Raw genomic sequence first — 111,049 nt, 5'->3', positions numbered from 1 at the left:
ATCTCACTGACATTGAGGCCGCTGCGGCCGAGGCGTCGAAACTCCATGGGCACGACTGTACCTCAGGCCGTTAGCCACGCTAACGACCTGGGTTTCGCCTGGTGAGGGCTCAGACCTTGTCGCCGGGGCTGACCCGCGGCTTCGGGACGCGCAGCTTGCGGATCTGGCTCGCGCGGATGAAGGAGTACCAGCCGACGGAGGTGCCCTTGACCGCCTCGTCCGGGAACTTCAGCCGGACCATCTTCGCGATCCGGCGTCCGCTGAGCACGCCTTCGACGATCATGCCGAGCAGCATCACGGTGCACAGCAGCGTCGCGTACCGCTGGACCTCCGGGTACGGGAGGATCAGCGCGACGAACACCAGGATCGCGAGTGGCATGAAGAGACCGAGCAGGTTGCGCCGCGAGTCGACCAGGTCGCGGATGTACGCCTTGACCGGGCCGCGGTCACGGGGGAGCAGGTACTTGTCCTCGCCCGCCATCATCCGCTCGCGGCGTTCCTTGGCGGCGTTGCGCTGCTTCGCCTTGTACTCCGGGTCGGACTTCGCGGACTTGCGGAGTTCCTTGTTGCGCTTCATCGCCTCGCGCATGGTGGTCGGCGGCGGCGCCACCGGGCCGCGGCGCTTGGCCTCGGCCTCACGCCGCTTGGGCGTGGCCTTGCCCTTTCCGGGCGTATACGCCTTGGCCTGGACCTCGATGCCCTCGTTGTCGGGCGTCTCGGTGTCCGTCGTGGCGGAGTCTGTGGTGCTACGGCGCAGGAACCTCACCTCACCAGGGTAGTTGCAGCCGTCACGGTGCCACGCACCAGGCCGAGCGATATGTCACCATGGAGGGGAACAGATCGGGACTCCGACGTGTTGGACCATGTGCAAGACGAGTACCCGCAGCGAGTTCGACCAGAGGGAGAACCATGACGACCGCTGAGCAGGCAGCCGCAGCTCAGGCCGAAACCGCCGAGGAGACGCACGGCGTCACCTTGACCGACGCCGCCGCCGTCAAGGCGAAGGCCCTGCTCGAGCAGGAGGGCCGTGACGACATGCACCTGCGCATCGCCGTCCAGCCCGGTGGGTGCGCGGGCCTGCGCTACCAGCTGTTCTTCGACGAGCGCACGCTCGACGGTGACCTGTTCCGTGACTTCGACGGGCTTCGCGTGGCCGTCGACCGGATGAGCGCGCCGTACGTGTCGAGCGCCGTGATCGACTTCGTCGACTCGATCGAGAAGCAGGGCTTCACGATCGACAACCCCAACGCGACCGGCAGCTGCGCCTGCGGCGACAGCTTCCACTGACGCCCGTCGAGCATGAAGAAGGGCCGCGAACCTCACCCAGGTCGCGGCCCTTCTTCATGCCCGCAGCTCTTGAATACCCTCAGCGGGATCAGACGTAGGCGTCCAGATCGGCGACCTGGGCGAGGCAGCGCTCGTCCACGGTCCAGGGCGGGGCGATCTGCCGGGGCAGGGGCAGGTTCTCGGCCTGGAGGGACGACGGGATCCCGGCACAGTCGGCGATGAGTTCGCCGATCGATTCCGGTTCGAGGTGATACGCAGGAGTGGTCACGAACGACAAAGTTAATGACTCGTGTTCGAGTAGGACACCACTACCAACCGGTAGTGTTGATGGCCGTGCCTGAAGCAACCCGTATGGGGCATGACCTGCGGGTAACTTAGCCGTCCTCGCTTCCGCGGGGCCGACCGATCAAGGAGAACCGGTGGCAGACAGCGCCAGGATCGCAGTATCCGGCAGTATCGCAACCGATCACCTCATGCACTTTCCGGGCAGGTTCGCCGAGCAGCTCATCGCCGAGCAGCTGCACCGCGTGTCCCTGAGCTTCCTGGCCGACGACCTGGTGGTCCGGCGGGGCGGGATCGGCGCGAACATCGCGTTCGGCCTCGGCGTACTCGGCAAAAGCCCGATCCTCGTCGGCGCGGTGGGCGCCGACTTCGCCGACTACCGCTCGTGGCTCGAGCGGCACGGCGTCGACACCGCCGGTGTACTGGTCTCCGAGGTCGCGCACACCGCCCGCTTCGTCTGCACCACCGATGAAGACCTCTGCCAGATCGCGACCTTCTACGCCGGGGCGATGGCCGAATCCCGCAACATCGAGCTGGAACCGGTCGCCGCGCACGCCGGCGAACTGTCGCTCGTGCTGATCAGCCCGGACGACCCCGAAGGCATGGTCCGGCACGCGGAGGAGTGCCGTCAGCGCGGTTACACCTTCGCCGTCGACCCCTCGCAGCAGCTGGCCCGGATGGACGGTGAGCAGGTGCGCGCCTTCGTCGAGGGCGCGAAGTACCTGTTCAGCAACGACTACGAATGGGAACTGCTGCTCCAGAAGACCGGCTGGACCGAGGCCGACGTCCTCGACCGCGTCGGCATGCGGATCACCACGCTCGGGGAGAAGGGCGTCGAGATCATCGGCAAGGACGGCCTCGCGCTGCAGATCGGCGCCGTCCCGGAGCGCGGCAAGGTCGACCCGACCGGTGTCGGGGACGGTTTCCGCGCCGGGTTCATCGCCGGGATCGACGGCGGGCTCAGCCTGGAGCGTTCGGCGCAGCTGGGGTCGCTCATCGCCGTGCTGGTGCTGGAGACCGTGGGCACGCAGGAGTGGGCCTTCGACCGCGCGGACGTCCTGGGGCGTCTGAAGGAGGCCTTCGGACCGGAGTCCGCCGAGGAGATCGCGGCGATCCTGCCCGCTTGAGCTTGAAGTCCGTGAAGGCCTCCTTCCCTACCTTGAGAGTAGGGAAGGAGGCCTTCACGGACTTGGGCAGCAAGGGGGCTTTACGCGCGGCGGGTCAGGATGGCGGCGACCTCGGCGGGGCGTGACATGTGGGGGCAGTGCCCGGCGTCGATCTCGATCGCGCCGACGCCGAGCCGGTCCCTGGCCGCCTGGCGCATCCACCCCGGCTTCAGCGTGCGATCACGCGTGGGGACGATCACCGTCGACGGGATTTCCGGCGCGGGTCCGGCGCGGTGTGCCGCGAGGACCGCGGGATTGAACAACCGCAAGCTGTCCAGTGCCAGGTGTTCGGTCTCGGGATCGCAGTCGTGGAACAGGAATTCCGACGCCTTCGCGGGATCCGAGGTCGGGTCCACGCCGATCCACTCGGGAGCGAACAAGGTCAGGACCTCGTCGCGCAGGCTCCGGCCCCCGGCGAAGTCGGGGATGTAGGCGGCGACCCACACCATCGCCCGCGCGTCGAGCGCCTCGGCGATCGAGGGGAGCAGGACCCCGGCCCCGGAATGGGCCACCACGACCGGCCGCTCGCCGTCGTACTGGTCCCGCGCGTGCTGCGCGTAACCCTCGACCTGCAGTTCGGCCGGGGTCAGCAGGTCCACCGCGATCGCGCGGTGCCCGGCGGCCCTGAGCAACTTGGCCATGCGGTCCCAGCCCGCCGGGCTCTGCGTCGTGCCGTGCACGAGGACGAAGTCCATCGCTCCATGCTGGCCTCCACCGGGTGAACGGTGAAGGCCGGCGTGTCGAGTCGTGACTAGAGTTTCACCGGGTAGACGGGTTCCGGGATCTCGGGCTTGATGCGGTTCTCGACGAAGATCCCGTGCCACAGCATGAACACCAGCAGCGCCCACAGCTGGCGGCTGCGGTCGAGCTGCCCGGCCTTGTGCTCTTCGAGCAGCGCCAGGACGGCCTTCTTGTCGAGCAGCGCGTCGGTCTGCGAGTCCGAGATGATGCCCTTGGCCCAGTCGTACATCTCGTTGCGCAGCCAGAGCCGGATCGGCACCGGGAAGCCGAGCTTGCGCCGGTTCAGCACGTGTCCGGGGATGATCTTCGCCAGCGCCTGGCGCAGCGCGTACTTCGTGGTGCCGTGCGCGAGCTTCTGGTCCAGCGGGATGGTCGAGGCGACCTTGAACACCTCGGCGTCGAGGAACGGCACGCGCAGTTCCAGCGAGTTCGCCATGGTCACCTTGTCGGCCTTGACCAGGATGTCGCCGCGCAGCCAGGTGTAGAGGTCGACGTGCTGCATCCGCGCGACCGGGTCCCAGTCACGGGAGATCTCGTACCAAGGAGCGGTGACGTCCTTGAAGCCGATGCCTTCCTCGTACGTGCGCAGCACCTTGCGGAGCTGGTCGTCGCGGAAGTTGCGGGCGTTGCCGTAGTAGCGGTCCTCCAGCGGCAGGGCGCCGCGACGCAGCAGGTCCTTGCCGCGGGTGCCTTCCGGGATCTTCGTGGAGACCTTGCCGATGATCTTCCGCATCCCGCCGGGGATCTTCTCGAACGGCGCCAGCGAGATCGGCTCGTTGTAGATCGTGTACCCGCAGAAGAGCTCGTCGGCGCCTTCGCCGGACAGCACCGCCTTGACGTGCTTACGTGCTTCGCGGGCGATGAACCACAGCGGCACGAGCGCCGGGTCGGCCACCGGGTCGTCGAGGTACCAGACGATGAGCGGCAGCGCTTCCATCATCTCGTCCGCGGAAACCGTGCGGACCACGTGCTTCACACCGATCGCGGCGGCCGATTCGGCGGCGACGTCGACCTCGGAGTAGCCCTCGCGCTCGAACCCGGTGGTGAACGCGATCAGGTTCGGGTTGTGCTCCTTGGCCAGCGTCGCGGTCGCGGTCGAGTCGATGCCGCCGGAGAGGAACGCGCCGACCGTGACGTCCGGGTCGGAGATCATGTGCTTGCCGACCGAGTCGCGCATCACATCGGCGATCCGCTCGTACAGCTCGTCGGCCTCGGCCTGGTTGTTGACCGGCTTCGCGTTGAACTGCGGGTGGAAGTAGCGGGTGAACTCGACGTCACCGCCGGGGACCACCCGGAACGACGTGCCGGACTCGACGCGGCGGACCCCGGTGTGCATCGACTCGGGCTCCGGCACGTACTGCAGCACCAGGTAGTGCTGCAGGGCGGTCTTGTCCAGCTTGTCCTCGACGCCGAGCACGCTCGAAAGCTCCAGCAGGCTCTTCTTCTCGCTGGAGAAGGCGATCTTGCCGGGGCCCGCCGAGTAGAACAGCGGCTTGATGCCGAACGGGTCGCGCGCGCCGAAGACGACCTTCTCCTGGGAGTCCCAGATCATGAAGGCGAACATGCCGCGCAGCTTCTTCACCGCGTCGTCGCCGAGGTAGTGGTACGCCGCGACGATCGCCTCGCCGTCACCCTCCGTGGCGAATTTCGCGCCGTGCTCGGCGGCCAGCTCGTCACGCAGCTCTTTGTAGTTGTAGATCTCGCCGTTGAAGTTCAGCGTGTAACGCTCGGGAGCCTCCGGCGGGCCCCAGATCAGCGGCTGATGGGCGTGGTCGACGTCGATGAAGGCGAGCCGGTTGAAGCCGTAGACGACCTCGGCGTCGGCCCAGGTGTCGTGCTCGTCGGGGCCGCGGTGGCGCTGGCAGCGCATGGCCGCGTCGACGGCGTCACGGGCGCTCGCAGCGTCGGCTTCGGTCGAACAGATCAGTCCAAGCAGGCCGCACACGTCTAGTTCACACACCTCTTGTTGGCCGAGCGGGGGAGAAGGGCCCAGTATGCCGGTGGGCCGGTACACCCGGATGTGGTGGGGGATACGCGTGTTGTGGTCACCCCTTAGTCAGCGCGGTGCCGTAACTCGGCTAGGCTCCGCCCTGTCACAAAGATCGGTCGAGGAGGCTCTGGGTGAAAGGGCAAGGCGCAGTGGGAAATCCAGAGCGCACCCCGGTTAAGCGGGCTGGTCGTATCGCAGCGCTCGCCGCGCTGGTGATGCTGACCGCGACGGGCTGTTCCGGGGACGAGATCCTCCGCTTCGGCTGGCCGGTCGGGGTGACCCCGCAGGCGCACGACATGCGCACCCTGTGGACGTGGACCGTCGTGGCCGCGCTGACCGTCGGTGTCATCGTCTGGGCGCTGATCTTCTGGACCGCGATCTTCCACCGCAAGAAGAAGACCGCCGACGGCGCGGAAGAGGAACTGCCCCGTCAGTTCCAGTACAACATCCCGCTGGAGCTCTTCACGGTCGTCGTCCCGACGATCATGGTCTGCGTGCTGTTCTTCTTCACCGCGACCACCGAGAACCGCGTGCTCGCCGAGACGGAGAACCCGGACGTCACGGTCGACATCGTCGCGTTCCAGTGGAACTGGGAGTTCAAGTACAAGAGCGACTCCAAGAACCACGAAGACCCCGAGATCACCACGGTCGGCAGCTCGACCGAGATCCCGCTGCTCGTCCTGCCGACGAACAAGACGATCCAGTACAACCTGCGGTCGGCCGACGTCATCCACTCGTTCTGGGTGCCGGAGTTCCACTTCAAGCGGGACGTCATGCCGGACCCGGAGAAGAACAACCAGGACTTCACCTTCCAGAACTCGATCGACAAGGAAGGTTCGTTCGTCGGCCGCTGCGCCGAACTGTGCGGCACCTACCACTCGGGGATGAACTTCGAGGTCAGGGCCCTGTCGCCGGACAAGTACGCGCAGTACATCCAGCTCCGCGGCACGGTGAACCCGAAGAGCGGCAAGCCCAACACGGCTTCCGAGGCGCTGACGGCGATGAACTGTGGCGACCTGTGCGCGCCCTACGCCGTCACCACCACCCCGTTCAACACCGACCGCACCGCGCGGGTCGCGTCCAACTGACCCGGCTGTTCGAGCCCGAAACAGGAGTGAGGCAACGTCCATGAAGGTCGAAGGACGGATTTTCTTCCTCGTCGCGGTCTTCTCCGTCATCGTGGCGGGTATCTACGCGTACATGACCGGAACGATGACCCGCGACGGCGTCGAGCCGGTCGGTGTGGTGGCCCTGATCCTCACCGGTGGCCTGGCCTTCCTGGCCGGGAGCTACCTGCAGTTCGTGGCGCGGCGCATCGAGCCGCGGCCGGAGGACCGGGAAGACGCCGAGATCAGTGACGGTGCCGGTGAGCTGGGCTTCTTCAGCCCCGGCAGCTACTGGCCGATCGCTCTCGCGGCGGCCGCCGCGCTGACCGGTGTCGCGCTCGCGTTCTTCCACGTCTGGCTGCTGATCATCGCGCTGGGCCTGGTGATCGTCGCCATCGGCGGGCTGGTGTTCGAGTACCACACCGGCCCCAACCACGACTGACGTTCCGACGTCGAAAGCGGCGCCTTGGTCTTCGGACCGGGGCGCCGCTTTTCGCGTTCGAGCGAGCTGGGCGACTGCCACCTTCCTCACTTCGGGCTTGGCCACGCGCGGTCGGTGTGGCTGGTGGTGTGTCCGGGGCGAACGCACGGACCGGACTCACGACCACCTCGGCCGAGTGGGTGCTTTGCGTGACTGGGTGGACGACACGTGTGTTCAGGTGGACGACACGCGTGATTGGACGGAGCGACCGGCCGCCGCCGGCTTGGCCGTGCGTTTCGGGGCGAGGGCGGCCGCCAGGACGGCCAGCATCCCCAAGCCTTCCGGCCAGGTCGGCCGGTGCCCGTAGGCGAGGACGTCCACCACCACCGCGACCACGGGATAGACGTAGGACAGCAGCGCCACCGTCGTGGTCGGCAGCTTCCCGATGCTCGCGTACATCAGGACGTACATCAGCGCGGTGTGCACCGTTCCCAGCAGGACCAGCCACAGCAGCCCCGAAGTGTCCGTGGGCAGCGGTGTGACCAGCAGCGCGGGTGCGAGCACGATCGTGCCGGTCACGAGCTGGACGGCCGCCAGGACGTGCGGGCGCAGGTGTTTGAGCTGCTTCGCGACGAACGAAGCACCGGCGTAGAGCGCGGCCGCGCCCAGGGCGAGCGCGATGCCTTCGAGCCGCACGGGTTTGCCGTCGGCACCGTGCGCGGACAGCGAGATGAGCGTCACCCCGCCGAACGCGATCAGCGCCCGGATCAGCTGGCTCTTCGCCATTTTCTCGCCGAGGAACGCCGCCGCGAGACCGACCAGCATCAGCGGCTGCGTGTGGTACACGACCGTGCTGACCGAGATCGACGACAGCGCGTACGAAGCGAACAGCAGTACCCAGTTCCCGACCAGGAACAGCCCGCCGAGGATGGCGAGCAGCAGGTCGCGGCGGGTGAGTGTCCAGGGGCGGAGCCACCCGCGAGCGGCGCTCCACACCACGAGCAGCAGACCGCCGACGAGACTCCTCGCGAACGCCACGGCGGGCGCGTCGGCGCCGCTTTCCAGGACGACGGCGCCGATCGTGCCGGACAGCGCCATCGCGGCCGTCCACTGGAGCAGGGGGTTGTTCTTGTTCATGGGCACCACTTTCGCCTTCGCGCCCACACTCGACCAGTGTCAGAGATGACATCGACCGCAAAACTTGTGACACACTGCCGGAATGGATGTGAAGAAGGTCGCGGTGGTGCTCGCCGATCACGTCTCGCCGTTCGAACTCGGCGTCGCGTGTGAGGTCTTCGGCACCGATCGCAGTGCCGACGGCATCGAGGGCTGGGACTTCGCGGTCTGTTCGCCCGGCGGCGAGAACGTCCTGAGCTGGTCCGGTTTCGGGCTCGACGGGCTGGAGAGCCTGGACTTCGCGGCGTCCGCGGACCTGCTGATCGTCCCGACCTGCGCGCCGCGCAGCGCGAGCCCGCCGGAACCGGTCATCGAGGTCCTGCGCGACGCGGCGGGCCGGGGTGCCTGGGTCGCGGGCTTCTGCGCGGGTGTCTTCTCGCTCGGCTACGCGGGACTTCTCGACGGGCGCAACTGCACCGTGCACTGGGTCTACGAACAGGAGTTCCGATCGCGTTTCCCGACGGCGAAGGTCGACCCGAAGGCGTTGTACGTCGACGACGGGGGCGTCCTCACCAGCGCGGGGACCGTCGCCGCCGTCGACTTGTGCCTGCATCTGGTGCGCGAACTCCGCGGTGTCGCCGCGGCCACCGCGCTGGCGAGGCGGATGGTCGCGGCGCCGCACCGGGTCGGCGGGCAGGCGCAGTTCGTGCAGGCGCCTGTTCCGGAGACCGCCGCGCCGGACGACACCGTGCTCGCCGAAGCGCTCGAATGGATCGAGCGTCGGCTCGATCAGCCGTTCACCGTCGCGGAACTGGCTCGCCGCAGCGGACTGGGGGAGCGCACGTTCCTGCGCCGGTTCTCGGCGGCCACCGGGACGACCCCGCACCGATGGCTCACCGAACGCCGTCTCGATCGCGCGCAGTCGCTGCTCGAAGAAGGCCGGATGTCCATTGAGGACATCGCGGTCGCGTGCGGATACGCCTCCGCCGCGGCGCTGCGGCATCAGTTCGGCAAACTCCGCGGGACCAGTCCGAGCGCCTACCGTCGGACGTTTTCCGTTGGCTAGAAGGACATCTCCTGTCCGACGGTGACCTGGACATGGTCCGGGACCTCGTCGTGCTCGTCGCCGACGGAGAGCGTCCCGGTCGGCTCGAACAGCAGCAATGACGCACCGTCCACCGAGGACGGTTTGTGGAAGGTCCCGCGCGGCACGACGAACACCGAGCTCCGTGGCAGCGTGACGACCCGTTCGCCCACCTCTTCGCGCAACGCGATGTCCAAGGTGCCGTCGAGGACGAGGAAGAACTCGTCGGTGTTCTCGTGGACGTGCCAGACGTGCTCGCCGGCGACCTTGGCGAGGCGGACGTCGTAGTCGTTGACATGGGCGACGATCCGCGGGCTCCAGATCTCGTCGAACCCGGCCAGCGCGGTCTCCAGATCGATCGGTTTCTTGCTCATGCCCCGATCCTGGCCACTGGACCGCCCGAGCGGTGAGTGCTAGGAATCGCATATGCCGCATGATTCCTCGCATGAGGTCGCCGTCCTGGTCGACGAGGGGTCCAATCCCTTCGAAATGGGTGTCGCGGCCGAGCTTTTCGGCCTGCGACGGCCGGAACTGGACCGGCCTTGGTACGGCTTCACGCTGTGCGCCGCCGAACCGTCCGTGCGCATGCACCTGGGGATGTTCACCGTCACCGGAATCGCCGGGCTCGAAGCCGTGGAGGCCGCCGACACGGTGATCGTGCCCAACCGGCCCGATCCGGAGACCCCGGTCAGGGAATCGGTGCTGGCGGCCATCCGCGCCGCGGCCGCGCGGGGTGCCCGGCTGGTCAGCTTCTGCACCGGCGCCTTCACCCTCGCGCAGGCGGGCGTCCTGGACGGGCGGCGCGCGACCACCCATTGGAAATGGGCCGGGCAGTTCCGGACGCTGTTCCCCGAGGTGGTGCTGGAACCCGACGTGCTGTTCGTCGACGACGGCGACGTCCTGACCGCGGCGGGCAGCGCGGCCGCGCTCGATCTGGGGCTGCACCTGATCAGCCGTGATCACGGCGCCGAGATCGCCAACGCGGTGAGCAGGAGGCTGGTGTTCGCCGGCCATCGCGACGGTGGCCAGCGGCAGTTCGTCGAACGCCCGCTGCCGCCGTCGCCGGACACCTCGCTGGCGCCGGTGCTCGAATGGGCCCGCGAGCGGCTGGACCGGCCGCTCACCGTCGCCGGCCTCGCCGCCAGGGCGGCGGCCAGCCAGGCGACGCTGCACCGGCGGTTCCGCGCCGAACTGGGGACGACACCGCTGGCGTGGCTCACCACGGAACGGATCGCGCTGGCGTGCCGGCTGATCGAGCGCGGGGAGCCGCTGGACCGGGTGGCGCGGGCATCGGGTTTCGGTACCGCGGCGAACCTGCGGACCCAGCTCCGGCGGGCCACGGGACTGACGCCCACGGCTTACCGGGCGCGGTTCAGCACCGCTTCGTGACCGGTCGGGTGGTCGTGCCTGGCCGCCCTGTCCCGGCGATCATGTCGCGAAAGCCACTTTCGGGACATCAGACGTCGCGAAAGTGGCTTTCGCGACGCCTGCTTTGCCCAGGAGCCGCGGCGCCCTCGACCCAGGGCGGTCTGGTGGGAAACCGTGTTGTGAAAGCCACTTTCGCAACGCTGAAGGTTGTGAAAGCCACTTTCGCAACGCTGAAGGTTGTGAAAGTGGCTTTCGCAACCCCGAAGCCAGCGCGCCGCCGTCGGTAGGACGAAACGCGCGCCCGCGGGTCAGGCGAAGGCGATCCACCGGTTCAGCAGATCGGCCGCCGCACCCGAATCGATGGCCGAGGCCGCCCGCGCGAGCCCGGCCGCCAGATCGTCTTCCAACGATCCCGAGAACCCGGCGAAAGCCGCGAGCGCGGCCGCCGAGTTGAGCAGTACCGCGTCCCGCACCGGCCCGGCCTTCCCGGCCATCACCTGGCGGAACACCTCGGCGTTGTGCGCCGCGTCGCCGCCGCGCAGGTCTTCCGCGGTCGCTCGCGCGATGCCCAGCGACGAAGGGTCGAAGCTGCGCTCGGTGATCTCGCCGCCGGAGACCACCCACACCGAACTGGTGGTCGTGGTGGTGATCTCGTCGAGCCCGTCGTCGCCGCGGACGAGCAGCACGGTCATCCCGCGCCGCGCGAACACTTCGGCCAGCACACGCGTCTTGTCCGGGTACGCGCAGCCGATCAGCGAACTGCGCGGTTGCGCGGGGTTGGTCAGCGGGCCCAGCAGGTTGAACGTCGTCGGCACGCCGAGTTCGCCGCGCGTCGGGCCGGCGTGGCGCAGGGCGGGGTGGAACTTCGGCGCGAAGCAGAAGCCGATGCCCAGTTCGTTCACGCTGCGCTGGACCGTCTCGGGCGGCAGGTCGATGATGACGCCCAGCTCCTCCAGCACGTCGGCCGCGCCGGATTTCGACGACGCGCTCCGGTTGCCGTGCTTGGCCACCGGGGCACCGGCCGCGGCCGTCACCACCGTGGCCATGGTGGAGATGTTGACCGAATTGGACCGGTCGCCGCCGGTGCCGACGATGTCCACCGACGGTCTGTCGATCGTCACCCGTTTGGCGTGCGCCAGCATGGCGTCGGCCATCCCGGAGATCTCCGCCGGTGTCTCACCCTTCGCACGCAGCGCGACGGCGAATCCGGCGATCTGGGAGGGCGTCGCCGCCCCGCTCATGATCTGGTCCATCGCCCACGCGGTGTCCTCTTCGGACAGGTCCGCGCGCGCGATGAGCTGATTGAGCAGGGACGGCCAGGTCTTGTTGACGGCCGCGCTCATCGGCTCAGCCGTGCACGACCGGCACCCGGCGGGCGCGCAGCACGTCGGCGACCGTCTCGGCGGCGGTCAGCGGGTCGAGCGGGTGGACCAGCACCGCGTCGGCCTGCGACCAGGTCGCCAGCCAGCGGTCGTCCTTGCGCCGCACCGAGACCACGATCGGGGGACAATCCTCGATCTCGTTCTTCAGCTGACGGGTCAGCCCGATGCCGCCGGTCGGCTGCGCCTCGCCGTCGAGGATGGCCAGGTCCACGTTGCCCGCGTCCATCTCGACGAGTACCTCGGAGATGCCGGACGCCTCGGTGTAGTCCACCCGGCCGAGGTCGGCGGCGGGCCTGCGGCCGATGGCGTTGATGATCGCCTCGCGCACCTCCGCCTTGTGGCTGAACACCAGGATCCGCATCGCCTGCTCGCCCATGAGCGCGCCTCCGCCTCGTCTAGTCATGTCGACCCCGCGATGTTATCCGCCATGACCGACGTCACGTGGACGCACCCGACGGCTGGAGCGCGTCCCAGCCCGCCGAATCCCCGCCGAGCCGCTGCGCGAGCCCCGCCATCCGCGACCGTTCCTGCGCGCAGTGCAGCGCGTCGAGGGTCTGGACGCGCAGGGCGTGCGCCAGCGTCAGGTCGCCGTCCGGTCCCTGTTCTCGCAGCTCCCAGCCGTCCTGGGCGAGGATCGAGGCCGCCTCCGCCACCTTTTCGGGCGGAAGTTTCAAGTGATGGCGCAGGATCGCCGGTGCTTCGGCGACCCAAGCGGGTGATCTCGCGAGCACCGAAGAATCCGCCTCGGCCGGATCGAAAGCCTCCGCGACGATCTCCACGCCGGGCGTGTCGATCGTCAGACCAGGGATCTTCGGCTTCTTGACCAGGTCACGAAGCCGATCTAGTAAACCCATGAGTAGCCCGGTTCCCACTTTCGTTCAGATGTGACCCGACACGCACGCGACTTGCCGTGGACCCACCCGGCGGGCCCCATGCGTGAGAGGACATAATGCGACGCGTGACAACGGCAGCTCCCACCATCAGCCAGCGGGTCCACTCGCTGAACCGGCCGAACATGGTCAGTGTCGGCACCATCGTGTGGCTGTCCAGCGAACTGATGTTCTTCGCCGGACTGTTCGCCATGTTCTTCACCGTGAAGGCGCAGAACGCGACCGGCCAGTGGCCGCCGCCGCTGCACGGTGAGCCCTTCGAGTTGAACGTCGGCCTCGCGATCCCGTTCACGGTGATCCTCGTGGCGTCCTCGTTCACTTGCCAGTTCGGCGTGTTCGCCGCCGAAAAGGGTGACGTCTTCGGCTTGCGCCGCTGGTACATCATCACGTTGATCATGGGCGCGATCTTCGTCGGCGGCCAGGGTTACGAGTACCTCCACCTGATCGACGAGGGGATGACGATCCCGTCCGGCCCGTTCGGCACGGTCTTCTTCCTCGCGACCGGGTTCCACGGCCTGCACGTCATCGGCGGGCTCATCGCGTTCGTGTACCTGCTCATCCGCACCAAGCTGAGCAAGTTCACCCCGGCCCAGGCCACCTCGGCGATCGTCGTGTCGTACTACTGGCACTTCGTCGACATCGTGTGGGTGGGTCTGTTCGCGGTGATCTACATCCTTCCGTGAACGAAGCCGCCACCACGACCTATCGGCCTGAACTGACAGCAAGGGTTGCCGCAAGATGACCTCCAGCAAGAACGACACGGAGCGCCGCTTCCGCAAGCGGTCGAAGGCACGCAGGCGGTTCGCCGGCGCGCTGGCGCTCGGGATCGCGCTCCTGAGCGTGGGCGGGCTGTACGCCGTTTTCGCGCCGGAGCCGCAGACCGCGCAGGCGCAGGGCGAGTCCGCCCTCCTGCGTGAGGGCGAGAAGCTCTACAACAACACGTGTATCGAATGTCACGGGCCGAAGCTCGAAGGTGTCACCGACCGTGGCCCGAGCCTCATCGGCATCGGCGACGCGGCCGTGTACTTCCAGACCTCGACCGGCCGCATGCCCGCGGTGCGCCAGGAAGCCCAGGCGCAGCGGAAGCCGCCGAAGCTGTCCGAGGCTGAGATCAACGCCCTGGGCGCCTACATCCAGGCCAACGGTGGCGGCGCGCAGCGTCCCACCGAGAAGGGCGACGCGCTGCGCGGCGACGACGTCGCGCGCGGCAGCGAGCTCTTCCGCCTCAACTGCGCCTCCTGCCACGGCTTCACCGGCCGCGGCGGCGCGCTCTCGTCGGGCAAGTTCGCCCCGAACCTGGACCCGGCCACGGAAGAGCAGATCTACACCGCGATGCTCACCGGGCCGCAGAACATGCCCAAGTTCTCCGACCGGCAGCTGTCGCCGGAGGAGAAGAAGGACATCATCGCGTTCGTGAAGTCCGTGAGTCACGGGAACAACTCACCCGGCGGTAGCTCGCTCGGCGGTATTGGCCCGGCCTCGGAGGGCGCGATCGCGTGGATCGTCGGGATCGCCGCGCTGATCGGCGTGACGTTGTGGATTGGATCGAAGGCATGAGCGCCGAAGGGCCGAAGCCGCCGACAGAGGCGGAGTTGGCGGACATGGATCGCGACCAGCTGGTGAAGCTGGGTACCGCGCTCGACGGTGTCGAGATCGTGGAGTACCCGACGCCGTGGCCGGTCGAGGGGACGAAGGCGGAGAAGCGCGCTGAGCGCTCCGTCGCACTCTGGTTCGTGCTGGCCGCGCTGTCCGGCCTCGCGTTCGTCGTGATCGTCGCCTGGCCGAAGTGGTTCGAGTACACGGAGCCGGGTACGCACGGTTACACGCTGTACACGCTCTACACGCCGCTGCTCGGGATCACGCTCGGGCTCGCCGTGCTCAGTCTCGGCATCGGAGCGGTCCTCTACACCAAGAAGTTCATCCCGGCCGAGGTCGCGGTGCAGGAGCGCGGGGACGGCGGGTCGAAAGAGGTCGACAAGGCCACCATCCTCGCCCAGCTGGCCCACTCGGGCAGCCACAGCACCATCGCGCGCCGGTCGCTGATCAAGCGGTCCGCGGGCGCCGGTGCCGGTGTGCTCGGTCTCGCCGTGGCCGCCCTGCCGGTGGCGTCCTTCATCAAGGACCCCTGGAAGGACACCGAAGGCCGCGACTCGCTGTGGCACTCGGGCTGGAAGAAGAACTTCCCGGAGGAAGAGGTCTTCCTGCGGCGCAACACCGGCCGTCCGAAAGAGATCTCCCTGGTCAGGGTCGAGGATCTCGACGCGGGCGCGATGGAGACGGTGTTCCCGTTCCGCGAGTCGGAGCGGGAGGACGAGCACGCGCTGTCCGCCGCCTTCAAACGGGTCGACAACCCCGTCATGCTGATCCGCCTCCGCCCGACCGACGCCGCCAAGGTCGTCAAGCGGGCGAACCAGGAGGATTACAACTTCGGCGACTACTACGCGTACACGAAGATCTGCAGCCACGTCGGCTGCCCGACCTCCCTGTACGAGCAGCGGACCAACCGCATCCTCTGCCCCTGCCACCAGTCGCAGTTCGACGCGCTCCACTACGCCAAGCCGATTTTCGGACCGGCCACGCGGCCGTTGGCCCAGCTTCCGATTACAGTGAACAAGGATGGCTTCCTGGTCGCGCGCGGAGACTTCAACGAGGCTGTCGGACCGGCCTTTTGGGAGCGTAAGTCATGAGTTCACTCACCACCCCGACGAAGGGGACGAACCCGGTCGAGAAGGCCGCGGGTGCGGGTGCCAAGTGGGCCGACGACCGGTATCACCTGGCCAAGGGCATGCGGCACCAGATCAACAAGGTGTTCCCGACCCACTGGTCCTTCCTCCTCGGCGAGATCGCGCTCTACAGCTTCATCATCCTGTTGCTGTCGGGTGTGTACCTCACGCTGTTCTTCGACCCCTCCATGGAGGAGGTCGTCTACAACGGCAGCTTCACCGGTCTGCAGGGCGTCGAGATGTCGCGGGCCTTCGCGACCACGCTCGACATCTCGTTCGACGTCCGCGGCGGTCTGTTCGTCCGCCAGCTGCACCACTGGGCCGCGCTGATCTTCGTCGCCTCGATGATGGTCCACATGTTCCGGATCTTCTTCACCGGCGCGTTCCGGCGCCCGCGTGAGGCGAACTGGGTCATCGGCGCGCTGCTCCTGGTCCTGGGCATGTTCGAAGGCTTCTTCGGCTACTCGCTCCCGGACGACCTGCTCTCCGGTACCGGTATCCGCGCGACCCTGTCGGGCATCGTGCTCTCGGTGCCGGTCATGGGCACCTGGATCCACTGGGCGCTGTTCGGCGGGGAGTTCCCCGGCAACGAGATCATCCCGCGCCTGTACACGATCCACATCCTGCTGCTGCCGGGCATCATGCTCGCCCTCGTGGGCGCGCACCTCGCGCTGGTCTGGTACCAGAAGCACACACAGTTCCCCGGCGTGCGCCGCAAGGAGACCAACGTCGTCGGCGTCCGGATCATGCCGGTCTTCGCGCTCAAGGGCGGTGCGTTCTTCGCGCTGGTCACCGGCGTCATCGCGCTGATGTCGGGGCTCTTCCAGATCAACCCGATCTGGAACATCGGCCCGTACAACGCGGCGCAGGTCTCGGCGGGTTCGCAGCCTGACTGGTACATGGCCTGGGCCGACGGCATGCTGCGGATCTGGCCCGCGTGGGAGCTCTACCTCGGGAACTACACGGTCCCGGCGGTGTTCTTCCCCGGCGCGGTCGGGATGCCGCTGCTGATCGGCTTGCTGGTGATGTATCCCTGGATCGAGCGAAAGCTGTCCAAGGACACCGCGCACCACAACCTGCTGCAGCGTCCGCGCGACGTCCCGGTCCGGACCTCGCTCGGCATCATGGCCCTGACGTTCTTCGCGGTCATCATGCTGTCGGGCTTCAACGACATCATCGCGTTCGCCTTCGACATCTCGCTGAACGCGACGACGTGGGCGGGCCGGATCGGTGTGCTGCTGCTGCCGCCGATCGCTTACTACATCACCTACCGGATCTGCCTCGGCCTCCAGCGGGCCGACCGCGAGGTGCTGGAGCACGGTGTCGAGACCGGCATCATCAAGCGCCTGCCGCACGGTGAGTTCATCGAGATCCACCAGCCGCTCGGCCCGGTGGACGACCACGGTCACCCGCTGCCGCTCGAGTACCAGGGCGCGTCGGTGCCGAAGAAGATGAACAAGCTCGGTTCGGCCGGTCACGCCGTCGCGGGTTCGACCTGGACGCCGGACCCGGTCGAGGAGACGATCGCGCTGGAGCGCGCCCGGTCCAACGGGCACGGCTCGAACGGCAACGGCAAGGTCGACGACATCGGCGGTGAGCCTTCGCAGGAGCGCAAGGAGATCACCTCCGGGCACTAAGCTCGACAGAAGTACATGAAGGCCCCCTTCCCGCGGGAAGGGGGCCTTCATGCGATCAGAGGGGAAGCTCAGGCGCCTTCGACGCCGATGTCGAACGCGGACTCGCTGTCGGCCTTCGAGTACGAGCGGAACGCGATGTGCGTGACCGTGCTCAGCACGCCGGGGACCTTGCCGATCTTCGCCGGGATCAGATCCGCGAGGTCTTCGTGGGCCTCGACGCGGACCGAAGCGATCAAGTCGACGTCACCCGCGCAGGAGTAGACCTCACGGACTCCCTCGATGTCCGCGATCGACTGCGCCGCCTCGGGAATGGCATCGGCTTCGACCTGGATCAGCACGATCGCGGTGATCACTACAGCGCCTCCTACTTAAGGGAATCCGGTGCCGCGATCCTAGCCCGCCACCTGCTCCAACGCCGTCGCGCTCGCCGCCAGGTCGAGCCACTCCTGCCAGCCACCGGCGGCGGCCGGTTCCGCCCAGGGGTGCGTGGTGCGCACCAGCCGGACGCCGGGACGGGTCAGCCAGCGCAACAGGATGCGGACCTCCTCGGAGATCGCGCCGAAGAGCGGGCCGGGGCCGGGGAGCACCGTCTCCGCCGAGGCCACCAACAGCTCGACCACCGGCATCGGTGGCACCCCGCGCCGCGCGACGCCTGCCGACGCGAGCCTGCCGTGCCGGATCACCGCCAGTTCCCAGCCGCCCTTCCCGTCCGGTCCGGCGGCGATCAGCTCCGGGATGCCCGCCAGCGCCGACAGCCGGTGCGCCCGGCCGACCGCGCGGATCAACCCGGCCAGCTGATCGCGGTGCTGGGCGGCCTGTTCGAAATGTTCCGCCGAGGAAAGCCGGGCCAGCTGATCGGCGGCGGCCCGCAGTGGCCGCCCGTCCGTCCCGGCGATGAGACCGGACACCGCCAGCACGCCGGGCCGGTACTCCTCCACCGTCTGCTGCCCGGCGCACGGCGCTCCGCAGCGGCCGAGTTCGGCGAGGACGCAGGGCTTGCCGCTCGGCGCGGTGGCCGAGATGCGCTGGGTGCACGTCCGCAGTCCCGAGGCGCCGGCGAGGGTGTCCGCGGCCGACCGGGCGTCGGTCTGGCTGCGAAAGGGCCCCAGCATCCCGTCTCGCGGCATGCGGACCACCGACAGGCGCGGGAAGGCCTCCTCGGTCAGCGCGACCCACCAGGCGTGCCGTGGGTTCTTGGAACGGCGGTTGTACATCGGACGGTGGGCGGCGATCAGCCGTAGCTCCCGGACCGCGGCCTCCAGCGCGTGCGCGCATTCGACCGCGTCGACCCGTTCGGCCAGCGCGACCATCTCCCGGATCCGCCCGCGGCTCTCCGATCCGGTGAAGTACTGCCGGACCCGGCGGCGCAGGTCGCCCGACGTCCCGACGTACAGGACCTCGTCGCTCGGGCCGCGGAACAGGTAGACGCCGGGCCGCGACGGCAGGTGTTCGGCCAGCGACCGTTTGCGGCGCTGGGCCGGGGTCACCTCGGGCAGGTAGTCCAGCAATTCTTCCAGGGTGTGGACACCGAGGTTGCCCACGCGTTCGAGCAGTGCGTGCAGCACGTCGACGGTGGCACGCGCGTCCGCGAGCGCGCGGTGGTTGGGCGTCGTGCGCGCCCCGAACAACGCGGCCAGCGCGGACAGGCGGTAGCTGGGTGTCTCGTCGCGGGAGATGACCCGGCGGGCGAGGCGGACCGTGCAGACCACGGCCGCCTTGGGCCAGTGGTAGCCGTGGCCCTCGCAGGCCGCGCGCATGAAGCCGGTGTCGAAGGGGGCGTTGTGCGCCACGAGCACGGCGCCGGAGATGAATTCGAGGAACGACGGCAGCACGCGTTCGATCCGGGGAGCGTCGTAGACCATCGCGCCGGTGATACCGGTGAGCTCGACGATCTGCGGTGGGATCGGCATCCCCGGATTGACGAAGGTGGCGAACTCGCCGACGATCTCGCCGGCGCGGATCTTGACCGCGCCGATCTCGGTGATCCCGTCCGGACCGGGTTTCGTGCCGGTGGTCTCCAGGTCGAACACGACGAAAGTGATGTCCCGCAAAGGGGTTCCCAGCTCGTCGAAGGCGAGTTGCGCCGCGCCGGGCCGCCGTCCGGTGTCCATGATCGGGCACAGTAGGGGTGGGCACCGACAATCCCGTGATCCGCGCACGCCGTCCCATCGAGCGCGCTCTGAGGGCATGGGGCCTACGCTGGTGCGATGCAACCGCAGCCCGCAGTGCCCGAATTGCCCGAGGACGCCACCGGCGGCCCCTCGGGTGTCGTGGCGTCGGCAGGTGCGGACGAGCCGTCCGAGGAGGTACCGGCCGAGGGCTGGACGTCCCTGCCGGAGACCGTGCGGGAGCGGATCGCCGAGCTCGCGGCCGCCGCCGTCGGCAAGCTGCCGGTCGCCGACGTGCCGAGGCAGCTGCGCCCCGTCGCGAAGTTCGCCCCGGCGAAACGCGCGAAACTCGGCGGGACCGCGCTGCTCGCCGCGTTGGGGGAGTCTTCGCAGTTCCGGGTCGCGGTCACCGAATGGCTGCGTGACCATCGCAAGGACGCCCTCGACCCGAACGCCCCCGATTCCGTCGCCGCCGCGGCCGCCGCCGTGCTGCTCGGCGAGGCGGGCGCGGCCGGACGGGTCCGGCTGGTGGCGAAGAACGCCGAGGAGACGGCGTTACGCGCCGAACGCGATGCCGCGCTGGCCCGCAACCAACGGCTCGAGACCGAACTGGCCCAGCTGCGCGAAGAGCTGCACCAGGCCAAGGAGCTCGCCGGTGGCGCGCGAGGCGAACGCGACGCCGAAGTCGACAAGTTGCTGAAGCGCCTGCGGGAGCAGGGTGTGCAGCTGCGCCAGGCCAAGGACGCCGTCGTCGAGGCGCACGCCCGGCTGGAAAGCGGAGGCGCCGAGAGTGCCGAGGAGATCAAGGCGCTGAAGGCCCAGCTGGACCGCGAGCGGCAGCGTGTCGCGACTGAGCGGGCGCGGGCTGAGAAGGCCGTCACGGACGCCGAGATCGCCCGTCAGTCCGCCCGCGAAGCGCGTCAAGCCGACGAGGTCAGGCTCGGCTTGCTGCTGGACACGATCGAAGGCGCCGTCGGCGGGCTGCGCCGCGAGCTTTCGGTGAGCGCGCGAGGCCAGCGCCCAGCGGACATGGTCCGCGGCGCGACGTCGGGCCTGGGCGCGGGCGGCAAGATCCAGGACGTCACGGCGCTCGACAGGCACCTCGCGCTGCCCAATGTGCACCTGATCGTCGACGGCTACAACGTCACCAAGACCGGGTACCCGGAGATGGCGCTGTCCGACCAGCGAGACCGGCTGATCCACCAGCTTTCCGCGCTCGCCGCGCGGACCTCGGCCGAGGTGACCGTGGTGTTCGACGGCGCCGGTGTGCTCTCCGTGCCCGCGGCGGTGCCGCGCGGGGTGCGGGTGCTGTTCTCCGAACGCGGCGTGCTCGCGGACGACGTCATCCGGTCCCTGGTCGCGGCCGAGCCGCCGGGGCGGCCGATGGTGGTCGCGAGCACGGACCGGGCGGTGGCGGATTCGGTACGGCGGAAAGGCGCGCACCCGGTGCCTTCGGCGGTGCTGGTGTCGCGGCTCAGCCGGGTGTGATTGGTGCTGGGCGCTTTACTGCGAACCTTGTTTCTGCGAACCCCACCGGAATGCGTTGCGAAAGCCACTTTCGCAACTTTCAACGTTGCGAAAGTGGCTTTCGCAACACCACCGTTCCGTCGGGCACTCACCTGGCCGCGGGGTCGTGAGTGGCGATTCGGGTTAGGGCCAAGCGTGTCGGGCGTTTCGCGTGACCGGTGGGACGACACACGTGATCAGATGGACGACACGGGTGACTGGACGGACGACACGCGGTGGGAGTGGGCGGTCCCGGCGCACTCGCTCACCCGAAACTGTCGGTGGTCGCTCTTAATGTGCTCCTCACCACTGAAAGTGAGGAGCCCGAGATGCACGACAAGGCCATCGCCGATATAGCGGATATCGAGACGCTCGTCATCGATTGCGACCGGTGCGCGGTCCGCGGTGACGCATGTCATGACTGTGTCGTCAGCGTCCTCCTCGGCGCGCCACCCGCGCTCGAATGGGACGCCGACGAGCGGAGAGCCGTCGACGCGCTCGCCGAAGCCGGGCTGATCCCGCGCCTCCGGATGGTCGAGATCGTCGGTCAGGAGCGCCGGAAGACGGCTTGAGACACGCCGCGACCGGGACATTCGACGAGTGGTCGATCCGATCGGGTGAACGGTAGGTAGTCGCGATCAGCCCCAGGATGTAACGCCCGTCACAACTTTCCGCTCATGCTGGTCCGAAGGTGTTTCGGCGCATCACGGAGAGTTTTTGCGCCTGCCATGGTGGACGCGGTGCCCGTGGTTTCGTAACCTGTCCGAGATCTCGTGGCCGGAAGTCGTCGCCAGACGGCGACACGGGATCGCCACCGAAGCAGCTTTGTCGGGGAGTTGCACCGGAATCAGCCATGCGCCAAACCTGTTGTGATAGCACTCGGCCAGGCGCAAGGCGGGAACGCGGGGAACCGCGCGGGCCTCACGGTCGGCGACGCGGCTCCGCGTGAAGAGGGCCCCCGACCTCTTCATCCCTGGTTTCGAGTCGGTGGCCGACAGCAAAGGAGACACGCGCGACCGTGCAGTCGCATCCAGTCAAGCGCGTGGTGTCAGGAGCTTTGGCCGCGGCCGCGGTGATCACCGCAGTAACGGTCGCCCAGCCTGCTGCCACTGCAGCCCCAGCCCCCGCCCCTCAGCAGCCCCCCTCCGGCTCGGACGCCCTCGCCAAGTACCGCGACCTCGCGGCACAGGCCGAGAAGGCGAACGAAGACCTCCTCAAGGCGAAGGACGACCTCGCCGCGAAGCAGGGTGAGCTCGACAAGGCCACCGCCGACGCCGCCTCCGCCAAGGACCTCGGTGTCAAGGCGGCCGGTGACGAAAAGACGTTCCAGGCCGAGGTGAACAAGTTCGCCGGTGCGTCGTTCACCAGCGGTGTGCAGCTGAACAAGCTGTCGTCGCTGCTGTCCGGCGCGTCGACCCAGGACTTCCTGGAGCGCTCCTCGGCGCTCGAGGTCCTCGCCGCGAACAAGAACACCGCCCTGAACAACCTGAGCGGCGCTGTCGCCCAGTCCGCGGCCGCCGCCAAGCAGGCAGCGGACGCGCAGGGCACGGCCACCGCCGCCCGTGACACCGCCGCCAAGCTGACGACGGACATCGAGGCCCGCAAGAAGACGCTGGACGACCAGCTCAAGGAGATCCAGCGGGCCAGCGGCAACCTGAGCGCCGCGGACAAGAACGCGCAGAAGGACAAGGGCGGGGCGTTCCCCAACCTGCCCGCTCCGGGTCCCGAGGCCGCGGCGGCTCTCTCGGCCGCGAAGAGCAAGCTCGGCAGCCCCTACGGCTGGGGCGACGTCGGCCCCTCGTCGTTCGACTGCTCGGGTCTGATGCTGTGGGCGTACAAGCAGGCGGGGCTCACCCTGCCGCGGTCCAGCCGTCAGCAGTCGACCTTCGGCGCCCCGGTGCAGCGGTCGCAGCTCCAGCCCGGCGACCTGGTGTTCTACAACTCACCGGTTTCGCACGTCGGCATGTACGTCGGCAACGGCATGATGGTGCACGCGCCGACCACCGGTGACGTCGTCAAGGTGTCGCCGCTGCAGAACAACTACGTCGGAGCCCGTCGCCCGACGGCCTGACGAAAAGACGAAACGGGGCGGTACCGCGCAGGCGGTGCCGCCCCTTTCGCGTGTCCGGGGCCAAGTAGCCTGCAGGGGTGCTGAGGACGCTGCTGGTGACCAACGACTTCCCGCCCCGGCCGGGCGGCATCCAGAACTACCTGAACTCGCTGGCCACCCGCCTGCCCGCGGACGACCTCGTCGTCTACGCCCCGTCCTGGGAATCGAGCACCGGCTCGCACGGCGAGTTCGACGCCGCCGCCCCGTTCGAGGTCGTGCGCCATCCGACGTCCCTGATGCTGCCGACACCGGACGTGCTCAAGCGGGCGAAGGAGATCATGCGCGCCCGCGAGTGCGAGGCCGTCTGGTTCGGCGCAGCCGCGCCGCTCGCGTTGCTGGGGCATCCGCTGCGCTCGGCGGGTGCCCACCGGGTGCTGGCGTCGACGCACGGCCACGAAGTCGGCTGGTCGATGCTCCCCGGCTCACGGCAGGCGCTGCGGCGGATCGGCGACACCGTCGATGTGATCACGTACGTCAGCAAGTACACGCGCTCCCGGTTCTCGGCCGCTTTCGGCCCGATGGCGGGTTTGGAGATGCTCCCGTGCGGTGTGGACACCGCCCTCTACCGCCCGGATGCCGCCGCGGGCAAGGAGATCCGCGAGCGGCACGGGCTCGGCGACCGTCCGACGATCGTCTGCGTTTCGCGACTGGTGCCGCGCAAGGGCCAGGACATGCTCATCAAGATCATGCCCGGACTCCGCAAACGGATCCCGGACGTGGCGCTGCTGATCGTCGGCGGCGGCCCGTACCGCAAGACGCTCACCGGGCTCGCCGGGGCGCTGGGGGTCGAAGACAGCGTCGTCATCACCGGATCGGTGCCGTGGAAGGAGTTGCCCGCGCACTACAACGCGGGTGACGTCTTCGCGATGCCCGCGCGGACACGCGGGAAGGGACTCGACGTCGAGGGCCTGGGCATCGTGTACCTGGAGGCCTCGGCGACCGGGCTGCCGGTGGTCGCGGGCAATTCCGGCGGTGCGCCGGAAACGGTGCTGGACGAGGTCACCGGGCACGTCGTCGACGGCCGCGACGAACAGCAGCTGAGGGACACCCTGGCCGCGTTGCTCGCCGATCCGGTGCGGGCGCGGCGCATGGGGGCGGCCGGTCGCGAATGGGTCGCCGAGAACTGGCGGTGGGACACCCTGGCGAGCAGGCTTTCCGGCCTGCTCGACGGCGATCCCGTCGCGGCCGTGCGGTGACGGCTCAGGGTTCGTAACGCGCCGGGTGCTTCGGGTCGTCGACGCGGATCACCACATCGGACAGTGCCGTCGGGTCGACTTCCTGTTCGTAGCGCTCGTAGGCGGGGAGCGCCCATCCGTCCGGAACCCGCCGTTCGAGCGCGGCGGGCGAGAGCCACAGGTGCACGCTCAGATCGAAAGCGAGCCCCGCGCCGAACAGGAATTCGCCGTCCAGCAGGACGACGCCGCCTTCGGGCACTTCGACGCGTTCGGCACGGGTGGCGCGATCGCGCACCGGGTCCCACAGCGAAGGAAGGACCCGGCCACTGCCGTCTTCGGCGAGCGGGTCGAGCACTTCGCGGCGCAGGGCGCCGAGATCGAGCCAGTCGCTGTAGCGCGAGTCCGGATCCTCCTTGCCGCGTTCGAAGCGCAGCGAGGCGGGGCGGAGGAAGTCGTTCGCCGAGATCCGCAGCGCCGCGTGACCGGCGACCCGCAGGGGATCGACCAGGGCGTCGGCGAGCTCTGTGGTTTCGGTCGCACCGGCCGCGCCGTCGACCGCGACCGCGATCCGGCGGCGGCCCGTGATCGCCGTGATGCGTTCGGTCAGTTCGGAGACCAGCAGAGCGGGAGAAATCGGACGGTAGCGCACAGAAAGAGATCCTCCACCCGGACCGGTGACTGTCGCACGGTACACCCGATGGGATGATGGCCTGCGTGACGAAAGCAACGACCAAAACCGCCGGAAGTGGTTGGCAGGTAGGCGTTTCCCAGACGGTGCCGTACAGCAGCACCCAGGTGTGGGACTTCCTGGTCGGTCGCGAGGGTGTGGGGATCTGGCTCGGCCCCGGCGCCGAACTCGGCGGTGAGCCGGGCGCGGGGTACGAGACGGCGAACGGGACCACCGGCGAGATCCGCGGCCGTTCCGAGGGCGAAAAGCTCCGGCTGACCTGGCGGCCGAAGGACTGGGATCACGACTCGACCCTGCAGATCACGGTGAGCGGCACCGAGCAGAAGACCACGCTCCGGTTCCATCAAGAATGGCTTGCGGGCGCCGACGAACGCGAAGAACAGCAGGCATACTGGGCTGAAGTGACCGAGCGGGTGGTGGCCGCGCTGGCCGAACGCTGACCGGCGCGCTGGGGAGGCGTACCGATGGTGGCAGACCTCAAGACCCTGGACTGGGATTTCGTCCAGGAACCGCACCGGGTCTCCGCGCTGCTGCGGGAAGACGGCCGGGTCCGGAAGGTGCGCCTGCCGCGCGGCCTGGACGTCTGGGTCGTCACCGGCTACGCCGAAGCCCGCGCCGTGCTCTCCGACCCCCGCGTCGGCAAGGACACGGCGGAGGTCAGGCGCCTCTTCGAACGCGACGGCTTCGAATCCGCGGGCGACAGCGCCGTGCGTGCGCTCAACGGGCACATGCTCAATTCGGATCCGCCGGACCACACGCGGCTGCGGAAACTGGTCAATCAGGCCTTCACCTCGCGCACGGTCTCCCGGCTGCGGCCGAGGATCGAGCAGATCACCGCGGAGCTGCTGGACGAAATCGGTGACGCCGAACGCGTCGATCTGCTGCCCGCGTTCGCCGTCCCGTTGCCGATCCGGGTGATCTGCGAACTGCTCGGCGTGCACGCGGGTGATCAGCCGGAGTTCGCGCGGTGGTCGAACACGATGCTCGCCTGGTCGACGCCGGAAGAACTCCAGGCGGCGGCGGCGAAGATGCACGGGTACCTCGTCGGCCTCGTCGAGGAAAAGCGCGCCGAACCAGCCGATGACCTGCTTTCCGGCCTGATCCAAGCCAGCGACGAGGGCGATTCGCTCTCCGGGGAAGAACTGCTGTCGATGGCGTTCCTCCTGCTGGTGGCGGGGTTCGAGACGACGGTCAACCTGATCGCGAACAGCGTGTTCGCGCTGATGCGGGAGCCGGCACAACTGGCCGCGCTCCGCGCCGATCCCGCCCTGCTGCCCGGAGCGGTCGAGGAGTTCCTGCGCTACGACGGCGCGATCCACCTGGCGACCATCCGGTTCACCAGGGAACCCGTCCAGGTCGGCGACGTCGAGATCCCGGCGGACGAGTTCGTGCTCGTCTCCCTGATCGGCGCGAACCGGGACGCCGACCGGTTCGAAGACCCGCAGCGGCTGGACGTCACACGGCAGGCGACCGGGCATCTCGCGTTCGGGCACGGGATCCACCACTGCGTCGGCGCCCCGCTGGCCCGGCTGGAGGCCGAGGTCGCGCTGCGCGGCCTCCTGGAGCGGTTCCCCGTCCTCGACCTGGACGCCGACCCGGAATCCTTGCGGTGGCGGGAAAGCACCCTCGTCCACGGTCTCGAAACCCTCCCTGTGCGCCTGCGCTGAGAAGGGCGTCGTAGGGTCGCGGGATGGACTCGGCCGAACTCCTCGCCCTCGACGCGGAACACGTCTGGCATCCGTATGGGCCGATGCCAAGCCCGGTCGACTCCCTGCTGGTCCGCGAGGCGAGCGGGGTCCGGCTCACCCTCGACGACGGCCGCGAGCTGGTCGACGGCATGTCGTCCTGGTGGGCGGCGATCCACGGCTACCGGAACCCGGTGCTGGACGCGGCGCTGGCCGAGCAGGCGGGCCGGATGAGTCACGTGATGTTCGGCGGGCTCACTCACGAACCCGCGATCAGGCTGGCGAAGACGCTGGTCGACCTCGCCCCGGACGGCCTGCGGCACGTCTTCCTGTGCGACTCCGGATCGGTGTCGGTCGAGGTCGCCGTCAAGATGTGCCTGCAGTACTGGCAGTCGGTGGGGCGCAAGGAAAAGCGGCGCCTGATGACCTGGCGCGGCGGCTACCACGGCGACACGTTCACGCCGATGAGCGTCTGCGATCCCGAGGGCGGGATGCATGCGCTGTGGCGCGGGATCCTGCCGGATCAGCTGTTCCTGCCCAAGCCACCCGGCGGCTTCGGCGACGAGCCGGACCAGGCCTACCTCGACCTGCTGGCGACCGAGATCGAACGGCACGCGGGCGAACTGGCCGCGATCATCGTCGAGCCGGTCGTGCAGGGCGCCGGCGGCATGCGGTTCCATCCGCCCGCGTACCTTCGCGCGCTGCGCGAGATCACCGAGGCCAACGACGTCCTGCTCATCTTCGACGAGATCGCCACCGGTTTCGGCCGCACCGGCAAGATGTTCGCGGCCGAGCACGCCGGGGTCACCCCGGACGTCCTGTGCCTCGGCAAGGCGCTGACCGGCGGTTATCTGACGATGGCGGCGGCACTGTGCACGCCGGAGATCGCCGACGGGATCTCGCGCGGTGAACTGCCGGTGCTGGCACACGGCCCGACCTTCATGGCGAACCCGCTGTCCTCGGCCGTCGCCAACGCCTCGCTGGGGATTCTGGCGGAAGGCGGCTGGAAGTCCGACGTCCCGCGGATCGAAGCCGTGTTGAAAGCCGGCCTCGAACCGGCCCGCGAGCTGTCTTCGGTCGCCGACGTGCGGGTGCTCGGTGCCATCGGCGTGGTGGAACTGGACCATCCGGTGGACATGGCGGCCGCGACCGAGGTGCTCACCTCGAACGGGGTCTGGTTGCGCCCGTTCCGGAACCTGATCTACACGATGCCGCCCTACGTCTCCGACGCGGAAGACCTCGCGACGATCACCTCGGCCATGGTCGCGGCAGCGCGAAAAGCCTGAAACAGGCCGAATTCAACCGAAAGAGTGTGACGGCGGCCACAGCAATCCGCAAAGGGCACGCTGGGTACAGAGCGTGGTCGCGGGGTGATCTCGTCAAGCGAACGGGCGAGTCCGATCGGGCTCCTTCTTGGGTGCTTTGTCGTGAAAAGGCGTTACGTCCTAGTTCTTCAGTGCACAAGCAAACCTGAAAAACCTTTGCGTAGCGGACTTTTCCGCTCCGATCAGGTTTCCTGCCCCCATGATCGACATCGTTGGTGACGAGCACGACACCGGGCCCCCCGGCCGCCGCAACCCCGCCTCGACCCTCCTGAAGAACCTTCGCCACGACCTCCCGGCTTCGGTCGTCGTCTTCCTCGTGGCCGTCCCGCTCTCGCTCGGCGTCGCACACGCCGCCGGAGCCCCCTTGCTCGCCGGACTCATCTCCGCCGTCGTCGGCGGACTCGTCGCGAGCCTCTTCGGCGCTTCCGCCCTCCAGGTCAGCGGCCCGTCCGCCGCGCTGACCGTCGTCCTCGCGGACACCATCGCCACCTTCGGCTGGGCCGCCACCTGCGCGATCACCGCCGCGGCCGGCGTGGTCCAGATCCTCTTCGGCGTCAGCCGCGTCGCACGGGCCACCCTGGCGATCTCGCCTGCCATCGTGCACGGCCTGCTCGCCGGGATCGGCCTGATCATCGTCCTCGGCCAGCTGCACGTCGTACTCGGCGGCGCGGCGCAGGGCTCCACGATCGCGAACATCCTCGCGCTGCCGGGCCGGATCGTCGGCCACCACAACCAGGCCGCCGTGGTCGGCGTGGTCACCGTCGGTGTCCTGCTGATGTGGACCCGGATGCCGCGTTCGGTGCGCCGCGTCCCCGGTCCGCTCGCCGCCGTCGCGCTGGCGACCGGCCTTTCCGTCGTGGCGGGGATGGACCTGCCGCGCGTCGACCTCCCGAACGGCTTGCCAGGGCTGGGTTTCGTCCCCGTGGCGCCGTCCGGGTCCTGGGCGGCGATCACCGCCGCCGTGCTCACCATCGCGCTCATCGCCAGCCTGGAGAGCCTGCTTTCCGCCGTCGCCATCGACAAACTGCGCGACGGGCCGCGTACCGACCTCAACCGCGAACTGATCGGCCAGGGCCTGGCGAACGTCGCCGCCGGGTCGCTCGGCGGGTTCCCGGTCACCGGCGTCGTCGTGCGCACCATGACCAATTTCGAGGCGGGCGCCAAGACCAGGGCGTCGGCGATCCTGCACAGCGTCTGGATCCTCGGCTGCTGTGTGTTCCTGGCGGGCGCGCTGCGGCTGATCCCGCTCGCCGCGCTCGCCGGTCTCCTCGTCTACGTCGGCGCCAAACTGGTCAACGTCACCAATCTGCGTGAGGTCCGCCGCCACGGCGACCTGCCGGTCTACCTCGCGACCCTGCTCGGCGCGGTCGCCGTCAACCTGCTCACCGGGGTCGCCGCGGGGATCGCGGTGGCGCTCGCGCTGATGCTGCGCCGGATGCTGTTTTCCGGCATCCACGTCGAACAGGACGGCTCGCGGACCCGTGTCGTCATCGAAGGTGCGCTCACTTTCCTTTCCGTACCCAGGCTGACGACGATCCTCGCCGAAGTCCCCGCGCGTTCCGAAGTGACACTGGAACTCTTCGTCGACTACCTCGACCACGCCGCTTTCGACTGCCTGCGCGGCTGGCAGCGCGCGTACGAACGCGCCGGGGGAGTCGTGATCGTCGACGAGGTCGGGCATCCGTGGTTCGAACGGGGGAAGGCCGGTGTGCCGACCGTGCGCCGCGGCGTCGCGTTGCGCGTGGTGCCGCGCTGGCTCGCACCGTGGTCGGAATGGCAGGCCGAACACGTCGAGCTGCCGAGCCAGCGCGGCGGCAGTGTCCCGTTGTGCCGTGGCGCCTCGGAATTCCAGCGCCGGACGGCACCGCTGCTGCGGAGCACCTGGGACGGGCTCGCGAACGGTCAGCAGCCGCATACGCTGTTCGTCACCTGTGGCGACGCGCGGATCGTGCCGAACCTGATCACCACCAGCGGACCGGGTGACCTGTTCACCGTGCGGAACATCGGAAACCTCGTCCCGCACGCCGGCGCCGAAGCGGATTTCTCGGTGGGGGCGGCGATCGAGTACGCCGTCGGGCTGCTGCGGGTGCGGGAAGTGGTGGTGTGCGGGCATTCCGGCTGCGGGGCGATGAAGGCGTTGCTCGGCGACGCGCCCACCGGGCTCGTGCACCTCGGCGGCTGGCTGCGTCACGGCGAAGCGACGATGCGGCGCCAGGCCGTCGAAGGGCCGGTGCTGCTCGACGGCGCTCGTCCCGGCCACGACGCCGACCGGCTCGCCCTGCACAACGTGGTGCAGCAACTGGAAAACCTGCGTTCGTACCCGGTGGTCGAGGCCGCGCTGGCCCGTGGCGAACTCCGGCTCACGGGGATGTACTTCGATGTCGGGAAGGCGAACGTGTACCTGCTCGACGCGGCGCATCGGTCGTTCACTTCGGCCGCTTCACCGGTGAAGTCCTGAGCTGTGAGTGGCGATTCGGGTTAGGGCCAAGGGTGTGTTAGGTGCCTACTGGTTCGTGGCCGCGGTTGATCACCGGGGTTCGCCGCGTGGCGTCCATCTGGACACGTGTGTCGTCCCTTCCGTCATGCGAGTTCGCGGCCGCGGGTGTCGTGAAAGCCACTTTCGCGACGCCTGATGTCCCGAGAGTGGCTTTCGCGGCGCTGCCCGGCCTCACTGGACGCGGGGTCGGCCGGGCGGGGCCGTGAACGAGCCAGAGGTGCACGGGTGTCCTGAAGGCCTCCTTTGAGACGTTCAACGTCTCAAAGGGGGCCTTCAGGACACCGCGACAACCGCCCTCGCGACGGTCGTGAGCGGTAAGGACCGCCAGGGCCGGAATCGCCACTCACGACCAGCCCAGCCTGGTCGCCGGTTGGCTCTGACGGACCCGTGTTTTCCTGCCCGCTGGTGCGAGTGTGGAGGTTTTGGGACGTTCAACGTCCTGAATCCTCCACACTCGGGGACCTGCTTCGTCTCGGTGCGGGGTGAAGCTTGTGCTGGGTGGCGGTGCGGTCGAGCGGGGAAGATTCCGGCCGTTGAACGTCCGGAAACTTCCCCGTCGAGCCGGCAGCCGTGAAACCGCCACCTTCGCGCAGGTCAGGCGCGGGTAGACAAACGCGGGTCCGCGTTCACCCGAATCGCCACTCACGACCGGCTGGAGTTGGCCGGGCGGCCGACCGATACTTCCCAGGGTTCGGGAGCCCGCAAGGCCTTTCGCAACACCGGAGACATCTCCAGGCAACAAAACGGCCCAGAAGTGGGCTACGCCACCCGCCCAGGGGGCGATGTTCACTCGATCAGGTGGTGCATAGCGGACAAATCACCAGTTTCCTGGTGATCATGTTGGTGTCCACGAAGAAGCCTCTCGCCGTGCTCCGTCACGACCTGCCCGCCTCGCTGGTGGTGTTCCTCGTCGCCGTCCCGCTGTCACTCGGGATCGCTCTCGCGTCAGGGGCGCCGATCGTCGCGGGGCTGATCGCGGCCGTGATCGGCGGTGTGGTCGCCGGGGCCCTCGGCGGCTCCCCGCTTCAGGTGAGTGGCCCGGCCGCCGGTCTGACGGTGATCATGGCCGAGACGATCGCGACCTTCGGCTGGGCGACCACCTGCGCCATCACCGTCGCCGCGGGCGCGCTCCAGATCCTGCTCGGGCTGAGCCGCATCGCCCGCGCGGCACTCGCGATCTCGCCCGCCATCGTGCACGGCATGCTCGCCGGTATCGGCGTCACGATCGTCCTCGGCCAGCTCCACGTCGTACTGGGCGGAACGGCGCAGAGCTCGGCGCTCAAGAACATCGCCGAACTGCCCGCGCAGATCGTCGGCCACCACGACACCGCCGCACTGATCGGCGTGCTCACCATCGGTGTCCTGCTGCTGTGGCCGCGGCTGCCCAAGTCCGTCCGCAAGGTGCCCGGCCCGCTGGCCGCGATCGCGCTGGTGACCGTGCTGTCCGTCGTCGCCGGGATGACCCTGCCCCGCGTCAACCTGCCCGGTGACCTGCTCAACATCCGCTTCGCCCCCGAGTTCCCCGACACCGGCTGGGGCGCGTTCGCCCTCGCGGTCATCACCATCGCCCTGATCGCCAGCGTGGAAAGCCTGCTGTCGGCCGTCGCGGTCGACAAGATGCACACCGGGCCGCGGTCGAACCTCGACCGCGAACTGATCGGCCAGGGTGCCGCGAACATGGCTTCCGGCTCGCTCGGCGGCCTTCCGGTCACCGGCGTGATCGTCCGCAGCTCGACCAACGTCGCCGCCGGCGCCCGCACCCGCGCTTCGGCGATCCTGCACGGGGTCTGGATCCTGGTCTTCGTCGCCGCGTTCGCCGGGCTGATCCAGAACATCCCGCTCGCCGCGCTGGCCGGTCTGCTCGTGCACGTCGGCGCGAAGCTGGTGAACCCCGGCCACATCAAGCAGGTCCTCAAACACGGCGACCTGGGGCTGTACCTGGTGACGCTCGCCGGTGTCGTCGTCTTCGACCTGCTCACCGGCGTCCTGCTCGGCATCGGGCTTTCGGTACTGCTGATGCTGCGGCGCACCGTGTGGTCCGGGATCCACGCCGAACGCGACGGTGACGAATGGCGCGTCGTCGTCGAAGGGGTCCTGACGTTCCTTTCGGTGCCGAGGCTCAGCCGGGTGCTCGCGACCGTGCCCGATGGCGCGAAGGTGACTCTGGAGCTCGTCGTCGACTACCTCGACCATGCCGCCTTCGAGAGTCTTTCGAACTGGCAGCAGGGGCACGAACGCGCCGGCGGCGAGGTGACCGTCGACGAGGTCGGGCATCCGTGGTTCGCCAACGGCAAATCCGGCGACCCCACCCTGTCCAGGACGGCCGCGGTGCGTTCGGTGCCGAGGTTCCTCGCGCCGTGGTCCGACTGGCAGGCCAAGGACGTCGAGGTGCCCGGCCAGCGCGGCGGGCCGACGCTGCGCGGGGCGACCGAGTTCCAGCGGCGCACGGCCGCGCTCATGCAGCCCGCGCTCAGCAAGCTGGCGGGCGGGCAGTCACCGCACACTCTGTTCATCACCTGCGGTGACGCGCGGATCGTGCCGAACATGATCACCACCAGCGGTCCCGGCGACCTGTTCACCGTCCGCAACATCGGGAACCTGGTGCCCGCCCGCCGGGCCGACCCGTCGATGGGCGCCACCGTCGAGTTCGCCGTCGGCGTGCTGAAGGTGCGCGAGATCGTGGTCTGCGGGCACTCCGGCTGCGGCGCGATGCAGGCGCTGGCCACCGGCGCCCCCGACGGCACACCGATGCTGGCTTCCTGGCTGGAACACGCCGAGCCGAGCGCCAAGCGCACGGTGTCGGTGACCCTCGACGGCGAGCGCCCGGACGCCGAGGTCAACCGGCTGGCGCTGCACAACGTGCTGCAGCAGCTGGAGCACCTGCGCCACTATCCGCTGATCGCCGAGGCGGAGGCACGCGGCGAGCTGCACTTGACCGGGATGTACTTCGACGTCGGGGCGGCCCAGGTGTACCTGTCGGACGACGGGAGCCCGTCGTTCACGCCGGTCGGCGCCGTCACCACTTCCGGGAGCTAAGGGACGCCGTTCAGCACGGTTCGATTCCGACCCACTAGCCCGGACCCCGCCCCGCCACCACCCTCAACGGAGGGGCTGCGCCCCGCAGACTAGATTCAACGCACGTGAGCATGCTGGTCATAACCGGCACCGGGACAGGTGTCGGCAAGACGATCACGACCGCCGCCATCGCCGCGCTGGCCGCCGGGCAGGGCCAACGCGTCGCCGTGCTGAAACCGGCGCAGACCGGGGTCGGCCCGGACGAGCCGGGTGATCTCGCCGACGTCCTGCGCCTCGCCGGTCCGGTCACCACTCGTGAGCTGCGGCGGTACCCGGATCCGCTGTCACCGGAGGCGGCGGCCAGGCTTTCGGGCCTGCCGACGCTGCCGCCGAGCGAGATCGCCGCGGCCGCGAGCGACCTCGACGGCGAGCACGACCTCACGCTCATCGAGGGCGCGGGCGGCCTGCTGGTCCGGTTCGACGCCGACGGCGCCTCGCTCGCCGACGTCGCCTGGTCGCTCGGCGCCCTGGTGATCATCGTGGCCGAGGCCGGGCTGGGCACGCTCAACGCGACCGCCCTGACCGCCGAGGTCGCGACCAAACGCGGGCTCACCGTGGCCGGGGTGATCATCGGCTCGTGGCCGGAGGACCCGGACCTGGCCTCGGTGTCGAACCTGCAGGATCTGCCGGTCGCCGCCGGTGCCCCGCTGCTGGGCGTGCTGCCCGCCGGTCTCGGGGACGCCGAACCCGAGGAGTTCGCCGCGCGGGCCAGGGCGGGTCTCTCACCGTGGTTCGGCGGCGAGTTCGACCCGGAATGCTTCGTCGGCAGGGCCTCGGCGCAGAAGTGATGTGCGTCGCTGTGTGCGAGGCGCCCGGTCATGCACGATGATGTGCCTTCGCTTTGATGCCCCACCCCGAACAGGAGCCGCCTCGTGACCACAGCCCCGGAGACCGTCGACATCCTCGCCGTGGCGCGTGACCAGGTCCTCGAGCGTGGTGTCGGGCTCACCGAAGAGCAGCTCGTCGAGGTCCTGCGGCTCGACGACGAACACCTGACCGACCTGCTGGCGCTGGCTCACGAGGTCCGGATGCGCTGGTGCGGCCCCGAGGTCGAGGTCGAGGGCATCATCAGCCTCAAGACCGGCGGCTGCCCCGAGGACTGCCACTTCTGCTCGCAGTCCGGCCGGTTCCCGACGCCGGTGCGGTCGGCGTGGCTGGACATCCCCGGCCTGGTCAAGGCCGCCCGTCAGACCGCCGAGACCGGCGCGACCGAGTTCTGCATCGTCGCCGCCGTCCGCGGCCCCGACAAACGGCTGCTCTCACAGGTCCGCGAGGGGATCAAGGCCATCCGCGAGGACGGCAACGACATCCAGATCGCCTGCTCGCTCGGCATGCTCACCCAGGAACAGGTCGACGAGCTCGTCGAGATGGGCGTGCACCGCTACAACCACAACCTGGAGACCGCGCGCTCGCATTTCGCGAACGTCGTCACCACGCACACGTGGGAAGAGCGCTGGGAGACGCTGCGCATGATCCGCGAGGCGGGCATGGAGGTCTGCTGCGGCGGCATCATCGGCATGGGGGAGAGCGTCGAACAGCGCGCCGAGTTCGCCGCGCAGCTGGCCGAGCTGAACCCGGACGAGTGCACGATGAACTTCCTCATCCCGCAGCCGGGGACGCCGTACGAGGGCTACGAGATCGTCGAGGGCAAGGACGCGCTGCGCACCGTGGCCGCGTTCCGGCTGGCGATGCCCCGCCCGCTGCTCCGGTTCTCCGGCGGCCGTGAGCTGACCTTCGGCGACCTGGGCACCAAGCAGGGCATGCTCGGCGGTATCAACGCGATCATCGTCGGCAACTACCTGACCAACCTCGGCCGCCCGGCCACCGCGGACCTGGAGATGCTCGACGAGCTGAAGATGCCGGTGAAGGCGATCAGTGACGTCCTCTGACCGACCGTCGTTCTGCGTCCACTGTGGACAGACATCCGACGGTGGCGCGGAACATCCCGCCTGTCACAACCCGAGAACGGCACTCGAACCGCCGCGCTACTGCACGTTCTGCGCGCGGCGGATGGTCGTCCAGATCACCCCGGCCGGCTGGACGGCCCGGTGCAGCCGTCACGGTGAACTCGCCGGCTGACTCCCGCGATTCGGTGCCGGGTTGCGTGCGCTGGGAGCGTCATTGGTTACGCTCTGCACAAGCAGCGTGAGGGAGGAGTCCGGCTTGGGCGAGACGACGGGCAAACCGGCACACCTGTCTTCCAGCGTGCCCGACCCCTGGTCGGTGCCCGTGCTGCCGAGGCCGCGCCGCCCGCACCCGAAGGTCGTCGTCAAGGCCGATCTGCTGCCGGCGGTCAGCGTGCTGTCCACGGCGGGGCTGCTCGGCTTCCCGCTGGCCTGGCTGTGGTCACGGCTCGCGCCGCCGCAGCGGATGCGGGTCATCAACGACCGCGGCGGCCTCGCGCCGCTGGAACTCGAGAGCTGGCACCGCTTCGACGACCTCGCCATCTACGGCTTCCTCGCGCTCGGCGCCGGGCTGCTGATCGGCATCGTGACCTGGCTGCTGCGGGAGCGCCGCGGCCCGGTCGTGCTGATCGCCGCGACCGGCGGCGCGGCCCTCGCGGGCTGGCTGGGCACGACGATGGGCGTCTCGTTCGCCAACGGCCGCTACGAGATCGCCTCCGCGCCGGCCGTCGGCGACGTCATCGCGAAGGCCCCGCAGATCGAATCGCCGTGGATCATGCTCGCCGCGCCGTTGATGACCGCGCTGGCGTACACGCTGCTGACCGCGTGGAACGGGCGAGAAGACCTGGGCCGCCGCCTCGGCTGACGAATTTCCTCTAGGGTGGGCGGCAACTTCTCTAGGGGGCTTTCTCTTGACTGACGACATCGAGGTTTCCCGGCACAACGCCGTCCGCTTCCCAGGCATCAGCCCGCGCGCCTACGAACACCCCGTGGACCGCGGCGCACTGGCCACCCTGCGCGCGGTCCCCGGATTCGCACAGGTCGTGAAGGCGGTTTCGGGCTTCTACGCCGAACGCGGTGAGCGGCTCATGGCGCTCGCTTCCGGGATCCGGGTGGGCCCGAAGCAGTACCCGGAACTGGACAAGCTGCGCAACGAATGCGCCGAGGCCCTCGACCTCGAGCGGGTGCCGAACCTGTTCGTCGCCCGCAGCCCCGAGGTCAACGCGCAGACGATCGGGATGGACGAGCCGTTCATCGTGCTCAACACCGCGGCCGTCGAGGCGATGGACCTCGCGTCGCTGCGGTTCGTGATCGGGCACGAGATGGGGCACGTGCTGTCCGGGCACGCGGTGTACCGCACGATCATGATCCGGCTGATCGGCCTGCAGATGTCGATGTCGTGGACGCCGGTGAGCGCCATCGGCATCCGCGTCGTCATCGCCGCGCTGCGCGAGTGGTACCGCAAGGCCGAACTGTCCTGCGACCGCGCCGGGCTGCTGTGCTCGCAGGACCCGACCGCGGCGCTGCGGTCGCAGATCCTGGTCGCGGGCGGCATCGACCCGTCGAAGATCGACATCCCCGCCTTCCTGCAGCAGGCGGCGGAGTACGAATCGGTCGACGACATCCGCGACAGCTACCTGAAGCTCCGCTACGTCGAGACGATGTCGCATCCGCTGGCCGTCGTGCGCGCCGCGCAGCTGCAGAAGTGGGCGGCTTCGGAGGAGTACCGGGGCATCCTGGCGGGCGAGTACCCGCGCCGCGACGCGGACGCGCCGTCCTCCACCTGGACCGACGACCTGAAGTCGGCCGCGAAGTCGTACAAGGACTCCTGGAACAGCTCCGCGGACCCGCTGACGAAGGTGTTCAGCGACGTCGGCGAGGCGGTGTCCGGGGCGGCGGGCAAGGTGTGGAGCAAGTTCGGCAACGGTTCCGGCGAAGGTGCTTCGGAGTCCGGCAAATAGGGCTCAGTTCAGGTTCGAGGGGCGCGTGAACTCGCCGAGTTCCTCCAGCGGCATCGGTACCGCGCCGAGGGTGCTGAGGAACCCGGCCTCCCGCGTCAGCAGACGGCACGCGATCCGCAGCCGTCGCAGCGGGTTGGTCTCCTCCAGCAGGCGCTGCCGGTCTTCCAGCGGGAGCAGGCAGTCCGCGGTGAGCCGGTACGCGAGCGCCGCGATGTCACCGTCGTCGGGCGGGGTGGTCCAGTCGTCGGCGTTCCAGGCGGACTCGCAGTAGCGCCGGTGCGCGGCCTTGGCGACGTCGGCGAGCCTGGCCACGGTGTCTCCGTGCACCGAGGCGACCCTGTCGTCGGGCACCCACTCGACCGAGCCGATCAGGTACGGCGCGGAAACGCGGTCGATCTCCAGCAGCCGGAACCGGCGCCGCGCGGTGGTGACGACGTCGAATCTGCCGTCCGGCAGCCGTTTCGCCTCGCGCAGCACCGTGCTGCAGCCGACCTCGTGGACGTGCTCGGGCCCGCTCACCTCCCTGATCATCGCCGAACGCAGCGCGACGACGCCGAACTCGCGGTCCGGGACGACGTCGCCGACGAGGTCGGCCATCAGCTGCCGGTACCGCGGCTCGAAGATGTGCAACGGGAGATGCGTTCCGGGCAGAAGCACGGTCTGTAGCGGGAACAGCGGCAAGATCGCCTTCCCGGTGGACTCATCGCTCGGCTCGGTCACCCGTTCAAGGTACGGGGACCGCGAGGACTTCGCAGGACGGTCACTTTCCGGCGGGCGGCCGGAACACGGCGAACGGGTCGGTGATCTGCATCCCCTTGCCCGCGAAGGAGAAGAGTGCCGCCGGACGGCCGCCGCTGCGCCCTGGCGGAGCGGTGTGCCCGGTGGGGAGGAGCAGTCCGCGCCGGGACAGCACACGCTGCAGGTTCGTCGCGGACACCCGGTAACCCAGCGCAGCCGAATACAGTCCCCGCAACGCCGAAACGGTGAACTCTTCCGGGGCGAGCGCGAACCCGAGATTCGTGTAGCAGAGCTTCGAGCGGAGCCGGTCCCGCGCGCGCAGCACGATGGACTCGTGGTCGAACGCCGTCCGCGGCAGTTCGGAAACGTCGTGCCACTCGGTGTCTTCGGGAATCTCGGGGTCCACATCGGACGGTACGAGGCCGAGGAACGCCGTCGCGACGACACGCGGGCCCGGTACCCGGTCCGGTGCGCTGAACACGGCCAGCTGCTCCACATGCTTCAACTGGCGTACGTCGACCTTCTCCGCGAGCTGCCGCCGAATGGACGCCTCGACGTCTTCATCCGGGCGAAGCCTGCCGCCGGGAAGGGACCAGCGGCCCAGATGCGGATCGAGCGCGCGGCGCCACAGCAGGACCCGGAGTGTGTCCGAGCGCACTTGCAGTACCGCTCCCAAAACCTCGTGGGCCAGGGGGGTCTGGGTGTTAAGATGACTTCGCACGGTTTTCGATTGTAAGGCGAAAACCGACAGTGGACAAATCGGTCCGGAGGGCCAGAACGATGACGATCACGTTTGAGAACGACCTGACTCCCTACGGTGGCGTCGTCGCCGACGCGGCTTGGGCCGAGGAGGTGCGGAGCCTCGCTCGCAAGCGTGACGCCGTCCTGCTCGCGCACAACTACCAGGTTCCCGAGATCCAGGACATCGCCGACTTCACCGGCGATTCCCTCGCGCTCAGCCGGATCGCGGCGAGCAGCGACGCGTCCACCATCGTCTTCTGCGGCGTGCACTTCATGGCCGAGACGGCGAAGATTCTCGCGCCCGAGAAGACGGTCCTGATCCCGGACGCGCGGGCAGGCTGTTCGCTCGCGGACTCGATCACCGGCGCCCAGCTGCGCGCCTGGAAGGCCGAGCACCCCGGCGCGGTCGTCGTGTCGTACGTGAACACCACGGCCGAGGTCAAAGCGGAGACCGACATCTGCTGCACCTCGTCGAACGCCGTCGACGTCGTCGCCTCCATCCCCGCTGACCAGGAGGTTCTGTTCCTGCCGGACCAGTTCCTCGGCGCGCACGTCAAACGCGTGACCGGCCGGGAGAACATGCACATCTGGGCTGGGGAATGCCACGTGCACGCCGGGATCAACGGTGCCGAACTGGCCGAGCGCGCCTCGGAGAACCCGGACGCGGACCTGTTCATCCACCCGGAATGCGGCTGCGCGACTTCGGCGCTGTACCTCGCCGGAGAGGGTGCCGTGGCCCCCGAGCGGGTCAAGATCCTCTCGACCGGCGACATGGTCCACGCCGCCCGCGACACCAAGGCGAAGTCGGTCCTCGTGGCCACCGAGATCGGGATGATCCACCAGTTGCGCAAGGCCGCGCCGGAGATCGACTTCCGCGCGGTGAACGATCGGGCGTCCTGCCGGTACATGAAGATGATCACCCCCGCCGCCCTGCTGCGGTCGCTGCGCGAGGGCGCCGACGAGGTCCACGTCGACATCGAGACCGCCGCCCGAGCCCGCGCTTCCGTGCAGCGCATGATCGAGATCGGGCAGCCTGGCGGCGGAGAATGACCGGCCCGGTTAGCGCCCTTCAGGCGAAAACCCATCCCGTTTGGGAGGCCGCCGCCGATCTCGTGGTGATCGGCAGTGGAGTGGCCGGGCTCACCGCCGCACTGCGCGCCCAGGAACTCGGACTGCACGTCCTGGTGGTCACCAAGGCGACGGTCTCCGACGGGAACACCCGCTGGGCCCAAGGCGGCATCGCGGTCGTGCTGGAAGGTGAGCACGAGGAGGGCGACTCGGTCGGCAAGCACGCCGAGGACACGCTCACCGCCGGTGCCGGGCTCTGCGAAGAGGGCGCCGTCCGCTCGATCATCGTGGGCGGCCCGGCCGCGGTGGCCAGGCTGCGCGCCGCGGGCGCCCGTTTCGACCCGGCGGCCGAAGGGCGGACAGAGCTCGCCCGCACGCGGGAAGGCGGGCACAGCGCGTTCCGCGTCATTCACGCCGGTGGCGACGCGACCGGCGCGGAGGTCGAGCGGACGCTGGTCGCGGAGACCGGTGGCCGCCGGATCCCGGTGCTGGAGCACCACATCGCCGTCGACGCGATCCGCACGCCCTCGGGCGAGGTCGTCGGCGTGACCGTCCTGGACCATGACGGTGTGCCAGGGGTCGTCAGGGCGGCGGCGGTGCTGCTGGCCAGCGGCGGACTGGGGCAGCTCTACCAGGCGACGTCGAATCCGGCGCTCGCCACAGGGGACGGGCTGGCGCTCGCGTTGCGGGCGGGAGCGCAGGTCGCGGACATCGAATTCGTCCAGTTCCACCCGACCGTCCTGTTCACCCCCGGCGCGCGCGGCCGCCTCCCGCTGGTCACCGAGGCAGTGCGCGGCGAGGGCGCGACCCTGCACGACGCGACGGGCGCTTCGGTGATGCGCGGGGTGCACCCGCTCGGTGATCTCGCGCCCCGTGACGTCGTTTCGGCGGCGATCACCCGCCGGATGGCACAGGCGCCCGGCGGGGTCGACGATCACGTCTTCCTCGACGCCACAGGGATATCCGGGTTCGCGAAGCGGTTCCCGACCGTGCACGCGGCGTGCGCGGTGCTCGGGCTCGACCCGGCGAAGGAACCGATCCCGGTCACGCCCGCTGCGCATTTCGCCTGTGGCGGCGTGGTGACCACTGTGGACGGACGGTCCGCTGTCCGTGGGCTCTACGCGGCGGGAGAGGTCGCGAGGACCGGCCTGCACGGCGCGAATCGCCTGGCCTCCAACAGTTTGCTCGAAGGTCTGGTCGTCGGGCGGCGGGTGGCCGAGGCGGTCGCCGCGGACCTCGCCACCGGACAGCTCGGCGACCCCAGGCGTGGCGTGCTCGCGTCGAGGGCGACCGTCCCGGTGGCCGACCGCGACTCGATGCAGCGGGCGATGAGCCGTTACGCCGCGATCGGCCGGGACGCGGAAGGCCTTTCGGTGGTCGGCTCGGTGCTGGATCTCTCGATGACCGAGAGTCCTTTGTGGACTCCTCGGACCGTCGAGGACGCGGCGCTCACGCTGGTCGCGGAGGCCCTGGTCGCGGCGGCCGCGCGCCGGACGGAATCCCGTGGCTGTCACGTGCGGACCGACTTCCCCGAACGTGACGACAATGCCTGGCAACGCGGTCAGCTCATCCGGCTCAGCCCGTCGGGGCAGCCGGTGCTGGCCGATCCGATCGCTTTGGAGGGTGTGGCATGACCGAATTCTCCCCGTGGGTCACCAAGGCGCTGGCCGAGCACGGTCTCGACGTCGACGATGTGCGGCGCGTCGTCACCACGGCGCTGGCCGAAGACCTGCGCTACGGGCCCGACGCGACGACGAACGCCACCGTGCCCGAGTCCGCGAACGCGCTCGCCGAACTCACACCGAGGACGGCCGGTGTGGTCGCCGGGATCCCGGTGGCGCTGGCGGTGTTCGACGTCGTGCTCGGTTCGGGCCTGGAGATCCTGGCCGCCCGTGACGACGGTGACCGGCTGACCGCCGGCGAGCCCGCGCTGGTCGTCCGCGGTCCGGTGCGTGGCCTGCTCACCGCCGAACGCACCGCGCTGAACCTGCTGTGTCACCTGTCCGGTATCGCCACCGCGACCGCCGCCTGGGTGGCCGCGATGGAGGGAACCGGTTGCCGGGTCAGGGATTCCCGCAAGACCCTGCCCGGACTGCGGTTGCTGGAGAAGTACGCCGTCCGCGCGGGCGGCGGGGTGAACCACCGGCTCGGGCTCGGCGACGCGGTGCTGATCAAGGACAACCACGTGGTCGCCGCGGGTTCGGTGACCGCCGCGCTCGCCGCCGCTCGCGAACACGCGCCCGAACTGCACTGCGAGGTCGAGGTCGACGACCTGGATCAACTGGAAGAGGCGCTCGCCGCGGGAGCCGACGAGGTACTGCTGGACAACTTCACGCCGGACGAGTGCGCGAAAGCCGTCGACAGGCGCGACGAGGTTTCGCCGAAGACCCGGCTGGAATCCTCCGGTGGGTTACGGCTGGACGCGGCGCGGGCGTACGCGGCGTCCGGTGTGGACTTCCTCGCCGTCGGGGCGCTCACCCATTCCTCACCCGCGCTCGACCTCGGGATGGACCTGCGCTGACCTTCGGCACTAGAATTTCCTTGTGTGACAAGGGAATTCTGGAGGAATGGTGGGCTTTGCCGGTAAAAGTGCCGTTGTGGGGAGTGCGGCGGTCGTGGCTCTGCTCGGCGCTCCCGTCCCGTCGGCGGCGGTCGCCGAGCAGTGCGCGAACCCGACCGGCACCTACACCGCGGCCGTCCCGTGGGGACAGCGGCTGATCGATCCCGCCCGGATCTGGCCGCTGTCGCGCGGCACCGGCCAGCTGATCGCGGTGATCGGCACCGGAGTCGACGGGAGCAACGGCCAGTTCGCGTCCGGTCAGCTCGTCGGTGGCCAGGGCACGCAGTCCGACGACTGCGACGGCCGGGGCACGATCGCCGCCGGGATCGTCGGCGCGCAGCCGGATCCGTCCACGACATTCGTCGGGATCGCGCCCGGCGCCAAGATCCTGCCGATCCGCTACACCCAGGTGAACGGCGGAGGCGATCCCGCGCAGCTCGCGGGCGCCATCGAAACCGCGCTGAACCGCGGCGCCGGGATCATCCTGATCGCCGTCCCGGCCGCTTCCGACAGCCCCGCGCTCGGCGGCGCCGTTTCGCGCGCCAAGGAGAAAGGCGCGCTGATCGTCTCTCCCGCCGCGGGGACGCAGCAGGGGCAGACGTCCTACCCGACCGCGACACCCGGCGTGCTCGCCGTGGGTTCGACCAATCAGGCGGGCGAAGCGGTACAGACGGAATCCGGTTCCTACGTGGGGATTTCCGCGCCCGGAGCCGAACTGGTCAGCACGTCCGCGGGCGCGGGCGGCACCGTGGCGCACCGGTGGCCGGTGAGCGATCCCAGCCTGGCCGCCGCGCATGTGGCGGGCGTCGCGGCGCTCGTGCGCGCGTATCACCCCGAGTTGTCGCCCGAGCAGATCGTCGCCCGGCTGACGCTGACCGCGCGGCGCGGCCCGAGCGGCGGGCACGATCCCCGGCGGGGCTGGGGCGCGATCGACGCCTACGCCGCCGTTTCCGCCGCGATCCCGGCCGGGACGCCCGGTCCGGGAGGACCGCCGAGCGTCGGCCCGGACACCTTCGTCGTCCCCGCGGCGGCACCCGCCCGCGCGGGATCCGACAAGGTTTCCGGCGTGCTCGCCATCGTCGGGGTGGCCGTCGCCATCGCGGCGGGAGTGGTGGTGGCCACGGTCCGGCGCGGCAAGCGCCGAGGCTGGCGGCCTTCGCGATTTCGCGCCTCGTGAGCGGCAGCGGTGTACTGGGGGACACCACTGCCACTCACGAGGTCTTTTGCGACCCCCGGAGTTCTAGGGGACGGATACGCAGGCCGTCGAGCCCACGATGGCCACGCCGTCGCCGGCGCGGGAGACATGCACGTTGAAGTCGGCGCCGTCACGGCTGAACTGCGCGATCAGCTCGCGCGGGTTGCTGCGGTCGCGTGCCCGCCAGCCCTGGCTTTCCAGCAGTGGCAGCACGACGTCGACGAGTTTGCGGACCGCGTCGGACGCGTCGTCCACCCGGAGGCCGTACTGCCAGCAGAGCAATCGGCCCGGCTGGGTCGGGTCGCAGTCCAGTTCGCCTTCGACGGTGCGCTCCGCGGTGCTGCCGAAGGTGCCCGCGACGCCGTCGATGACCGCTGTCAGATCCTCGGCCCGCGAGTCGAGCTCGGTGTTCCTGGTGATCATCTGGTGCTCCTCACAAACCCCGGCCGACGCCCTCGACGACCATCTCGCCCAGCGAGCCGCTCGTGAAGCCTTCGTGCGTGAGCGGTCCGCCCGTGATCACACCGTAGATGTTGTTCCACGAATCCGAACCCGGCTTGAGCACGCCGCTGTGGGAATCGAAGCCCCACTGCAGATCGCCGTTCGCGTCGCGACCGGTTTCCAGTTCGACGACGCCGGGGAAGCGGTCGGGGTCCGCTCCGTGCCCGGCGCCGAGCCATTCGAAGAGGCCCGCGTTGCCCTGCGCGACCACGATCGGGTCGAAGGGGGCCGTCATGGAGTAGCGCTGCACACCGGCCTGGCTGGCAGGCAGATCGCTCGGGCTCCAGATCCCGTGCCCCATGCCCGCGGACTCGACGTGCAGCACCTGGTCGGCCTTGAGCCCGAGCTGCTCCGCGAGTCCCACGGTCGCGCCGCCGTAGCTGTGCCCGACGGCGGTGACCACGACGCCCGGACCGGCGTGGCTGTCGATCTGGCCGCGCAGCTCGTCGCCGAACGCCTTGAGATCGGGCGCCATCGTCTGCGCGTAGTGCGCGGCCGGTCCTTCGATGACGACGTTCTGGGGGAAGACCCCGTCGGCCCAGACGACCATCGCGGTCCGCCCGGTGGCGTCCGCGGCGACCAGGCTCTTGCCGAGGTCGGCGTAGCTCTGGAAATTCTGGAACGAGGTGTTGACGCCGGGGACGAAAAGGCCGACGTTGCGGGTGCCCGGCTCGATCCGGCCGACGAGTTCGGCGATGCGCCCGTTGCCGGACGGATCGAACCGCAGGATCTGCCGGTCGTTGGCGAGGATGTCCTCGTACAGCGCGATCCTGGTGCGCGCGTTCGCGATGTCGTCGGCTTTGCCGCCGTTCGCCAGGAGGTTCGCGAGCCGCTCGCGTTCCGACGTCAGCGCGTCGGAGACCTTCGTGCGGTTCTCCGCGATCGCGGTCGCCCACTGCCCGGTGTCGGCCGCGCCGCCGACGCCCGCCGGGTTCCCGGCCTTGGGCAACGGGTTCTCCGGCATCAGCGCCCGGTATGACGCGGCGACCTGGACGTCGGCGCGCCGGTAGCCGCCGCCCGCCGCCGTCAGGCCCTGGTGGATCACGGTCGCTTTGGTGATCTGGCCGTCGAGTTTGCCCGCGACGTCCTTGATCGTCTTCGTGTACGTCGCCGAAGCCGCGCTGGACGCGGAAACCTGGCCGAACGCGGTGGCGGGGACGTTCTCACCCGCCAGCGCGGTCTGCGCGATTTTGAGTACGCCGGCCCGCTGTTCGAGTTCCGCCGCCGCCGCTTCGAGCCTGGCGGGGGCGACTCGGTAACCGCCCGCACTGGATGCCATCACCGAGCCGCCTCTCCGATTTCAGGGGGAATCAGTACTGTTCGGGTTCTTCGCCGAGCACGGCCGGAGCGACCGGGGACGACTGACCCCAGACGTTCTCGGTCTCCACGAGCCACGGCGGGATCCGTCGTCCGGAGCCCATGTCGCCGCCCGCGCCCATGCCCATCGGCATCATGGGCATCATCGGCATCGCGCCCTTGGCCGCCGCCGCGCCCGCGGCACCGGCCGCGCCGCCCGCCAGCCCGCTCATCGCGCTGCCCGAGCCGCCGTCGCCTGCCAGACCGGAGAACGCGGCGGGCACTTCGCCGGGCCCGGAGACCCCGCCGCCGCCGATCGCGCCGCCGTCCAGCGACGGAGCCCCGCCACCGCCGATCGGGATGCCGCCGCCCGCGCCACCCGCGGTCGCGCCTGCCGCACCGGCACCGCCGCCGACGGGCTCGCCGTTCTTGTCCTTGCCTTCGTTCGGGTTCTTGCCGTTGGCCCACCCCGGAACGCGCGGCATGATCGAGCCGAACCGGCCGAACGCGGCGGCCGAAGCCGCCGCGAGACCGGCGGTGAACATGTCGCCGAACAACGGGTTCGACTTCGGAGGCTGGCCGGGCTGCCCGGTGGTGGGCGGGGTGGAGCCGTCAGACGGCAACGGGTGCGTGTTGTCGCCCGGCAGCACGCCGACACCCGGCGTTCCGCCGATGTTGTTGCCGACGGAGCCGCCACCCGGAGCCGAGCCGCCGCCGGTGACCGGCGGCGGGGTGACGGCGTTCGGCGATGCCGGAATGGACTCCTCCGCCGTCGAGTACTCGCCCGCGAGCTGGGTCATCACCACGATCGCCTTGCTGTGCGCCGCGCTGGCCGCACCCGCGGCCTGCTGCTGCGCTTCGACGTTCGCGATGGCCTGCTGCCGCTGCTGGGCGGCGTTGATGATCGTCGCAGGCGACGAGTCCGGGGGCAGCAGAGGCGGGTTGACCGCCAGGGCGACGTCGGCGGGAGAACAGTCCGGCACCGCGACCGGCGGCGGCATCTCCTTCTTGGCTTTCACCAGCGCGTCCGCCGCGTCCTCGAGGAGGTGGTTCATCGCGTTCGCGGTCTGGGCGACCTTGCGGATTCCGCCGACCAGGTCGGTGATCATCGTGTGGTACTTGTCGGCGGCGCCACCGGTCCAGCTGCCGGAGAAGTCCTTCAGCTCGCCGGTCAGGTTCTCGGCCTGTTCGAACAGGCCGGAGCCGGTGGACTGCCACTTGTGGGCCGCGTGGCGTGCCGTGTTGGGGTCGCCCGCCTGCAGCATCGCGTAGAGCTGCTGGTGGGAGTACGCGGCGAAGTTCGTGTGCGCGGTGTCGGTCATCCCTTGTTCCCCCCGCCGTTCGAGCCGCTGTTGCCACCCAGCACGCCGCCGAGGACGTTGAGCAGCGGATCGAGCAGCCCGGTCTGCTGGCTGGAGTGGTTCATGTCGCCCGCGACCGAGTCATCGGCCGCGGCATAGCCGTCCGCGACGGTCGTGGTGACGTCCTGCGCGAAGGTGATCGCGCCCTTGACCTGGTCCAGCAGCCCCTGCATCTCGGCGACGGCCGCCTGGTGCGCCTTGTTCAAGGAACCCGCCTCCCCGAACTCGCCGAACAACAGCGGGTGCTCGCTCAGGGTCAGCAGGAAGTCGTTCGGCTTGGACATCGCATGGATCTGGGTCTCCAGTTCCCGCACGAAGTCCTTCAGTGATTCCAGATGGACGTAGTACGACTGGTCTTGCATTGATCCCGGCTCTCTCGTGATCGGCCATGCCAACAAAGGACGACTACGCGCAAAGCCGGCCGGCCGGTGCCGAGGGGGGTGAAAGCACCGGCCGGCCGACGGATGGGGATCAGCCGGCGAACAGGCCCTGGTTGCGGTTCTCCAGGCTGTGCTGGAGATCGTGGGCGTCGCCGACCTTGCCACCGAACTGCGCGACGATCGCCACGATGTCCGCGGTGGCCTGGCGCAGGCGGGTTTCAGACGCACGAGCGGCCTCACCGGCGGAGCTGCCGGAGGCGTACCAGGTCTGGGTGATCGGCTGCAGGTTGGTGTGCAGCTGTTCGAGCTGAGAAGTGAGCGCCTTGGCCTTGGCGGCCAGCGAGGCCGAGCTGTGCTGCAGCGCGGCGAAGTTGATTTCGACGACGTCAGCCATGATTGGTGGTCCTCTCGCGGATCAGGGGTTCAGCCGGTGGATCACGGTCTGGTCGACGGTTCCGGCTACCCCGGTCAGGCTTTCCCGGACCTGCTCGTCACCGGAGTTGTAGTTCCGGTTGCTCTCGTGAACGAGGCGGGACATCGTGTTGAGCTCGTTCACGGCGACGGTCATCTTCTCCTGCAGACGGCGCTGCAGGTCCCAGAACGCGACCGCCTGGTCACCCTTGTAGTTGTGCAGGGTCTGGGTCAGCTCGCTCTCCAAGCTGGCCATCGTGGTCTTGGCGTTCGACGCGGTTTCCTCGAACCCCTGGACGGCGCGCGCCATCGCAGCTGCGTCTGCCTGATATCCCGTACCGGTCATTGATGGGCCACCTCCTCTCATCTCGCTGGAAATCCCGGTGAGCACCAGGGGACGCCCTGTCTGCTCTTGTGAAGGACACGCTAGAAAAGACAGGAGTGCGGTCAAACGGCACAACTGCCGGTCACGGTGACGGCACTATTACCCACAGGTCGGAGGTAGGGCCTTCCCTACCGTCGATCCGGGGGAGTACGCCAGTGTCCGATGAGGAGCTCACCGGCACCCTCAAATCCATGGTGGACAAGGGATCCAGGACAGTACTGCATCGCCCGCTGATGATCTTGGCGGCGGCGATGGCGGCTCTCGGGGTGATCGCGCTCGGCGGCCTCGTTTTCGACGATCGCAGCCTTGTGAACGCGCCCATTTGGCTCAAGCCCCTCAAGTTCACGATTTCCGTGGGGCTCTACGCGGTGACACTGGCCTGGCTGATCGGACAGCTGACCAGGGGCAAGCGGCTCGGCTGGTGGCTCGGGACGGTGTTCGCGGTCGGCCTGGGCATGGACATGGCGCTGCTGTTCTGGCAGATCGCCGTCCGCGGCCGGACCCTCCACTTCAACCAGGAGACCCCGGCCGACCAGTGGATCAACAACATGGTCGCGAACGGCGCCTTCACCGGCTGGGCCGCGACCGCTGCGATCGCCGTTCTCCTGCTGTTCCAGCGTCTTCCTGACCGGGCGATGAACTCTGCGTTACGAGCGGGCGCCGCGCTGTCGGTCGCGGGCATCGGGATCGCGCTGATGATGTTCGGGCCGAACGAACAGCAGAGCGCCCAGTTCCGCTCCGGCGAACGGCCGTCGATCGTCGGAGCCCACGCCGTAGGGGTGCCCGACGGTGGCCCTGGGCTGCCGGTGGTGGGCTGGAGCACGGTGGGCGGGGACATGCGGATCCCGCATTTCTTCGGGATCCACGCGATCCAGGTGCTGCCCCTGGTCGCTTTCGGTCTGCTCAAGCTCGCCCGGCGATATCCCGTGCTCGAATCGGAATTAGTGCGGCGGAATCTGGTGAGGACCGCTTCGGCAGGCTTCGCGGGGTTGCTGGCGCTGCTCACCTGGCAGGCACAGCGGGGGCAGTCCATCGTGCACCCCGACTTCTGGACGCTGGTCGCGGGCGCCGGGATCCTCGCCGTCGTGGCCGCCGGTTCGGCGCTTTCGCTCAGGGTGCCGCGGCCGATGCATCAGCTGACGTGATCTTCACCGTATCCCCGCGAAATCCACTCGGGACCCCCTCGGGAATCGGATAGCTTTCGGTTCGATGAAGGGGGTAAGCGTGAATGAAACGCGGACTTATCGGCGGTTTTCGGGCAGACACACGGGAGTGGTGCTTACCGCCGCGGTGGTGCTGATCGGCGGGGTGGCGTGTTCGTCATCTGGGTCGCAGGGGTCGTCGGGGCCATCGGGGGCGTCCGAAGCGGACAAGCCGGCGGCACCGGAGACGTTCGGCCCGGCGGGATATCGCGGGCTGACCCTGGGGATGGCCAAGGACGCGGCGCTGGCGGGCGGCAAGCTCGCTTCGGCGCCGACGTCCAATTTGGATGGTTGTACTGACTTCTCCTACACCGGGGGCCCTGCACCCGACCCGGCGAGGATGAAGGCGGAGGCCGACATCGAGGCCAAGGCCAAGGACCTGAACAAGAAGGCCGACGAGCTCCAGGCGGATCCGGAGCCGAAACCGGGCGCGTCCGCGGAGGAAAGCGCCAAATCGGCGGAGAAGTCCGCCAAGGACGCGCAACTGCTCGCTGACGCCGCTCTCGCGTCCGCCGACCTGGCGGGTAAGCGGGAGGAACGCGACAAGGCCTTCGTGGCCGCGGGTGGTGCCTCGTTCGGCAAGGACGGGCTGCGTGAACTCGCCGCTCCTTCGGACGCGAAGACGGTCGAGGGGATCGGAGCAGGCTCGCCGCTTGCAGACCTCAAGACGGCCTACGACGCCAAGGGGATGAAGGTCGGCGGCAACGGCCGGTTCCAGGTGCCTGTCGACGGGAAACCGGACTGGGTCTACGAGTTCACCGTGAACGGAGACAAGGTCGGCTCGGTGTCGATGGTCAACCCGAAGTCGAAGTGCTCTTGAGGTTCTTGAGCGATGGCTGACGAGGGGTACGAGTACTGCAAGATCTTCTTCCGAGCGGGAACCCGCGCGGTCGTCGATCTCTTGACCGCGCCGCTGGGGGTTCACGCTGATCGCGGGCTCTTTGCCTTGTCCGATATGGACGTAGAAGTCCTGCAGAACCCCGACAGGGGGTTGGCGGAGGGCTTCATCGGCTGGCCTGTCTTCGTTGAGGTCGTGCCAGGGAAGGACACCGAAAACGCCTCGGTCGTCGGGATCGTCTCCCGAATCTTGACCGCGGCGCAAAGTTCCGGGATCCCGGCGGTGGCGGCGTGCGACTACGAAGATGAATTGCCTTGGCTGGGCAAGGTAGGCCTCGCGTAGGTTTCGAGCGGGAATGGGGCTGTTTGGTGTTCGAACAGCCCCATTCCCTTTCGCGGACGGACTCCGCGGTCAGACTCCTGCGGTGGTGCGGATCCAGCTGCGGCTCGCCGCGACGCTGGCGTAGTTCTGGGTGCCCTGCGGGTTCGTGCCGGAGTTGCTGCCGGTCGAGCAGACGCCGACCTGGACGCCGCCCGAGAGCTGCGGGCCGCCAGAGTCGCCGTGCCACGCCGAACCGTTGACGCCGACACTGGCGATGGCCTGGCCGCCGTAAGCGTCGCTGCTGGTCCCGGTGATCCGGACGTTGGCCGTCTTCAGGACGCTCGACGGCGGGTTGTTGCCCTGCGTGCGGCCCCAGCCGTAGATCTGGTTGGTGGTACCGCTGGTCGGGTTCGCGGTGCCGAGCTTCATGTAGGTCGTGCTGACCGAGGTCTTGAGGTGCAGCAGCGCGATGTCCCCACTGGGGGCCGCCTTCTGCTGGTCCACCTCGGCATTCGTGCCCTGGTTGAGGTTGACGTTCCCTACCTTCACGTGCATGCCGGGGGCGTTGAGGCAGTGCTTCGCGGTGAGGACCCACTGCGGGGCGATGATCGTGCCGGAGCAGTTGAAGCCGCCGAACGCGGTGGCGTCGTTCCAGTAGATCTGGGCGCCCCATGGAGCGGAACTCACGGTGCCGCCGCCGATGATGTCCTGGCCCGCGTTCGCTGCGGGGGTTGCGGCAAGGGTCAGCGCCGCGGCGGCGCCGGCCACCGTTGCGACGATCTTGGACATACGCATGAATACGCCCTTCGGCCTGCGTCGGGGAGATCGTTTCGACTTGAAACGGTTTCACCAAGTTATGCGGCGGTAAGGGCTTTTGTAACCTACCGAAGTCGGTAAGCGATGCGAGGAAAGTATTGGGCCGTCCGGGTGGGATAGTCGGGCGTGGACATCGATGACCGCCTGGCCGACGTCAGGTTCCGGCCTTCCGCGTATGGGATCGCGACGCTTCGCGAAGCATGTGTGTTCTTGTGCGGGTTCGACGTTGCTTCGGAAAACCGTGTTCTGCGAGGATTTCAGGAATGGGTGGATCCGGGGCCTTTGGTATGGACGTCCGTTGTATCCGGTTTGCTGGAAAAGCGTGACCCATCGTTCCCTGACCTCGGTGACGGGGAGCAGGTGGCCGCGCTGTTCGATCTGGTCGCGGAGTTCCGCATGGAGCGAGGCGACCCACTGCCCGGACCGCCCGAACCCCGGCGTGTTCGCCGGTAGTCCAGGTGATCGTCCTCAGCGGTGGCTCCTGTTCTGGTAAGTCAGGGATCACCCGGTGTCCGCAACCGTGTTACCGGACCCTTGGCTCACCTTCGGCGTCGACACCTTGATCGACGCCATGCCTGCCGCGGTGGACGAAGGAATCGACTTCAGGGTGGATACGGGAGCGAACGATGCCTTGCCCTGCGCCGGGGATCGAGTGAAGTTCTTTGGGACGCAGGAGAGCGTGCTTCTGTGGCAGAGGATCACCGCGGGTCGCGGGTTGGTGGACAGGTGCAGGTGTTCGTCCTGCTCACGCCGCTCGCTCGTCCTCGTCCTTGCGCGGTTCAGTGCGGGGTCCGTGGAGCGGTTCGGGCGCCGTGCTGTAGGTGTGCCCGCTGGGGGTGGTGATGATCATGCCGCCGTTGCCGGTCGGCTCGGCCGACCATCCCGGTTCTTCTTTGAGCAGGTTGTGGAGCTTGCAGTACCCGTGGCCGTTGTGGTGATCGGTTCGGCCGTCGCGGGTCCAGGCGGTGATGTGGTCGATCTCGGAGAACTCGGCGGGGCGGTGGCAGCCGGGATGGGTGCATTCCCGGTCCCGTGCCTTGATCAGCCGGGCGAGTGAGGCCGGGAACCGGTAGGTCTCCGGGCTCGCTTCCAGCAACTGCCCGGTGGCGGGATCGGTGATCAAACGCGACCACGTCGAGTCGGGGCTGGAGGCGATCTCGCGGACGAGCCAGTCCGGAATGGGGCCGTATCCGGCGAGGAACGCGGGGTCGTCGCGGGCGCCGGTCAAGGTCAGCAGATCCACGTACACATGGATGTGCGGGCGGGGTTCGCCGTGGCCGTCCTCGGCAAGCAGGCGTTCGGCGAACAGGTCGGCGCGGTGCTGTTCGAGCGTGCGGGACTTGTCCGTCTTCCGGCGTGTCTGAGCCGCACGGCTCATCGAGGCGTAGATCGAGCCGGCGACCTCGGCGGGAAGATGGCCCGAGAGGGTGGACATGGTCTCGTCCTCGTGTTTCAGCGACACGCGTCGAAGGGCGCGTTTCTTCGCCGCTCGCTCCCGGTACCCATCGGGATCGAACTTCTGCACCGCGTAGTTCACCGACCCGCGGATCGCCGCGGGATCGCGCCCGGCCAGGCGTTCGGTCATGAACGCGTCCACCTGCGTCGCGACCTCGTCCGACACATCACGGGTCAACTGGGTGACCTTCGACGCTTTGAACAAGTCGATGTCGCCTTTGTCCAGCGCCGCCAACGTGTTCGGCAGCCGGGACACCAAAGCGCAGGAGATCTCCAGCAACAGGGACGCGCGATTACGGGAGACCGAGAAGCGCAAAGCGACTTCCTCGGTCATCGATCTTCGCGAGCCACCTATCGCGGCGAATTCGGCCAACGCGCGCACCTGGCGACCCTGCGTACCGCGAAGTGAAACTTCTTCGGCGAACGCAGCGTCCAGAAAACGAGCGGCTTTCAGGTTTGGAGCGAGAGTTTGGGGCATGGCCGCAACTGTACTCAAACGCAAGTTCGATCGCCACCGAATGCGCGATCGGATTTAGGTGGAGCGTGAAAGGGAATCTGTGAGCAGTATGCGCGGCAATCCTGACAGAAGCATTGGGATCGGGTTCGGTGTGGCGTGATCCATGGAAACCCAAGCGCACCAAGTGTTTTCGTCACAGTGAGATCCGATCTCCTTGTGGTGAGAGGAATCGCTTTTCTGGTTCGGGAGAATTCCGCGCCACTTTCAGTAAAGTGGGACGGAGAAGTGGAAATCCGTGCCCCATGGGGTCCATTGCCCAATGTGAAGCCGCGGCGAAGACAAGGGTCGTCACCGGTCCGGTGACGTCGAAAGACGACGGTGGAGCCCCATCGCGACGTCGAGTCAGGCTATCCTGACCGAGAATCTCGGGGCTCGGCGGTGAAATCGGTTACCTGAACGGAGCCGAATTCACCGCCGAGCCCGCAGTGAACAACCTGACTCCCTGTCGCTGACCAGGCCCCCGCATCGACATCGTCGCCGACCCGCTCGCCGTAGACCTGTATGGCCCTTATACGAACGCGGGAACCCGGTGTAGCGTCGTCACGGCACCGTGAGGTTTCGTTGCGACCTGGACCCAGTCGGCGCGAGACCTCGGACGGGTCAAGCGGATTCGAGGCGAGCGCCCCTGTCAGCGGGCACGAAATGACTTCCCTTGAGGTCACCCGGTCCCCGCGTTCGACGCGAGCCGACGACTCGACCTTGAGCCGGGCGTGGGCCTTCCCAGATTGGCTACTTCCCTTGCCGGCCACTGAACGAGAAGCGTGCATCGCCGAGGCCACCGCCGACTTGTCGAACCGTACCGCGGATTTCGATGCCCTGGATCTGCTTCACGATCTGACTCGGCACGCGAATGTCCTTTTGCGAGTACAAGGCGCCGGTACCACCGTGATCGACGACCAGGGTGTGGTGCGCTACGCCACCGCGTCCGACAAGCGATGCCAGGAACTGGAGGAAGTCCAGGTCGACATCGGTGAAGGCCCGTCCCTGGAGATCGCCCGTAACAACGCCGTCCTTCCCCCGATCGGGTTCTGGGACGGCAGTCCTGGCGCGGCACGCTGGCCCCGCTTCGCCCCCTACGCCCGCGAGGCCGGCGCCGTCGCCATCGCGGCGGTGCCGCTGCGCACCCATGAGACCACGGTCGGCGCGCTCAACCTGTTGAACACCAAGCAACCGGTGATCCCCGTGACGGACCTGCGCATCGCCCAGGCCTTCACGGACGCGGCCATGGGATGTTTCGCCCACCACGACCGCGTGAACAGCCTCGAGCAGGTCGTCGACCAGCTCGAGGGAGCACTGCACAGCCGGGTCGCGATCGAACAGGCCAAGGGAGTGCTGTCCGAACGTTTCCACATCCCGCTGGACGAAGCGTTCGCACGCCTGCGCGGGTACGCCCGCAGCCGGAGCATGAAACTCAAGGCCCTGGCGACCGACGTCGCCCACGGACACGGCCCCGCCGAGCTGAACCTCCAGCGCTGACGGCCCTCAGTCCTCCACGGGTTTCGTCCAAGCCACCTGAACCAGTCCCGTCCCGTGCCGCCGTGAGACCAGCACGCCCCGACCCGCGGGCTGAGGCCCCGGCTTGACCTCGCCGAGCAGCGCGCCCTCGTCCCGCGATCCGGACATCACGAGACCGGGGGAACCCAGCTCGCGGATCCGTTGCAGCACGGGCTCGAACAGCGAACGCCCGGCGCCGCCGCTCCCGCGCGCGACAACGAGGTGAAGCCCGATGTCCCTCGCCTGCGGCAGGAATTCCAGCAGCGGCTGCAAGGGGTTCCGGCCGACGGTCGCGACCATTTCGTAGTCGTCGACGAGCACGAACAGATCCGGGCCCCGCCACCACGACCGGTTCCGCAGCTGCTCGGGAGTGACATCCGAGCCGGGAAGCCGGTTCCGCATGGCCTGCTGGCACTGTTCGATCAGCCCGGTCAGCGCGGTCTCGGACCCGGCGTAGCCGAGCAGATGCGACTCCGGCACCGCGCCCAGCATCCCGCGCCGGTAGTCGGCGACCACGATCGCCGCCTCCTCCGGCGAGTACTTGGCGGTGATGCCCTGCGCGATCGCGCGCAGGAGCGAACTCTTGCCGGACTCGACGTCGCCGAAGGCCACGAAATGCGGCTCGGTGGCGAAATCGAGGTACACCGGCTGCAGGTTCGACTCCGCGATGCCGAGGGTGACCTGCTTGCGCGGGCCGGCCTCCAGCGAGTCCAGCGGCACCTCGGCGGGGAGCAGGCGCACGGCGGGCGCGGGGCTTCCCTTCCACGCCGCGGAAATCCGCCGGTTCAGATCGAGGCCGCCGGCACCGACCGTGTCCGGCCGCTGGTCCGAATCGATGCGGGGGAGCGCCGCGAGGAAGTGCAGTTTGTCCGCGGTCAGCCCGCGGCCCGGCCGGTCCGCCGGGACGTTCTGCGCGATCTTGCGGTCGATCAGCGAGTCCGCCGGCTCACCCAGCCGCAGCTCGAACTTGGTGCCGATGGCGTCGCGCAGCGGCGCCCGCATGCCCATCCACTGGTTGATCGAGACGACGACGTGGATGCCGAAACCGAGCCCGCGCGACGCCAGGCTGGTGATCTGTTCCTCCAGCTGCTCGTATTCCTGGCGGATCGTGGTCCAGTTGTCCACGAACAGGAAGACGTCGCCGAATTCGCGGCCTTCCGTGCTCTCTCGGAACTCCGAACGCCGCTGGCGGAACGTCGTGATCGACTCGATGCCGTTGGCGGAGAAGAACTCCTCACGTTGTTCGAGCAGGGTCGTCAGTTCCGCCACCACCCGGCGGCAGCGCTGCGCGTCGCGCCTCGTCGCGTAGCCGGACACGTGGGGCAGCCCGGCGATCGGCGCCAGCGCGCCACCGCCCATGTCCAGCACGAACAGCTGGACCTCTTCCGGGGTGTGGGTGAGCGCGAGCATCGCGGCGAGGTCGCGCATCAGCGTGCTCTTGCCGCTCTGCGGCGCCCCGACGATCAGCGCGTGCCCGGCGGCACCGGAGAAATCGGCCCACAGCATGTCGCGCCGTTGTTCGAAGGGCTTGTCCACCAGGGCGACCGGGATCATCAGCTTGCCGTTGCCGCCCCAGCCGAGCGGGCACAAACCGCGTGCAGGGTCCTCGCCGAGCGGCGGCAGCAACTGGTCGAGAGTGGGCGGTTCGGCCAGCGGCGGCAGCCAGATCTGGTGCGCCTCCGGGCCCTTGCCTTCGATCCGGGAGATCATCGCGCCGATGATCGTCTCGCCGGTCCCCTTTTCGACTGGCTCCTCCGCCTCGACGGTCACCGGGATCTCCACCGGAGCCAGCGTGAACGGCATCAGCCCGAGGCTCTGCCCGTCCTTGCGCACGATCTTGCTGCGCGGCGGCAGCTCCCCCGAGACATACGCGGCCTTGAGCCTGATGAGGGTGTCGTTGTCGGACTTCAGGTACGCCGAACCCGGCACGGGCGGAAGCTGGTAGGCGTCCGCGACGCCGAGCACCGCGCGGCTCTCCGACGCGGAGAAGGTCCGCAGGCCGATCCGGTACGACAGATGCGAGTCCAGCCCGCGCAGCCGTCCCTCCTCCAGGCGCTGCGAAGCCAGCAGCAGGTGGATCCCGAGACTCCGCCCCAGCCGCCCGATCGCGACGAACAGGTCGATGAACTCCGGCCGGGAGGACAGCAGCTCGCTGAACTCGTCGATGATCACCAGCAAAGACGGCAGGGGTCGCAGGCTGACACCGGATTCCCTGGCCTTCTCGTAGTCCCGCACCGACGCGTAGTTCCCGGCCGCGTGCAGAAGCTCCTGACGTCGCTGCAGTTCACCGTTCAGCGCGTCCGCCATGCGGTCGACCAGCGCGAGGTCGTCGGACAGGTTGGTGATGACGGCGCAGGTGTGCGGCAGCCCGGTCATGCCGGCGAAGGTCGCGCCACCCTTGAAGTCGATCAGCGCGAGATTGAGCTTCTCCGAAGAATGCGTGACGGCGAGCGCGGTGACCAGCGTCCGCAGCAGTTCGCTCTTGCCGGACCCGGTCGCGCCGATGACCAGCCCGTGCGGGCCCATCCCGCCTTCCGCCGACTCCTTGAGGTCGAGGTCGACCGGCCTGCCCTCGGGGTTGATGCCCAGCGGGATCCGCAACCGGTCCCGTGCCGACCGCGGCGCCCAGGTGACCGTGGTGTCGGTGTCGCGCGGATCGCCGATGCCGAGCAGCCCGGCCAGTCCGAACGTCGCCGACATCGGCGCCTCGCTGACCACCGCCGCGCCCTGGAACAGCGGCGTCAGCATCCGGGCCAGCGCCTCGGCGGCCCCGCGGTCCAAGGTGTCCGGCGTGCCGAGGAAACCGAGCCGCTGTTCGGTCCCGTCGCCGACGACCATCCCGAGCTGCTCCGGGCTCGTGTGCAGGCTCAACAGCCGTTCGGACGACACCGATCGCGGCTGCTCCGAGCCGATCTCGATCACCGTGACACCGAGCCTGCCCTCTTCGGCGACGAGCCGCGCGTCCGCGAGGGTGTGCCCGCCGTCCACGATCACGACGACATGCGGCAGATCCAGCCGGGAGTCCGGACGGCGGGTGAACGCGGGCCGGTCGCCGAGGTCGGGGCCGAGAAGGTCGGCGAGCTTTCCGGAGTCGGCGTCGACGAGCCGTCGCGGACCGGCGGCGTCGGCGGCGGTGGAGGCGACATGCGGCAGCCATTTCGCCCATTCCCAGTCGTGCAGCCGGTCGTTCTTGACGCAGAGCGCGATCCGCAGGTCGCCGGGTGAATGGAAGGTCGCGAGCTGGGTCAGCACCGCCCGCGCGGTCCCGAGTGTGTCCGGGCGGCGTCCGGACAGGTTGACCTGCGCGAACGACCGCAGCGAGACCGCGACCGGGAGCCCTTCGACCGTCGAATAGGTCCGGATGAAGTGCTTCAGGTTGGTCGAGCACACCGGGTCGAGGTCTTCCAGCGGCACGGTTTGCGGCGCTTTCAACGGTGTCGCGAGCCGCTGCGGCCCGGTCCCGACGCGGACCTGCGCGAACTGCGAGTCGGACCGGCGGCGATCCCACAGCCTGCCGGTCTCGATGTACGCCCACAGATCCGCCGGATCGGGCTGCAACGCCGCCATGGCCGCGCGCTGGTTGTCCGCGATTTCGCGGACCTGGCCGCGCAAACCGGTCAGATACCGCTGGTAGTCCCGGCGCTCCTCGTTGATCTGGGCCTTCTTCGCCGCGCCGCCACGCCCGAGTGACATCACGACCATGCCCACCATCGCGGTGAGGAACAACGCGCCGAAGATGTACGTCATCACCCCGCCGTCGCGTCCGATGTAGACGAACGACATGGCGCCCATGCCCAGCATCATCGGCATGAACATCAGCAGCTGCATGGCTCCGCCGGAGGAGCCCTTCGGCAGCATCGGCGGGGACTGCAGGACGATTTCACCGGGCTGCTCGCCCAGGGCCGGCAGGCGGTCGCGAGGGGTGCTCATCAGGGTCTTTCTGGCCGCTTGTGGGTAATCCTGCCGATCATTCTGGCCACTCGTGCCGCCGTTGCGGTGGGTACTTTTGCCGTCCGCTCACGTCTGGTGGCGAACTTACGCTGCTGGTCAACGCAGACGTGGGGGAACGAGAAAAGGAGAGCCATGGTCGGCACGGGCGAGTACCGGGCGGAGCCCGAGGCCATGCGCTCGGCGGTCGGGAACCTGGGCGGCATCATCATGCAGGGCATCAATGTCGTCGCCGACCTCGAACGCACCGTCCTGCAGCCGATGTCGTTCGCCACCTTCGGCAGCGCGGTGGCGGCGGCCAATACGGCCATGCAGAGCCAGCAGGTGGTGGCGGTACGCACGCTCCTGCAGCTGCTGCAGCAGATCAACGGCTTCATCAAGAGCAGCGCCGACGCCTACCAGGCCGCCGACGAGGCGGTCGCGGGCGGATTCGGCGGTCGTCCCGGAGGCGGCGCGGGGTCGACGTCGTCGATCTGGGGGAACTCGCACGCGTCCGAACTGGCGACGCTGGCCATCAACGACAGCGCCGGCGGCAACGGCGAGCCGTCTTCGGTCGGCAACGTGCTGCGCTATCTGGGGGACGCGCGGCTGGGGCAGCTCGGCGACCACCCGATCACCGACACGCGGTTCCACGGCGTCTCGGACTTCAACGACTGGCTGGCCGGTGACGCCGACAACCAGGCGCGGGCCGGGGTCATCGAGGTCTACGCCGGTACGGCGCGCAACTTCGGTGACGTGCCGGGCGGGGTGCACAGCGGAGACGTCGTCGTGGTGGAACCGCTCCTGTTCTCCGACAGCAAGCCGATCATCGCCATCGCCGGAGAAGGCGGGCTGCTCTACAACCACGGAATCGTCGAAGCGGACATCAACGGCCTGGCGAAGGTCAGCGTCTACCGCCCGGCTTCCGTCTGACTTCCGGGAGGAGCGACATGCTGACTTACCCCAATTCCAGCGCGATGGACGCGACAGCGGGCTCGGGCGGGCCGATCACCATCCTGCCGCAGATCCTCACCGGCCAGCCGGAACAGATCGCGAAGCACGTACTCGAGGTGCTCAAGAAGGCCAACGAGTTCCTCACCATGTACAACGAGGTGACGAAGGCCGCCGAGCAGCTGGGCAAGATCTGGTCCGGTGGCGCGTCGGACTCGGCGATGAAGAAGATCACCGACTCGCTGAACTCGCTGACCAAGATCATCCAGGTCGTGCAGAAGGGCGCCGAGCTGCTCGGCATCGCCGGGACGCTGATCAAGACCGCGCAGACCGCCTACAAAGCGGTGGTCTCGGCGGTGAACCCGACGGTCGCGGGCCTGATGTCGAATCCGTGGACCTACGGCGCCGCCGTCGCGCTTTCCACCGCCACCAGCGCTTCGCTGCGCGCGTTCATTACAGCGATCGGCGCGCTGCTGAAGGCGCTCGGCGTGGTCGACCTCGCCAACCAGATCACCCAGATCGCCACCATCATCGGCGAGGTCCAGAAACTGTTCGGGCACAACGACGCCGGGGACAACGGCGCGGCGGGCAACTCGGCGGTCTCCGGCACCCCGGTCACCAACCCGCAGGCGCCGGGCTCGGTCGCCAGCGGTTCGGGACAGGCCGCGGTCGGCGGTTCCGGCGGTGGCGCGGGCGGTGGTGCGGGCGGCGCTTCCGGTGGTGGCACGACGCCGGGCCAGACGCCGCCGTTCACCCAGTACCGGCCGCCCGCGCTGGGCGGCAACGGTTCCCAGGGCAACTGGCCGGGCGGCGCGGACTCGTGGATCCCGGTGGACAGACCGTCCGGCGGTGGTTCCGGTTCCGGCGGCTCGCTGCCGAGCGCCGGCAACGGCAACCAGGTCACCATCACCACCGACCTGAGCACCGGCAAGTCCACCGTGCAGGCGCCGGGCGGGCAGGACATCGATATCGACATCGACATGAACTTCGGCGGCAAGCACTTCGAGCAGCACATCGACATCGACGCAGGAGCCGACTCACCGGCGAAGGGCAGGTAAACCGTGTCGGGGAGCGGTGTGGTCGACGCGTCGGGCGTCGTCAGCTCGATCCTGTCGAACTATCGGCGGCTCGTGGTCGAGTACCAGCGACGGGTCACCGGTGACCCGTCGGCGCTGAACGCGGCCGGCCAGCGGTGCGGTGAGCGGGCGTCGACGGTTTCGGGCCGGGCGGACGAGGTCGGCAAGGCGGCGAAGGCGCTCAACGCGTCCTGGGAGGGCGACGCCTACACCGCGTTCGCCACGTCCGCGGCGAAACTGAGCGAGGAACTCGGTGAGCTCGGCGCGAAGCTGAGCGACCAGTCGAACCGGCTGCGGGCGGGCGCGCAGGCCCTGCAGGGCGCGAAGTCCTGTGTGGACTCGATTCTCGCCCAGTTCGACCAGTACGCCGCGCAGCTCACCAGCCAGGCGCGGACGGCGAACGCGAACGCGGTCAACGCGTTCATCTCCGCCGCCCGGCAGCTCGGTGAACGGGCTGCTCAGGCGGCGCAAGAGATCGCTGACGAGCTGAGCGAGGAACTCGCGCGCCTGTTCCCGCCGGAGGGCACCGGCCGGATCGAGCACGAACTCGGCAAATGGGGCCGCGGCCCGTTGCACTGGCTCAACGGCGAAGCGCTCGACGGCCGCAAGCGCCCGCGCTCGCAGCCTTCCTGGTTCGGCAATTCCGGCTGGAAGAAGCTCACCTGGGATGGTCTCGAAGGCACGCGCGCCCCGCGTGCCGGCGACACGCCGTTCGGCAGGCCGAAGCCGGATGGCCTGCGCGACAAGGCCTGGGGCAACACCGAGATCACGTATGCCAAGTGGAAGCAGGAGCAGGACGGCTTCACCCCCGGCTGGGACGCCAAGGTCTCCTCGCAGGGTTGGGACGTCAAGGCGTCCGGTCACGCGGAACTCGCCGCCTTCAAGGAAGAACTCGAAGGCAAGAAGGAATGGGGCGTCGCTTCGGGCAGCGCCAAGGGCACCGCGTTCCTCGGCGGCGAGGTGAACGGTTCGCTCCAGGCCGGCGCGCACGGTGTCGGTGTGCACGCCAACGCCTTCGTCGGCGGTAAGATCGAAGGCGAGCTCGCGGCGGACGTGGCCGGAGTGGGCGTCGGCGCGAGTGGCACCCTCCAGTACGGACTCGGCGCGCAGCTCGACGGCCAGGCCGTCTACGACGCCGGGCACATCAAGGTCAACTTCAAGGCGGGTGTCGCGCTCGGCCTCGGTGCCGGGCTCGGCGCGAAGATCGACATCGACCTGCCGAAGATCGCGGACACCGTCGGCGAATACGGCGGCGCGGCCGTCGACGCGGTGAGCGGTGCGGCCGGCCAGGCGGCGGACGCCGTCGGCGAGGCGTGGGACGACGCGGTCTCCTACGTGGGCACGTGGTGACGGGGATGAACGCGATGGCGACGCAGGACCGGGTTTCCCTCCCGCTGGGATTCGACATCCCCGACGGGTGGGTGCCCGTCGAACCGGCGTCCGTCGGCGCCGAGGGCGCGGTCTTCGTGGCCGTGCGTTCCGGGACGGACGAGGAGTTCACCCCGAACATCACCCTGAGCGTGGGGCAGCGGCCCGACCAGGCGCAGATCACCGACATCGCCGACGAGGCCGTCGAACGTCTCGGCCGGTCGATGGCCGCGCTGGAAGTGGTGCGGCGCAAGGTGATCGGCACCGGCGTCGCGCCAGGGGTGACGCAGGTACTGCGCCTCCGCACCGGCGAGGGCCAGGACCTCGTACAGACGCAGGTGCAGCTGACCGTGCCGGGTGCGACCCCGGCCGAACGGCTGATCCTCGAGATCGCCTGCACCGCAACGCCCGAGGCGGCCCGCGGCCTCGGCGACGACTTCCGGCGGTTCGTGGGCAGTGTCCACGTCCGGCGGGATTTCACCGCAGATGAAGGAGAAGATTCGTGACCACCGACCCCTACGCCATGCCGGATATGGACGAGTTGCTGGACCAGGTCCGCAAGCAGACCGAAGAGGTGCAGCGCATCCAGCGTTCGGTCGAGGCGATGGAGGTCAAGGCGCACTCGCGGCAGAACGAGGTCACCGTCGTCCTGCGCGGTGACGGCCGGTTCACCTCGATCGACATCGACCCGCGCGCGCTGCGCCAGTACGACGCGCGCAACATCTCGGAGATCGTGCTGGAGGCGGTCAACAACGGGCTGCAGAAACTGGCCGAGGCCAGCAGCGCCAAATTCGCCCCGGTCATCGAGTCCGCCAAGTCGATCGAAGCATGACGGCCGCGATCGCGGGCTCCACCCGGCGCGTCACGGTGGTGACACCGCGGGCGCGTGTCGATGTGGCGCTGCCGCAGCAGAGCACGTTCGCCGAACTCGTCCCGCAGCTCGTGCGGCTCGCGGGCGCTTCGGGACAGGCGTCGGCCGAGCATCCGGGCTGGGTGCTGTCCCGGCTCGGCGGTGCTCCGCTCGCGCTCGGGCTCACGGTCGCCGCGGCGCAGGTGCGCGACGGCGAAGTCCTCCACTTGACCCCGCGGGAACGCCCGCGGGGTCCGTTGCTGTTCGATGACGTCGTCGACTCGATCGCGAGTGTCGCCGAGTCGGGCACCGGCCGGTGGGGACCGTCGGTGGCGCGCAAGGCGGGCATCGTCGCGTCCGTGGTGCTGCTGCTCGCCGGTGGCCTGCTGGTGCAGGCGGCGGCGTCCGGCAGTGTGCTGGCGCCGATCGGGACCGGGCTGCTCGCGCTGGTACTGGTGCTGGGCGGTGGCGCGCTGAGCCGCGCGTACGGCGACGCGGAGGCCGGTGCCGCCGGCGCGCTCGCCGGGGTCGGCGCGGCACTGCTGGCCGGGATGTCGATCCTGCCGCCGCATCCGCTGTTCTCCCTGTCGGCCGGGCCGCTGGCCGCCGGACTCGCCGTGGTGACCGTGTACGGCGTGATCGCGGCCGTTTCGGTGGCCGACCGGCTGCCCTGGTTCGTCGCGGTGACCGTGTCGGCGGGGCTCGGCGCGATCACCACCGCCATCGTCCTGCTCGCCGACGTCCGCGCGGTTTCGGCGGCCGCCGTGGTCGCCGTCGTGGCGACGGCGCTGGCCGCGGTGGCGCCGATGATGGCGCTGCGGCTCGGCAGGCTGCCCCTGCCCAGGGTGCCCGACGACATGGACGCGTTCCGCGCCGACGAGAACCCTTCGCTCGGCGAGGACATGGTCGGCGGCACGACCTACGCGCAGTCGCTGCTGACCGGGCTGCTCGTCGCGCTCGGGCTCACCGTGGTCTCGGCGTCGGTGGTCCTGTCGTCTTCAGGCGGCGCTTGGGAAGCGGGCCTGTGCGCGCTGCTGGGGCTGGCGCTGATGCTGCGCTCGCGCGCGTTCGCGGGTCGTTCGCAGCGGCTCGTGCTCATCGGTTTCGGCGCGGCCGCGTTGGCGGCGGCCGGGTCCTGGCTCGCCGCGGGTGGTCCGCGTTCGTTCGTCTTCGCTGCGGGCTGCGCGGTCGTCGTCGCCGCGGGTGTCTGTCTCACTTACGCGACCCGTGTCGTGAAGGGACGCCGTTCGCCTTACTGGGCAAGGACTCTCGACATCGTCGAGTTCCTGGTGTTGCTTTCCCTGGTCCCGTTCGTCGGCATGATCGCCGGGGTCTACGAGGCCGTGCGCGGCTGACCTCTCCGCTCCACGCATTACGCCGTGGAGGACTCCTTCCCTACCCTCAGTGAGGAAAGGAGTCCTCCACGGACAGCCCCCTCAGTTCTCCAGCGCCAGCGGAAGGGTCCGCCGGACCGCCGTCGCGTGCCGTCCGTGCAGCGGGGTCACCGCGATCCCGCTCGGCCGCGCCGTTTCCGCTCCCGGTCGCCCGCCGACCCGGATGGTCACCTCGGACTTCTCCCGCCCGCCGGGCGATCGGTACAGCGTGTACGAAGTCGCGGTGAACGCCGAGCCTGGCACGTGAAGATCCAATGTCCGCGCGAGGTCCCGCTCCGACTTGGGCCGGTAGCAGACCTGCGACGCGCCGCCCCAGTCCCAGGAACGCCAGCCGTCCACCGGCGCGTCCTGACCACTCCCGAGCGCGACGCGCAGTTCTTCCGCCACCTCACCGGCTTCGAGCACGGTGCTCTCGAACCCGGCTTCGGCCAGCGCGCCCATGAGTGCCAGCGCCGCGCAGGCGGTGCTCCGCAGCGCGCCGAGTTCTCCGCCGCCGCGGGCGAGCGCCGCGATCGGCGCATCCTCGGGCCGGTATCGGACGGTGAGCCAGCGGACCCGGAGCAAGGACTGTCCATTAGGGACTGTCCAGGTCAGAAGCTGCGCGCTGGACAAGGGGATCCCGGTGCTCGCGTACGCCTCGCGCAGGATTCCGGTCAGTGTGTCGGGTCCGGGCTGCATGGCGCCGGGGGTGAGCCGGACGATGGCGCTCCAGCCGTCGCGGACCTCGGCGACACCGAAACGGTTGCCCGCACGGTCGACATGCTGGCGCACCCGGACGGGACCGGCGAGCCGGTGCAGCGGATCGGGGACCTCGTTCTTGTCGCGGCGCTTCAACCGGTAACCGGCCCAGGTGAGCAGCCAGCCGGCGGCGTGGCGCCCGGCGAACCGGACCGACGTCGTCAGCAGGAGGACACCGGCGGCCGCGGTGACGCTGATCCACCCGGCCTGCGGGATCCCGTCGACGGTCAAGGCGAGCAGGATCGCGATCCCGGCGATCTCCCAGAGCGCCGCCTGCAGCGGGCGGATCGGCAGCAGCCAGGGCAGCGGCGCCGCGCCCGCGACGCCGTGAGCGGGAGTCTGTTCCGGGGTCGGGCGGGGTGTCCCCACCGCCGGGGCTTCAACCGACAAGGAATTCCCCTTCTCCGTGCACGCGCTCGACGGTAGCCGCGCCCCGCGCGGGGGAGGGGCGTAAAAATTACCCTCACCGCCAACCGGGGCCGGAACCTAACGTGAGCACCCTCGAACGGGTGGGCACGAACGGCGGGGGACGGGAGCGTGTGGACGCAGCGGGACCAGATTCAGGCCTACCAATTCCTCCGCAGGAGACTGGTTTCGGCACTGGTCTCGGCTGACGCCAACCATCCGGTCGCCCCGAGCCGCAGGCTGGTCATCGGAACCCTGTGCGGACTCGGCGTCGCCTTGCTGGTCACCGCGGTGTTCGGCGTGCTCGGCCTGCTGAACCCCTCCGGCGGCAAGGATTGGCTGGCGGGCGGCAAGGTGATCGTCGAGGAGGGCACCGGCGCGCGGTACATCCTCGGCCAGGACGGCGCGCTGCATCCCGTGCTCAACTACGCTTCCGCGCGGCTGATGGCGGGCGGCAACGGCGAGGCCACAGTGACCGTCCCTTCGGACAAGCTCGCGAAGGCCCCGCGCGGTTCGCAGATCGGCATCCCCGGCGCCCCCGACTCGCTGCCGGCGGCGGCCGCGCTGGTGAACACCCCGTGGACGAGCTGCTCGCGGACGACCCAGGACGCGCCCGCGTCGGCCGAACCGGAGACGACGGTGCTCCTCGGCGCGCCCGCGTCCGGAGTCGACCTTCCGAAGGATCAGGCCGTGGTGGTCCGCGTCCCCGAGGGGGACCGGTATCTCGTGACGGCGGGACGCCGCTATCGGCTCACCTCGGAGGCCGCCACGGCGTTGCAGTTCGACACCTACCCGGCGATCGCGGTGTCCTCCCGGTGGATCGGCACCGTCGCCGCCGGACGCGATCTGGCCTACCGCGCGGTCGAAGACGCCGGGCGGCCCGGCCCGAAGGTCGGCGGCACCGCGACGAAGGTCGGTTCGGTGCTCGGGGTCGTCGACGCGATGGCGTCGCCCAACGACGCGACGTCCTACTACCTCGTCCACGCCGACGGGCTCGAACCGATCGGCCAGACCGCGGCGAGCCTGCTGATCAACACGCCGCAGAACGCGGACGCCTACAGCGGCGTCCCGGCCCCCGTCGCGGTGCGCGCGGCCGACGTCGCCGCGGTGCCGAAGGTCGGCACGGCGAGGGCGGGCGGGGCCGATCCCGCGGAGTATCCCGACCGGATCCCGCGAAAAGCGCCCGTTACCGGACAGTCCGTGACGTTATGCGCGCAGGGTTCTCGAATCGTTATCTCCGCACAGGTCCCGTTGCCGCAAGGTGCGAAGGCGATACCGGTGACGGCGCGCACGGACGCGTTGGTCGCCGACGCGGTCTTCGTGCCTCCGTCGGGAGGCGCGGTGGTGGCGGAATCCGGTTCCGGCACGGTCTACGTCGTGACCGACACAGGCCTGAAGTACCCGGTGGCGAGCAACGAGGCACTCGCTTCCCTCGGATACGGCCAAGCCGAACGGCAACCGGTTCCGAATGGATTACTGGCACTGGTTCCGCGCGGACCCGCGCTGGATCCGGCGCAGGCGGGCCGTGCGGTGTCCGCGGCAGGTGGGACGGGGTGAGCGGGAACGTGCAGATGACTGAAGACAGACCGGAGACCGACCGGGTCGACGTCGCGGTGATCGAAGACCATCCGTTGTACAGGCACGCCGTGGTCCGGGTCCTCACCGAGGCCGACGGGATCGAGCTGGGCGCGGTGGTCGATTCGGTCGCCCGGTTCCATGTGCATCCGCAGCCGCCGGGCAGTGTGGTGCTGCTCGACCTCGGTCTGCCGGGGATCGCCGGGGCGGCGGCCGTGCTCCAGGTGTGCGAACTGGGGCATCACGTGCTCGTGGTGTCCGCGCAGGCGGAGTCCGAGCAGGTGCTCGGCGCGATCGCCGCCGGTGCCAAGGGATTCCTGTCCAAGGACGTCGACGTCGACGAACTGCTGACCGCGATCAGGACGGTCGCGCAGGGGCGGGCTTATGTTTCCGCGGTGGTGGCCGGAATGATCATCAAGGACAACGCCGACCGGCCCGTGTCGGCTCCGGACGTCGCGCTCTCCGCGCGGGAGAAGCAGGTCCTCCGGCTGGTCGCGGCGGGCGAACGCGACGTCGACATCGCCCGCATCCTGGGCATCGGGGTCCGGACGGTCCGCGGTTACCTGGACCGGATCCGTGACAAACTCGGAGAGAGAAGGCGGGCCGGCCTGGTCCGCAAGGCCATCCAGCTCGGGCTCGCGTCTCCGCCGGAGGTGCCCGGCCCCTCGCGGCCTGTCGCGCCCCGCGACGACGCGGGCGGATTCGAAGGACGCCGGTGAACGCAGACGAGCAGCAGCCGAAACGCAGTACACCGATCAACGTCGGGGTGATCGAGGATCACCCGTTGTACCGGGACGCCGTCGCGCGCGTCCTCACCGAAGCGCCCGACATCGCGCTGGGCGCCGTCGCCGATTCCGTCGCGCGGTTCGCCGTCCAGGAGCAGCCTCCGGGCAGTGTGGTCGTCCTCGACCTCAAGCTGCGCGGCGTCCAGGACGCCGCCGCGGTGCTGGAAGTCGGGCAGATGGGGCACAAGGTGCTCGTGGTGTCCGCCCACGCCGAACAGCCCGAGGTGCTGGGCGCCATGCAGGCCGGGGCGAAGGGCTTCCTGTCCAAGGACGTCGACGGCGACGAACTCCTGCGCGCCATCCGCACCATCGCCGACGACAACGCGTACGTGTCGCCGACGCTGGCCGGAATGATCATCCAGGACAGCGAAGACCGCCACGCCGGTCCCAAGATCGTGCTGTCCGAACGGGAAAAGCAGGTGCTGCGGCTGGTCGCGGCGGGTGAACGGGACGTCGACGTGGCGGAGATCCTGAACATCAGCGTGCGGACGGTACGGTCCTATCTCGACCGGATCCGGGACAAGACCGGGGAACGCAGGCGGGCCGGTTTCGTGCGCGTGGCGATCCGCGAGGGCCTGCTGCGCTAGGACCGCGGTCCCGAGACGTGAAGGCATGTCGCGAAAGCCACTTTCGGGACACCTGACGTCGCGAAAGTGGCTTTCGCGACACCCTGGCCGCGGCCACACGTCCTGCTTCGGCCTTCAGTGACGCGGCCCCGAGAAGTTCACCCGCAGCGTGTAGACCGAACTGGACGCGGTGATGAACAGGTCGTTCCGCCGCGGCCCGCCGAAGGTCAGGTTCGAGCAGACCTCCGGCACGCGCAGTTTCCCGATCCGCGTGCCGTCGGGCGCGAAGCAGTGCAGGCCGTCGTGCGCGGCGGCCCAGACCCGCCCGGCGGCGTCCAGCCGTATCCCGTCGAAACCGCCGGCGTCACTGGTCGCGAAGATCCCGCCACCCGAGAGCTTCCCGCCGTCCATCGAGAAAACCCTGATGTGGCTGGGATCCTGCCGCGTGTCCGCGATGTAGAGCAGCGACTCGTCGAGGGAGAAGGCCAGCCCGTTCGGGCGCGTGAAGTCGTCCGCGACGATCCGCACGGACCCGTCCACCGGGTCGACGCGGTAGATGTGACAGGCGCCGATCTCGCTTTCCGCCTGATGTCCTTCGTAGTCGCTGTCGATCCCGTAACTGGGGTCGGTGAACCAGAGCGCGCCGTCCGAGCTTTCGACGACGTCGTTGGGGCTGTTGAACCTCTTGCCCTGATAGGTCTCCGCGAGCACGGTGGTGGTGCCGTCGTGCTCGGTGCGCGTCACCCGGCGGCCGCCCTGCTCGCAGCTGACGAGCCTGCCCTGGCGGTCGACGGTGTGCCCGTTGTGGAATCCGGCTGGCTCGCGGAACACGCCGACCGCGCCCGTGGTCTCGTCCCAGCGCAGGACGCGGTCGTTCGGGATGTCGCTGAAGACCAGGTACCGGCCGGCGGGGAAGTAGGCGGGCCCTTCGGTCCACCGGCAGCCGGTGTGCAGGCGTTGCATCCACTCGTCCCCGTTGACGCGGGCGAACCGCTCGTCGAGGACTTCGAAGTGAGCCTTGACCGTGTCCATGAGAAACCCCAGAGATCTGAATGAGATACTGCTATCATCATGAATCGCTGAACTTGATATGGTCAACCCATGGATGACGTGGATCGCATACTGCTCACGGAGTTGCAGCAGGACGCGACTCAGGCGTACGCGGCGCTCGGCAAGGCGGTCGGGTTGTCCGCGGGCGCCGCGCACGAGCGGGTCCGCAAACTGCGCGAACAGGGCGTCATCCGGCGCACGACCGTCGACGTCGACCCGGCGGCGGTCGGCCGGGGCGTGATGGCGTTCGTGCTGGTCGAGGCGAACTCGTGGATGGGCGACTCGCCGACCAAGGCCGCGCTGGAAGCGTTGCCGGAGGTCGTGGAGGCGCACATCATCGCGGGCCCGGCGTCGCTCCTGGTGAAGGTGCGCACGCCGACCACCGAGGAGTTGCAGGCGTCACTGCGCAGGCTCTACGCCATCGAAGGCGTCACAGGGACGCAGACGATCGTGGTGCTCGAGTCCTTCTTCGAGCGATCGGTGGACGCTAAAGGCGACGGTTCGCCAGAGCGCCCGTCGCCGCCCGTGCCTTCCCGCTGACCGCCGGATCCAGGTCGACGACCACGAGCTCCGGTCCGGGGCCCAGCTCGGCGAGGACGCGCCCGAACCCGTCGGACACCGTCGAGAAACCGATCCCCGTCGGGGCCTTCGGGTTCACCGGCGTCGCGGTGGTGGTCGGGTCGGCCTGCCCGCAGCCGACGACCCAGCAGCCCGAGTCGAGCGCGCGGGCGCGCACCAGGACGCCCCACTGCTCACGCTTGCCCTCGCCCGCGCCCCAGGACGTCGGCACGAGGACGATGTCGGCGCCGTCGTCGGCCAGCTTCCGGAACAGTTCGGGGAAACGGATGTCGTAACAGGTCGCGACACCGAACGTGATTCCGTCGAGCTCGAAGGTGACCGGTGCGGTCCCGGCGGCGACCGTATCGGACTCGGCGAACCCGAACGCGTCGTACAGATGGATCTTGTCGTAGCCGAAGTGGTGCCCGGCGCCGGTGACGAGCAGCGTGTTGCTCACGCGCCCGTCGGGCGACGGCGTGAACATGCCCGCGACGATCACGACGCCGTGCTCTTCGGCGATGGTCGCCACAGTGGACGCCCACGGCCCGTCCAGCGGTTGCGCGACGGGCTTCAGCGGACTGCCGAAGCGGGCCATCGTCGCCTCGGGGAAGACCACGATCCGCGCGCCGTCGGCCGCCGCGGCCGCCACGCCTTCGCGAATCAGCTTCAGGTTCGTTTCGGGATCCTCGCCCGCCGTGAGCTGGCACAACCCGATTCGCGGCACGGAGGCCTCCCTCATCGTGGGATCGCTGGTCACCACCCCAGTGTGCCTGCTCGGGGTGATCGGGCCACCTCGTACCCTTGACCCATGCTGAACCGTACCGACCTGCGTGGACAGGTCCCGTCCGTTGCCGAACTCAGGAGCACGCTCCCGCGTGCCGAGTACGACGTGGACGCGGCGCTGCATCACGTCCGGCCGGTGGTCGAGGCGGTCCGCGATCGCGGCGTCGAGGCGGTTCTCGAGTACACCGAGAAGTTCGACAAGGTCCGCCCATCCGGTGTCCGCGTGGCCGCCGCGGAGCTCACCGGCGCGCTCGCGAACCTGGACCCGGCCGTCCGCGCGGCGCTGGAGGAGTCCATCGTCCGCGCCAGGAAGGTCCACGGCGATCAGCGCCGTCAGGACGTCACGACCGAGGTCGTCGACGGCGGCACGGTCACCGAGCGCTGGATCCCGGTCGAGCGCGTCGGGCTGTACGCGCCCGGCGGGCTCGCGGTGTACCCCTCGACCGTGGTGATGAACGTCGTCCCGGCACAGATCGCCGGCGTCGGCACGCTCGTGCTGTGCTCGCCGCCGCAGGCCGCGTTCGGCGGGCTCCCGCACCCGACGATCCTGGCCGCCGCCGAACTGCTCGGCGTCGACGAGGTCTGGGCCGTCGGCGGCGCGCAGGCCGTCGCGCTGCTCGCGTACGGCGGCACCGACACCGACGGCGCGACGCTGGAGCCGGTCGACGTCGTCACCGGACCGGGCAACATCTACCTCACGGCGGCCAAGCGGCTGCTGCGCGGCGTCATCGGCATCGACTCCGAGGCTGGCCCGACCGAGATCGCGATCCTCGCCGATGAAACCGCAGACCCGGTGCACGTCGCCGCCGACCTGATCAGCCAGGCCGAGCACGACCCGCTCGCCGCGAGCGTGCTGGTCACCACGTCCGAGGAACTCGCGGACGCGGTCGACAAGGAACTCACCGGCCGCGTCGCCGCGACCAAGCACTCCGAACGCGTGACGGAGGCCTTGGGCGGCAAGCAGTCCGGCATCATCCTGGTGTCCACCGTGGAGGACGGCATCCGCGTCGTCGACGCGTACGCCGCGGAACACCTGGAGATCCAGACCGCGGACGCACGCGCGGTGGCGGCCCGCGTGCGCAACGCGGGCGCGATCTTCGTCGGGGCGTACGCGCCGGTCTCGCTCGGCGACTACTGCGCCGGCTCGAACCACGTCCTGCCCACGGGCGGGTTCGCACGGCACTCGTCCGGGCTTTCGGTGCAGAGCTTCCTCAAGGGCGTGCACGTCGTCGACTACAGCGAGGACGCGCTGCGCGAGATCGCCGGCCGCGTCGTCGCGCTGGCGAACGCCGAGGACCTGCCCGCGCACGGCGAGGCCATCACGGCACGGTTCGAGGGGGAGCGGGCATGAGCATCGGCGAGGAGATCACGCTCGACGCGCTCCCGCTGCGGGAGGACCTGCGGGGCAAGACCCCGTACGGCGCGCCGCAGCTCGACGTGCCGATCCGGCTCAACACCAACGAAAACCCGTACCCGCCACCGGACGCGCTGGTGGCCGACGTCGCCGAGGCCATCCGCGCCGAAGCCGCTTCGCTGCACCGCTACCCGGATCGCGACGCCGTCGCGTTGCGGCAGGACCTCGCGGACTACCTCGCGGTGTCCACCGGCGTGCTGGTGTCGGAGTCGAACGTGTGGGCCGCCAACGGGTCCAACGAGATCCTGCAGCAGATCCTGCAGGCCTTCGGCGGCCCCGGCCGGTCGGCGCTGGGCTTCGAGCCGTCGTACTCGATGCACCCGATCATCTCGGCGGGCACCCGCACCGACTGGCTGCCGGTGCCGCGCCGCGACGATTTCAGCCTCGACACCGAGAAGGCCGCCGCGCTGGTGAGCGAGCGCCGTCCGGACATCGTCTTCGTGACCAGCCCGAACAACCCGACCGGCGGGTCGATCCCGTTCGGCGAGCTGCGCGGGCTGCTCGAAGCGGCGCCGGGGATCGTGGTGGTCGACGAGGCGTACGCGGAGTTCTCGTCGCAGCCGAGCGCCGTCGAGCTGCTGGAGGAATACCCGGCGAAGCTGATCGTTTCGCGCACGATGAGCAAGGCGTTCGCCTTCGCCGGTGGGCGGCTCGGTTACCTGGCGGCCGCGCCCGCGATCGTCGACGCGCTGCAACTGGTGCGGCTGCCGTATCACCTTTCGAAACTCACGCAGGCCGCCGCGCGGGCCGCGCTGCGGCACGCGGACGCCACCCTCGCCTCGGTCGCCAAACTCGCGGCCGAACGCGACAGGGTGGTGGAAGCGTTGCTGGGCTTGGGATTCACGCTGGTCCCGAGCGACGCGAACTTCGTCCTCTTCGGACGGTTCGCGGACGCGCCAGCGGCCTGGAAGTCCTATTTGGACAACGGCGTGCTGATCAGGGACGTCGGCATCGAAGGACACCTGCGGGTGACCATCGGGACGCCGGAAGAGAACGACGCCTTTCTCGAGGCCAGCAAGGAGGTGCCGCGATGAGTCGCGTCGGCAAGGTGGACCGCACCACCAGTGAATCGTCCATTTCGGTCCAGCTCGACCTGGACGGCACGGGACAGGTGGAGATCGACACCGGTGTCCCGTTCTACGACCACATGCTCACCGCGTTCGGCGTGCACGGCTCGCTCGACCTCAAGGTGCAGGCGACCGGTGACGTGCACATCGACGCGCACCACACCGTCGAGGACACCGCGATCGTGCTCGGCCAGGCGCTGCGGCAGGCGCTCGGCGACAAGAGCGGTATCCGCCGGTTCGGCGACGCGTGGATCCCCATGGACGAGACGCTCGCGCACGCCGCGATCGACGTCTCCGGGCGCCCGTACTGCGTGCATCTCGGTGAGCCGGAGCAGTTCAACAGCTTCACCATCGGCGGGAACTACCCGTTCGTGCTGACGCGGCACGTGTTCGACTCGCTGTCGTTCCACGCGCAGATCGCGCTGCACGTGCGGGTGCTGCACGGCCGGGACCCGCACCACATCGCGGAGGCGGAGTACAAGGCCGTTGCGCGCGCCCTGCGTGCCGCGACCGAGCCGGACCCGCGCGCCGGCGGCATTCCGTCGACCAAGGGCGTCCTCTAGTCCCGCGTGGGGTCGCACCCGGCGCGGTCGGGTGGGGTCGGATGTGGCAGCCTGGCGGGCATGAGCAACTCGACCATCGCCGTGCTGTTGTTCGCGCTCGGCGGCTTCCTGATCGGCGGCGTCTACGCGACCTGGAAGAGCGTCAAGTTCATGGCCATCGTGCTGGGGCTCGGCGCGCTTCTGGCGATCGGCGGCGCCATCGCCTGGCTGGCCTGAGCTGACCTGAAGTACGTGAAGGCCCCCTTCCTTGCGTCTAGCGCAAGGAAGGGGGCCTTCACGTACTTGTCTACTTCGAGGCCTCGACCAGTTCCCGCTCGTCAGGAGCGTCCAGCTGCTTCGCGAGCTTCTCGCCTTCGACGTCGACGTCCGGCAGTACGCGGTCCAGCCACTTCGGCAGCCACCAAGCGCCGCGTCCGAGCAGCGACATCAGCGCGGGCACGATGGTCATCCGGATCACGAACGCGTCCACCAGCACCCCGAAGGCCAGCGCGAACCCGATCGACTGGATCAGCGCGGATTCCGCGAGGACGAACCCGGCGAACACGCTGATCATGATCAGCGCGGCGGCGACCACGACGCGGGAGCCGTGCCGGAAACCGGTGACCATCGCCTGCTGCGGGTCGGCCCCGTGGACGTATTCCTCCCGCATCCGCGTCACCAGGAACACCTGGTAGTCCATCGCGAGCCCGAACAGCACGCCGATCAGCAGGATCGGCAGCATGCTCATGATCGGCCCGGTCGTCTTCACCCCGAGCAGGTCGGTGAGCCAGCCCCACTGGAACACCGCCACCACGGCGCCGAACGTCGCGACCACGGAGCCGAGGAAGCCCAGCGTCGCCTTCAGCGGCACCACGACCGAGCGGAACACCAGCATCAGCAACAGGAACGCGAGCCCGACGATCAGCGCGAGATAGGGCAGCATCGCGTCGGCGAGTTTCTCCGAGACGTCGATGTTGGCCGCGGTCTGCCCGGTCACCGCCAAGGACGCGCCGGTGGCCGAACCCAGACCCGCGTTCAGGCCGCGGATGTCGCTGACGAGGTCTTCGGTCGCGGTGCTGCTCGGACCGCTCTTCGGGATGACGGTCAGCAGCGCCAGGTCACCGTCGCGGTTGGTCTTCGGCGGCGTGACGATCGGGCGCTCGGGGAGCCCGCCGATCCCCGCGGCCGCCTGCTGGAGCGCGGCCTGCCGGTCGGTGCTGCCGTTGAGGTCGACGACGATCACCAGCGGACCGTTGGCGCCTTCACCGAAGCTGCGCGCGACGGTGTCGTAGGCCTTGCGCTGGGTGCTGTCCGGCGCGGCGGTGCTGTCGTTCGGCAGGCCGAGCTGCATGCTCGCGGCCGGGACGGCGACGATCGCGAGTCCGGCGATCGCGGCGATCAGCACCGGGATCCGGTGGCGGGCCACGAACCGGGCCCAGCGCTCGCCGTGCGTCGTCTCGCTTTCCTTGCGGCGCAAGCGGATCTTGCCACCGGCCAGTTTGCCGCCCGCGAACCCGAGGATGGCGGGCAGCAGGGTGAGCGCGATGACGACCGCGATGGCGACGGTGATCGCCGCGGCGATGCCCATCTCGCCGAGGAACGGGATGCCGACGACGGTCAGGCCAGCCAGCGCGATGATCACGGTCAGCCCGGCGAACACCACGGCGGAGCCCGCCGTGCCGGTGGCGCGTCCCGCGGCCTCCTCCGGATCGCGGCCGAGCGTCAGTTCATGCCGATAGCGGGAAACGATGAAGAGCGCGTAGTCGATGCCGACGGCGAGCCCGATCATCAGCGCGAGCACCGGCGTGTTCGTGTTCAGTTCGAGGAAACCGGACGCCGTCGTGATGCCAGCCATGCCGATGCCGACGCCGATGAGCGCGGTCAGCAGCGGGATCCCGGCGGCGAGCAGCGAGCCGAAGGTGATGATCAGGACGACAGCGGCGACCGCGACACCGAGGCCTTCGGTGGCGTTCGTGGCGGGCATCGCCTGGACGGCGTCACCGCCGAAGTCCACGGTGTACCCGGCGGCCTTGGCGGAATCCGCGGCGGCCATCAGGCCGTCGCGGTCGGCGTCGGTGAGTTCGAAGCCGGGGACGCGGTAGCTGACCTGCGCCAGCGCGACGTGCCTGTCGGGCGAGATCGCCTGCACCTGCAGCGGGTTGACCACGCCGGCGACCTTCGGCGCGTTCTCGAGTCCCTTGACGAGGCCCGCGATCGTCGCCTGGCCGGGGGCCTCGGTGATGTCCTGGCCGTTGGGCGTGGAGATGACGACCCGCGCGGTCGCGCCGCCGGCGGAGGCCTCCGGGAACCGGTCCGCGAGCTGGTCGATCGCCTTCTGCGATTCGGTGCCGGGGATGGTCACCGAATTCGAAAGCTGGCCGGACAGGGTCAGCGCACCCGCGCCGAGGGCCACCAGGACAGCGGCCCACACCGCCGTCACCAGTGCCCGGCGCCGGAACGAGAACCGGCCCAGGCGGTACAGGAAGCTGGCCACAAACATCTCCCGTTCACTCGATCAGGTTCATTCCAAGCTAGCCGATCGGCTAGTGGCCTACAAGCCGATCGGCAAGTGTGTGACTAGCCGCACGGCTAGTACTCGTTTGGCCCGACGGGCACGCTTGACGTAATCTCCGACGGCTGAACGAGGAGGGATCATGGACGTCGTCCACGCGGAGGACACCCGCACGCGACTACTGAACACGGCGTTGCGGTTGTTCACCGAACACGGCGTGGAAGGCACCTCGCTGCAGATGATCGCGGACGCCCTCGGCGTCACGAAGGCCGCCGTCTACTACCACTTCAAGACGAAGGCGGAGATCACCGAATCCGTCGCCGAGCCCGTGCTGCTGGAGCTGGAGGGCATCGTCGACGACGCCCGCGCGCAGCGCACCCGCGGCGCGCAGATCGACCACCTGCTCGACGGCTTCGTCGACCTCGTGGTGCAGCACCGCTCGCTGGTCGCCCTGTTCTCCAGCGACCCCGGTATCGCCCGCGCGATCGAGAAGTCCGTGCACAGCTCGGACAGCTTCAAGAACCGGCTGCTGGAGATCCTGGTCGGCCCGGATCCGGATCTCACCGCGATCGTGACGGCCCAGGTGCTGCTCGCGGGGATCGCCGTCGCGGGCGGCTCGATCGAGGTCGCTTCGCTCGACGACGACACGCTGCGCGAAACGCTCCTCAGTGTCGCCCGCAAGCTCTACCACCGCCCGCGCCGCCGCACCACCACGTGACCGATGTGTTCAAGACAGGCGCCGCGATCCGCGCGACGCTGTGGTCATGAACATCGATCTCCACGAAGCGGCCACGTTCATGGCCACCCAGGCCCGCCTGCTCGACAGGCGGCGTTTCGAGGTCCTCTTCCGCGACGGTGACCCGGTGGCGGCGCTCGCCGCGCTGGAGGGGTACCGCAATCCTGACGGCGGCTACGGCCACGGGCTCGAACCCGACTGTCGCTCCGTGACCAGCCAGCCCGGAGGCGCGCTGCACGCCTTCGAGGTCTTCGCCGACATCGGCCCGGTGAGCAGTCCGCGCGCGGCCGAACTCTGCGACTGGCTCGCCTCGATCTCCCTGCCCGACGGCGGGATCCCGTTCGCCCTGCCGATGCCGGATCCAGCGGGCAGCGCGCCGTTCTGGGCGACCGCGGACCCGTCGGTCTCCTCGCTGCAGATCACCGCGATCGTCGCGGTCACCGCGCAGCGCGTCGCGGCGCACGATCCCGCGGTCGCCACGCATCCTTGGCTGGAGGCCGCCACGCGCTACTGCCTCGACGAGATCGAGAAACTCGACGAGGCACCGCACGCGCTCGTGCTCGCTTTCGCGATGAAGCTGGTGGACGCGCTGGGCGACGCGCGCCTGGTCGAGAGGCTCGGCCGGTTCGTCCCGGACGACGGCGTGGTCGCCGTCGGCGGCGGGATCGAGGGCGAGGCCATGCGCCCGCTCGATTTCGCCCCGGAACCGGACGGCCCGGCGCGGAAGCTTTTCCGGCCGGAGGTCGTCGAAGCGGATCTGCGCCGGGTCGCGGGCGGGCAGCACGAAGACGGTGGCTGGCGGGTCGACTACACCAGCTATTCGCCCGCGGCCGCGCTGGAATGGAACGGGCTGTTCACCGTGAACACGCTGTCATTGCTGCGGAACAACGGCCTCGTCTAGACGGCGCAGGAACTCCGGCGGAACCGCTGCGGTGAGCCAGACGCCGTTCGCGCTCACCTGGAACTCGTGCCCGGCGGCGGTCATTCCCCGCGCGTCGACGAGGAGCACGACCGGGACACCGCGCCTGCCCCCGACCGTGCGCGCGGTCTCGACGTTCGCCGAAAGGTGCACGGCGTGCCGCTTCATCGGCCGGAGACCCTCGTGAAAGATCGTGCCGAGGAACCGGGACACGGTGCCGTGATAGAGCACGCCGGGCGGGGTGGCGGCGGGCAGCGCGAGGTCGACGTCGACGCTGTGACCCTGGCTGGCGCGGATCCGCAGCCCGTCGTCATCGAAGGCGAAGCGCCGCTTGTCGTTGCCCTCGACCACTTCGTCGAGCTCGGCGCGGGTGATGCGCAAGCCATGGCTCCGCAAGGCGGCCAAGAGCGTGTCGACTTCGACCCAGCCGTCGGAGGTCAGGGTGATGCCGATGTCGCCGGGTGCGTGCCGAAGGTGCCGGGAGAGCCGTTTCGAGACTCGGATGAGGTTCTTCTTGTCCATTTCGCGTCCCAGTGACGCACATCCGGGCCCCGCGTGGCAACGGAATTCAGATGCCGCCCTCGGAGGCCGGGCGCAGTTTCCCCGCGCCGGGGCCGAAGCGGGACATCTGGTCGTCGGCGTTGTAGAGCCCGCAGCTGCGCAGGGACAGGCAACCGCAGCCGACGCATCCGGTCAGCCTGTCGCGCAGGCGCTGCAGCGCGTCGATCCGCGCGTCGAGCTCGTCCTGCCAGCCCCGTGAAAGGCGGGCCCAGTCGGCCTTCGTGGGGGCGTGGTCCTTCGGCAGGCTCTCCAGTGCCGAGCTGATGTCGTCCAGGCTGAGGCCGACCCGCTGCGCGGCGCGGATGAAGGCGATCCGGCGCAGCACCGAACGCGGATACCGCCGCTGGTTGCCCGCCGAGCGCTCCGAGCTGATCAGCCCTTTGTCCTCGTAGAAACGCAAAGCCGTATGGGGCACGCCGCTGCGGTCGGCGACCTGTCCGATGCTCAGGTGTTCAGCCAGTCTCGTCACGTCGCCAGGCTAGCCTTGACTTCTACTTAAGTCGAGGTTGCACCCTCGGATCATGACCACCGACACCAAGACCGGCTACGAGGATCTGCCGCGGCTGATCTCGCTGATGACCGGGGACGAGAAGCATCAAGCCGCCGCGGAGTCCACTGTGGACGTCCTGTGGGTGCTCTACGACCGCGTGCTCGACATCACTCCGGAGACCTTCCGCGACCCCGGCCGCGACCGTTTCCTGCTGTCGAAGGGCCACGGCCCGATGGCCTACTACGCCGTGCTGACGAAGAAGGGCTTCATCCACGAAGAGGAACTCGCCGATTGGACGTCGGCGGAGTCCCGGCTCGGACACCACCCCGACCGGGCGAGGCTGCCCGGCGCCGAGATCGCCAGCGGGTCACTCGGCCACGGGCTGCCGCTGGCCATCGGCACCGTGTTCGGCCTGCGTGCCAAGGGATTCCGTGAAGCCAAGGTCGTCACCCTCATCGGCGACGCGGAGCTCGACGAAGGCTCCAACTCCGAGGCCATCGCGGTCGCGGGCCGGATCGGCATGCCGCAGCTGACCGCGGTCGTCGTCGACAACTCCTCGGCCACCCACGGCTGGCCGGGCGGGATCGCGCGCCGGTTCGAGGTCGAGGGCTGGGTCACCCGCACCGTCGACGGCCGTGATCACGAGGCGCTCTACGAAGCCTTCACCACACCCCATCCGGACCGGCCGCTCGCCGTGGTCGCGACCGTCGAGCGGAAGGCCTGAAGCCGTGGACATGCGTGAAACCTTCCTCAACGCCGCCGCCGAGGCACTCGACAACGATCCGAACGTCGCCGTCGTGCTCGCCGACATTTCCGCGGCGCAGCTCGCCTTCGCCGCGAGGAAGCATCCGGACCGGGTGCTCAACGTCGGTATCCGCGAGCAGCTGATGATGAGCACCGCGGGCGGGCTGGCGCTGGCCGGGATGCGCCCGATCGTCCACACCTTCTCGTCGTTCCTCGTGGAGCGGGCGTTCGAGCAGGTCAAACTCGACCTCGGGCACCAGGACGTCGGCGCCGTGCTGGTGTCTTCCGGCGCGTCGTACGACATGCCGACCGCCGGGCGGACACATCAGGCACCAGGGGACGTCGCCCTCATCGACACGCTGCCCGGCTGGACCGTGCACGTGCCAGGTCACCCCGGAGAAGCGCGACGGCTGCTGCTGGAGTCCATCCCCGGCAACGGGCGGGTCTATCTCCGGCTTTCCGCGCAGGAGAACGCGAAAGCGCATCTGGGCGCCGGACTGCAGACGCTGCGCGAAGGCGGCCGAGGGGTCGTGGTTGCCGTCGGGCCGATGCTCGACCGGACGCTGGAAGCGACCGCCGACCTCGACGTGACCGTGCTCTACACCTCGACGATCCGGCCGTTCGACGCCGCCGGGCTGCGTTCGGCCGTCGACGCCGCGGGCGCCACCGACGTCGTGCTGGTCGAGCCCTACCTCGCGGGGACGTCCGCGCACGCGGTGGCAAGCGCGCTGTCGGAGACACCGCACCGGCTGCTCTCCCTCGGTGTCCGGCGCGACGCCGAAGTGCGGATCTACGGCGAAATGGCCGACCACGATCTCGCACACGGCCTCGACGCCGGCTCGATCGCCTTGGCGGTCAAGGAATTCCTCCGCTAGCGTCACCGCGATGACGAAGATCCGCCCGCTCGCGCTCGGGGTCATCCGCCGCGGTGAAGACCTTCTCGTGTTCGAAGGCCGTGACAACGCCAAGGGGGAGACCTACCATCGCCCGCTCGGTGGCGGGATCGAGTTCGGGGAGACCGCCGTCGAAGCGCTCCACCGCGAATTCCAGGAGGAACTCGCGGCGGAGCTGACCGCGGTCGAGCAGATCGCCGTGCTGGAAAACGTGTTCACCTTCGAAGGCAGGCCGGGGCACGAGATCGTGTTCCTGTTCACCGCCGACCTGGCCGACAAGACGTTCTACGAGCGTGACGAGGTCGGCGTGGTGCTCGACGACGGCGCACGCGTGCATTGGCTGCCGCTGGCCGAGGTCGTGAGCGGCAAGGCGATCCTGTATCCGGACGGTCTCGCGGACCTCCTTTCAGCGCAGGACTGACCGCGCGGTCGGTGTCAGCTGTCGTTGCAGCCAAGGACGTTCGAGCCTGCTTTCGAGCTCGGCACCCGTCCGGTCGAGGAGCTCCCGGTGTTCTGCGGTGACCTTCGAGAACCAGACGAACACCGTCTCGTTCTCTCGCACGGGAAGCCGGGAAAAGGTGTTCTCCGCGGGCTCGGTTTCGAAGTGGCCGAACGTCTCCACGCCGGCTTCCCGCAGAGCAGGGGCGACGGTGTCGGCGAAGTGCTCGGAGAACTCCTTGACGGGGCCGGCCGGATGGCACACCGTCACCAGCACGACGGAATCCGCGGCGCCGTCCGGAGCGGGGAAGCCCGGCCCGGACGGGCGCAACAGCAGGACGTCGGAGGCGTCGATCATCGTCTCGTTCGCCGCCGGGCCGTGTTCGCCCCACACGGGCCCGCCGTAGAACGCTTCGAGCGCGGCCCGCCTGGCCCCCATGTCCCGGAAACCACGCAACCACACGAACTTGTCCGGCTCCGCCGGATCGCGGAACAGGCCGAACAGACGCATGCCGCAGGCTTCCTGGCTCTCCACGAACTCGCGTTCGAAGAGCTCGATCAGCTCGTCCCGGCGGCCGGGGTGCAGGGTGTACCGGCGCAGCTCGACGACGGACTGGAACTCGGCGGAATCGATCATGCGCGGACTCTAAAAGCCCGCACCGACAGTTTTCGGCGGACAGCTCAGCGGAAGGCGGCGATCCCGGTGACCGACTGGCCGAGCGAGAGCGCGTGCATCTCTTCGGTCCCTTCGTAGGTCAGCACGGTTTCGAGGTTCGACATATGCCGCATCACCGGATACTCCAGCGAGATCCCGTTGGCGCCGAGCATGGCGCGCGCGGTCCTGGCGACCTCCAGCGCGGAGCGGACGTTGGCGAGCTTGCCGAAGCTGACGTGGTTGTGGTGCAGCGTCCCGGCGTCCTTGAGCCGCCCGATCCGCAGCGCGACCAGTCCCGCGCGGTTGACCTCGACGACGAGGTCGGCGAGTTTGCGCTGGGTGAGCTGGAACCCGGCCAGCGGCTTGCCGAACTGTTCCCGGCTCAGCGTGTACTCCAGCGCGGTCTCGTAGCAGGAACGAGCGGCGCCGACGACGCCGAACAGGATCCCGTAGCGCGCCTCGTTCAGGCAGGACAGCGGGCCGCGCAGCCCCCGTACCTCGGGGAACGCCGCGGATTCCGGCAAGCGGACGCCGTCGAGCACGAGTTCCGCGGTCAGCGAGGCCCGCAGCGACAGCTTGTGCTTGACCTCGTTCGCGGTGAAACCCGGCGTGTTCGTGGGGACGACGAAGCCGCGCACGCCCTCGTCGGTCTGCGCCCAGACGACCGCGACGTCGGCGACGGTTCCGTTGGTGATCCACATCTTCGTGCCGCTCAGCACCCAGTCCGCGCCGTCGCGCACCGCGCGGGTCCGCATCGCGCCGGGGTCGCTGCCGGCGTCCGGCTCGGTCAGCCCGAAACAGCCGAGCGCCTCACCGGCGGCCATCCGCGGCAGCCACTCCTGCTTCTGCTCCTCGGTGCCCCACTTGTGGATCGCGTACATCGCCAGCGAGCCCTGCACCGAGACGAAGCTGCGCAGCCCGGAGTCGATGGCCTCCAGCTCACGGCAGGCGATGCCGTAGGCGACGGCGCTGGTCCCGGCGCAGCCGTAACCCTCCAGGTGCATGCCGAGCAGCCCGAGCTGCCCGAACCCCTTGGCGAGTTCGGCGGCGGGCAGGGCGCCCGTTTCGTACCACTCCGCGATGTTCGGCAGAAGCTGGTCCTGCGCGTAGGAACGCACGGCGTCCCGGATGGCCCGGTCCTCGGCGGAGAGCTCGGCGTCGAGATCGAGGAAGTCGCGCGGATCCGGGCTGCTGCTCATGCGGTCACTCCTGGTCGGCTCGGTGGGTCGTGGCTTTATGAAGAAAACCACACACCGGACCGGAGTCGAGTGTCAGCGATCGCGCCATCCGGTGGTCTTCGTCACCTGAACCGATGCCGAGACCACCATCGAGGGGGCGGAGCGCTGCTTCTGCTTCGGGATCAGCAGCTCCGCGAAGGTAGGGAAAGGCACGCTGTCGATGTCCTCGCGCCAGGCGTGGAGCAGGTGAGTCAGTTCGTCCGCGTCCTGCATCGTTCCTCCAGAAGTGCAGGGCGGTCCAGCGCCGGCCTTTCACTCGGAGGCCTTAATACCCAGTCGAGTGAAGGCCGAAACGGGGAATCCGCAGAAAACTCGGTCCGCTAACCTGGGCCGCGTGGCTACTCCTCGCGTGGTGATCCTGGACTACGGGTCCGGCAATCTCCGGTCCGCCGAACGCGCCGTCGAGCGCGCCGGCGCAAACGTCGAGGTCACCGCGGACCCTCATGCCGCGCTCGAGGCCGACGGCCTGGTCGTCCCTGGTGTCGGAGCCTTCTCGGCCTGCATGGAAGGGCTGCGGTCGGTATCGGGGGAGAAGATCATCGGCAAACGCCTCGCCGGTGGCCGCCCCGTGCTGGGCATCTGCGTCGGCATGCAGATCCTGTTCGAACGCGGTGTCGAGCACGGCGTCGAAGCCGAGGGCGCCGGTGAGTGGCCCGGCACGGTCGACAGGCTGGAGGCCGACGTCCTGCCCCACATGGGCTGGAACACCGTCCGCGCGCCCGAAGACTCGCTGCTGTTCGCCGGGCTCGACGCGGACACGCGGTTCTATTTCGTGCACTCCTACGCCGCGCGGACCTGGGAACTGGACTCCGGCCTCGCCGGGCAGCAGCCCAAGGTGACCTGGGCGAACCACGGCCAGGACTTCGTCGCCGCCGTCGAGAACGGGCCGTTGTGGGCGACGCAGTTCCACCCGGAGAAGTCCGGGGACGCCGGGGCGCACCTGCTGCGCAACTGGCTCGAGACCCTCGCTTAGAGTGGGCGCGTGACTTTCACGCTCCTTCCCGCCGTTGATGTGGCCGATGGCCAGGCCGTGCGACTCGTCCAGGGCGAGGCCGGCACCGAAACCTCCTATGGCAGCCCGCTGGAGGCGGCGCTCGCCTGGCAGCGTGACGGGGCGGAGTGGATCCATCTGGTGGACCTCGACGCCGCCTTCGGCAAGGGTTCCAACCGCGAACTGCTCGCCGAGGTCGTCGCGAAGCTGGACGTCCAGGTGGAGCTGTCCGGCGGCATCCGCGACGACGCCTCGCTGGAGGCCGCGCTGGCCACCGGTGCCCGCCGCGTCAACCTCGGCACCGCCGCGCTGGAAGACCCGGAGTGGACCGCGAAGGTCGTCTCCTCCTACGGCGACCGCGTCGCCATCGGACTGGACGTGCGGATCACCGAGGCCGGGCACCGGCTGTCCGCCCGCGGCTGGACGCAGGACGGCGGTGACCTCTGGGAGGTCCTCGACCGGCTCGACCGCGATGGCGCGCAGCGCTACGTCGTCACCGACGTGAGCAAGGACGGCACCCTCCAGGGCCCGAACATCGACCTGCTCCGCGAGGTCGCCGCCCGCACCGACGCGCCGGTCATCGCCTCCGGTGGCGTGTCCAGTGTGGACGACCTCCGCGCGATGGCCGCGCTCGCGCGCGACGGTGTCGAAGGCTCCATCGTCGGCAAGGCGCTCTACGCAGGCGCGTTCACGCTGCCCGAGGCGCTCGCCGCCGTCGCGGAGTTCTGAGCTTACCTTCGAGGTAATCGACGCCACGCGCTCGTTCGGACAGGATTCCTTCCAGGACAACAAACCCTGGGAGGACACCATGAACGCGTACGGCATCGCTCACCTTCGCCCCACCGCCGCGCCGACCGAAGAGGTGCTCGAGTACCTGGAGCGGATCCAGGCCACGCTCGACCCCTACGGCGGCAAGTTCCTCGTGCACGGGACCGAAGTCGAGGTCCTCGAAGGGGAGTGGCCGGGAGCGCTGGTGATGATCGGGTTCCCGAGCATGGCCGTGGCCCGCGAGTGGTACGCGTCGCCCGCCTACCGGGAGATCCTGCACCTGAGGGCGGACCACATCCCCGGTGACCTGATCCTGGTGGAGGGATGCGGGCCGGATCACGACTCGGCGGCGATGGCGGCTGAGTTGCGAGCGCTGCGGGCCTCGTGAGTGGCGATTCGGGTTCTGGCGGTCCTTACCACTCACGACCGTCGCGAGGGCGGTTGTCGCGGTGTCCTGAAGGCCCCCTTTGAGACGTTGAACGTCTCAAAGGGGGCCTTCAGGACACCCGTGCATCTCTGGCTCGTTCACGGCCCCGCCCGGCTGACCTCGCGTCCAGTGAGGCCGGGCAGCGCCGCGAAAGCCACTTTCGGGACATCAGGCGTCGCGAAAGTGGCTTTCACGACACCCGCGGCCGCGAACTCGCGTGACGGAAGAGACGACACACGTGTCCAGATGGACGCCACGCGACGGACCCCATGATCAACCGCGGCCACGATCCAGTAGGCACCTAAGACACCCTTGGCTCTGACCCGAAACGCCACTCACGACCAGCTGTACCGACGTCTCACCGCCGCGTGACCGGCCGGACGGCTCGTGTGATCAGACGGACGACACGCGTGACTGCGTGGACGACACGATCGCGGCCGGGTGCCCGCCGTGAGTCGTCCATCTGGACACAGGTGGAGTTGCCCCCGGTTGCCGGACACGGGGTTTTCACGCGGCTTGTTGCTGATGGTAGCTGGTTCGGGTTTCGTGGGGTGTTCGGTGGTTGAGTGTCGAATGTAGACGGTTGTGGTTGTAGTAGTGGAGGTAGCGGTATAGGTCGTGTCGTGCCTGGTCGCGGGTGCGCCAGATGGTGGTGCCGATCTCGGTTTTGAGGGTGGCGAAGAACGCTTCGGCGACGGCGTTGTCGTAGCAGGATCCGGTCCGTCCGATCGACGGCCTGATCCGGTGCTCGGTGAGCGCGGCCCGGAATTGGCCGGAGGTGTACTGGACGCCGCGGTCGGAGTGGAACACCGCGCCGGGGCCGATCAGGCCGCGTGCGCCGGCGAGGGTGATCGCGTCACAGACCAGATCGGCGCGCAGGTGATCGCCCATCGCGTGCCCGACGACCTCACGGTTGTGCAGATCGATCACCGTGGCCAGGTAAAGCCAGCCCTGGAACGTGGGCAGGTAGGTGATGTCCCCGACAAACCTCTGCCCCGGCTCCCGCGCGGTGAAATCGCGGCGGATCACATCCGCCACCGCCGTCACCGCAGCGGCGGCGGGTCTGGTCAGGCTCCGGCGTTTGCGGCGGGTGATCCCGGTCAGGCCCTGCTCCCGCATCAACCGCTCGACTCGCTTGTGGTTCACCACGTGTCCGCGGCGGCGCAGTTCCGCGGTGATGCGGGGCTGCCCATAGGCGCCTCGGTGCTGCGCGTGGATCGAGGCGATCACCGCTATCAGTTCCCGCTCCTGTTCCGCGGCGGCCTCCCGGACGGCTTCGGCGGCGGCCCATTCGTGGAAGCCCTGCCGGCGCAGACCCAAAACCTGGCACAGCCGCTTCACGCCGAACTCGGCGCGATGCTCGGAGATGAACCGGTAGCGGTAGATCATCGATCCATCTCTTTGGCAAAATAGGCGGCTGCTTTGCGCAGGATCTCCTTCTCTTTCTGCAGTTCAGCGACCTGTTTCCGCAGTCGTTGGACCTCGTCGGTGACTGCGGGATCCTCCGCCGGCCCGGCTTCAGCGGCTTGCTTGGCGGCATTCACCCACGACCGCAGGGTCTCGTGATTGACCCCCAGCTCACGAGCGATCTGACGCAACGGCCTGTCACTCGTGTTGACCAGCTCGATCGCGTCACGACGGAACTGCTCCGGATACTTCGACCTGCGAGACACCAGGACATCCTCCCTCCAGACCAACGTCTGGAATCAGGGTGTCCGCTCCCAGGGGGCAACTCCACAGGTGTCGTCCAGCCGGTCACGTGTGCCGTCCGTCCAGTCACACGAAACCGCCCGCCAGTAGGTACCTGAGACACGGATGGCCCTGACCCGAATCGCCACTCACGACCACCTGCATCTATTCCGCCAGTTTGATCGCGATCCCCACGGTCCGGTCCTGCGGGCCCCGCAGCTTGCTGAAGAACATCGTCACCCGTCCGGTGATCCCGTACTTCCGCGCGATCACCTTGCGCACGCGTTCGGTCCCGTCGAGGTCCAGCAGCCGCGCCTCGCCCGCGACGACGTCGCCGTGGGTCTTCTTGCCGCGGAGGTCGCAGCCCTGGACCTCGACCCGGCCGCTGTTGCGGATGCGCTTGACCTTGCCGGCCTTGCGTTCGGACCAGAGCACCAGTTCACCACCGTCGCCCGCCGCCCAGACCGGGGTCGGCACCGGGGTGCCGTCCTTGCGGAAGGTGGTCAGCACGACGTACTTCTCGGCGGCGATCCGCTCGAACTCCGATCCCATGCGGGGAGTCTAGGTCTTCAGCGGCTAGGGCGTTCGGCGCCGCAACGTCGCCGCGCCGAGAACCAGCGCGGCCAGCGCGCAGGCCCCGACGACGAGCAGGTTCCGGATCAGCGTCGCGTCCACGGTGCCCGAAGTGGTGACGCGGGTGAGCGCCTCGACGGCGTACGAAAGCGGCATCACGTCGGAGAGCCGGTTCAGCAGCCAGCCCATCTCCCCGCGTGGCACGAACAGTCCGCACAGCAGGATCTGCGGCAGCACGAACAGCGGCATGAACTGCACCGCCTGGAACTCCGTCCGCGCGAACGCGCTCACGAACAGGCCGAGCGCCATCCCGAGCAGCGCGTCGAGGACGGCGATGAGCAGCAGCATCCCGATCGAGCCCGCGATGTCGAGGCCCAGCCAGGCCAGTGAGATCCCGGCCGCGACGCCGACCTGCACGATCGCGATCGAGCCGAACGCGATCGCGTAGCCGAAGAGCAGGTCCAGCCTGCCGATCGGCAGGGTCATCAGGCGTTCCAGTGTCGCCGTGGTGCGTTCGCGCAGCGTGGTGATCGAGGTGATCAGGAACATGATCAGGAAGGGGAAGACACCGAGCAGCGCCGGGGCGATCCGGCTGAACACCGCTTCCGAGTTGAAGACGAAGCGCAGCAGCACCATCAGCAGGGACGGGACGATGATCAGCATCGCGACAGTGCGCGGATCGTGCCGGAGCTGCAAGAGGATGCGGCGGGCCGTGGCCAGTGTCAGTGCGGGATTCACGACGCCACCTCGCTTTCCCGGACAAGCCGCAGGAATGCTTGCTCCAGGTCGGCCGTCCCGGTGCGCTCGTGCAGCCCTGCCGGGGTGTCGTCGGCGAGGATCCCGCCTTCGCGCATGAGCAGCAGCCGATCGCATCGCGCGGCTTCGTCCATGACGTGGCTGGACACCAGCAGCGTCGCGCCGCCGTCGGCGAGACGGCGGAACAGCGTCCAGAGTTCGTCGCGGAGCACGGGATCCAGGCCGACGGTCGGTTCGTCGAGGACGAGCAGTTCGGGTTTCCCGAGCAGCGCGACGGCGAGGTTCGCGCGGTTGTGCTGACCGCCGGACAACGAGCCGACCAGCTTGCCCGCGTGATCGGCAAGGCCGACCTCGTCGATCACCCTGTCCACATCGGACATCGGCGCGCGCAGCACGGAAGCGAAGTAGCGCAAGGCTTCCGTGACGGTGAGGTCGGCGTAGATCGCCGGGTTCTGGGTGGCGTAACCGATCAGCCGCCGCAGCGGCGGGCTGCCCGCCCGATGGCCGAGCACGGTGACCTCGCCCGCCGCGACGATCTGCACGCCGACGATCGCGCGCATCAGCGTCGTCTTGCCACAGCCGCTTGGCCCGAGCAGACCGGTGATCCGGCCGCGCGGCGTCTCGAAACCGATACTCCTGACGACCTCGCGGCCGCCGCGGACGACCCGCAGGCCGGTCACGGAGATCGCCGAATTAGCCATACGTTTAATTCTGCGCCCGTCGAGAACCACGAGTCAAGGGGCTCGCGGTTTCAGGACAGCCGGACGGCGATGCCCGGATAGTCGGTGACCAGCAGATGCTCGTCGTAGTTCAGCACGCAGGAGAAGTCGAAAACCGGTGCGGTGTAGGCGAAATCGAGATCACCGGTCCGCCGGTAGCGCTGCTCCAGCCGCTCCACGGCGAGATCACCGGCCCGGACGTACGCGGCGGGCGCCTCGGAGGCGGCGCCCAAGGCGAGACCGAGCCGGTGCACCGGCAGCGTGTTCGTCATCGACGACGACTCGAGGTCGACGTCGAAACAGCCGTCGAGCCGCGGATCCGGGACCCCGTCCACGCGCCACCGCCCGTCGCCGTCCGCGTCGAGCACCGTGCGCCGGATTCCCGTGACCGAGCGGCCGGAGATCTCCGCCCGTCTCGTCCGCCAGGCGGCGTCGACGGTGATCGCGTACTCGACGAACCAGGATGCGCCGTCCTCGACCGCCGTCGTGGCGCCGCTGATCCGCCACCCGCCTTCGTGTCCCTGGAAGAACGCGACCTCGAAGCCGCTCCTCGCGTCCTGATGGCGCCAGCTCGCCGCCGCCGGAAGATTCACGGCACCAGGACGAGCTTGCCCCGGACATGGCCTGCCGCGCTCTCGTCCTGAGCGGCGCCCGCTTCGGCGAGCGGGTAGACGCGGGAGATCGGCAGGGTGAGCTTGCCTTCGGCGGCGAGCGCGGCGCCTTCGGCCAGCGAGCCGGGGACCTGCTCCGCCGGAGATCCCGATGTGAAGCGGACGCCGTGGTCGGCCGCGTCCGCCGCGGCAATGCTGACGACGCGCTTCGGCCCGCCGGTCAGCTCGACGAGGGTGGCGAGAGAGTGGCCAGAGGCGTCGAAGGACGCGTCGAGGCCCTGCGGCGCGACAGTGCGTACTCGCTCGGCGAGTCCTTCGCCGTACTGCACCGGGACGGCCCCCAGCGAGCGCAGATACTCGTGGTTCGCTTCGCTCGCGGTGCCGACGACGGTGAGCCCGCGCGCGACGGCGAGCTGGACGGCGATGGTGCCGACACCGCCCGCCGCGCCGTCGATGAGCAGAGTCTCGCCCTCCGAGAGGTCCAGCAGGTTCAGGGCGCGATAGGCGGTGCTGACGACGACGGGGAGCGCCGCGGCCAGTTCCCACGACAGCGCCTCGGGCTTGCGGGTCAGGCCCGCCGGATCCGCGAGCGTGAACTCCGTGTACCCGCCGTTCCCCCTCCCGAGGACCTCGTCGCCGACGGCGAAGCCGGACACACCCTCACCGACGGCGTCGATCACGCCGGCGACGTCTCCACCGGGGACGGCGGGGAAGGTCGCCGGGAACACCGCGGCCATCAGCCCGGCCCGGATCTTCCAGTCGATCGGGTTCACGCCCGCCGCCCGGACGGCGACTCTGACCTGGCCGGGGCCGGGTTCGGGAAGCTCCCGTTCGAGCACGTGGAGGACTCCGGAGTCGCCGTATTCGGTGAACGCGATGGCACGGTAGGTGTCCGTCATGCCGTCGACAACCGTCGCCCGCCCGTCCCTATTCCGGCGTTTTCCCGAACCAGCTGTAGTCGCCGGGGATGATCTGCACGTTGTCGGCGATGTCGAGCAACGTGGCCTGATCCCGTTTACCCGAAACGGCGAGCCACCGCCCGCCGTCGAGCTGCACGGCGACCGTGCCGTTCTGATGGCCGAGCGCGCCTTCGCGTTCGGGGAGGAAGAGACCGTCGCGGCCCTTCACCTTGATGGCGACCGGTTCCGCGCCGTCCGGTTCCGGCCGGTCACCGGTGAGCGACGCCGTCACGACCGCCGCCGAGAGAGGCTGACCCGCCTGAGCGGCCTCCAGTTCGGTCGCGCCCCCGCTGATCTTCATGAACGTCTTCACCCCCGACAGTTCCAGGCCGTCGGGCAGCCGCCCGAACCGCAGTTCTCCCGAGACACGGGCGCGGTTGTCCGTGACCATCGCCTCGGCGATCCGCTCGCCGACCGCGCGCGGATCCTTGACGTTGAGCAGCCGCATGGTTAGCAGGTAGACGTCGTCGGGCGACCAGGTCAGCAGCATTCCCTGGCCGTAGGCCTCGACGGCCATGCCGACCCGGCCGCGCACGATGATCTGGTTCGGCGCGGGCGCGATCGTCCACGGCCCGGACCGTTCGTCGCTCAGCGGCGTGCTGGTCAGCTGGATCTGGCCGGAATCACCGCTGCTCCATTCCCGCATCTGCGGCGCTGGATAGGGCTTCGCGCTCCGGGTCGTTTCCCGGAAGCCGTCGGGCAGCCAGCCGGGCTTGTACGGCAGCACCGCCCAGTCGGCGTTGCGCTGCGCGGCCGGGGGGACCGCGGTGAAGGCCCGCAGGCCCAGCGGCACCCCGAGCGCGATGATCGCGACCGCCGCCGCGACCAGGGCCAGTGCCATCGTCGGACGGCTTCGCGACCGCTGAACCAGCGCGTCGCGGATCTCGGCACCGTCGGGCGCCCGCGTCGCCAGATGCTCGAGGCTCTCCCGGATCAGGTCCTCGGTGTTGTCTTCACTCAGTCGGGTCATTTGCGGGCTCCCGTGGGCTGAACAGGCGAGGACGGACCGGTTTCCCTCAGCGTCGCGAGCGCGCGCGAAATCTGGCTGCGCACGGTCGACGTCGCACAGCGGAGCACCGCGGCGATCTCCTCGTCGGAGTAGTTCTCGTAGTAGCGGAGCACGACCGCGGCGCGTTGTTTGCGCGGGAGCTTCGCGAGCCTGTCCAGCATCGCGTCGCGTTCGTCGTACTCGACGGCGTGATCCGAGACCGGCGGGCTCACCAGATCGAGTGTCTCCGGCGACGACGGCACCACGCGGCGGACGGCCAGGCGCCGTCGCCACGACAGGTACTCGTTGGTCACCATCCGGCGGACGTACGTCGGCGGTGAGTCGATCCTCTGCCAGCGTTGCTGGGCGCGCAGCAGTACCTCCTGCACGATGTCCTGCGCCAGGTACGGATCGTCGGTCAGGACGGTCGCGTAGCGCAGGAGCCCGTCCAGGCGATCCGCGACGAACTCGTCGAAGGTCGCAGGCACGTGGTCCCCCTCAGCCGATGGTCTCGCTCTATGGACGCACGAGACCACCGTGCTGATGCACCGGGGGCGGAATTTTCCCGGTGAACGTGATCACCGCACGGCGGTCTCCAGCCGGACGAAGGCGAACCCGGTGGTCGCGAGCTCCTCACCCGAGGGGTCGGTGGCCGCCGGACGGCGTTCGCCGTCGTGCACCACCAGCAGACCGTGCGGGAACAGCGGGCCCAGTGGCCTGGTGGTGATCGCGGCGCCGTCGGAGTGCTCGACCGAGTCGGTGCCGCGGCCTGCCACGATCCGGAAGTCACGACGCGGGGCGCCGGCGCGGTCGTAGACCACGAACCGCGAGTCGCCCTGGCTCGACGCGAGCAGCTTGCCGTCGGCCAGCGCCAGCCCTTCGGCGTCCGCGGTCAGCCACTTGCCGCCGAAACCGGGGTCGGGACCGTCGGCGACGCATTCCTCGGTGGCTTCGTCGAAGCGCTGCGGCGCCCCGAACGAACGCACCTTGTCGATCAGCTCGGGACGGCCGAACCCGGCGCCGTTCACCGGGATGCGCCAGATCCCGACGTCTTCCTGCGCGGCGTAGAGCACGCCGTGCGCGGCGTCGAGCACGGAACCTTCCAGCTGCGGTCGCTCGTCCGGTTCACCGCACGGCGACCACGTCTTCCCGTTCGGCAGCCGGAACTCCGACGGCAGGTCGACCGTGCCGATCGGCGCCGTCCCGACCGTCCCGCCCGGTTTGTCGACAAGTCGCAGCAGTGCCACGCGGGTTTCGTGCCGCCGGGTCACCGCGACCCAGCGCACGCCGGTGCGCGGGTCGCGTCCGGCGGTGAGCCCGTACGCCGTCCGCTGTTCGTCCACTTCGGACTCCGACGCGGAGAAAACCGGTGCGGCGGCAGGATCCGTGACGTCCCGAAGCACTCGCGATCCGGCCGCGGCACCGGCCGGGTCGATCCGGTAGACGCGCACGCGGTCCCGGCCGCGGTCGCTCACCACCGCGAGATCGCCGACGACGTCGACGTTGTTGAACCGTCCGCCCGCGGGCACGGCGAGCTGCTGGAGCTGTCGAGCCTTCAGGTCGAACGCGGCCAGCCCGCCTTCCTTGAGCGTGCCGAGCACCACGCTGGCCGAAGGGTTCTTCGGGTGGATCCAGATCGCCGGGTCGTCGGCGTCGGCGTTCGCCGGGTCCGCGCCCGCGTCGTCGACGAACGCCCTGGTCTGCGCCACGGGCGAGGGATCGGTGCTCGCTTCGGCGGGTGCCCCGGTGAGCAGGGAGGCCGCCAGGAGGGGGACGAGGGCGATGCGCATCCTCGGGAAGCTAGCCGCGCGGGGTGTCCGGCCGGTGAACGCCGTCGGTCAGGTAGTACTGCGCGACCGGGGCCAGCATCGCGACGACCTCGTCCTCCGAGGCGGCGACCAGCGGCGGGAGCCCGATCACGTAGCGCAGCAGCGCGAACCCGACCATCTGCGCGGCGATCCCCGCCACCCGGACCTTCGGCACACCGCGCGCCTCGGCGACCCGCGCCAGCACCGCCCGTTGCAGGAATTGCCGCATCATGGTCGCGACCTGCTCGTTCGTGGTCGCGGACCGGATCATCGCGAGGAAGGGCGCGCGGCCTTCCGGCGCCTGCCACAGGCCGAGGAACGCGCGGACGAGGCGTTCACCGATCTCGTCTTCGGGTCCTTCGAGGATCCGGGGGACCAGTTCGCCGGGGTCGACCGGCAGGTTCATCGACGCGGCGAAGAGCCGCTGTTTGGTGCCGAAGAAATGGTGCAGCAGAGCGGCGTTGACCCCGGCGTCGGCCGCGATGCCGCGGACGGTCGCCCCGTCGTAGCCCTGTTCGGCGAATCTGCGCCGTGCCGCGTCGAGGATCTCCTCCCGCGTCTCGGTCTGCCCCGGCCGCCGCCCCGCCTGTGCCATTCCGCGAGCTTAGAACGCCCTTGACTACGCTTGTCCCCATGTCAGTCGCAGTCAGGGTCATCCCGTGTCTCGACGTCGACGCGGGCCGAGTGGTGAAGGGCGTCAACTTCGCCGACCTGCGCGACGCCGGCGACCCCGTCGAGCTCGCCCGCCTGTACGACGCGGAGGGCGCCGACGAGCTCACGTTCCTCGACGTCACGGCGTCGTCGGGGGACCGCGAGACCACGTTCGACGTCGTCCGCCGGACCGCGGAGCAGGTGTTCATCCCGCTCACCGTCGGTGGCGGCGTGCGCACGAACGACGACGTCAACCGGCTGCTGCGCACCGGTGCGGACAAGGTGAGCATCAACACGGCGGCCATCGCGCGGCCGGAGTTCCTGCGTGAGGCGTCCCGCCGGTTCGGCGCGCAGTGCGTCGTGCTGTCGGTGGACGCCCGCCGCGTCCCCGAGGGCACCGAGCCGACGCCGTCCGGATTCGAGGTGACCACGCACGGCGGCCGCCGCGGCACCGGGATCGACGCCGTCGAGTGGGCCGCGCGCGGTGAAGAACTCGGTGTGGGCGAGATCCTGCTCAACTCGATGGACGCCGACGGCACCAAGAACGGTTTCGACCTGGAACTCCTGACCCAGGTGCGCGCGGCCGTCCGCGTCCCGGTGATCGCCAGCGGTGGCGCCGGCGCGCTCGAGCACTTCCTGCCCGCCGTCGAGGCAGGCGCGGACGCGGTGCTCGCGGCCAGCGTGTTCCACTTCGGACAGCTGAAGATCGGCGAGGTCAAGGGTGCCCTGCGCGCCGGGGGAGTCGTGGTCCGGTGATGACGGACAAGTGGAAGGCCTCCACCGAGGTCAAGGTCGTCTGCGCGCTGCTGCTCGGGCTCGGTCTCGCGTACGTCGGGATGGCCGCGGTCCTCATGTTCGCGCCGTATTCTTCGGCGCGGACGTTCCTGCTGCCGGGAACGTCGGTGGTGCTCGGCGGTCTCGTCGTGGCGGGCCTGGTGCTGAAGATGCGTTCGGCGCGGTTCGCCGGTTTCGGCGTCAGCTTCCTGTTCGCGTTGCTGCACGCGCTGTCCATGCTGGCGGCGGAACTCTTCTGGGTGAAGATCGTCTCCGGGATCCTGTTCGCCGGATACATCTACACGGCGGTCCTGCTCAACTCGATGCCGGTGAAACGGCACCTTCTCGGAGCCACGAATGACGCTTGACCCCGCCCTCTCGGATCGCTTGAAGCGCAACGCCGACGGGCTGATCGCCGCCGTCGTCGTCGAACACTCCACGTCGGACGTCCTGATGATGGCGTGGATGAACGACGAAGCGCTCGAGCGCACGCTCACGACCCGGCGCGGGACCTACTATTCGCGCAGCCGCAAGGAACTGTGGGCCAAGGGCGAGACCTCCGGCCACGTCCAGCACGTGCGCGAGGTGCGGATCGACTGCGACGGCGATACCGTCCTGCTGCGCGTCGACCAGACCGGCCCCGCCTGTCACACCGGCACGCACACCTGCTTCGACACCGACGAACGGCTGCTGCTGGCCGACGAGAGCGAGAACCCGTGAATGTCGTCGCCAACGTCCTGGTCGGCATCGTCGCGCTGATCCACCTGTACATCGTCGTGCTCGAAATGTTCCTGTGGACGACCCCGCGCGCCCGAGCCGCCTTCGGCACCAGCGAGGAGTTCGCGAAGGAGAGCGCGCCGCTCGCGGCGAATCAGGGGCTGTACAACGGTTTCCTCGCGGCCGCGCTGATCTGGGGGCTGATCGCGACCGGAAGCACGGCCTGGCAATTCAAGATCTTCGGTCTCGCCTGCGTGATCGTGGCCGGGCTCTACGGGACGGCGACGGCGAGCAAGCGGATCTTCTTCGTGCAGGTGGTCCCAGGCACGCTGGCGTTGATCGCGGTGCTGATCGCGGGCTGAGCGGGACCTCGGCCGTATCCCGGAAACCTCTTCGCGGGCGGCGGCAGGCTGGCGCCGAGGGTTCGTCACCGTGCGGCCGGACTACGGCCTGGAGATCGAGGAGCACGAGGCCGCGGTTTGCGACGTGCGGTTCCCCGACGGCGAACAGGTCACGCTGCGGGGGTTGCAGATGTCTTTCCGCAACGGCCACCGGTTCGCCGGGAAGGCGGAGGTCCCGGTGTGGATCGGTGGCGAGGGGCAGAACCGGACAGTGCTGTTCATGCTCGGCCGTACCGAGACCTGCTACCCGGTCCCGGTACGGACGGATCCTTGACCCTGCTCACTTGAACGCCCGGCGAGCGCTCGCGGTTGCCTCGGAGCGAGATGGAACTCGTCGTCTGAGGAAAGCAGTGGTTGCTCGGTAACCTCAGCGGATGAAACCGGGGCGAGGGAAGAGAAGATCGGCTGAGAGCGGCCGTCCGAGGCGACGTCGGCACGTCGCCGGGCTGCCGTTGTCCACCGCGGATGTCGACGTCGTCAAAGCGTTGCCGCGCAGACGGTACACGAAGAAGTGGCCACCCCGCTGATCTGGAAACTGTCGCGGTTCGAGAACAGGGCGATAGCTTTGACGGTGTTCTGGTTGGCTTTCTTCGTCCTCTGCCAGATAGCCGCTGACAAGTCCGGCTACGAAGTGCTGGTCCCGTTGTCCTTGGTGGCCTTCTTAGGCTTTCCGGCGTCCTCGTACGCCGCCTGGCTCTGGAGCGAACGGTATCGCTCGGCAACGAGGACCGGCTTGCGTGAGGCGACGGCGACGGTGCGGCCGGGCCGGCCGTTCCCGAAGATCGACCTGTATTTCGAAGACGGCTACAAGTTTCTCGCGATGCCGGACCATCCGCGGGAGGACTACGAACTCGCGGCGAACATCACGATTCTTGTCGTTCCTCCACGATCGCGGCTTTCGCCGCGTGGTGTGAAGGCCTCCTTGCCTACCCTGAAGGTAGTGAAGGCCCCCTTCACTACCTTCGAGATCGCCGCGCTCGTCCAAGGAATCTCCAGTCGGGCGGTTTCGCGTGATTGCGTGGACGGCACACGTGACTGGATGGACGACTCGCGTGACTGGACGGACGACACGCGGTGGGACCCGGCCGCGCGCGTGTCGTCCGTCTGATCACACGTGACGTCCACTCGGTCACGCGAAAGTACCGGTGGTCTGTCGCGGGCCTGGCGTTCGCCACACATGTACCTCAGGCGAGCGAGAGGGGGCTGGGCTGGGTCAGTCGATGTCCCCGGTCAGGTACCGCTGCACCGTCGGCGCGATCGCGGTCACCAGCGGCTCGATCTCGCTTGTCGCCATCGGTTCGAACTTCGCCACGTACCGCACCAGCCCCATCCCGACCAGCTGCGACGCGCAGAGCGACGTCCGCAGTTCGGCGCGGTCCGAGCCGATGTCCTTGATGATCCTCGTGAAGAAGTTCTGGAAGAAGCCGCGCAGCACCAGCGCGGCCTGCTCGTGCCCGGCGACACTGCGGACGAGCGCCTGGAACACCTCGCCGCCCGCGCCGTCCCAGCGGGTGAGGAAGGTCCGCACGATCCGGCGGCCGAACTCGTCGTCGGGCCCGTCACGAAGCTCCGCGAGCAGTTCGTGCGGGTCGAACGGCAGTTTCAGCACGGCCTGCGCGAACAGCCCTTCCTTGCTGCCGAACCAGTGGTTGACCATCGCCGCGTCGACCCCGGCGCGGGTCGCGATCACGCGCACTGTTGCGCCGTCGAAGCCGCTCTCGCCGAACACCGCGCGCGCCGCTTCGATCAGCGCGGTGCGGGTGTCCTGCCCGCCGGGCCGCCGTCCCCGGCGGCGGACGGTAGTCTCTTCACCAGCCATGGCGTCATCATGAACGGACCCGGCGCAGAATTCAACAATCCTTGAATTCATCCCCCGGTCCCCGGCCGTCAGGTCGTTGCAGCACAATGAGAGACATGGTCAGCGCCGCAAACGCCAGCCCGTCGGGGCTCGGCTCGGTCAGCCCTTCGCGCGACGAGTTCCGCGCGCTCGCCGAGGGCCGTCGCGTCATCCCCGTTGTCCGTCGCGTGCTCGCCGACGGTGAGACCCCCATCGGGGTCTACCGCAAGCTCGCCGCCGACCGGCCGGGGACGTTCCTGTTCGAATCGGCGGAGAACGGCGCTTCCTGGAGCCGATGGTCGTTCATCGGTGTCCACAGCCCCGCCGCGTTGACCGTGCGTGACGGCGAGGCCGTCTGGACCGGCACCCCGCCGGTCGGCCTGCCCACCGAGGGCGACCCGCTCACCGTGCTGCGCGAGACCGTCGCCGCGCTCCACACCGAGCAGCTGCCGGGGATGCCGCCGCTCACCGGCGGGATGGTCGGCTACATCGGCTACGACGCCGTCCGCTGGCTCGAACGGCTCCCCGAACTCGCCGAGCGCGATCTCGACATCCCCGAGCTCACCATGCTCCTGGCGACCGACCTGGCCGCCTTCGACCACCACGAAGGCACGGTCACGCTGATCGCCAACGCGGTCAACTGGGACGACTCGCCCGAGCGGGTCGACGCCGCGTACGACGACGCCGTCGGGCGCCTCAACGCGATGACCAAGCAGCTGCACGTCGCGGCCCCGGCCACGGCCGCCGTCTTCGACCGCCCCGCGCCCGAGTTCACGCGCCGCCGCTCCAAGCCGGACTTCCACGCGGCCGTGGAGAAGGCCGTCGAGGCGATCAAGGCGGGCGAAGCGTTCCAGATCGTGCCGTCGCAACGCTTCGAGATCGAGACGCGGGCCGACGCGCTGGACGTCTACCGCGTGCTGCGCACGTCCAACCCGAGCCCGTACATGTACCTGCTGCGCCTGGACGGCTTCGACATCGTCGGATCCAGCCCGGAATCGCTGGTCACCGTGCGGGACGGCCGCGCGACCACGCATCCCATCGCGGGCACCCGGTGGCGCGGCGCCGACCCGGAAGAGGACGCGCAGCTGGCCAAGGACCTGCTCGCGGACGAGAAGGAGCGCGCCGAGCACCTGATGCTCGTCGACCTCGGCCGCAACGACCTCGGCAAGGTCTGCAAGCCCGGCACCGTGCGCGTCGTCGACTTCTTCGACGTCGAGCGCTACAGCCACGTCATGCACATCGTCTCGACGGTCACCGGCGAACTCCTCGACGACAAGACGGCCTTCGACGCCGTCACCGCCTGTTTCCCGGCCGGGACGCTCTCGGGCGCGCCGAAGGTCCGCGCGATGCAGCTGATCGAGGAGCTGGAGCCGACCCGCAGGGCGCTCTACGGCGGCGTCGTCGGTTATCTCGACTTCGCCGGGGACGCCGACACCGCGATCGCGATCCGCACCGCGCTGATGAAGGACGGCACCGCGTACGTCCAGGCGGGCGGGGGAGTCGTCGCCGATTCGGTCGCCGATTACGAGGACAACGAGTCGCTCAACAAGGCCCGCACCGTGCTGTCCGCCGTCGCGGCGGCACAGACGATGATCGCGGCGGACGAACTCGACCTGGCGGGTGACAGCACTCGTGTCTGAAGCCCCGGAAAGCGAAGCCGCGGAAAGCGAGGCCCCGGAAACCACCGCCCCGGCGGCGAAGAAGGCCAAGCGTCCACTGTGGATCGCCGTGGTGGGTCTGCTGCTGGGCGCGGTCGCGCTGTGGGGTTCCTCGCAGCTCGTGTGGTTCGCGGAGTTCCGCGACGGCGGGGTGCGCGGCACCATTGTGTACACGGAAATCGGTTCAACGCGGGCGATCGCGCTGATTCCGCTCGCGCTGCTGGCGCTCGCCGGCACGGCGGGGCTGATCGCCACCGGCGGCTGGCCACGCCGGGTACTCGGAGTGGTACTCGCCGTGGCCGGTGCCGCCGCGGTGTGGATCGGCGTGGCGGACGGCCCGTTCACCGGCTTCGCCGACGGCCTGCCCGTGGCCCAGATGCTGGGAGCACGCGGGCTCGCGATCCTCGGGGGAATTCTCGTGGCCGCGGGCGGGTTGGCAGCCATCAAGGGCGCGGGCCGGATGCCACGCCTCGGCGCGAAGTACGCGGCGCCGGGCGCGAAGAAGCGGGCCGCCAAGGATCCGGAGACCGAGCTGTGGGAGGCGCTGTCGGAAGGCGAAGATCCCACCGCGACCCGGTGACGGCGACGGATTTCGCGGGTTTCGGGGATCTTTCCCGGCAAAGATGACACGGTTGGCATTCGGAGTAACGGACATACCCGGAACCAGACCGTATCCGTGCGGGGGTTAGCATCGTTTCGGCGGGAAGGGGAAGGTTTTTGTGAGCGACCTTGCGAAGGAATCCGTGAGTACGACAGCCGGTGAGGGACTCCGGTGAGCGTCCTCGAAGACATCGTCGCCGGCGTCCGTGCCGATCTCGCCGAACGCGAGGCGGTTCTGCCGTTCGACGAACTGAAGAAGCGCGCGACCCAGGTCGCGCCTCCCCGTGACGTGCTCGCGGCCCTGCGCGAGTCGGGTATCGGCGTCATCGCCGAGGTGAAGCGGCGCAGCCCGTCCAAGGGCGATCTGGCCGAGATCCCGGATCCGGCCGCGCTGGCCAAGGACTACGCCGACGGCGGGGCCAGGGTCATCAGCGTGCTGACCGAGCAGCGGCGGTTCGGCGGTTCGCTCGCCGACCTCGACGCGGTCCGCGCGGCGGTGGACATCCCGGTGCTGCGCAAGGACTTCATCGTCAGCCCGTACCAGGTCCACGAGGCGCGGCTGCACGGCGCGGACATGGTCCTGCTGATCGTGGCGGCGCTGGAGCAGAACGCCCTGATCGCGTTGCTGGACCGGGTCGAATCCCTCGGGATGACGGCGCTGGTCGAGATCCACAACGCCGAAGAGGCCGACAAGGCCCTCGAAGCCGGCGCGAAGGTGATCGGCGTCAACGCCCGGAACCTGCACACCCTCGAGGTCGACAGGGACGTCTTCTCGCGGCTGGCCCCCGGTCTGCCGATGGACGTCTTCAAGATCGCCGAGTCCGGTGTCCGCGGTCCGGGCGACCTGATGTCCTACGCGGGCCACGGCGCCGACGCCGTCCTCGTCGGCGAAGGGCTCGTCGCGTCCGGTGACCCGAAGGGTGCCCTGGTCAAGCTGGTCACCGCCGGTTCGCACCCCGCGTGCCCGAGGCCTTCCCGATGAGCGTCGAGTACACCGAAACACCGCACGGCGAGCACGACCCGGACGGCAGGGGCTACTACGGCCCCTACGGCGGCCGGTTCATGCCCGAGGCTTTGATCGGCGTCGTCGACGAGGTCGCGGCCGAGTACGACAAGGCGCGGACCGACCCGGACTTCCTCAACGAGTTCCGCCGCCTGCTTCGCGATTACGCCGGCCGTCCGTCGCTGCTCACCGAGGCCAAGCGCTTCGGTGAGCACGCCGGCGGCGCCCGGATCTTCCTCAAGCGCGAGGATCTGAACCACACCGGTTCGCACAAGATCAACAACGTGCTGGGCCAGGCGCTGCTCACCAAGCGGATGGGCAAGAAGCGGGTCATCGCCGAGACCGGGGCCGGACAGCACGGCGTGGCCACCGCCACCGCCTGCGCGCTGCTGGACCTGGAATGCGTCGTCTACATGGGCGAGGTCGACACCGAGCGGCAGGCGCTGAACGTCGCCCGCATGAAACTGCTCGGCGCCGAGGTCGTCCCGGTGAAGACCGGTTCGCGCACGCTCAAGGACGCGATCAACGAGGCGCTGCGCGACTGGGTCACCAACGCCGAGGACACGCACTACCTGTTCGGCACCGCGGCGGGGCCGTACCCGTTCCCGATGATGGTGCGGAACTTCCACAAGATCATCGGCGAGGAGGCCCGCGCCCAGATCCTGGAGCAGGCCGGACGCCTTCCGGACGTCGTCGCGGCCTGCGTCGGCGGCGGGTCCAACGCGATCGGCATCTTCCACGGCTTCATCGACGACGCCTCCGTGCGCCTGGTCGGTCTCGAGCCGGGCGGCGAGGGCATCGAGGGCAACCGCCACGGCGCCACGCTCACCAAGGGGACGCCGGGCAACCTGCACGGGGCGATGACGTACCTGCTGCAGGACGAGGACGGCCAGACCGTCGAGTCGCACTCGATCTCCGCGGGCCTCGACTATCCGGGCGTCGGCCCGGAGCACTCGTGGCTCAAGGACAGCGGCCGCGCCGAGTACCGGCCGGTGACCGACGCCGAGGCGATGGACGCGTTCAAGCTGCTTTCGCGCACCGAAGGCATCATCCCGGCCATCGAGTCGGCCCACGCGCTCGCGGGCGCGCTGGTGCTCGGCCGCGAGCTGGGCCCGGAGGGGCTCATCATCGTGAACCTGTCCGGTCGCGGCGACAAGGACATGGACACCGCCGCGAAGTACTTCGGCCTGGTGGAGAACGCATGAGCGCGCTGGACGAGATCTTCGCGAAGACCAGGGCCGAGGGGCGCGGCGCGCTGATCGGCTACCTCCCGGCGGGCTTCCCGACGGTCGACGGGTCGAAGGACCTGCTGGCCGCGGTGGTCGACGGCGGCGCGGACCTGGTCGAGGTGGGCGTGCCCTACTCGGACCCGGTCATGGACGGCCCGACCATCCAGGCCGCGTCGGTGAGCGCGCTCTCCGGCGGCTTCAAGCTCAAGCACCTGTTCGAGGTCGTCGAGTCGGTGTCGGCGCGCGGCGGCAAGGCCGTCGTGATGACGTATTGGAACCCGGTGCACCGCTACGGCGTCGACCGTTTCGCGCGGGACCTCGCCGCCGCGGGCGGGCTCGGGATGATCACCCCGGACCTGATCCCGGACGAGGCCGACGAGTGGATGACCGCCTCCGAGCAGCACGGCCTCGACCGGATCTTCCTGGTCGCGCCGTCCTCCTCGGAGGAGCGGATCGCGAAGACCGTCGCGGCCGCTTCGGGCTTCGTCTACGCCACCGCCGTGATGGGCGTGACCGGCGCCCGTGACCAGGTCGGCGTGCACGCCGAGGACCTGGTCGAGCGGACCCGCGCGCATACGGAACTGCCGATCGGCGTCGGGATCGGCGTCCGGTCCGGCGAGCAGGCGGCGCAGGTCGCCGGGTTCGCGGACGGCGTCATCGTCGGCTCGGCGCTGGTGACAGCCGCTGCGAGCGGCGTCGACGCGGTACGCGAGCTCTCGGCCGAACTGGCCGCGGGCGTGCGGAAGGCCGTCGCACCAGCTTGAGAAGTACATGAAGGCCCCCTTCCTTGCGCTAGGCGCAAGGAAGGGGGCCTTCATGTACTTCAGTGCCGCCACCGCTGTGCCTCGGTGATCTCCTTCGCGCTCGCGTGCGCGAACCGCTCGATCTCGGCCCGCCGCACGTCCACGATCGTCGTCGCCAGTGGCGCGCCGAACGCGGCCGCCAGTTCCCTGTCCGCCTCGAACGCCGCGACAGCCTCCTCCAACCGCAGAGGCAGCCGTTCGATCCCGCGCGCGGCGCGTTCGGCGTCGGTCAGCGACCCCGGATCCACGTCCACCGGCTCGGGCAGTGAAGCCTCCTCGTCGGCACCGGCCATCCCGGCGAACAGCAGGGCGGCGGCCAGCAGATACGGATTCGCGGTCAGGTCGAAGCATTTGACCTCGAGGTTCGCCGCCGAGTCCCGGTTCCCGGCGGCCCCGCGCACCAGCCGCAGCGGCGTCTCCCGGTTCTCCAGCCCCCACGCCACGTACACCCCGGCCCAGTGGTGCGGCTCCAGCCTCAGATAGCTGACGACCGACGGCGCCCCGACCGCGAGCAGCGCGGGCAGCCGGCGCAGGATGCCCGCGCTGAACGACTCGGCGAGCGGCGTGAGCCCGAAAATCCTCTCCCCGCCGGAGAAAAGGTCCCGCGCGCCGTCCCAGACGCTCAGATGCGCGTGCCCGCCGTTCCCGACGCCGTCGGGCGCGAACTTCGGCGTGAAGGACGCCTTCAGCCCGTGCCGGTGGCTGAGCGCGCGGATCGTCTCCTTCGTCAGGACGGCGACGTCCGCCGCGCGCACCGGATCGGCGGCCGCGACGGACAGTTCGAACTGGCCGTCGGCGTACTCGGGGTGGATCTGTTCCACCCCGGCCCCCTGTCGGTCCAAAGTGGACACCAGGGTACGCAGATAGTCCGCGTGCTCGGAAAGCCTCGCGTAGCCGTAGGCAGGCCCCGCGGTGGCCGACGTCGGATCGTCCGGTGCGTCGGCGGTGGTGACCACCCATTCGATTTCGAAGCTCATCAGCGCCCGGAGCCCGCGCGCGGCGAGCCGGTCCACCGCCGTCGCCAGCAGCGCGCGCGAATCCTGCGGATGCGGCTCGCCTTCCTGATCGAGCCTGGTCACCGGCGCCCAGGCCCAGCCCGGTTGCCCGGCGAGCACGGTCAGCGCGTCGAGGTCCGGATGCAGCCGCAGATCGCCGACGGGCCCGAGGGAATGCTCACCCCCGGCGATGGTGTCGTCCGAACCGAAGAAATCGAAGCAATTCGAAGCGCCGACACCCCACGCGGCCGCGTACGGCAGCTTCCGCAGGGGCACGGCCTTGACCCGCGCGATCCCGGCGTTGTCCACGAAGGTCAGCGCCACGAGCTCGACACCTCTCGACCGGAGATCCCCGGTGAGGGCGGTCGCGCGGGCGGTCAGTGCTTCCCGGTTCACCATGGCTCCCCATCCTGGCCCCATCCCGGACCCCTTGCCATGCCCGGATCCGGCCATAGGGTGGGCCCGCACTCGTCGATCACGAGAAGGGACACGCCATGCCGGGACACGGGATCCTGCCGTTCGTGGCCGAGACGCGGCTGGTGGACCACCACTGCCACGGCGTCGTCACCGGCGACCTCTGCCGGATCGAGTTCGAGCAGATGCTCACCGAGGCCGACACCGTCTCGTCACTGGGCACGACCCTGTTCGACTCGCTGATCGGCCTCGCGGTCCGGGCCCGCTGCGCCCCGATGCTGGACCTGCCGCCGCATGTCCCGGCGGAGGTCTACCTGGCCCGCCGCGCCGAATTGGGCGCCGCCGAGGTCAACGCGCGCTTCCTGCGCGCCACCGGCACAGCCGAATTCCTGCTCGACGGCGGTTTCCTGCCGGACACGCTCACCACGACCGAGCAGTTCGCGCGGCTGGCCGGCGCCCGCGCGCGGGACATCGTCCGGCTCGAACAGGTCGCCGAAGCGGTGATCACGTCCACCACGGCGGCCGGATTCGCCTCGGCCTTCGCCGGGGAACTGGCGAAACGCGCCACGACGGCGGTGGGATTCAAATCCATCGCCGCGTACCGGGTCGGTCTCGAACTGGCGGGGGAGCGGCCCCCGGACGCCGAAGTCGCCGAAGCGGCGGGCCGCTGGCTCGCGCGGATCGAGACGGGCGAACCGGTCCGGCTCGCGGACGAGGTGCTGCACCGGTTCCTCGTCTGGACCGGCATCGACCTCGCCCTGCCGATCCAGTTCCACGTCGGCTTCGGCGATTCCGACGTGGACCTGCACCGCTGCGACCCGTTGCTGCTCACAGGGCTGTTGAGGGCGACACGGTCACGCGGGGTGCCGATAACGTTGCTGCACAACTATCCCTTTCACCGGAACGCGGCGTATCTGGCGCAGGTTTTCGAGCACGTGTTCATCGACGTGGGACTCGCGACGCACAACGTCGGTCACCGTGCGCCCGCGATCATCGCGGAGACAATGGAGATAGTGCCGTTCGGGAAACTGCTGTTCTCCACGGACGCGTTCGGGCTCGCCGAGCTGTACCACCTCGGCACCGCGTTGTTCCGGCAAGGACTGTCGGACTTCCTGGCCGCGGGGCTCGGCGCGGACGTACTGTCCGAAGTGGACGCACATCGGATAGCGGCGCTGGTGGGGCATCGCAACGCCGAACGGGTGTACGGGCTGGAGGGGCCATGACGGAACTGGACGAACTGCAGGACCGATGGGAGGCCGCGGTCGAGGCGGAACTACCGTCCGCGATCGGGCTGCGGCACCGGGTGCACGCCGATCCCCGCGCGTCAGGGGACGAAGAGGACACCGCGCGCGTTCTGGTCGAGGCGCTGGGCGCCGGCGAGGAGGTCCAGGTCGCCAAGACCGGGCGCGCCGTGTTCTTCCCCGGCACCGGGCCGGGACCGGCCGTGGCGCTGCGCACCGAACTGGACGCGCTGCCGGTCACCGAACGCACCGGGGTCCCGTGGGCCTCGGAGACGCCGTTGATGCACGCGTGCGGGCACGACGTGCACATGGCCGCGCTCGTCGCCACCTGCCGCGCGGCGGCCGTCGTCGGGGTGCCGCGGCCGATCCTCGCGCTCCTGCAGCCGCGCGAGGAGACGTCGCCGTCCGGCGCGCTGGACATCGTCGACTCCGGTGTCCTCACCGAGTACGGCGTCGACGCGGTCATCGGCGCCCACGTCCAGCCCCGGCTCGCGGCGGGCGTGGTGTCGGCGGTGCCGGGACCGGTCAACGCCTCCACCGACGAGTTCGACGTGATCGTCCGCGGCCAGGGCGGGCACGCCGGCTACCCGCACCTGCTGCGCGACCCGGTCCTCGCGCTCAGCCAGATCGTGGTGAGCCTGCAGCAGCTCGCGAGCCGCCGGGTCGACCCGGTGTTCGGCGCGGTCTGCTCGGTCGGCCGGATCGAGGCGGGGAGGACGGCGAACGTCGTGCCGAACGAGGCCAGCCTGTCCGGCTCGCTGCGGCTGATGCGCGCCGAGGACCGCGACCTCGCGCTGGAAGGGCTCGCCGAGATCGTCCACGGCACCGCGAAGGCGCACGGCTGCCGGGCGGAGCTGGAGATCAGCCCGTGCGAACCGGTCCTGCACAACGACGCCGGGCTCACCCGGCGCGCGCACCGGCGGCTCGTCCGGGCGGGGGCGGGCGTGGACACGGATTTCCGCTCGTTCGGCGCCGACGACTTCGCGCATTACTGCGGGATGACGCGCGGGCTGATGATGTTCGTCGGCCTCGGCGACACCGCGGGCGCGCCGAGCCTGCACGACGAGCTGTTCCTGCCTCCGGATACCGCCGTCGGACAGGTCGCCTCCGCGCTGATTTCGGGGTATTTGGCCGCGGTCGAGGGTTGACGGTCCCAAGAAGTGGATGAAGCGCTACGGTGGCCTCCGTGAATACCGCCTCGGCAGCGTTCCTCGCGACCATCCCCAGCCCCGACCAGGGCGTCTGGCATATCGGGCCGGTCCCGATCCGGGCGTACGCCTTGTGCATCATCGCCGGCATCATCGTGGCGATCTGGCTGGGCGAGCGGCGCTGGACGAACCGCGGCGGCACGAAGGGCACCGTCATCGACGTCGCCGTCTTCGCGGTGCCGTTCGGCCTGGTCGGCGGGCGGTTGTACCACGTCATCACCGACAACCAGCTGTACTTCGGCGAGGGCAAGAACCCGCTCAACGCGCTGAAGATCTGGGACGGCGGCCTCGGCATCTGGGGCGCGATCGCGCTCGGCGCGGTCGGCGCGCTGATCGCCTGCCGCCGCCGGGGCATCCCGCTGCCCGCGATGGCGGACGCGCTCGCGCCGGGGATCGTGATCGCGCAGGCCATCGGGCGGCTCGGCAACTACTTCAACCAAGAGCTCTACGGCGCGCACACCGACCTGCCGTGGGGTCTGGAGATCTACGAGCGCTACAACCAGGCCGACCCGAACGACTTCCTGAACGGCGTCTCGACCGGCGTCCAGCTGGCGGACAGCCCGGTGCACCCGACGTTCCTCTACGAGCTGATCTGGAACCTCGGTGTCGCGCTGGTGGTCATCTGGGCGGACAAGAAGTTCCGCCTCGGCCACGGCCGCGCGTTCGCGCTGTACGTCGCCGGGTACACCGCGGGCCGGTTCTGGATCGAGCTGATGCGGACCGACTCCGCGAACCACATCCTCGGCCTGCGGGTCAACGTGTGGACGGCGATCCTGCTGTTCGCCGCGGCGGTCGTGTACTTCGTGCTGGCCGCCAAGCGGGGGCCGAGGGAAGCGCCGGAAACGCTGTGGAGCAAGGGCGTTCCGCGGGAAGACGAGCCCGCCGAGCCCGCTGATTCCGCTCCCAAGGACGAAGCACACGCGGAGGTCGCCGCCGCTCCGGACACCGTCCGGGACTCCGCCGCCGACAAGGCGACCGAGGACCCGAAGCCCGACGCCGAAAAGTAGCGTTCCAAGTCCGTGAAGGCCTCCTTCCCTACTCTCAAGGTAGGGAAGGAGGCCTTCACTACTTGGCCGACCAGCGGTCGTGAGTGGTAAGTGCCGTTCAGGGGGAGACCAGGCCCCGCCCCGTCACCAAGGGCAGGTCCAGCGCCGTCAGCAGCCCTGGCGGAGCCGCCACCACCGCCGGGATCGCGTTCACCAGCCGCATCGCGGTCGCCTTCAGCCCGGCCGTGTTGTGGTCGCCGTCGGTGCCGACCAGGCGCAGATCCAGCACGTAGTTGGGCTCCCCGGTCACCTGGACGCGGTAACAGCCCTGCCCGCTCGGCTGCGGCCAGTCCGGGCCGAGGTCCCCGCGCAGGCGCGTGACGTGCTCCAGCACGCACACCGCCCGCCCGCCGCGCATGCCGCGCACCTCGAACCGCAGCGCCGCCGCCGTGCCTTCTTTGATCGTCCCCGAGGCGATCTCGAACGTCTCGGGCGCCGGAAGCCGTTCGTAGACCTCCTCGACGGAGTCGAGTTCGACGTCCAGCCCGGCCGCGAGCTGCCGCACGACGCTGCCCCAGGCCAGCGAGAGGACTCCGGGCTGCAACAGCAGCGGAAGATCGTCCATCTCCCGGCCGAAGCCCATGATGTCGAACAGCACCTTGCCTTGGTCGTACGTCGAATAGTCGAGGATCTCCATACAGCGAACCTCGTCGATCCGTTCGCACACACCGGTGAGCACCAGCGGCAGCCAGTCGTTGGCGAAACCGGGGTCGATGCCGTTGACCCACAGCGAGGCACCGCCTTCACACGCGGCTTCCCGGATCGGCTCGATCATCTCCGGCGGGACCACGCCTTCGGGGTACTGGAGGAACACCGGGCTGCTGGACACCACGTTGATCCCCGCGCGCAGGAACCGTTTCAGGTCCTCGACGGCTTCGACGAGCCTGTCGTCGGCCATCGCCGTGTAGAGCACGCAATCCGGCTTCAGCGCGATGAGCGCGTCCGCGTCGGTCGTCACGGAGACCCCGAGCGGGCGGCCCAGCCCGGCCAGTTCCCCGGCGTCCTTCCCCGCTTTGGCCTCGCTCGAAACCCAGACCCCGGCGAGTTCGAGATCGGGGCGCGCGGCTATCCCGGCCAGCGCGTGCCGCCCGACGTTCCCGGTGCTCCACTGGATCACGCGCACGGCGTTCGCCTCCTACAGATCGGGCAGGCCCAGTTCCAGGTTCGGGGCCTGCAGTCCACCGTCGACTTCGATGATCTTGCCGGTGACGTACCGGCCCGCGCCCGACGCCAGGAACACGACGGTGGCCGCGATGTCCTCGGCCTCGCCGATCCGGCCCAGCGGGGTGGCGGCCTCCATCCGGCCGCGCAGCTCGTCGTTGCCCACCACCACTTCGAGCGCGGACGTCGCCACCGAACCGACCGAGATCGCGTTCACCCGCACTTTCGGCGCGAGATCGGCGGCCGCGAGCCGGGTGTAGTGCGCCAGCGCGGCCTTCGCCGTCCCGTACGCGGCGAAACCCCGGCCGGTCACGCGGCCCATGACCGACGAGATGTTGACGACCGATCCGCCCGCCTCCAGTAAGGACGGTGCCGCCGCGACGGTCAGCGCGTGCGCGGTGGAGACGTTGAAGCGAAAGGCTTCTTCGAGGAAGTCGGTGCCGGTTTCCAGCAGCGGCCGGGGATAGGTGCCGCCGACGTTGTTGACCACCAGGTCCAGCCGTCCGAATTCCGCGGTCGCGATCCGCGCCAGTTCGCCCGCCGCGGCCGGGTCGCTCAGATCGGCGGGCACCACGTGGGCGCGCCTGCCCGTGGCGGTGACCAGGGCCGCCACCTCGGCGAGCTGGCTTTCGGTGCGGGACGAGATCACCACGTCGGCACCCGCCTCGGCGAGCGCCACGGCCGTCGCCGCGCCGATCCCGCGTCCGGCGCCGGTGACCACGGCGACCTGGTCGGTGAGCCGGAAACGGTCCAGGATCATGCGCGGAACTGTAACACGTTCTAGTAGATGCCGGTCCCCGCTCCGTGAGGAAGCGGGGACCGGTCCGCCTAGCCGTTCACGATGAACACGTGACGTCGCGGAGTGCTGGCACTGCCGTCGGCGTTCGTCGACGTCACTTCCACGTTGTGGTAGCCGGAGCTGCCCGGAGTGAGCGAAATCGTCGCTGTCCCGTTCTGTGCGGCGACCGAGACGGGCTCGCCGTAGTCCACTGTGTACACGAATCCCGTGACGCCCGGCCGCGTCGAGGCGAAGGTGAAGTCGCCGGGCACGCCGACGCCGCCACCCGGCTGGTCCGCCGGATACGTGGAACTGGTGACGGTGGGAGTGCCGTTCCCGAGCTCCACCAGTCCGTCCCAGAGCTGGGAGGTCCAGCCTTCGCGGGTCCGGCCCGAAACCCTCAGAGAGGCCCACGCCAGTTTCGGCGTCACCGTGACCGTCGTCTTGCCGTCCGGCCCGGCGGGAACCACGACATCGCCCGCCGCGCCGAAGTTGTAGACGTACTCGACGACACCGGGCATCGCGCCGGGAGCGAAGTCGAGCCGCACCGGCTCACCGACGTTGACGTCGACGACGGAGAACTTGACGTCCGGCGTCGACGACCTCGCCGAGAAGCCGTAGTGCGTGCCAGGGCCGAAGTTGCGTGCCTTGTCGACGCTCCACGCCCTGAAGGTGTCGAACGGCTCGGTCGGCGTGTACCGGACGGTCGCCACCCCGCCGGGGCGGTCCGCCGGTACGTAACCGTTGGCGATGGCGAAGCCGACGACGTCCTGGTCGCCCTTGGCGTCGATCGTGAACGTGCCGGGGATTCCCACGAAACCGTGCGCCGCGCCATCGTTCGGGTAGTCCGTGGACGTCACCACCGGTCCGGCGGCGGGGGCCTTCCGGTCCGCGATGAAGGAACAGGGCGCGCTCGCGGGCCCGGTCAGTCCCTTGTCGACCCCCTGCATCGTCCACCGGTAGACGCGGCCGTCGGTGATGAAGTCGGCTGGGAGCCGGAACGAGGCGTAGTGCGGTGCCGAGGTTGCGGAGTCGGGGCCCAGTTCGCGCCGGTTCGCCGGATCGTCGGCAGGCCAGACCGTCACCTTGGCCGAGACCGGAGACCGGTCCGGATCGTCCACCACGCCGGTGATCTGGACGGGGTTGTCCGGGGTGTACACCGGGTCCGCGCCACAGGGTTCGTGGCCGACCGCGAGGTTCGTCGGGACCGACGGCGGCCGGTTGAAGTCGAGGAAGAGGTGCAAACGGTTCTCGACACGCCTGCCGTAGGACGGGTCGAACCGGCGGCTGTCCGGCATCCGCAGGGCGAGGGTCACGGAGTCCTCGCCCGCGGCGAGCGCGGCCGAGACGGCCTGCGTCGCGTCCCATTCCACACGGTTCCACAGGCAACCGGCAGGCGCGCCGGGGCCGGGGAGCTTGGCGCGCTCCTTCGGCTGACGCAACCAGGTCGGCGCCGTCGCCGCGTCCGTGACCCACAGTTCGGTGGCGCGCGGTTTCGAGCAG

118 protein-coding genes (1 of these 118 only partly in view) are annotated in these 111,049 nt (G+C 69.4%); 69 read left to right on the top strand and 49 right to left on the bottom strand.

Translation table 11 applies throughout. From position 1 onward, the window contains the following. Positions 1–47 carry the start of an aldo/keto reductase family protein gene (locus tag AMYAL_RS0106020; RefSeq protein ID WP_020630412.1) on the bottom strand. The gene continues 943 nt to the left of window position 1, outside the view, so the window shows 47 of its 990 coding nt (coding positions 1–47); the start codon lies at positions 45–47; the stop codon falls past the left edge of the window. Between the two features lie 62 nt (positions 48–109). Beyond that, the gene (locus tag AMYAL_RS0106015; protein ID WP_020630411.1) at positions 110–766 is read right to left on the bottom strand and encodes a DUF3043 domain-containing protein; all 657 of its coding nucleotides are present in this window, start codon (positions 764–766) and stop codon (positions 110–112) included. A 143-nt stretch (positions 767–909) separates the two neighbouring features. Between AMYAL_RS0106015 and AMYAL_RS0106010 the strand changes: the two genes are divergently transcribed. Further along, positions 910–1,287, top strand: coding sequence for a HesB/IscA family protein (locus AMYAL_RS0106010; protein WP_005164197.1), 378 nt, complete (start codon positions 910–912; stop codon positions 1,285–1,287). An 88-nt stretch (positions 1,288–1,375) separates the two neighbouring features. On the opposite strand, the gene AMYAL_RS0106005 is transcribed toward AMYAL_RS0106010, so the two are convergent. Then, positions 1,376–1,564: a hypothetical protein gene (locus AMYAL_RS0106005; RefSeq protein ID WP_005164196.1), complete on the bottom strand. Its 189-nt coding sequence runs from the start codon at positions 1,562–1,564 to the stop codon at positions 1,376–1,378. 142 nt (positions 1,565–1,706) lie between these two features. Here AMYAL_RS0106005 and AMYAL_RS0106000 point away from each other — a divergent pair, with 142 nt between their 5' ends. Then, positions 1,707–2,696, top strand: coding sequence for a carbohydrate kinase family protein (locus AMYAL_RS0106000; RefSeq protein ID WP_026466788.1), 990 nt, complete (start codon positions 1,707–1,709; stop codon positions 2,694–2,696). An 80-nt stretch (positions 2,697–2,776) separates the two neighbouring features. Here the strand turns inward: AMYAL_RS0106000 and AMYAL_RS0105995 are convergent, their stop codons facing one another. After that, the gene (locus AMYAL_RS0105995; protein WP_020630409.1) at positions 2,777–3,430 is read right to left on the bottom strand and encodes an alpha/beta fold hydrolase; all 654 of its coding nucleotides are present in this window, start codon (positions 3,428–3,430) and stop codon (positions 2,777–2,779) included. Between the two features lie 56 nt (positions 3,431–3,486). Continuing rightward, the gene (asnB, locus tag AMYAL_RS0105990; protein ID WP_020630408.1) at positions 3,487–5,421 is read right to left on the bottom strand and encodes an asparagine synthase (glutamine-hydrolyzing); all 1,935 of its coding nucleotides are present in this window, start codon (positions 5,419–5,421) and stop codon (positions 3,487–3,489) included. A gap of 194 nt (positions 5,422–5,615) precedes the next feature. Here asnB and ctaC point away from each other — a divergent pair, with 194 nt between their 5' ends. Next, a complete protein-coding gene (ctaC, locus tag AMYAL_RS0105985) occupies positions 5,616–6,554 on the top strand; it encodes an aa3-type cytochrome oxidase subunit II (RefSeq protein WP_039793830.1) in 939 nt (312 codons plus the stop codon). Between the two features lie 40 nt (positions 6,555–6,594). Continuing rightward, positions 6,595–7,014 carry a cytochrome c oxidase subunit 4 gene (locus AMYAL_RS0105980; RefSeq protein WP_020630406.1) on the top strand — a complete coding sequence of 140 codons (420 nt, stop codon included), beginning with the start codon at positions 6,595–6,597 and terminating at the stop codon, positions 7,012–7,014. Between the two features lie 213 nt (positions 7,015–7,227). On the opposite strand, the gene AMYAL_RS45710 is transcribed toward AMYAL_RS0105980, so the two are convergent. After that, the gene (locus AMYAL_RS45710; protein ID WP_020630405.1) at positions 7,228–8,130 is read right to left on the bottom strand and encodes a DMT family transporter; all 903 of its coding nucleotides are present in this window, start codon (positions 8,128–8,130) and stop codon (positions 7,228–7,230) included. A gap of 82 nt (positions 8,131–8,212) precedes the next feature. Between AMYAL_RS45710 and AMYAL_RS0105970 the strand changes: the two genes are divergently transcribed. Next, complete coding sequence (locus tag AMYAL_RS0105970; RefSeq protein WP_020630404.1) at positions 8,213–9,175, top strand: GlxA family transcriptional regulator; 963 nt, start codon at positions 8,213–8,215, stop codon at positions 9,173–9,175. Here AMYAL_RS0105970 and AMYAL_RS0105965 read toward each other — a convergent pair. After that, positions 9,172–9,567, bottom strand: coding sequence for a cupin domain-containing protein (locus AMYAL_RS0105965; RefSeq protein WP_020630403.1), 396 nt, complete (start codon positions 9,565–9,567; stop codon positions 9,172–9,174). The genes AMYAL_RS0105970 and AMYAL_RS0105965 overlap by 4 nt on opposite strands. Positions 9,568–9,619: 52 nt before the next feature. On the opposite strand from AMYAL_RS0105965, the gene AMYAL_RS0105960 reads away from it, so the two are divergent. After that, the gene (locus AMYAL_RS0105960) at positions 9,620–10,582 is read left to right on the top strand and encodes a helix-turn-helix domain-containing protein (protein ID WP_020630402.1); all 963 of its coding nucleotides are present in this window, start codon (positions 9,620–9,622) and stop codon (positions 10,580–10,582) included. 287 nt (positions 10,583–10,869) lie between these two features. On the opposite strand, the gene trpD is transcribed toward AMYAL_RS0105960, so the two are convergent. The 3 genes from trpD to AMYAL_RS0105945 form a co-directional block, all read right to left on the bottom strand. Further along, positions 10,870–11,904 carry an anthranilate phosphoribosyltransferase gene (trpD, locus tag AMYAL_RS0105955; RefSeq protein ID WP_020630401.1) on the bottom strand — a complete coding sequence of 345 codons (1,035 nt, stop codon included), beginning with the start codon at positions 11,902–11,904 and terminating at the stop codon, positions 10,870–10,872. 4 nt (positions 11,905–11,908) lie between these two features. Then, the gene (locus AMYAL_RS0105950; protein WP_020630400.1) at positions 11,909–12,319 is read right to left on the bottom strand and encodes a response regulator; all 411 of its coding nucleotides are present in this window, start codon (positions 12,317–12,319) and stop codon (positions 11,909–11,911) included. Between the two features lie 61 nt (positions 12,320–12,380). Further along, positions 12,381–12,797 (bottom strand): hypothetical protein, encoded by a 417-nt coding sequence (locus AMYAL_RS0105945; protein WP_020630399.1) that lies wholly within the window; start codon positions 12,795–12,797, stop codon positions 12,381–12,383. Between the two features lie 95 nt (positions 12,798–12,892). Here AMYAL_RS0105945 and ctaE point away from each other — a divergent pair, with 95 nt between their 5' ends. From ctaE to qcrB, 4 genes are read left to right on the top strand one after another with little or no spacing between them, the layout of a single operon-like run. Continuing rightward, complete coding sequence (gene ctaE / locus AMYAL_RS0105940) at positions 12,893–13,516, top strand: aa3-type cytochrome oxidase subunit III (RefSeq protein ID WP_084702094.1); 624 nt, start codon at positions 12,893–12,895, stop codon at positions 13,514–13,516. 55 nt (positions 13,517–13,571) lie between these two features. Further along, positions 13,572–14,390 carry a cytochrome bc1 complex diheme cytochrome c subunit gene (gene qcrC / locus AMYAL_RS0105935; RefSeq protein ID WP_020630397.1) on the top strand — a complete coding sequence of 273 codons (819 nt, stop codon included), beginning with the start codon at positions 13,572–13,574 and terminating at the stop codon, positions 14,388–14,390. After that, entirely contained in the window at positions 14,387–15,520 is a 1,134-nt protein-coding gene (gene qcrA, locus AMYAL_RS0105930) for a cytochrome bc1 complex Rieske iron-sulfur subunit (protein WP_020630396.1), read from the top strand. The genes qcrC and qcrA overlap by 4 nt, the downstream gene beginning before the upstream one ends. Further along, positions 15,517–17,193 (top strand): cytochrome bc1 complex cytochrome b subunit, encoded by a 1,677-nt coding sequence (gene qcrB / locus AMYAL_RS0105925; RefSeq protein WP_020630395.1) that lies wholly within the window; start codon positions 15,517–15,519, stop codon positions 17,191–17,193. The genes qcrA and qcrB overlap by 4 nt, the downstream gene beginning before the upstream one ends. Positions 17,194–17,261: 68 nt before the next feature. On the opposite strand, the gene AMYAL_RS0105920 is transcribed toward qcrB, so the two are convergent. Further along, complete coding sequence (locus AMYAL_RS0105920) at positions 17,262–17,546, bottom strand: Lrp/AsnC family transcriptional regulator (RefSeq protein ID WP_020630394.1); 285 nt, start codon at positions 17,544–17,546, stop codon at positions 17,262–17,264. Positions 17,547–17,585: 39 nt separating this feature from the next. Next, positions 17,586–19,304, bottom strand: a complete 1,719-nt coding sequence (locus AMYAL_RS0105915; protein WP_020630393.1) for a DEDD exonuclease domain-containing protein — start codon at positions 19,302–19,304, stop codon at positions 17,586–17,588. Between the two features lie 96 nt (positions 19,305–19,400). On the opposite strand from AMYAL_RS0105915, the gene AMYAL_RS0105910 reads away from it, so the two are divergent. The 4 genes from AMYAL_RS0105910 to AMYAL_RS0105895 all read left to right on the top strand — a co-directional run bounded on the left by AMYAL_RS0105910 (position 19,401) and on the right by AMYAL_RS0105895 (position 24,113). Beyond that, the gene (locus AMYAL_RS0105910) at positions 19,401–20,789 is read left to right on the top strand and encodes an NYN domain-containing protein (protein WP_026466787.1); all 1,389 of its coding nucleotides are present in this window, start codon (positions 19,401–19,403) and stop codon (positions 20,787–20,789) included. Positions 20,790–21,136: 347 nt separating this feature from the next. Next, on the top strand, positions 21,137–21,379 hold the full coding sequence (locus AMYAL_RS0105905; RefSeq protein ID WP_026466786.1) for a hypothetical protein: 243 nt from the start codon (positions 21,137–21,139) through the stop codon (positions 21,377–21,379). A gap of 446 nt (positions 21,380–21,825) precedes the next feature. Continuing rightward, on the top strand, positions 21,826–22,878 hold the full coding sequence (locus AMYAL_RS0105900; RefSeq protein ID WP_026466785.1) for a C40 family peptidase: 1,053 nt from the start codon (positions 21,826–21,828) through the stop codon (positions 22,876–22,878). Positions 22,879–22,955: 77 nt separating this feature from the next. After that, a complete protein-coding gene (locus tag AMYAL_RS0105895; protein ID WP_026466784.1) occupies positions 22,956–24,113 on the top strand; it encodes a glycosyltransferase family 4 protein in 1,158 nt (385 codons plus the stop codon). A 4-nt stretch (positions 24,114–24,117) separates the two neighbouring features. Here AMYAL_RS0105895 and AMYAL_RS0105890 read toward each other — a convergent pair whose 3' ends face one another. After that, the gene (locus tag AMYAL_RS0105890) at positions 24,118–24,741 is read right to left on the bottom strand and encodes a nucleoside/nucleotide kinase family protein (RefSeq protein WP_020630388.1); all 624 of its coding nucleotides are present in this window, start codon (positions 24,739–24,741) and stop codon (positions 24,118–24,120) included. Positions 24,742–24,866: 125 nt separating this feature from the next. On the opposite strand from AMYAL_RS0105890, the gene AMYAL_RS0105885 reads away from it, so the two are divergent. The 10 genes from AMYAL_RS0105885 to AMYAL_RS0105845 all read left to right on the top strand — a co-directional run bounded on the left by AMYAL_RS0105885 (position 24,867) and on the right by AMYAL_RS0105845 (position 37,227). Beyond that, entirely contained in the window at positions 24,867–25,220 is a 354-nt protein-coding gene (locus AMYAL_RS0105885) for an SRPBCC domain-containing protein (protein ID WP_020630387.1), read from the top strand. A gap of 24 nt (positions 25,221–25,244) precedes the next feature. Then, entirely contained in the window at positions 25,245–26,447 is a 1,203-nt protein-coding gene (locus AMYAL_RS0105880; RefSeq protein ID WP_020630386.1) for a cytochrome P450 family protein, read from the top strand. Between the two features lie 23 nt (positions 26,448–26,470). Next, entirely contained in the window at positions 26,471–27,751 is a 1,281-nt protein-coding gene (locus AMYAL_RS0105875; protein ID WP_020630385.1) for an adenosylmethionine--8-amino-7-oxononanoate transaminase, read from the top strand. A 238-nt stretch (positions 27,752–27,989) separates the two neighbouring features. Beyond that, positions 27,990–30,248, top strand: a complete 2,259-nt coding sequence (locus AMYAL_RS0105870) for a bifunctional SulP family inorganic anion transporter/carbonic anhydrase (RefSeq protein WP_020630384.1) — start codon at positions 27,990–27,992, stop codon at positions 30,246–30,248. Between the two features lie 876 nt (positions 30,249–31,124). Beyond that, positions 31,125–33,323, top strand: coding sequence for a SulP family inorganic anion transporter (locus AMYAL_RS0105865; RefSeq protein WP_093976665.1), 2,199 nt, complete (start codon positions 31,125–31,127; stop codon positions 33,321–33,323). Positions 33,324–33,427: 104 nt separating this feature from the next. Continuing rightward, entirely contained in the window at positions 33,428–34,150 is a 723-nt protein-coding gene (gene bioD / locus AMYAL_RS0105860) for a dethiobiotin synthase (protein ID WP_020630382.1), read from the top strand. Positions 34,151–34,234: 84 nt separating this feature from the next. After that, a complete protein-coding gene (gene bioB / locus AMYAL_RS0105855) occupies positions 34,235–35,251 on the top strand; it encodes a biotin synthase BioB (protein WP_020630381.1) in 1,017 nt (338 codons plus the stop codon). Further along, entirely contained in the window at positions 35,238–35,441 is a 204-nt protein-coding gene (gene bsaP, locus AMYAL_RS48340) for a biotin synthase auxiliary protein BsaP (RefSeq protein WP_084702093.1), read from the top strand. The genes bioB and bsaP overlap by 14 nt, the downstream gene beginning before the upstream one ends. A gap of 84 nt (positions 35,442–35,525) precedes the next feature. Beyond that, positions 35,526–36,131: a DUF2567 domain-containing protein gene (locus AMYAL_RS0105850; protein WP_020630380.1), complete on the top strand. Its 606-nt coding sequence runs from the start codon at positions 35,526–35,528 to the stop codon at positions 36,129–36,131. Positions 36,132–36,177: 46 nt separating this feature from the next. Beyond that, positions 36,178–37,227 carry a M48 family metallopeptidase gene (locus tag AMYAL_RS0105845; protein ID WP_020630379.1) on the top strand — a complete coding sequence of 350 codons (1,050 nt, stop codon included), beginning with the start codon at positions 36,178–36,180 and terminating at the stop codon, positions 37,225–37,227. A gap of 3 nt (positions 37,228–37,230) precedes the next feature. On the opposite strand, the gene AMYAL_RS0105840 is transcribed toward AMYAL_RS0105845, so the two are convergent. Further along, the gene (locus AMYAL_RS0105840) at positions 37,231–37,947 is read right to left on the bottom strand and encodes an LON peptidase substrate-binding domain-containing protein (RefSeq protein WP_020630378.1); all 717 of its coding nucleotides are present in this window, start codon (positions 37,945–37,947) and stop codon (positions 37,231–37,233) included. A gap of 40 nt (positions 37,948–37,987) precedes the next feature. Beyond that, a complete protein-coding gene (locus AMYAL_RS0105835; RefSeq protein ID WP_020630377.1) occupies positions 37,988–38,623 on the bottom strand; it encodes an NUDIX hydrolase in 636 nt (211 codons plus the stop codon). A gap of 122 nt (positions 38,624–38,745) precedes the next feature. On the opposite strand from AMYAL_RS0105835, the gene nadA reads away from it, so the two are divergent. The 4 genes from nadA to AMYAL_RS0105815 are packed head-to-tail and all read left to right on the top strand — an operon-like array spanning position 38,746 to position 43,511. Then, entirely contained in the window at positions 38,746–39,756 is a 1,011-nt protein-coding gene (nadA, locus tag AMYAL_RS0105830) for a quinolinate synthase NadA (RefSeq protein ID WP_020630376.1), read from the top strand. Further along, positions 39,753–41,408 (top strand): L-aspartate oxidase, encoded by a 1,656-nt coding sequence (locus AMYAL_RS0105825; RefSeq protein WP_026466782.1) that lies wholly within the window; start codon positions 39,753–39,755, stop codon positions 41,406–41,408. The genes nadA and AMYAL_RS0105825 overlap by 4 nt, the downstream gene beginning before the upstream one ends. Then, the gene (gene nadC, locus AMYAL_RS0105820) at positions 41,405–42,295 is read left to right on the top strand and encodes a carboxylating nicotinate-nucleotide diphosphorylase (RefSeq protein WP_020630374.1); all 891 of its coding nucleotides are present in this window, start codon (positions 41,405–41,407) and stop codon (positions 42,293–42,295) included. The genes AMYAL_RS0105825 and nadC overlap by 4 nt, the downstream gene beginning before the upstream one ends. Before the next feature lie 46 nt (positions 42,296–42,341). Next, positions 42,342–43,511: a S8 family serine peptidase gene (locus AMYAL_RS0105815; protein ID WP_026466781.1), complete on the top strand. Its 1,170-nt coding sequence runs from the start codon at positions 42,342–42,344 to the stop codon at positions 43,509–43,511. 63 nt (positions 43,512–43,574) lie between these two features. On the opposite strand, the gene AMYAL_RS0105810 is transcribed toward AMYAL_RS0105815, so the two are convergent. The 6 genes from AMYAL_RS0105810 to AMYAL_RS0105785 form a co-directional block, all read right to left on the bottom strand. Continuing rightward, complete coding sequence (locus tag AMYAL_RS0105810) at positions 43,575–43,952, bottom strand: hypothetical protein (RefSeq protein WP_020630372.1); 378 nt, start codon at positions 43,950–43,952, stop codon at positions 43,575–43,577. Between the two features lie 10 nt (positions 43,953–43,962). Continuing rightward, on the bottom strand, positions 43,963–45,309 hold the full coding sequence (locus tag AMYAL_RS0105805; RefSeq protein ID WP_020630371.1) for an alpha/beta hydrolase: 1,347 nt from the start codon (positions 45,307–45,309) through the stop codon (positions 43,963–43,965). Between the two features lie 31 nt (positions 45,310–45,340). Further along, complete coding sequence (locus AMYAL_RS0105800; RefSeq protein ID WP_020630370.1) at positions 45,341–46,648, bottom strand: WXG100 family type VII secretion target; 1,308 nt, start codon at positions 46,646–46,648, stop codon at positions 45,341–45,343. Further along, entirely contained in the window at positions 46,645–47,049 is a 405-nt protein-coding gene (locus tag AMYAL_RS0105795; protein WP_020630369.1) for a hypothetical protein, read from the bottom strand. Before AMYAL_RS0105795 ends, AMYAL_RS0105800 begins: the two co-directional genes overlap by 4 nt. Before the next feature lie 109 nt (positions 47,050–47,158). Continuing rightward, complete coding sequence (locus AMYAL_RS0105790; RefSeq protein ID WP_020630368.1) at positions 47,159–47,461, bottom strand: hypothetical protein; 303 nt, start codon at positions 47,459–47,461, stop codon at positions 47,159–47,161. 21 nt (positions 47,462–47,482) lie between these two features. Next, on the bottom strand, positions 47,483–47,824 hold the full coding sequence (locus AMYAL_RS0105785; RefSeq protein ID WP_084702092.1) for a WXG100 family type VII secretion target: 342 nt from the start codon (positions 47,822–47,824) through the stop codon (positions 47,483–47,485). A gap of 194 nt (positions 47,825–48,018) precedes the next feature. Here AMYAL_RS0105785 and AMYAL_RS0105780 point away from each other — a divergent pair, with 194 nt between their 5' ends. From AMYAL_RS0105780 to AMYAL_RS0105770, 3 genes are all read left to right on the top strand, one after another. Further along, complete coding sequence (locus AMYAL_RS0105780) at positions 48,019–49,008, top strand: hypothetical protein (protein WP_020630366.1); 990 nt, start codon at positions 48,019–48,021, stop codon at positions 49,006–49,008. Between the two features lie 127 nt (positions 49,009–49,135). Further along, the gene (locus tag AMYAL_RS0105775; RefSeq protein ID WP_143267950.1) at positions 49,136–49,885 is read left to right on the top strand and encodes a hypothetical protein; all 750 of its coding nucleotides are present in this window, start codon (positions 49,136–49,138) and stop codon (positions 49,883–49,885) included. A gap of 12 nt (positions 49,886–49,897) precedes the next feature. Continuing rightward, a complete protein-coding gene (locus AMYAL_RS0105770; protein WP_020630364.1) occupies positions 49,898–50,245 on the top strand; it encodes a hypothetical protein in 348 nt (115 codons plus the stop codon). A gap of 69 nt (positions 50,246–50,314) precedes the next feature. Here the strand turns inward: AMYAL_RS0105770 and AMYAL_RS0105765 are convergent, their stop codons facing one another. Further along, complete coding sequence (locus AMYAL_RS0105765) at positions 50,315–51,013, bottom strand: S1 family peptidase (RefSeq protein ID WP_020630363.1); 699 nt, start codon at positions 51,011–51,013, stop codon at positions 50,315–50,317. A 153-nt stretch (positions 51,014–51,166) separates the two neighbouring features. Between AMYAL_RS0105765 and AMYAL_RS0105760 the strand changes: the two genes are divergently transcribed. Beyond that, positions 51,167–51,493 (top strand): hypothetical protein, encoded by a 327-nt coding sequence (locus tag AMYAL_RS0105760; protein WP_020630362.1) that lies wholly within the window; start codon positions 51,167–51,169, stop codon positions 51,491–51,493. Between the two features lie 292 nt (positions 51,494–51,785). On the opposite strand, the gene AMYAL_RS0105755 is transcribed toward AMYAL_RS0105760, so the two are convergent. Next, entirely contained in the window at positions 51,786–52,829 is a 1,044-nt protein-coding gene (locus AMYAL_RS0105755) for an HNH endonuclease signature motif containing protein (protein ID WP_020630361.1), read from the bottom strand. A gap of 882 nt (positions 52,830–53,711) precedes the next feature. Here AMYAL_RS0105755 and AMYAL_RS50940 point away from each other — a divergent pair. Continuing rightward, complete coding sequence (locus tag AMYAL_RS50940; RefSeq protein ID WP_425332235.1) at positions 53,712–54,488, top strand: ANTAR domain-containing protein; 777 nt, start codon at positions 53,712–53,714, stop codon at positions 54,486–54,488. 6 nt (positions 54,489–54,494) lie between these two features. On the opposite strand, the gene AMYAL_RS0105745 is transcribed toward AMYAL_RS50940, so the two are convergent. Then, positions 54,495–58,436 carry a type VII secretion protein EccC gene (locus tag AMYAL_RS0105745; protein WP_020630359.1) on the bottom strand — a complete coding sequence of 1,314 codons (3,942 nt, stop codon included), beginning with the start codon at positions 58,434–58,436 and terminating at the stop codon, positions 54,495–54,497. 153 nt (positions 58,437–58,589) lie between these two features. Here AMYAL_RS0105745 and AMYAL_RS0105740 point away from each other — a divergent pair, with 153 nt between their 5' ends. Genes AMYAL_RS0105740 through eccD form a run of 6 tightly spaced genes read left to right on the top strand, consistent with a single transcriptional unit; the run spans position 58,590 to position 64,033 of the window. Next, positions 58,590–59,366, top strand: coding sequence for a WXG100 family type VII secretion target (locus AMYAL_RS0105740; protein WP_020630358.1), 777 nt, complete (start codon positions 58,590–58,592; stop codon positions 59,364–59,366). 17 nt (positions 59,367–59,383) lie between these two features. After that, positions 59,384–60,442: a hypothetical protein gene (locus AMYAL_RS0105735; protein WP_020630357.1), complete on the top strand. Its 1,059-nt coding sequence runs from the start codon at positions 59,384–59,386 to the stop codon at positions 60,440–60,442. Between the two features lie 18 nt (positions 60,443–60,460). Further along, positions 60,461–61,810, top strand: coding sequence for a WXG100 family type VII secretion target (locus AMYAL_RS0105730; protein ID WP_020630356.1), 1,350 nt, complete (start codon positions 60,461–60,463; stop codon positions 61,808–61,810). Between the two features lie 14 nt (positions 61,811–61,824). Further along, positions 61,825–62,334, top strand: a complete 510-nt coding sequence (locus AMYAL_RS0105725) for a hypothetical protein (protein WP_026466779.1) — start codon at positions 61,825–61,827, stop codon at positions 62,332–62,334. Further along, positions 62,331–62,660: a YbaB/EbfC family nucleoid-associated protein gene (locus tag AMYAL_RS0105720; protein ID WP_005155307.1), complete on the top strand. Its 330-nt coding sequence runs from the start codon at positions 62,331–62,333 to the stop codon at positions 62,658–62,660. The genes AMYAL_RS0105725 and AMYAL_RS0105720 overlap by 4 nt, the downstream gene beginning before the upstream one ends. Next, a complete protein-coding gene (gene eccD, locus AMYAL_RS0105715; protein ID WP_020630354.1) occupies positions 62,657–64,033 on the top strand; it encodes a type VII secretion integral membrane protein EccD in 1,377 nt (458 codons plus the stop codon). Before AMYAL_RS0105720 ends, eccD begins: the two co-directional genes overlap by 4 nt. A gap of 81 nt (positions 64,034–64,114) precedes the next feature. On the opposite strand, the gene AMYAL_RS0105710 is transcribed toward eccD, so the two are convergent. Further along, positions 64,115–65,200 carry a type VII secretion protein EccE gene (locus AMYAL_RS0105710; protein WP_425332170.1) on the bottom strand — a complete coding sequence of 362 codons (1,086 nt, stop codon included), beginning with the start codon at positions 65,198–65,200 and terminating at the stop codon, positions 64,115–64,117. Positions 65,201–65,347: 147 nt separating this feature from the next. Here AMYAL_RS0105710 and eccB point away from each other — a divergent pair, with 147 nt between their 5' ends. The 3 genes from eccB to AMYAL_RS0105695 are packed head-to-tail and all read left to right on the top strand — an operon-like array spanning position 65,348 to position 68,162. After that, positions 65,348–66,772, top strand: a complete 1,425-nt coding sequence (gene eccB, locus AMYAL_RS0105705) for a type VII secretion protein EccB (protein WP_020630352.1) — start codon at positions 65,348–65,350, stop codon at positions 66,770–66,772. A 14-nt stretch (positions 66,773–66,786) separates the two neighbouring features. Continuing rightward, positions 66,787–67,509, top strand: a complete 723-nt coding sequence (locus AMYAL_RS0105700; RefSeq protein WP_245192808.1) for a response regulator transcription factor — start codon at positions 66,787–66,789, stop codon at positions 67,507–67,509. Then, positions 67,506–68,162 (top strand): response regulator, encoded by a 657-nt coding sequence (locus AMYAL_RS0105695; protein ID WP_020630350.1) that lies wholly within the window; start codon positions 67,506–67,508, stop codon positions 68,160–68,162. The genes AMYAL_RS0105700 and AMYAL_RS0105695 overlap by 4 nt, the downstream gene beginning before the upstream one ends. 114 nt (positions 68,163–68,276) lie before the next feature. Here the strand turns inward: AMYAL_RS0105695 and AMYAL_RS0105690 are convergent, their stop codons facing one another. Beyond that, a complete protein-coding gene (locus AMYAL_RS0105690; RefSeq protein ID WP_020630349.1) occupies positions 68,277–69,173 on the bottom strand; it encodes an SMP-30/gluconolactonase/LRE family protein in 897 nt (298 codons plus the stop codon). A gap of 69 nt (positions 69,174–69,242) precedes the next feature. On the opposite strand from AMYAL_RS0105690, the gene AMYAL_RS0105685 reads away from it, so the two are divergent. Next, the gene (locus tag AMYAL_RS0105685) at positions 69,243–69,731 is read left to right on the top strand and encodes an Lrp/AsnC family transcriptional regulator (RefSeq protein WP_020630348.1); all 489 of its coding nucleotides are present in this window, start codon (positions 69,243–69,245) and stop codon (positions 69,729–69,731) included. Here the strand turns inward: AMYAL_RS0105685 and AMYAL_RS0105680 are convergent. Next, entirely contained in the window at positions 69,679–70,473 is a 795-nt protein-coding gene (locus AMYAL_RS0105680; protein WP_026466778.1) for a carbon-nitrogen hydrolase family protein, read from the bottom strand. The two genes, AMYAL_RS0105685 and AMYAL_RS0105680, sit on opposite strands and share 53 nt — an antisense overlap. Before the next feature lie 84 nt (positions 70,474–70,557). Between AMYAL_RS0105680 and hisD the strand changes: the two genes are divergently transcribed. The 4 genes from hisD to AMYAL_RS49835 are packed head-to-tail and all read left to right on the top strand — an operon-like array spanning position 70,558 to position 73,792. Further along, a complete protein-coding gene (hisD, locus tag AMYAL_RS0105675) occupies positions 70,558–71,883 on the top strand; it encodes a histidinol dehydrogenase (RefSeq protein ID WP_020630346.1) in 1,326 nt (441 codons plus the stop codon). Next, positions 71,880–72,980: a histidinol-phosphate transaminase gene (locus AMYAL_RS0105670; protein WP_020630345.1), complete on the top strand. Its 1,101-nt coding sequence runs from the start codon at positions 71,880–71,882 to the stop codon at positions 72,978–72,980. The genes hisD and AMYAL_RS0105670 overlap by 4 nt, the downstream gene beginning before the upstream one ends. Continuing rightward, a complete protein-coding gene (gene hisB, locus AMYAL_RS0105665) occupies positions 72,977–73,576 on the top strand; it encodes an imidazoleglycerol-phosphate dehydratase HisB (protein WP_020630344.1) in 600 nt (199 codons plus the stop codon). Before AMYAL_RS0105670 ends, hisB begins: the two co-directional genes overlap by 4 nt. Positions 73,577–73,636: 60 nt before the next feature. After that, positions 73,637–73,792, top strand: coding sequence for a hypothetical protein (locus tag AMYAL_RS49835; protein ID WP_020630343.1), 156 nt, complete (start codon positions 73,637–73,639; stop codon positions 73,790–73,792). Positions 73,793–73,862: 70 nt separating this feature from the next. Here the strand turns inward: AMYAL_RS49835 and AMYAL_RS0105655 are convergent, their stop codons facing one another. After that, positions 73,863–76,049, bottom strand: a complete 2,187-nt coding sequence (locus tag AMYAL_RS0105655; RefSeq protein ID WP_020630342.1) for an MMPL family transporter — start codon at positions 76,047–76,049, stop codon at positions 73,863–73,865. A gap of 160 nt (positions 76,050–76,209) precedes the next feature. On the opposite strand from AMYAL_RS0105655, the gene AMYAL_RS0105650 reads away from it, so the two are divergent. Together AMYAL_RS0105650 and AMYAL_RS0105645 are read left to right on the top strand one after the other, a co-directional pair. Further along, positions 76,210–76,785, top strand: coding sequence for a TetR/AcrR family transcriptional regulator (locus AMYAL_RS0105650; protein ID WP_020630341.1), 576 nt, complete (start codon positions 76,210–76,212; stop codon positions 76,783–76,785). A 46-nt stretch (positions 76,786–76,831) separates the two neighbouring features. After that, on the top strand, positions 76,832–77,704 hold the full coding sequence (locus AMYAL_RS0105645; RefSeq protein ID WP_026466777.1) for a prenyltransferase/squalene oxidase repeat-containing protein: 873 nt from the start codon (positions 76,832–76,834) through the stop codon (positions 77,702–77,704). On the opposite strand, the gene AMYAL_RS0105640 is transcribed toward AMYAL_RS0105645, so the two are convergent. Together AMYAL_RS0105640 and soxR are read right to left on the bottom strand one after the other, a co-directional pair. Further along, a complete protein-coding gene (locus AMYAL_RS0105640) occupies positions 77,675–78,244 on the bottom strand; it encodes an RNA 2'-phosphotransferase (RefSeq protein ID WP_020630339.1) in 570 nt (189 codons plus the stop codon). The genes AMYAL_RS0105645 and AMYAL_RS0105640 overlap by 30 nt on opposite strands. Before the next feature lie 46 nt (positions 78,245–78,290). Continuing rightward, positions 78,291–78,752, bottom strand: coding sequence for a redox-sensitive transcriptional activator SoxR (gene soxR, locus AMYAL_RS0105635; RefSeq protein ID WP_026466776.1), 462 nt, complete (start codon positions 78,750–78,752; stop codon positions 78,291–78,293). Positions 78,753–78,804: 52 nt separating this feature from the next. Here soxR and AMYAL_RS0105630 point away from each other — a divergent pair, with 52 nt between their 5' ends. From AMYAL_RS0105630 to AMYAL_RS0105620, 3 genes are read left to right on the top strand one after another with little or no spacing between them, the layout of a single operon-like run. Then, the gene (locus tag AMYAL_RS0105630) at positions 78,805–79,497 is read left to right on the top strand and encodes a thiamine pyrophosphate-dependent enzyme (RefSeq protein WP_020630337.1); all 693 of its coding nucleotides are present in this window, start codon (positions 78,805–78,807) and stop codon (positions 79,495–79,497) included. A 4-nt stretch (positions 79,498–79,501) separates the two neighbouring features. After that, positions 79,502–80,392: a transketolase family protein gene (locus AMYAL_RS0105625; RefSeq protein ID WP_020630336.1), complete on the top strand. Its 891-nt coding sequence runs from the start codon at positions 79,502–79,504 to the stop codon at positions 80,390–80,392. Positions 80,393–80,402: 10 nt separating this feature from the next. Next, the gene (locus AMYAL_RS0105620; protein ID WP_020630335.1) at positions 80,403–80,831 is read left to right on the top strand and encodes an NUDIX hydrolase; all 429 of its coding nucleotides are present in this window, start codon (positions 80,403–80,405) and stop codon (positions 80,829–80,831) included. Here the strand turns inward: AMYAL_RS0105620 and AMYAL_RS0105615 are convergent. The 3 genes from AMYAL_RS0105615 to AMYAL_RS0105605 form a co-directional block, all read right to left on the bottom strand. Further along, positions 80,817–81,485: an NIPSNAP family protein gene (locus AMYAL_RS0105615; protein WP_020630334.1), complete on the bottom strand. Its 669-nt coding sequence runs from the start codon at positions 81,483–81,485 to the stop codon at positions 80,817–80,819. The genes AMYAL_RS0105620 and AMYAL_RS0105615 overlap by 15 nt on opposite strands. A gap of 44 nt (positions 81,486–81,529) precedes the next feature. Then, positions 81,530–82,702 (bottom strand): acyl-CoA dehydrogenase family protein, encoded by a 1,173-nt coding sequence (locus tag AMYAL_RS0105610; RefSeq protein WP_020630333.1) that lies wholly within the window; start codon positions 82,700–82,702, stop codon positions 81,530–81,532. Positions 82,703–82,774: 72 nt separating this feature from the next. Continuing rightward, a complete protein-coding gene (locus AMYAL_RS0105605; RefSeq protein ID WP_020630332.1) occupies positions 82,775–82,954 on the bottom strand; it encodes a hypothetical protein in 180 nt (59 codons plus the stop codon). A gap of 136 nt (positions 82,955–83,090) precedes the next feature. Between AMYAL_RS0105605 and hisH the strand changes: the two genes are divergently transcribed. The 3 genes from hisH to AMYAL_RS0105590 all read left to right on the top strand — a co-directional run bounded on the left by hisH (position 83,091) and on the right by AMYAL_RS0105590 (position 84,888). Further along, positions 83,091–83,714, top strand: a complete 624-nt coding sequence (hisH, locus tag AMYAL_RS0105600) for an imidazole glycerol phosphate synthase subunit HisH (RefSeq protein ID WP_020630331.1) — start codon at positions 83,091–83,093, stop codon at positions 83,712–83,714. 9 nt (positions 83,715–83,723) lie between these two features. Then, complete coding sequence (gene priA, locus AMYAL_RS0105595; protein ID WP_020630330.1) at positions 83,724–84,461, top strand: bifunctional 1-(5-phosphoribosyl)-5-((5-phosphoribosylamino)methylideneamino)imidazole-4-carboxamide isomerase/phosphoribosylanthranilate isomerase PriA; 738 nt, start codon at positions 83,724–83,726, stop codon at positions 84,459–84,461. Positions 84,462–84,540: 79 nt separating this feature from the next. Continuing rightward, positions 84,541–84,888, top strand: coding sequence for a DUF1330 domain-containing protein (locus AMYAL_RS0105590; RefSeq protein ID WP_020630329.1), 348 nt, complete (start codon positions 84,541–84,543; stop codon positions 84,886–84,888). Between the two features lie 546 nt (positions 84,889–85,434). Here the strand turns inward: AMYAL_RS0105590 and AMYAL_RS0105585 are convergent. From AMYAL_RS0105585 to AMYAL_RS0105535, 11 genes are all read right to left on the bottom strand, one after another. Continuing rightward, complete coding sequence (locus AMYAL_RS0105585; protein WP_020629721.1) at positions 85,435–86,316, bottom strand: IS3 family transposase; 882 nt, start codon at positions 86,314–86,316, stop codon at positions 85,435–85,437. After that, on the bottom strand, positions 86,313–86,600 hold the full coding sequence (locus AMYAL_RS0105580; RefSeq protein ID WP_020629722.1) for a transposase: 288 nt from the start codon (positions 86,598–86,600) through the stop codon (positions 86,313–86,315). The genes AMYAL_RS0105585 and AMYAL_RS0105580 overlap by 4 nt, the downstream gene beginning before the upstream one ends. A 181-nt stretch (positions 86,601–86,781) precedes the next feature. Next, a complete protein-coding gene (locus AMYAL_RS0105575) occupies positions 86,782–87,168 on the bottom strand; it encodes a PPOX class F420-dependent oxidoreductase (protein WP_020630328.1) in 387 nt (128 codons plus the stop codon). 24 nt (positions 87,169–87,192) lie between these two features. Beyond that, positions 87,193–87,927, bottom strand: coding sequence for an ABC transporter permease (locus tag AMYAL_RS0105570; protein WP_020630327.1), 735 nt, complete (start codon positions 87,925–87,927; stop codon positions 87,193–87,195). After that, entirely contained in the window at positions 87,924–88,646 is a 723-nt protein-coding gene (locus tag AMYAL_RS0105565) for an ABC transporter ATP-binding protein (protein WP_020630326.1), read from the bottom strand. The genes AMYAL_RS0105570 and AMYAL_RS0105565 overlap by 4 nt, the downstream gene beginning before the upstream one ends. Before the next feature lie 50 nt (positions 88,647–88,696). After that, positions 88,697–89,257: a putative glycolipid-binding domain-containing protein gene (locus AMYAL_RS0105560; protein WP_020630325.1), complete on the bottom strand. Its 561-nt coding sequence runs from the start codon at positions 89,255–89,257 to the stop codon at positions 88,697–88,699. Continuing rightward, positions 89,254–90,174 (bottom strand): NADP-dependent oxidoreductase, encoded by a 921-nt coding sequence (locus AMYAL_RS0105555; RefSeq protein ID WP_020630324.1) that lies wholly within the window; start codon positions 90,172–90,174, stop codon positions 89,254–89,256. Before AMYAL_RS0105555 ends, AMYAL_RS0105560 begins: the two co-directional genes overlap by 4 nt. Before the next feature lie 28 nt (positions 90,175–90,202). Then, entirely contained in the window at positions 90,203–91,204 is a 1,002-nt protein-coding gene (locus AMYAL_RS0105550) for a hypothetical protein (RefSeq protein ID WP_020630323.1), read from the bottom strand. Then, on the bottom strand, positions 91,201–91,710 hold the full coding sequence (locus AMYAL_RS0105545; protein ID WP_020630322.1) for a SigE family RNA polymerase sigma factor: 510 nt from the start codon (positions 91,708–91,710) through the stop codon (positions 91,201–91,203). The genes AMYAL_RS0105550 and AMYAL_RS0105545 overlap by 4 nt, the downstream gene beginning before the upstream one ends. A 90-nt stretch (positions 91,711–91,800) precedes the next feature. After that, entirely contained in the window at positions 91,801–93,012 is a 1,212-nt protein-coding gene (locus AMYAL_RS0105540; RefSeq protein ID WP_020630321.1) for a phytase, read from the bottom strand. A 10-nt stretch (positions 93,013–93,022) separates the two neighbouring features. Next, entirely contained in the window at positions 93,023–93,625 is a 603-nt protein-coding gene (locus tag AMYAL_RS0105535) for a TetR/AcrR family transcriptional regulator (protein ID WP_020630320.1), read from the bottom strand. A 38-nt stretch (positions 93,626–93,663) separates the two neighbouring features. On the opposite strand from AMYAL_RS0105535, the gene hisF reads away from it, so the two are divergent. The 6 genes from hisF to AMYAL_RS0105505 all read left to right on the top strand — a co-directional run bounded on the left by hisF (position 93,664) and on the right by AMYAL_RS0105505 (position 96,681). Further along, positions 93,664–94,437 (top strand): imidazole glycerol phosphate synthase subunit HisF, encoded by a 774-nt coding sequence (hisF, locus tag AMYAL_RS0105530; protein ID WP_026466775.1) that lies wholly within the window; start codon positions 93,664–93,666, stop codon positions 94,435–94,437. Continuing rightward, entirely contained in the window at positions 94,434–94,823 is a 390-nt protein-coding gene (locus tag AMYAL_RS0105525) for a hypothetical protein (RefSeq protein ID WP_026466774.1), read from the top strand. Before hisF ends, AMYAL_RS0105525 begins: the two co-directional genes overlap by 4 nt. Then, positions 94,813–95,175: a phosphoribosyl-AMP cyclohydrolase gene (gene hisI, locus AMYAL_RS0105520; RefSeq protein ID WP_020630317.1), complete on the top strand. Its 363-nt coding sequence runs from the start codon at positions 94,813–94,815 to the stop codon at positions 95,173–95,175. The genes AMYAL_RS0105525 and hisI overlap by 11 nt, the downstream gene beginning before the upstream one ends. Further along, positions 95,172–95,534: a DUF1304 domain-containing protein gene (locus AMYAL_RS0105515; RefSeq protein WP_020630316.1), complete on the top strand. Its 363-nt coding sequence runs from the start codon at positions 95,172–95,174 to the stop codon at positions 95,532–95,534. The genes hisI and AMYAL_RS0105515 overlap by 4 nt, the downstream gene beginning before the upstream one ends. A 70-nt stretch (positions 95,535–95,604) precedes the next feature. Beyond that, positions 95,605–95,847 carry a hypothetical protein gene (locus AMYAL_RS0105510; RefSeq protein ID WP_020630315.1) on the top strand — a complete coding sequence of 81 codons (243 nt, stop codon included), beginning with the start codon at positions 95,605–95,607 and terminating at the stop codon, positions 95,845–95,847. Positions 95,848–96,084: 237 nt separating this feature from the next. Further along, positions 96,085–96,681 carry a hypothetical protein gene (locus AMYAL_RS0105505; RefSeq protein WP_020630314.1) on the top strand — a complete coding sequence of 199 codons (597 nt, stop codon included), beginning with the start codon at positions 96,085–96,087 and terminating at the stop codon, positions 96,679–96,681. A gap of 105 nt (positions 96,682–96,786) precedes the next feature. Here AMYAL_RS0105505 and AMYAL_RS0105500 read toward each other — a convergent pair whose 3' ends face one another. Then, positions 96,787–97,392, bottom strand: a complete 606-nt coding sequence (locus AMYAL_RS0105500; RefSeq protein ID WP_020630313.1) for a TetR/AcrR family transcriptional regulator — start codon at positions 97,390–97,392, stop codon at positions 96,787–96,789. 95 nt (positions 97,393–97,487) lie between these two features. Here AMYAL_RS0105500 and AMYAL_RS0105495 point away from each other — a divergent pair, with 95 nt between their 5' ends. The 5 genes from AMYAL_RS0105495 to trpA all read left to right on the top strand — a co-directional run bounded on the left by AMYAL_RS0105495 (position 97,488) and on the right by trpA (position 102,664). Next, complete coding sequence (locus AMYAL_RS0105495; protein WP_020630312.1) at positions 97,488–99,050, top strand: anthranilate synthase component I; 1,563 nt, start codon at positions 97,488–97,490, stop codon at positions 99,048–99,050. Continuing rightward, positions 99,043–99,648: a Trp biosynthesis-associated membrane protein gene (locus tag AMYAL_RS0105490; RefSeq protein WP_020630311.1), complete on the top strand. Its 606-nt coding sequence runs from the start codon at positions 99,043–99,045 to the stop codon at positions 99,646–99,648. Before AMYAL_RS0105495 ends, AMYAL_RS0105490 begins: the two co-directional genes overlap by 8 nt. Before the next feature lie 192 nt (positions 99,649–99,840). Further along, positions 99,841–100,650, top strand: a complete 810-nt coding sequence (gene trpC / locus AMYAL_RS0105485; RefSeq protein ID WP_020630310.1) for an indole-3-glycerol phosphate synthase TrpC — start codon at positions 99,841–99,843, stop codon at positions 100,648–100,650. Continuing rightward, positions 100,647–101,876 (top strand): tryptophan synthase subunit beta, encoded by a 1,230-nt coding sequence (gene trpB / locus AMYAL_RS0105480; RefSeq protein WP_093976546.1) that lies wholly within the window; start codon positions 100,647–100,649, stop codon positions 101,874–101,876. The genes trpC and trpB overlap by 4 nt, the downstream gene beginning before the upstream one ends. Next, complete coding sequence (trpA, locus tag AMYAL_RS0105475) at positions 101,873–102,664, top strand: tryptophan synthase subunit alpha (RefSeq protein WP_020630308.1); 792 nt, start codon at positions 101,873–101,875, stop codon at positions 102,662–102,664. The genes trpB and trpA overlap by 4 nt, the downstream gene beginning before the upstream one ends. A gap of 59 nt (positions 102,665–102,723) precedes the next feature. Here the strand turns inward: trpA and AMYAL_RS0105470 are convergent, their stop codons facing one another. Continuing rightward, positions 102,724–104,097 (bottom strand): type I glutamate--ammonia ligase, encoded by a 1,374-nt coding sequence (locus AMYAL_RS0105470; protein ID WP_020630307.1) that lies wholly within the window; start codon positions 104,095–104,097, stop codon positions 102,724–102,726. A 95-nt stretch (positions 104,098–104,192) separates the two neighbouring features. Between AMYAL_RS0105470 and AMYAL_RS0105465 the strand changes: the two genes are divergently transcribed. The 3 genes from AMYAL_RS0105465 to lgt are packed head-to-tail and all read left to right on the top strand — an operon-like array spanning position 104,193 to position 107,568. Continuing rightward, positions 104,193–105,335, top strand: coding sequence for an amidohydrolase family protein (locus AMYAL_RS0105465; RefSeq protein ID WP_020630306.1), 1,143 nt, complete (start codon positions 104,193–104,195; stop codon positions 105,333–105,335). After that, a complete protein-coding gene (locus AMYAL_RS0105460; protein WP_020630305.1) occupies positions 105,332–106,501 on the top strand; it encodes a M20 metallopeptidase family protein in 1,170 nt (389 codons plus the stop codon). The genes AMYAL_RS0105465 and AMYAL_RS0105460 overlap by 4 nt, the downstream gene beginning before the upstream one ends. A 29-nt stretch (positions 106,502–106,530) precedes the next feature. Continuing rightward, the gene (gene lgt / locus AMYAL_RS0105455; RefSeq protein ID WP_020630304.1) at positions 106,531–107,568 is read left to right on the top strand and encodes a prolipoprotein diacylglyceryl transferase; all 1,038 of its coding nucleotides are present in this window, start codon (positions 106,531–106,533) and stop codon (positions 107,566–107,568) included. Positions 107,569–107,665: 97 nt separating this feature from the next. Here lgt and AMYAL_RS0105450 read toward each other — a convergent pair whose 3' ends face one another. The 3 genes from AMYAL_RS0105450 to AMYAL_RS0105440 form a co-directional block, all read right to left on the bottom strand. After that, the gene (locus AMYAL_RS0105450) at positions 107,666–108,730 is read right to left on the bottom strand and encodes an NAD(P)H-dependent amine dehydrogenase family protein (protein WP_020630303.1); all 1,065 of its coding nucleotides are present in this window, start codon (positions 108,728–108,730) and stop codon (positions 107,666–107,668) included. Between the two features lie 12 nt (positions 108,731–108,742). After that, positions 108,743–109,528: an SDR family oxidoreductase gene (locus AMYAL_RS0105445; RefSeq protein ID WP_020630302.1), complete on the bottom strand. Its 786-nt coding sequence runs from the start codon at positions 109,526–109,528 to the stop codon at positions 108,743–108,745. Positions 109,529–109,596: 68 nt separating this feature from the next. Further along, the gene (locus tag AMYAL_RS0105440; protein ID WP_143267763.1) at positions 109,597–110,988 is read right to left on the bottom strand and encodes a hypothetical protein; all 1,392 of its coding nucleotides are present in this window, start codon (positions 110,986–110,988) and stop codon (positions 109,597–109,599) included. Positions 110,989–111,049: the final 61 nt, after the last annotated feature.

Source organism: Amycolatopsis alba DSM 44262, assembly GCF_000384215.1.
GTDB classification, from domain to species: Bacteria; Actinomycetota; Actinomycetes; order Mycobacteriales; family Pseudonocardiaceae; genus Amycolatopsis; species Amycolatopsis alba.
This window is presented reverse-complemented; position numbering and strand designations above follow the sequence as displayed.

What these genes read in the sequence shown, in the direction of transcription:
- nadA (WP_020630376.1), top strand. Translation starts at nt 38,746, where the DNA reads ATGACGATCACGTTTGAGAACGACCTGACTCCCTACGGTGGCGTCGTC.
- AMYAL_RS0105800 (WP_020630370.1), bottom strand. Translation starts at nt 46,648, where the DNA reads ATGACCGACACCGCGCACACGAACTTCGCCGCGTACTCCCACCAGCAG.
- AMYAL_RS0105915 (WP_020630393.1), bottom strand. Translation starts at nt 19,304, where the DNA reads ATGGACACCGGACGGCGGCCCGGCGCGGCGCAACTCGCCTTCGACGAG.
- trpD (WP_020630401.1), bottom strand. Translation starts at nt 11,904, where the DNA reads ATGAGCGCGGCCGTCAACAAGACCTGGCCGTCCCTGCTCAATCAGCTC.
- AMYAL_RS0105585 (WP_020629721.1), bottom strand. Translation starts at nt 86,316, where the DNA reads ATGATCTACCGCTACCGGTTCATCTCCGAGCATCGCGCCGAGTTCGGC.
- AMYAL_RS0105630 (WP_020630337.1), top strand. Translation starts at nt 78,805, where the DNA reads ATGACCACCGACACCAAGACCGGCTACGAGGATCTGCCGCGGCTGATC.
- AMYAL_RS0105605 (WP_020630332.1), bottom strand. Translation starts at nt 82,954, where the DNA reads ATGCAGGACGCGGACGAACTGACTCACCTGCTCCACGCCTGGCGCGAG.
- AMYAL_RS45710 (WP_020630405.1), bottom strand. Translation starts at nt 8,130, where the DNA reads ATGAACAAGAACAACCCCCTGCTCCAGTGGACGGCCGCGATGGCGCTG.
- AMYAL_RS0105910 (WP_026466787.1), top strand. Translation starts at nt 19,401, where the DNA reads ATGCAACCGCAGCCCGCAGTGCCCGAATTGCCCGAGGACGCCACCGGC.
- AMYAL_RS0105790 (WP_020630368.1), bottom strand. Translation starts at nt 47,461, where the DNA reads ATGGCTGACGTCGTCGAAATCAACTTCGCCGCGCTGCAGCACAGCTCG.
- AMYAL_RS0105445 (WP_020630302.1), bottom strand. Translation starts at nt 109,528, where the DNA reads ATGATCCTGGACCGTTTCCGGCTCACCGACCAGGTCGCCGTGGTCACC.
- hisD (WP_020630346.1), top strand. Translation starts at nt 70,558, where the DNA reads ATGCTGAACCGTACCGACCTGCGTGGACAGGTCCCGTCCGTTGCCGAA.
- AMYAL_RS0105540 (WP_020630321.1), bottom strand. Translation starts at nt 93,012, where the DNA reads ATGCGCATCGCCCTCGTCCCCCTCCTGGCGGCCTCCCTGCTCACCGGG.
- hisI (WP_020630317.1), top strand. Translation starts at nt 94,813, where the DNA reads ATGACGCTTGACCCCGCCCTCTCGGATCGCTTGAAGCGCAACGCCGAC.
- AMYAL_RS0105815 (WP_026466781.1), top strand. Translation starts at nt 42,342, where the DNA reads ATGGTGGGCTTTGCCGGTAAAAGTGCCGTTGTGGGGAGTGCGGCGGTC.
- AMYAL_RS0105740 (WP_020630358.1), top strand. Translation starts at nt 58,590, where the DNA reads ATGGTCGGCACGGGCGAGTACCGGGCGGAGCCCGAGGCCATGCGCTCG.
- AMYAL_RS49835 (WP_020630343.1), top strand. Translation starts at nt 73,637, where the DNA reads ATGAGCAACTCGACCATCGCCGTGCTGTTGTTCGCGCTCGGCGGCTTC.
- AMYAL_RS0105980 (WP_020630406.1), top strand. Translation starts at nt 6,595, where the DNA reads ATGAAGGTCGAAGGACGGATTTTCTTCCTCGTCGCGGTCTTCTCCGTC.
- qcrC (WP_020630397.1), top strand. Translation starts at nt 13,572, where the DNA reads ATGACCTCCAGCAAGAACGACACGGAGCGCCGCTTCCGCAAGCGGTCG.
- AMYAL_RS0105745 (WP_020630359.1), bottom strand. Translation starts at nt 58,436, where the DNA reads ATGAGCACCCCTCGCGACCGCCTGCCGGCCCTGGGCGAGCAGCCCGGT.
- AMYAL_RS0105555 (WP_020630324.1), bottom strand. Translation starts at nt 90,174, where the DNA reads ATGACGGACACCTACCGTGCCATCGCGTTCACCGAATACGGCGACTCC.
- AMYAL_RS0105550 (WP_020630323.1), bottom strand. Translation starts at nt 91,204, where the DNA reads ATGACCCGACTGAGTGAAGACAACACCGAGGACCTGATCCGGGAGAGC.
- AMYAL_RS0105565 (WP_020630326.1), bottom strand. Translation starts at nt 88,646, where the DNA reads ATGGCTAATTCGGCGATCTCCGTGACCGGCCTGCGGGTCGTCCGCGGC.
- AMYAL_RS0105905 (WP_026466786.1), top strand. Translation starts at nt 21,137, where the DNA reads ATGCACGACAAGGCCATCGCCGATATAGCGGATATCGAGACGCTCGTC.
- AMYAL_RS0105770 (WP_020630364.1), top strand. Translation starts at nt 49,898, where the DNA reads ATGGCTGACGAGGGGTACGAGTACTGCAAGATCTTCTTCCGAGCGGGA.
- AMYAL_RS0105575 (WP_020630328.1), bottom strand. Translation starts at nt 87,168, where the DNA reads ATGGGATCGGAGTTCGAGCGGATCGCCGCCGAGAAGTACGTCGTGCTG.
- AMYAL_RS0105535 (WP_020630320.1), bottom strand. Translation starts at nt 93,625, where the DNA reads ATGGCACAGGCGGGGCGGCGGCCGGGGCAGACCGAGACGCGGGAGGAG.
- AMYAL_RS0105995 (WP_020630409.1), bottom strand. Translation starts at nt 3,430, where the DNA reads ATGGACTTCGTCCTCGTGCACGGCACGACGCAGAGCCCGGCGGGCTGG.
- qcrA (WP_020630396.1), top strand. Translation starts at nt 14,387, where the DNA reads ATGAGCGCCGAAGGGCCGAAGCCGCCGACAGAGGCGGAGTTGGCGGAC.
- AMYAL_RS0105960 (WP_020630402.1), top strand. Translation starts at nt 9,620, where the DNA reads ATGCCGCATGATTCCTCGCATGAGGTCGCCGTCCTGGTCGACGAGGGG.
- AMYAL_RS0105650 (WP_020630341.1), top strand. Translation starts at nt 76,210, where the DNA reads ATGGACGTCGTCCACGCGGAGGACACCCGCACGCGACTACTGAACACG.
- AMYAL_RS0105620 (WP_020630335.1), top strand. Translation starts at nt 80,403, where the DNA reads ATGACGAAGATCCGCCCGCTCGCGCTCGGGGTCATCCGCCGCGGTGAA.
- AMYAL_RS0105685 (WP_020630348.1), top strand. Translation starts at nt 69,243, where the DNA reads ATGGATGACGTGGATCGCATACTGCTCACGGAGTTGCAGCAGGACGCG.
- AMYAL_RS0105970 (WP_020630404.1), top strand. Translation starts at nt 8,213, where the DNA reads ATGGATGTGAAGAAGGTCGCGGTGGTGCTCGCCGATCACGTCTCGCCG.
- AMYAL_RS0105785 (WP_084702092.1), bottom strand. Translation starts at nt 47,824, where the DNA reads ATGACCGGTACGGGATATCAGGCAGACGCAGCTGCGATGGCGCGCGCC.
- eccD (WP_020630354.1), top strand. Translation starts at nt 62,657, where the DNA reads ATGACGGCCGCGATCGCGGGCTCCACCCGGCGCGTCACGGTGGTGACA.
- AMYAL_RS0105825 (WP_026466782.1), top strand. Translation starts at nt 39,753, where the DNA reads ATGACCGGCCCGGTTAGCGCCCTTCAGGCGAAAACCCATCCCGTTTGG.
- AMYAL_RS0105470 (WP_020630307.1), bottom strand. Translation starts at nt 104,097, where the DNA reads ATGGTGAACCGGGAAGCACTGACCGCCCGCGCGACCGCCCTCACCGGG.
- hisB (WP_020630344.1), top strand. Translation starts at nt 72,977, where the DNA reads ATGAGTCGCGTCGGCAAGGTGGACCGCACCACCAGTGAATCGTCCATT.
- AMYAL_RS0105965 (WP_020630403.1), bottom strand. Translation starts at nt 9,567, where the DNA reads ATGAGCAAGAAACCGATCGATCTGGAGACCGCGCTGGCCGGGTTCGAC.
- AMYAL_RS0105615 (WP_020630334.1), bottom strand. Translation starts at nt 81,485, where the DNA reads ATGATCGATTCCGCCGAGTTCCAGTCCGTCGTCGAGCTGCGCCGGTAC.
- AMYAL_RS0105735 (WP_020630357.1), top strand. Translation starts at nt 59,384, where the DNA reads ATGCTGACTTACCCCAATTCCAGCGCGATGGACGCGACAGCGGGCTCG.
- AMYAL_RS0105690 (WP_020630349.1), bottom strand. Translation starts at nt 69,173, where the DNA reads ATGGACACGGTCAAGGCTCACTTCGAAGTCCTCGACGAGCGGTTCGCC.
- AMYAL_RS0105610 (WP_020630333.1), bottom strand. Translation starts at nt 82,702, where the DNA reads ATGAGCAGCAGCCCGGATCCGCGCGACTTCCTCGATCTCGACGCCGAG.
- AMYAL_RS0105795 (WP_020630369.1), bottom strand. Translation starts at nt 47,049, where the DNA reads ATGCAAGACCAGTCGTACTACGTCCATCTGGAATCACTGAAGGACTTC.
- AMYAL_RS0105460 (WP_020630305.1), top strand. Translation starts at nt 105,332, where the DNA reads ATGACGGAACTGGACGAACTGCAGGACCGATGGGAGGCCGCGGTCGAG.
- AMYAL_RS0106010 (WP_005164197.1), top strand. Translation starts at nt 910, where the DNA reads ATGACGACCGCTGAGCAGGCAGCCGCAGCTCAGGCCGAAACCGCCGAG.
- AMYAL_RS0105725 (WP_026466779.1), top strand. Translation starts at nt 61,825, where the DNA reads ATGGCGACGCAGGACCGGGTTTCCCTCCCGCTGGGATTCGACATCCCC.
- AMYAL_RS0105880 (WP_020630386.1), top strand. Translation starts at nt 25,245, where the DNA reads ATGGTGGCAGACCTCAAGACCCTGGACTGGGATTTCGTCCAGGAACCG.
- AMYAL_RS0105865 (WP_093976665.1), top strand. Translation starts at nt 31,125, where the DNA reads ATGTTGGTGTCCACGAAGAAGCCTCTCGCCGTGCTCCGTCACGACCTG.
- AMYAL_RS0105645 (WP_026466777.1), top strand. Translation starts at nt 76,832, where the DNA reads ATGAACATCGATCTCCACGAAGCGGCCACGTTCATGGCCACCCAGGCC.
- ctaE (WP_084702094.1), top strand. Translation starts at nt 12,893, where the DNA reads ATGCGACGCGTGACAACGGCAGCTCCCACCATCAGCCAGCGGGTCCAC.
- AMYAL_RS0105945 (WP_020630399.1), bottom strand. Translation starts at nt 12,797, where the DNA reads ATGGGTTTACTAGATCGGCTTCGTGACCTGGTCAAGAAGCCGAAGATC.
- hisF (WP_026466775.1), top strand. Translation starts at nt 93,664, where the DNA reads ATGTCAGTCGCAGTCAGGGTCATCCCGTGTCTCGACGTCGACGCGGGC.
- AMYAL_RS0105950 (WP_020630400.1), bottom strand. Translation starts at nt 12,319, where the DNA reads ATGGGCGAGCAGGCGATGCGGATCCTGGTGTTCAGCCACAAGGCGGAG.
- trpA (WP_020630308.1), top strand. Translation starts at nt 101,873, where the DNA reads ATGAGCGCGCTGGACGAGATCTTCGCGAAGACCAGGGCCGAGGGGCGC.
- AMYAL_RS0105765 (WP_020630363.1), bottom strand. Translation starts at nt 51,013, where the DNA reads ATGTCCAAGATCGTCGCAACGGTGGCCGGCGCCGCCGCGGCGCTGACC.
- AMYAL_RS0105810 (WP_020630372.1), bottom strand. Translation starts at nt 43,952, where the DNA reads ATGATCACCAGGAACACCGAGCTCGACTCGCGGGCCGAGGATCTGACA.
- AMYAL_RS0105870 (WP_020630384.1), top strand. Translation starts at nt 27,990, where the DNA reads ATGATCGACATCGTTGGTGACGAGCACGACACCGGGCCCCCCGGCCGC.
- AMYAL_RS0105670 (WP_020630345.1), top strand. Translation starts at nt 71,880, where the DNA reads ATGAGCATCGGCGAGGAGATCACGCTCGACGCGCTCCCGCTGCGGGAG.
- AMYAL_RS0105755 (WP_020630361.1), bottom strand. Translation starts at nt 52,829, where the DNA reads ATGACCGAGGAAGTCGCTTTGCGCTTCTCGGTCTCCCGTAATCGCGCG.
- AMYAL_RS0105805 (WP_020630371.1), bottom strand. Translation starts at nt 45,309, where the DNA reads ATGGCATCCAGTGCGGGCGGTTACCGAGTCGCCCCCGCCAGGCTCGAA.
- qcrB (WP_020630395.1), top strand. Translation starts at nt 15,517, where the DNA reads ATGAGTTCACTCACCACCCCGACGAAGGGGACGAACCCGGTCGAGAAG.
- AMYAL_RS0105465 (WP_020630306.1), top strand. Translation starts at nt 104,193, where the DNA reads ATGCCGGGACACGGGATCCTGCCGTTCGTGGCCGAGACGCGGCTGGTG.
- AMYAL_RS0105700 (WP_245192808.1), top strand. Translation starts at nt 66,787, where the DNA reads ATGACTGAAGACAGACCGGAGACCGACCGGGTCGACGTCGCGGTGATC.
- AMYAL_RS0105875 (WP_020630385.1), top strand. Translation starts at nt 26,471, where the DNA reads ATGGACTCGGCCGAACTCCTCGCCCTCGACGCGGAACACGTCTGGCAT.
- nadC (WP_020630374.1), top strand. Translation starts at nt 41,405, where the DNA reads ATGACCGAATTCTCCCCGTGGGTCACCAAGGCGCTGGCCGAGCACGGT.
- AMYAL_RS0105495 (WP_020630312.1), top strand. Translation starts at nt 97,488, where the DNA reads ATGGTCAGCGCCGCAAACGCCAGCCCGTCGGGGCTCGGCTCGGTCAGC.
- trpB (WP_093976546.1), top strand. Translation starts at nt 100,647, where the DNA reads ATGAGCGTCGAGTACACCGAAACACCGCACGGCGAGCACGACCCGGAC.
- AMYAL_RS0105640 (WP_020630339.1), bottom strand. Translation starts at nt 78,244, where the DNA reads ATGGACAAGAAGAACCTCATCCGAGTCTCGAAACGGCTCTCCCGGCAC.
- AMYAL_RS0105500 (WP_020630313.1), bottom strand. Translation starts at nt 97,392, where the DNA reads ATGGCTGGTGAAGAGACTACCGTCCGCCGCCGGGGACGGCGGCCCGGC.
- AMYAL_RS0105590 (WP_020630329.1), top strand. Translation starts at nt 84,541, where the DNA reads ATGAACGCGTACGGCATCGCTCACCTTCGCCCCACCGCCGCGCCGACC.